A 104,669-nucleotide genomic window follows, 5' to 3' on the forward strand; every position below is an offset into this window, starting at 1 on the left:
GGCGCCCGGCGACCAGGAAGGGCAGGGCGTCCTTACTAAACTGTCTTTGTACGGCGTTTTCGGCCTGCAGGGCCGCCAGCTGCTGCCGGACCACCTCGTTTTCATGCCGCAACTCGTTCAAGTGCTTCTCGAGGCGGTCGGCCACCTGTTGCTGGCTCTTGGCAATCGTGTCGTTCCCCAGAACCGCGCTGCCGATCAGGATGCCGATGCCCAGCGCCAGGAACACGGCCACCAGGGATACGATATGGTAACGCAGGTTGATAATCATGCTTTCCCCTCACATGCCCAGTAGTACGCGAATCTGGATATAGAGCAGGTAAAGGAGTTCGCGGATCGGGGGCGAGAGGGCTACCACCACCGTTACGGGCAACAGCGCGGCGAGAACGATCTGGGCAATGTGCCGGGGGCGTACCGGGTTACGGTAGAGCTGGGACACACCCCTGGCATCCACCAGGGCATTGCCTATCTTCAAGCGCACAAGGAAGGTCGAAGCCATGCCCTTCCGCCCTTTCTCCAGAAAATCCAGCATGTTGGAATGCGTCCCTACGGCTACAATTAAACCGGCTCCCTTTTCGTAAGCCAGGAGCATGGCGATGTCTTCGCTGGTGCCGGTGGCAGGAAAGACCTTGGCCGGCAGGCCCAGGCGTTGCACACGCTGGAGCCCCGGGGCCCGCCCGTCGGGATAAGCGTGAACAACTATCTCGCGCGCCTGGTGAAGGGCCTGATCACTGACGCTGTCCATGTCCCCGATGACGATATCCGGCTTAAAGCCAAACTCCAGGAGCGCGTCCGCCCCGCCGTCCACCCCGATTAAAACCGGGTGGACTTCTTTGATATAGGACTGGATGGTCAAAAGATCCTCACGATAGTTGTGGCCGCGCACCACCACCAGGGCATGCCGGCCGCGAAAGCTGGTCTGCAACACCGGCATACGAAGGTTGCCGGCGATCAAGCCGACCTCTTGCCGGGCATAGGTCAGGGTGTTCTCCACAAACCGCGCCAGCACCTCATCCATGCAGGCACGCGCCTTGTCCATCCCCTGCTGCACGAGTTCCGGGGTCAAGAACGTGCCTTCGGCGATACGCACCCCGTTCCGGTAGACGCGATCGCCCACGATCTCCAGTTCGTCGCCTTCCCGGACGATATCGAGGATCGCCGGACCCACGTTGTCGATGAGCGTAATCCCCGCATCGAGTATCAGCCGGGGCCCGCTGTTCGGGTAATCCCGGCTGATCGACGGCAAGGCGTTGATGACCGCTTTTGCCCGGGCGGCGACCAGTCCTTCAGCCGCCAGGCGGTCGATTCCGTCATGGGCGATAACGGCGATTTCGTGCGGCTGCAGGCGCTTGACCAGGTTTTTGGTACGCCTGTCCACCCGTGCCCGCCCTTTAGTGACCGTCATCTCTCCGGCCCCTTCCGGATTCTCATCCCTAAGTATAGTATGTTTATTCCAGGCAAGCAACAACGCCGCTCAGTGCCGGACATAAAAAAACCCGGCCCAAAGCCGGGTTTGAGGTTGCCTGTGCTTAGCTCACCTTGGCCTCGATCCGGAGCTTGTCAGCGATCATGGCAATGAACTCGGAGTTCGTGGGTTTACCGCGCTCAAGGTTGATCGTGTACCCGAAGAATTTGTTCATCATCTCCACATTACCGCGATCCCAGGCCAGCTCTATAGCGTGCCTGATAGCCCTCTCCACCCTGCTGGGTGTCGTATGATACTTCTGGGCGATCATGGGGTACAGTTCCTTGGTTACCGCTCCGAGCAGGTTAATCTCATTGATCACCATTAAAATTGCGTCACGGAGGTAATGATACCCTTTAATGTGGGCCGGTACTCCCATCTCGTGAATGATGTTCGTGACCGCCACGTCAAGATTCCTTTCCTTTGCCGCCGAGACATACGGGGTCACGCTGATTCCGTGTGCGAGCTGTTTTACCCGGGTGGCCAACACGGTGAAGTCAAAGGGCTTTAAGATATAATAGTCGGCCCCCAGTTCTACCGCCCGCTGTGTCATGCTTTCCTGGCCAAAAGCCGTCAGCATCACCACTTTGGGACGATGGTTGGCCAGGCCTGAGGCAAGTTTTTCCAGGACCCCGATCCCGTCCAAACGCGGCATAATTATGTCCAGGATGATTACGTCCGGTTTTTCCCGTTCGATAAGGTCCATGGCTTCGAGGCCGTTGTAAGCCACCCCCGCCAGTTCAAAGTCATCCTGCTGCTGAAAGAATTCTTTAAGGGTTTCGCAGAACTCGCGATTGTCATCCGCAATTAACATGCGGATTAACTTGTTCGGCATGAAATCATCCGCCCCCCTAAGGTCTATTTCTTTGTTTGAATTAGCTTCGACGGGGAGGCAAAGATTTCCTGCAGGCTCCGGAAGGAATTTTTCAATGTTCCTAATTTTACCTGATCTGACAACTTTACGCCACTTCAGGGACGTTTTCAACGGCAAATCGATGCTTTACGCGGTCGTTCATCTCATTCCGAACTATATCGGAGCGCCGGAGACCGCACTCCTCCACCATCCACTCCACCGGCACGCCGTAACCTCGCGTCGGATTATTGATGAAGACGTGGGTTACGGCGCCAACGAGGCGGCCGTCCTGAATAATCGGGCTGCCGCTCATCCCCTGGATGATGCCGCCCGTCCGTTCCAGGAGCTTCGGGTCGGTGACCCGGATAACAAGCCCCTTACCGTCTTTCCGGGCCCCCGGCCGGACACGCTCGATTTCGATCTCGAACCTTTCGACCCGGTTCTCGTCCAGGACGGTCAGGATCTCCGCCTTTCCCGGCCTGATCTGTTCGGCCAGCGCCACCGGAATCGGGCGCCGATAAAAGCTCACCGACGGCAGGCTGCGCAGCATTCCGAAAATGCCGCATGTCGTGTTTTTCTGGATCGTGCCGGCAATGTCTCCTTCACCAGCAAAAACGCCGAGTTTCTCTCCGGGTTGGCCGCGCCGCCCCGGACGGACCCCCTCGATAACCGCGGCCACAATCTTCCCGTCCGCCAGTTCAATGGCCTGTGACGTCTGGGCATCGGCGATAACGTGGCCCAGCGCGCCGTAAGACCTCGTGTGCGGCTCATAGAAGGTTAGGGTGCCCACTCCCGCCGCGCTGTCCCGGACGAGCAAGCCTATCCGCCAGTGCGCGGTCTCCCCGCAATAGATCGGCGTAACCCGGGCTTGGAACGTCCGTTTTTGGCGACGCAACTCCAGCTTCAAGGAGCGGCCTCCTCGTCCCGCCTTGTTTACCAGTTCGCGTACATCAGATTCACTGATTACCTGACGACCGTTGATTTTCAGGAGTAGATCTCCCGGAGCGATCCCCGCTTCCCGCGCCGGGGAATGCTCCCGCCCTTTTGCATCACGTATCGGAGCCTGCCCCACCACAAGCACGCCCTGGGAGTGCAGAAGCACGCCAATGGCCTGGCCGCCGGGAACGACCTCCACCTCGGGCACGGCGGTCACCGTCAGGTAGCGGAGCGGGATGACCCCGAAAAGGCGAAGGCTGACCTGCAGTTCGCCGGGGTTGCGGACCAGCGGCCCGGTCCCGGACGGCGACGGTTCCAGCAGTTCCGGGTGATCGGTATGAAAGTCCAGGTTACGAAGAAGCGGCGGTGGCACATTAAGAAAGGATGATAATGATTCGCCGACAAGGACCTGACGGTGCGCCGGAGCGCCGAAAAAACTACGGCCTGCGGGCGTGCAACAGGCCGCGGCAACAAGAAAAGCAAAAAAAATAAAGCCGAGACGCTTCAAAAAAGACCGGGACACTCCGATTTCCCCCTTTCAGAACTCAGAGTGCCCCGACAATAAAGTCTTTATAGCAGGTAAATAACGCAGGCGCTTTCAAGACCAAGCGTGACGGCGAAAACGAATTTTTGACAACAATTATGGCGCTAAATGCGCCATAATCGCCAATACACAGTCTAAATCGTAAGCACGCCAGCGGCCGGCTGTCAGCCGCGCCCACCTCAAGAGAGGTGGGAAGCGAGAAGTTAGAGGTGAGAGGCTTATTCTCACATCTCACGTCCCGCATCCCATTTGGCCGTCAGGCGTGCGCGATCAGCCGTTCGAATTCCTCTTCGCGCAGGATCCTTACCCCGAGCTTGACCGCCTTTTCGTATTTTGACCCGGGGTTCTCCCCGGCGACCACATAATCCGTGTTCTTACTGACGCTGGAACTGACCCGCCCTCCGAGGGCCTCGATCAGTTCCGTGGCCTCCTGCCGCGAGTACTTCTGCAGCCCCCCCGTCAGAACGAAAGTCTGCCCCGCCAGCGGTCCATCCCGTACCTCCGCGGGACCGGTCTGCTCCATTCGCACCCCGGCCTCTGCCAGCCGGGCGATTACCCGCCGGTTCGCGGGGCGGCGGAAAAACTGCACCACGCTGGCGGCAATCTTCGGCCCGATCTCCGGGATCGCCGTCAGTGTGCCCTCATCGGCTTCCATCAGGCGCTGCATGCTCCCGAACTCCTCGGCCAGGATCCGCGCCGCCCTTTCCCCGACGTGCCGGATACCCAGGCCAAAAATCAGACGGGCCAGGGGCCGCTCCTTGCTTTCCCTGATCGCGCTCAAGACGTTGGCCGCCGATTTCGCCCCCATGCGTTCCAGCCCCGCCAGATCAGCCTCCTGGAGAGCGTAAAGACCGGCGGGATCGCGTACCAGTTCCCTCTTCAGGAACTGGTCGACCAGGGCCGGCCCGACGCCGTTAATGTCCATTGCCCCCCTCGAGGCAAAGTGCAACAGGTTTTCACGCAGCCTCGCCGGGCATGCCACGTTCGGGCAGCGCACGGCCACCTCACCCGGGGTACGCTCTACCTCGGTGCCGCAGACCGGGCACGCTTCGGGCATGACGAAGGGCGTCTCGTTTCCGGTGCGCTTTTCCGGCAGGCTGCGTACGACCTCCGGGATGACTTCCCCGGCTTTCTGCACGACGACCCGGTCCCCGATGCGGATGTCCCTTTCCCGGATGATCTCTTCATTGTGCAGGCTGGCCCGTGTAACCGTAGTTCCGGCAAGGCGTACGGGATCAAACACCGCCGTCGGCGTCAGGACCCCGGTACGCCCGACGCGTACGATGATTTTCTGCACCGTCGTTTCGGCCTGCTCCGCTGGAAACTTGTAGGCCACCGCCCAGCGGGGGCTCTTCAAGGTCGCTCCCAGGCGTTCCTGCTGTTCCAGGGCGTCCACCTTCAATACCAGCCCGTCAATGGCGTAGGGAAGCTCAAAACGCCTCCTCTCCCACGTGGCGCAATAGGCCAGGGCCTCGTCAAGGTCGGCGCACGGCCTGACATGCTCGTTGACACGGTGTCCGAGATCTTTGAGCCATGCCAGGATCAGGCTGTGCTTGTCAGGTATGGGCCCGTCGTGGTGACCGATGCCCCAGATGAAGATGTCCAGCTTGCGCTCGGCGGTGACGCGCGGGTCAAGCTGGCGCAGAGACCCGGCCGCGGCATTCCTCGGGTTGGCGAAAACCGGCTCGCCGGCCTCTTCCCTCCGCTCGTTCAGGCGCACGAACGCCTCCTTCGGCATAAAGACCTCGCCCCGCACCTCCAGCAGGCCCGGTACCGTCTCCCGCAGGCGCAGCGGTATGGAGCGGATGGTGCGCAGGTTGGCGGTGACATCCTCCCCGGTCTCCCCGTCGCCGCGGGTGGCTCCCTGGACAAAGACGCCGTTGCGGTAGAGAAGCGATACGGCCAGCCCGTCGATCTTCAACTCAACGACGTAATCGACATCCGCCTCCGCCAGGGCGGCGTGCACCCTTCTCCCGAAGTCGGCCACTTCGCCGGCCGAAAAGACATTGGCCAGGCTGAGCATCGGAACCCGGTGCCGTACGGTTACAAAACCTTCGCGCGGGCGGCCGCCGACACGCTGGGTCGGCGAATCAGGGGTCACCAGCTCGGGGAACCGTTCCTCCAGCCGGGCTAACTCCTGCACCAGGCGGTCAAAGGCTTCGTCCGAGATCTCGGGGGCATCCAGGACGTAATAAAGGTAATTGTGCCGCTCGATCTCTTCCCGCAACCGCGCGATGCGTTCCCGCGCCTCCTCCAGGTTCACCCTGAACACCTCACTTCCCTGCCACCAAAAGCCAGGGTACTTTAAGCGATCAGCTGGGCCACGAAGCGGATCCACTCCGCCGCCGGCAGGAGCAGTATCTGCGCCAGGAGCGTGCCCAAAAGGCGCGTCCCCGCCAGGCAGGCCACCATACTCTTCACATCGCTCTCCGGACGCACCCCGCGCAGAGCCTGATCGGTGATCCGCGCCGCCGTCGGGTCCACGATCGTCGCCACCAGGACGGTGGCGATGCCGTTGACGATCCCCGAAAGCAGCGTCGCCGTCGAGCGGAATTCCGGGAAAAGCGCCCCGGCGTAGAGCGCCGAAAGCACGCCGATGGTGTAGATGCCGATCACCAGGACGTTCATTATAAGGAACGTCTTCGGCAGCCCCCGCGTCTGGACCGCCGCCCGCAGGGCCGTGGCCCGGGGTATCCGCGCCTGGGCGAAAAAGCGGTACACGCGGCGCGGAGAGAACAGGACCATCCCGGCCAGGCGGGGGACCGATCCGACCTCGTCAAAGAGCAAGATGATCCGCGAAAAAAGCTGTACAAAGGGCGGGATGGCCAGCGCCCCCAGAAGCGTCCCGGCGGTGGCCGCCAGGATGACCACCCGCATGTCCTCCTCGAGGACCGCCAGGTGCTGCTGGTAGACAGGGCTTCCCACCCCGCCGGCCGACAGACCCGCGTTAATCGCCCGGTCCACGATTGACGCCAGGAGGGGGGCCTGGACCATGTTAGCGGTGCTGGCGACAAGGAAAACGACGTTAAAAAGCGATATCGCCGTGGCCAGGCGCTCGGTGCGCACCCCGGACAGCCGTACGCCGTAAATGAGCGTGTTGACGGCATGGATCAGGGCCGTCAACCCGGCAACGATCAACAGACGGCTCATACCTGAGTTTTCCCCTTAAAGCCGATTAGCATATGGATACCATATTATACCACTAATTCATCCCGGCCAGCGGGGCGTACTTGACCAGCAGTTCCTTGACCCCCAGGCCCGGGAAGGCCACCGTCACCCGGGCCTCTTCGCCCTCGCCGGTCACCCGGACCACGGTCCCTTCACCCCACTTCTGGTGCCGGACCTTGTCCCCGATGCGGAAGGTCCGGCACGTCTCCCGCACCCCGCCCGCGGAGGAAGCGGCGGTCGGGCGCGGCAGATCTAAGGGTTCTCCGCGGTCGCCGCCCTCGACCCGCAGAAGGTCGGGCGGGATTTCATCGAGAAAGCGGGAAGGGGTGTTATAGCGTTCAACGCCGTAAAGCCGCCGGCGTTCGCAGCAGCTCAGAAACAGACGTTCCCGCGCCCGGGTCACCCCCACATAGCAGAGGCGCCGCTCCTCCTCCAGTTCGGCCGGTTCATCCAGGGCGCGGGAGTGCGGGAACACGCCCTCCTCCATTCCGGTGAGGAAGACCACCGGAAACTCCAGCCCTTTGGCGCTGTGCAGGGTCATCAGGGTCACCCGGTCGGCGCCCTCGTCGAGCTGGTCCAGGTCGGTGACCAGGGCCAGGTCCCCGAGGAATTCTGCCAGCGTGCCTCCCCGCGAAGCGTCGAACTCCGCGGTGACCGAAAGGAACTCGGCCAGGTTTTCGAGGCGCGTCTCGGCCTCCACCGACCGCTCCGCGGTCAATTCCGCCCGGTAACCGGTGCTCTCCAGGACCTCCCGCGCCAGCGCCGTGATCGCCCCGCCCTCGTCCCGGCGGGCACGCCAGGCGGCCAGCTTTTCTCCGAGTTCGGCCATGGCCCGCCGCACTCTGGAGGAAAGACCCTCGATTTCCTCCGCCCGCTCCAGAGCCAGCCCGGCCGGTATCATCCGCTCACGCACGAAGGCGAAGAACTTGAGCAGAGAAGCCTGCCCGACCCCCCGGCGGGGGACGTTAATGACGCGCGCCAGGCTCACCTCGTCGGCCGGGTTGACAATAAGCCGCAGGTAGGCCAGCAGGTCCTTGATTTCCTTGCGCTCGTAAAACCGCAACCCCCCGACGATGGTGTAGGGGATACCGGAGCGCAGGAATACTTCTTCCAGGACGCGTGACTGGGCATGGGTGCGGTAAAGGACGGCGAAATCGTTGTAAGAGCGGTTCTCCGAGAAGTGCAGCCAGCGGATCCGTTCGGCCGTGGTGCGTGCTTCCTCGGCCTCGTCGGCGAGCCGAGCCAGACCGATCGGCTCCCCTTCGCCGGCGGCCGTCCAGAGGCGCTTGTCCTTACGTTCGCTGTTGTGGGCTATGATTTGGTTGGCGGCAGCCAGGATACGGCCGGTGGAACGGTAGTTTTGTTCCAGCAGGATCACGGTCGCGTCGGGATAATCCCGTTCAAAATCCAGGATGTTGCGGATATCGGCCCCGCGCCACTTGTAGATCGACTGGTCCGGGTCCCCGACCACGCTCAGGTTCCTGTGCTGCCGGGCAAGCATCCTCACCAGGGTGTACTGGGCATGGTTGGTGTCCTGGTACTCGTCGACCAGCAGGTGACGGAAGCGGTGCTGGTACCGCTCCAACACGGCGGGGGTCTCCTCGAAGAGGCGCACTGTGAGGCCCAGCAGGTCATCGAAGTCGAGGGCGTTGTTCGCCTCGAGGCGCTCCTGGTACCGGAAGTAGACCCGCGCGGTCAGCTCTTCGAAGTAATCGCCGGCCGCGGCGGAAAGCTGCGACGGACCGACGAGCCGGTTCTTGTGCCAGGAGATGGCGTGCCGGAAGGCGCCCGGCGGGTAACGCTTGGGGTCAAGGTCCATCTCCCGCAGGCAGTCCTTGATGACCGTCAGGCTGTCATCCTGGTCGTAGATGACGAATTCAGCACTGTAACCCAGATGGCCGATCTCCCGCCGCAGGATGCGGAGACAGGCGGCGTGGAAGGTGAACACCCAGATCTCGGCGGCACGCTCCGGCAGAAGGCGGTCAATCCGCTCGCGCATCTCCCGCGCGGCCTTATTGGTAAAAGTTATGGCCAGGATGCCGTAGGGGGGCACCCCTTGTTCACCGATCAGGTAGGCCACGCGGTGGGTCAGAACGCGGGTCTTGCCGCTGCCCGCCCCGGCCAGGACCAGCAGCGGCCCCCCGGGGTGCGTCACGGCCGCCGCCTGGGCCGGGTTCAGTCCTTCGAGCAGGCTCAAGAAAGGTCCTCCGTTTCCCCAAAAGGTTGATAATCCTACTTCCGGCGGCGCAGGAGTTCGGCCATTACGTCGCGCAGGTGGATGTTCTGCTCGGCCAGCAGGACCAGCACATGGTAGAACAGGTCGGCCACCTCGTAGATGACCTCCTGGCGGAGGTGGTTTTTGGCCCCGATGATCAGCTCCGCGGTCTCCTCGCCGACCTTCTTGAGGATCTTGTCAAGCCCCTTATCGAAGAGGTAACTGGTGTAAGCCCCCGGAGGCCTTTGCGCCTTACGGTCCGCGATGAGGTTATAAAGGTCCTCCATCACCCGGCAGCCGCTCGGGTCCTCGGGTGGGCATACGGGCGGTTCGCCCTCTTTAACCTTCGGGGGCGGGAGCAGCGGCTGTTTCGCGTCCTTGCCGTAGACCTTGTTGGGGTCGAAGGCCAGGTCCCCGACGACGGCCACCCCGCCGCTGGGGTCGAGGCGGTAGTGGAAACAGCTGAAATACCCCTCGTGGCAGGCGGCGCCGTGCTGCTCGACCTTGATCAGCAGGGTATCGGCGTCGCAGTCGAAGAAGATCTCCTCCACTTCCTGCGTGTGCCCGGACGTCTCGCCCTTGTGCCAGAGCTTCTGCCGGCTGCGGCTGTAAAACCAGGTCTGGCCGCTCTGCAGGGTCTTCTCCAGGGCTTCCTTGTTCATGTAGGCCATCATGAGCACCTGACCGCGGCGCGAGTCCTGGATGATGGCCGGTATCAGACCGTCGGCGTTGAACTTCAAATTCTCAAGCTTAAAAGCCATTCTTTCTTCCCTCGCTCAAACCTGATTCTAAAGCCGGACCGGTATGCCGCGCCGGGCGAGATACTCCTTAACCTCCCGGATGCGATAGGTGCCGAAGTGAAAGATCGAGGCCGCCAGGGCGGCGTCAGCCTTCCCTTCGGTCAGTCCCTCGGCGATGTGGTCCAGGGTGCCGACGCCGCCGGAGGCGATGACCGGCACCTCCACCGCTTCGGCAATAGCCCGCGTCAGCGCGATGTCGTAGCCGTCCTGGGTGCCGTCCCGGTCCATGCTCGTTAACAGTATCTCCCCCGCCCCCAGCGCCTCGGCGCGGCGCGCCCATTCCACGGCGTCGATGCCGGTTGGTGTCCGCCCCCCGTGGATGTAAACCTCCCAACGACCGGGGCCGACGTGCTTGGCGTCCAGGGCCAGGACGATACACTGGGCGCCGAACCGACCCGCCGCCTCGGCGATCAAGGACGGGTCCTTGACCGCCGCCGTATTCAGCGAAACCTTGTCGGCGCCGGCGGCCAGCATGGCGCGGATGTCGTCCACGCTGCGCAAACCCCCGCCGACGGTGAAAGGAATAAAGACCTCCTCCGCGGTGCGGCGCACAACATCCAGCATAATCCGCCGGTCTTCCGCCGAAGCCGTGATGTCGAGGAAGACCAGTTCGTCGGCGCCTTCCCGGTCGTAAAAGGCGGCCAACTCCACCGGGTCGCCGGCGTCCCGCAGGTTGACGAAGTTAACCCCCTTGACCACGCGCCCGCCCGTAACGTCAAGACAGGGAATTATCCGCTTGGCAAGCATGCGTTCAGGCGCCCTCCTTCATTCAGCTTCGCCCGCGGCCAGCCGCAGGGCGGCCTTCAGGTCGACCGCTCCCGTGTAGAGCGCCTTGCCGACGATGACCCCTTCGACGCCGGGCGGGTCGAGGTTGGCCAGGGCCCGGATATCATCCAGGGACGACACCCCGCCCGAGGCGATAACCCGCATCGGGGTCCGGGCGACGACCTCCGCGACCGCCGCGATGTTCGACCCCTGCAGCATACCGTCGCGCCGGATATCGGTATAAATCACACGCCGTGCCCCGGCCGCGGCCAGCCGGTCCAGGAAGTCCATCAGGCCCAGGTTGGCCGTGCGCCCCCAGCCCTCGACGCAGACCTGCCCGTCACGGCAGTCGACGCCCACCGCGATCCGCTCCCCGAAGGCGTCAAGCGCCTCCCCGAGGAACGCCGGATCGGCGACCGCCGCCGTTCCGAGGACGACACGGCTCACCCCCATCTCCAGGTAGCGCCTGATGCCGGCCATCGTCCGGAGTCCCCCGCCGACCTGGACCGGGATCTTCACGGTCTGCAGGATGGCGCGGATGGCCTCCTCGTTCCGCGGCAAGCCGGCGAATGCGCCGTCCAGGTCCACGACGTGCAGCCAGGAGGCGCCCTGCGCCTCCCAACGCCGGGCCACCGCCGCCGGGTCGTTTCCGTAGACCGTTTCCCGGTCCGGCCGGCCCTGCAGCAGCCGCACGCACCGTCCGCTGCGCAGATCAATCGCCGGGATGACGAGCATCTTCCACCATCCTTCCGAAGTTCTCCAGGACCTTCAATCCCCAGTCGCTGCTCTTCTCGGGATGGAACTGGATCCCGAACACCCTTCCCCGTCCGACCGCCGAGGCAAAGCGCACCCCGTAATCGGTCCGGCCGAGGACGATATCCTCTTCCACCGGGTCGACGTAGAAGGAGTGCACGAAGTAGAAGCGTGTGCGGTCGGGAACGCCGGCCAAGAGGGGCGAAGGGCGGGCGATCTCGACCTCGTTCCAACCCATGTGCGGGATCTTCCGCCCGGGAGGCAGACGGCGCACCGTCCCGCGGAATACCCCCAGTCCCCGGTGGACGCCCCATTCCTCGCTGCTCTCGAATAGGAGCTGCTGGCCCAGGCAGATGCCCAGGAACGGCCTTCCGGAAGCGATAACCTGCTGGATGGCCCTGTCCAGGCCGCGCTCCATCAGGTTGTCCATGGCGTCGGCGAAGGCGCCCACGCCCGGCAGGATCACGCCGTCGGCGGCCGTCACCGCCGCGGGCCCGTCAACGATTTCCGCGGCGAAACCGACCTTTTCCAGCCCCTTCTGAACACTGCGCAGGTTGCCCATTCCGTAATCGATAACGGCAATCAACAGCTTTCAACCCCCGGCCCCTAGTTCACAACGCCCTTGGTGGACGGAATCCCTTTCATGCCCTCAAGGCGGACGGCCTCGTAGAGCGCCCGGCCCAGCCCCTTAAAAACGGCCTCGATGATGTGGTGCGTGTTCCGCCCGGCCAGCACGCGGACGTGCAGGTTGAAACGGCCGTTGACGGCCAGGGCGTGCAGGAACTCGGGCACCAGCTCGGTGTCAAAGTCGCCCACCCGCGGGGCCGGCATCCGGGCCTCGAAGGCCAGGTAGCCGCGGCCCGAAAGGTCGACGGCCACCAGGGCGAGGGCCTCGTCCATGGGCACGACGGCGTGCCCGAAGCGGTTAATCCCGCTCTTATCGCCCAGGGCCTCCACGAGGGCCTCCCCCAGGCAAATGCCCACGTCCTCCACCGTGTGGTGGGCGTCGACGTGCAGGTCCCCCCGTCCCTTGACCTTCAGGTCAAGGTTCCCGAACTTGGCCATTAAGGCCAGCATGTGCTCAAGAAAGGGTACCCCGATGTCCGCATCACACTCTCCCGCGCCGTCAACCACCAGGGCCACCGTGATCTCGGTCTCCCCGGTACGGCGCGCAACCTCACTCCGGCGCAAAACCGCTCCCCTCCTGTCCGCCCCCAGGGCGCGTAATCAGGCGCTGCAAACCTCGCGCAGCGCTGTAATAAACAACCGGTTTTCCTCGGGCCGCCCGACCGTCACCCGCAAAAAGCGCGGGAGGTGGGGCCCGTCCATACTGCGGATCAGCACGCCGCGGGCCAGCAAGCCGTCGTAGACATCCCGCGCCGGCCGCGGGGTATTGAAGAGGATGAAGTTGGCCCTTGAGGGCAAGGCGCACACTCCCGGCACCTCCCGCAGGGCCTCATAAAGGCGCTCCCGCTCCGCTCCAATCTCGGCGATCCGCCCCGCGAACAGCTCCCGGTGCCGCAACACCTGGACCGCCGCGAGCTGGGAGAAGGTGTTCACGTTAAAGGGCTGCTTCACCCGCCAGACCGCCCCGATCATTTCCGGCGCGCCCAGCATATAGCCCACACGCAGGCCGGCCAGGCCGAAGGCCTTGGAGAAGGTCCGCAACAGCACCAGGCGCGGGTACCGGTCCAGGAGCGGGAGCGCCGTATCACCCGCAAATTCGTAGTAGGCCTCGTCCACCACCACCACGGCCCCGGTTCGCTCGAGAACGGCCACCAGGGTGTCCCACGGCAGGAGATCCCCGGTCGGGTTGTTCGGCGAGCAAAGGATGACCATCGCCGCTCCCTCCGCGGCCCGCACCAGGGTCTCGGCATCGACCGGCAGCCCCAGCTCCCGCCGCGGCAGCAGGACCGGCTCCGCCCCGGCGATTACGGCGTGCAGGCGGTACATACCGAAGGTCGGCACCGGGATCACCACGCGCCGGCCCGTGCCGAAGGCCAGGAGAAGATCAAGGATCAGCTCGTCCGAACCGTTCCCGACCATGATTTGTTCGGGCCCGACGGAGGCGTAACCTGCCAGGGCCTCCCGCAGTTCCTCGGCCGCCGCATCGGGATAGCGGGTAAACAGGGCCGTTTCGACCGCTCCGAGGATCGCCTCCCGCACCGCCGGCGGAAAATCGTACGGGTTCTCGTTGGCGTCCAGCTTAACAACGCCCTTATGGACCGGAACCCGGTAGGGAACCAGCTCCCTTAACGTTTCGCGCAGCAGCGCCGTTACTTCACTCACGGCCCTCTTTCCCCCCTCTCGCGCCCCGCACCAGCACCGCCGCGGCGTGGGCCGGCAGGCCCTCCACTTCCGCCAGCACGGCCACCGTGGGCGCCAGGTGGCCGAAACCGTCCCGGTCGCAGGACAGGACGTTGATCCGCTTGAGAAAGGCGTCCACCCCGAGGGCCGAGGTGAAGCGCGCCGTGCCTCCCGTGGGCAGAACGTGGTTCGGACCGGCGGCGTAGTCGCCCAGGGCCACCGGGGTGTACCCCCCGAGAAAGACCGCCCCCGCATGGCGCACGCGGCCCAGCCAGGCCAGGGGTTCGCCGACCATCAATTCCAGGTGCTCGGGCGCATAGCGGTTGGCCAGGCCCACGGCTTCCTCCAGGTCGCGGGTAACGATGATGAGCCCCCCGTCGGCCAGGGCCTTTTCCAGGATCCCGCGGCGCTCCCGGTGGTCGCCAAGCTGCCGCGCGACCTCCTCGCGCACCGCCCCGGCCAACTCCCAACTCGGGGTGATCAGCACCGCACGGGCCAGGACATCGTGCTCGGCCTGGGCCAGCAGGTCGGCGGCCGCGGCGGCCGGGTCGGCATCCCCGTCGGCGACGATCACGACCTCGCTCGGCCCGGCCAGCATATCGATGCCCACCAGCCCGAAAACCTGTTGCTTGGCAACGGTGACGTAGATGTTGCCGGGACCGGTGATCTTGTCCACCCGGCGGATGGACTCGGTCCCAAAGGCCAGGGCGGCGACGGCCTGCGCCCCGCCCGCCTTGTAAATTTCTGTAATCCCGGCCTCCGCGGCGGCCACCAGGGTATAAGGGTTGACACTGCCGTCCCGGGCGGGCGGCGTGACCATCGCGATTTCCCGCACTCCCGCCACCGCCGCCGGCAGGGCGTTCATTAATACCGAGGACGGGTAAGTGGCCCGGCCGCCCGGGACGTAAATGCCTACGCGGTCCAGGGGGCGGACCAGCTGCCCGCCGACGATGCCCTCGGCGGAGGTCTCGAACCAGGAGGCCGGCAGTTGCCGGCGATGGAAGGCGGCAATCCGCTCCTTCGCATGCCGCAAGGCGTCCAGGAACTCTTGCTCCACCCGGCGGTAGGCAGCCTTGACCTCCGCGGCGCTGACCCGGAATCCTTCCTCCGGGGCCAACTCCACGCCGTCGAACCGGGCGGTGAACTCGGCCAGGGCGCGGTCGCCCCGTTCCCGTACCGCCGTCAGGATATCCGCCACGGCCAGACACACTTCGTCGGGAACCACAAATTCCCGTTGCAGGGCGTCGGCCAGGGATGGATCGGAGGAGGGAATAATCCGCAGCACAGCCATCCTCCTTCGGAAACTAATAGTATGATTATAATACAGCCGGGCCAAAAAAAAGTGCCCTGTCGGGCAAAAAGGTATGAAAGGTAAGTATAGAGAGTTGGATGGAGAAGGCTGGTGTCGGAGCACGCCCGGTCAGGACCAGGCGTACTTGTTCCCGTCCGGCTTTCTCTTCGTCGCCGGCAGAAGATCACGCAGGACCCCGGTGTACCATCGGCGGACCAGGATGAGGGCGATGTACTGTTCCAGCATCAGCACATACAGCCCGTAACAGATCCCCATCAGGAAGAGCATGACGAAGCCCAGGGATACGGGATACCATACCGTCTGCGGATCTTCGGGGGTGTAGACGTTGCCCTGACCGTCCTGCCACTCCAGTACCTCGCCGTTGCCGGCCTCTTCGACAATGGTGTGCCGCTGCGGGTCAAAATAGTGGGTAAAGACCGTGTCCTGGAGGATATACGCCACGCCCCAGAAGGTAACAAGGGCCAGGACCAGGAGCACCGCGGTGATCCCCGCGCTGAAACGCCTTACCCTCTTCCTCTCGTCCGCCGACAGCCTTTCTTTCTTTTCCGTCAACGCTACCACCCCTTCTAACCGGTAAGCTTTTCCTTACGACCGGGAACGTGCCGGAATGGCCTCCGGAGCCTTCCCCCTGGCCAGCGCCTGAACGATCCAGGTCAGGATCAGGAGCGTGCCGGCGCCGGCGCTGCCGTACAGGAGAACGTTCGCTCCCGTCTGCAGGGCGTTACCCAGCGCCGGAGACAGGCCGAGGTAGCCCAGGTCGGCCAGGTACCCGGGGATGACGATGGCGCGGCTGGCGGCAACCAGAGCGACCACCGTGACGATGACCAGCTTGATCTGCCCCTCGCGCACGGCCTTCGTGGCGATGGCCCCGACCTGAATCCCCAGCAGGGAGCCCAGGTAGAGCAGGAGCACCAGCCGGATGTCTACAAACCCGCCTTTGGCGTACATCAGGGCGCCATAGGCGCCGGAGAAGATGGCCATCCCGAGTTCCGTCCCGGCGGCGATCACGGTCCGCACCCCGAGGAGGTAGATCATCGCCGGCACCCCGATGAAACCGCCGACGCCGATCGTCCCCGCCAGGTAACCGGTCGCCAGGCCGACCAGAAGCACCAGCCAGAGAGAGACCCGGGTGTTGGCCACGTGAAAACTGATCATCGGCGGCAGGTTCAGCTTCTGTATCCTCTCCATCAGGGAGGGGCCCGCCGTGGTGCGCGGCGCGCCCTCGTTCTTGAGATCGCGGTACATACCCCAGGCCACGATCGAGAGCAGAACGACGTAGACCGCGCTGATGTAGAGGTTCGACCCGGCCGTGCCGAGCATTTCAAAGACCCTGGTGTTGAGGGTCACCGCGATCTGCACCCCGCTCGTCAGGGCGACGAACATGAAAAGGACGAGCTTGATGTCCACGTTGCCCATCTCGCTGTGCTTGGCCGCACCGACCAGCGCCTTGCCGAACTTGTGGGTGATGTTCGCCCCCACGGCGGCGATGCCCGGGACCCCGAGCCCCATCATCCCCGGGGTCATGATGAAGGCGCCGCCCGTGCCGAAGAAGCCGCTCAGGAGACCCCCCACGAAACCAAGCCCGGCCAGGGCCAGAGCGCGAACCGGCGTGAGCTGGACAAAGGTCAGTGCTTCCGTTACTCCGGTGGGAGCAGCCAGACCGGCCATTCAGTGATGCCCCCTTTCCGTTCCGATGCCCAGGGCGTCTATCCTGGTCTCCAGCGGTTTAAGCAAACGGTAGACAACACCGCCGTACAGGAAGGCCACCAGGAGAACCGTAGGCATCGTGATGCATGCCGCGTAAAACCCCCTGGTCAACCAGGGCTTGATCCATTGAAAGTCCAGAAAGATCAACGCATAGACGACGACCGTACCGCCTCCCAGCAGCAGGAGGCTCAAAAGGTGCTTGCCGTTTCCGTTCGTGTTGGTCTCAACCGTTGGGTTCCGTCTCACCGTGCGTCAACCCCCTCGAAGGTCTGAAAGTAAAGGTGCTTGGGAAGATCAAGGTTTAAAGTGTCACCCCCCTTGCCCTCGTTCCGTTCTGCCATAGTTAAAAGCAAGAAGCGTGCCAAAAGGGGCGGTGCGGGAAAAACAAGGCGGGGCGCCTATCAGGCACCCCGCCGAAGCATGCGCCGCTGCTCCCGGTGGGCAATTCCTGCCCACCGCTGGGCGATTTTCGCCCCCCTACCGGTCCAGGCCGTATTCCTTGAGCTTGGCATAAAGGGAGCGGCGATTGATGCCGAGGGCCTCGGCCGCCCGGCTGCGGTTGCCGTTATGCTCCCGTAAGGCCCTCAGAATGACCGTCCGCTCCACATCGGCCACGATTTCCTTCAGGGTCTTGTTGTTCCACCGGCCGCCGGCCGTCGTTTCCCGTCCCTCCGGCCGCAGGTTGTAAGGCAGGTCTTCGGGCATGATGACCGGACCGGTGGCCATGACCATGACCCGCTCACAAACGTTTTTCAGCTCCCTCACGTTACCGGGCCAGTCGTACCCGGTCAGAAGGCTCATCGCCTCCGGGGAGAAGCCGGTGATTGTCTTGCCGGACGAGCGTTCGAGCGTCTTCAGGTAATGATCCACCAGCAGGGGAATGTCCTCCTTCCGCTCCCGCAGCGGGGGCACGCGGATGCTCACCACGTTCAGGCGGAAGTAAAGGTCCTCCCGGAAGAGCCCCTCGCGGACCAGTTCCTCCAGGTCCTTGTTCGTCGCCGCCAGAAGCCGCACATCGACGCGGATGCTTTTCGTTCCGCCCACCCGCTCAAACTCCCGCTCCTGCAAGACACGCAAAAGCTTGGCTTGCACCACCGGGGAGATCTCGCTCACCTCGTCCAGAAGGATCGTCCCGCCGTGGGCGATTTCAAACTTGCCGGACTTGCGGTTGACGGCCCCCGTGAAGGCCCCCCTCTCGTGGCCGAAGAGCTCGCTCTCCAGCAGGTTCTCGGGCAGCGCCGCGCAGTTGATCTTCACGAAAGGACCGTTACGGCGGGCGCTGTTCTGGTGGATGGCTCCGGCCACCAGTTCCTTCCCGGTCCCGCTCTCGCCGAGGATAAGGACCGTGGCGTTGGAGGCCGCCAGCCGGCCGATCTGCTTGTACAGTTCCTGCATTACCGGCGTGCGGCCGACCATAACCGGCGCCGGCGCACCGTCCCCCGCCAGTTCCCGGCGCAGGGCGGCCACCTCGCGGGCCATCCGTTCCATCTCCACGGCCTTGCGCAAGGTGATCAGGAGTTCCTCAAGGTTGAAGGGCTTCAAAACGTAGTCAAAGGCCCCCAGCTTCATCGCCTGGATGGCGGTCTCGGTCGTACCGTAGGCGGTCATCATGATGACCGGAAGCGTCAGGCCCGCCGCCTGCACGTGCTCGAGGAGCTGCATCCCGTCCACCTCGGGCATGCGGATGTCGACCAGGGCGACGTCGAAGGGCTCCCGTTTCAGCTTTTCGAGGGCTTCCCGGCCGTCGCCCGCCGTTTCCGCCCGGTAACCCTCGTCGGCAAGGATATCGGAGAGCATCTGGCAGACGCTTTCCTCGTCGTCGACCACCAGGATCCTGGTCATGACGTTCTCTCCTCCTCCTCATCCTCTTCGGCGCGGTAGCGCGGCAGGTATACGGTGAATGTCGTCCCCTCGGAAACACGGCTCCGGACCTCGATATGTCCGCCGTGGACACCGACGATCTCGTGCACCAGGGCCAACCCGAGGCCGCTGCCCCGGGCGCGGGTGGTAAAGAAGGGATCGAAGATCTTCGAGAGGTTTTCCTCCGGGATGCCGCACCCGGTATCGCCGACCTCCAGCGTCACCATATCGATTTCCCGGCGGTAGCCGGTGGCCACGGTGAGGGTGCCCCCGTCGGGCATCGCCTGGACGGCGTTGTAGAGCATATTGACCAGCACCTGCTGGATCTGTTCGGGATCCATCCGCACCGCGGGCAGGTCCGGGGACAGGTCCTTGACGATGCGCACCTTTTCGTCGTGCATGGTGATGAAGAACTGCAGCGCCCGCTCCACCAGCCGGTTCAGATCGTGCCTGCCGACCTTGCTCTCGCCCGGGCGCGCGAAGGTCAGGAGCTTGTCGACGATGGCGTTAAGGCGCATCACCTCCCGGCAGACCGTCGCGACGGCCCGGGCCGAGGGGGTGTTGTTCCTCTGCCAGTGCTGGATGTAGCCGCTGATCGAGGTCAGCGGGTTACGGATCTCATGCGCCACACCCGCGACGAACTTGCCCAGGGAGGCCAGCTTCTCCTGGCGCCGCATGCGTTCCTCCAGGCGGTTCTTCTCTGTGACGTCCTTGCAGGTGAGAACCACGCCGACTGCCTCCTGGCGGGCGTTGAACAAAAGGCCGGTCGTGCAGACCAGGTCCTTGACCTCCCCTCCGGGGGTCGTCCATTGTGCGCTATGCTCCTTTACCGTCTCCCCGCCGTCCAGGGCACGGGCGATGAGTTCGCGGGCCGGGGAGCCGGCCGGGAGAACGGCCCGGAAGTCCTGCTCCAGGTCTTCGTCGGTCAGACCGAAGATCCGGGTCGCCGACGGGTTGGCGGTCATCAGCCGGCCGTCCATGTCCACGGCGACGATACCGGCGTCGATGCTGTCCAGGATGATCTCGTTGTAGCTCTGAACCTCTCCCAGGCGTGCCGCCAGATGGTTCACCGCGTTGGCGATTTCCCCCAGCTCTCCGACCGCCGGAGGCAAGCGGTAGCCCAGGTCGTTCTCCAGGTGCCGCAGTCCGTCCTTGACCTCGATCGTCATCCGGAGGAAACGGTTCAGGATGAAAAAGAACCCTCCCACGCCGACCAGAACGCCGACCATGATCACCACGTAGGCCTCGGTTCGTACGCGGCTCAAGCGCTTGTAAATGGCATTCATGTTCTCCCGCGCCAGGACCAGGCCGATGACCTCTCCGTTCCGCTCCAGGGGCATGTAGGCCTCCAGCAGGCCCGTCTCGCCCAGGCCGACGACGTTGATCACCGGCTTCCTGTTCTCCAGCGAGCGCAGCATGTCGTCCTTGCGCCGGGAGGAAAAGTTAACGTCATAGGACTCGGGGTTGCCGTCCAGGATGACGTCCAGGTCCCTGGCGTAAAACCCCAGTTCCATCCCGGGGTAGGACGAGGACACGTCGGCGATGATCGGCCGCAGGGTGGTGTTCAGCACGCGCACCTTGGTATGCAGGCGCGCGTCGTCCGGCACACCCCGGCGGTCCAGGATGTCCTGGAAGGTTCCGTGGAGGCGCGCGTCCAGCATAAGCATGGCCTGCCCCATCTTCGCCCGGTCGTTGGCCACCAGGGCCTGCTCGGCGCGGCTGATGGTATGCAGCATATAGAAGGTCAGGAGACAGGGAAGGACCAGGAGCACGATGGTGAACAGCAAGAGCTGGCGGGCAAAACCGAAACGCACGTTGAACAACCTTTTCCCCTCTTCCCCGCTACCCGGAAATCAACGACTCAATGACCGGGAAGATATCAATGGTGCGAACGATGCCCACCGTCCGCCCCTTATCCGCCACCGTCACCCAGTTTACGCGGTGGGCGAGAAACCGCAGGGCGGTCTCGAGCACCCCGTCCCGGGCGCCGACCGTGACCAGGTCCATGGGGCGCATCAGGTCCCGCACGCGGACGCCGGTTCCCTCGCGCAGTTTACGGATATAGTACCAGCCCCAGGTCTCGGCCTTCTGCCAGGCGTCCTCCTCCAGGTCCTTGATGGCCACGGCCCCGAGCATGTTGCCGAGGCTCAGCATGCCCACCACCCGGCCGCCGCGGTCGATCACGGCCAGGGCATGCGGCCCCCGCCAGGCCGCGCCGTTCTTGTGGAAGGAACTGCGCAAGGCGGCAATGGCCTCCCGGACCGTCGCGTCCTCGGCCACGGTCGGGTATTCGCCGATGGGGACCATAATGTCCCGCGCCAGAATCGCCCCTGGGCCGGCCATGCCCGTCCCGCTACCTCCTTCACTCCTCGAGGAGTTCACTGATCCACCAGAAGACGTCGATCGAGCGGACGATGCCCACCGGCCGTCGCCGCTCGACCACCGGGAGGGAATTGATCCGGTTCCTGGCCATCTTCAGGGCGGCATCCCAAACGCTGTCATCCGGGCTGACGGCGATCAAAGTCGCCGGCCGCATGACCTCGCGCACCCTCGGCCCGCCCTGGCGCCTGACATCCCGCAGCATAAAGCCCCCCCAGGACGATCCCTCCACCGCCGGATCACCCTTGCCGGCGGCGTAAAGAACGGCGCGCAGGACGGTGCGCAGGGTGAGCACGCCTATCACCCCGCCGCCGTCATCGACCACCATGACCGAACGGAACCCGTGCCAGACTCCCTCGTCACGCTTGAGGTAAACGTTGATCATCGCCGCCGCCTCGTACAGCGAGGCCTCGGCGCGTACCGTGGGGTAGTCCCGGATGGGGACCATGATATCCCTGACACGCCGTTCTCTGCCCATTCTCCTACCCCTCCCGGGTGACAAAGGGAGTGCCCGACACATGATATTCGTCACTACACTACCTTTTCCTTTAGAGGGTACCTTCCACGGAGTCAAAGCCCGGCCCCGGCCGGAACAACAAAAAAGGGGGCCCGATCAGGGCCCCCAGGAAACTGCCGGAGCTATAACGTTAACACTACAGCCGCAACCCCTTCCGCCCAATATCGCGGCGGAAGTGTATCCCCTCGAAATGGATTTTTCCGACCGCCCGGTAGGCCCGGTCGATGGCCTCCGCCAGGTCGGCGCCGCGCGCCGTGACTCCGAGCACTCGCCCGCCGGCGGTTACCAGGCGGCCGTCCCGGCGACGGGTGCCGGCGTGGAAGACCAGTGCCTCCCGCGCCGCCTCGTCCAGGCCCTCGATGGCGTCCCCTTTCGGGTAGGCGCCCGGGTAACCCGAAGCGGCCAGGACGACGCAGACGGCCGCTCCCGGCTCCCAGGACAGCTCGATCTCGTCCAGCCGCCCCTCTATGACCGCTTCCATCACGTCAATCAGGTCGCTCTTTACCAGGGCCAGCAAAGGCTGCGCCTCCGGGTCCCCGAAACGGGCGTTGAACTCCAGGACTTTCGGCCCCGCAGAGGTGATCATCAGCCCGGCGTAGAGGACCCCGCGGTACGTAATGCCCTCCTCCCGCAGCGCCTGCACGGTCGGCACCAGGATCTCGTCCTGTACCCGGCGCAATATCTCGGGCGTGCAGACCGGCGCCGGCGCGTAGGCGCCCATGCCGCCGGTGTTCGGTCCCCGGTCGTCATCGAAGACCGGCTTGTGATCTTGTGCCGGGAGCAGCAGCCTGACGGTTTCCCCGTCGGTGAAGGCCAGGACGCTGGCCTCTTCGCCCACCAGCCGCTCCTCGACCAGCACCCGCCGGCCGGCCTCACCGAAGGCGCCCTTGGTCATCATGTCCTCCAGGGCCTGCCGGGCCTCCACCGGCCGTTCGGCGATGATCACGCCCTTGCCTGCCGCCAGGCCGTCGGCCTTGACCACGCACGGGCTGTCCAGCCGCCGGACATAGGCGTCGGCGGCGACGTAGTCCGTGAACTCACGGTACTCCGCCGTCGGCACCCCCGCCCGGGCCATGATCCGCTTGGCGAAGGCCTTGGACCCCTCCATCCGCGCCCCCCTGGCGTCCGGGCCGAAGACCCTCAGGCCCTCCGCCTTGAAGGCGTCGGCCAGACCGGCCACCAGGGGCGCCTCCGGCCCGACCACCGTCAGGCCTATGCCTTCCTGGCGGGCCAGGGACACCAGACCCCGGATGTCCTCGGCACCGATGGGTATACAGGTCGCCAATCCCTCCATCCCCGGGTTCCCTGGAGCGGCGAAGATCTTCTTCACCCGCGGGCTCTGGGCGATCTTCCAGACCAGGGCATGCTCCCTGCCGCCCCCGCCGACGACCAGGATTTTCATAGGTGCTGAACCTCCTGCCACTTTAATGCCGGAAGTGCCGCATCCCCGTGAACAGCATGGCGATACCGTGGGCGTCGGCCGCCTTGATCGACTCCTCGTCGCGGACCGAGCCGCCGGGCTGCACGATGGCCGCGATCCCGGCCCGCGCCGCCTCCTCGACGGTGTCCGGGAACGGAAAGAAGGCATCGGATGCCAGTACCGCCCCCCGGGCCTTTTCGCCGGCCTGTTCCAGCGCGATCCGCGCCGCCCCGACGCGGTTCATCTGCCCGGCGCCCACCCCCAGGAGCATGCGGTCCCCGGTCACCACGATGGCGTTCGACTTGACGTGCTTCACAATGGCAAAGGCGAAGGCCAGCTCCGCGATCTGCTCCTCGGTGGGCCTTTTCGCCGTGACCACCTTCAGGTCGCCCTCGCGGAAGAGGGCGCGGTCGGCTTCCTGTACCAGGAGCCCCCCGTTGACCTTCCGCAGCTGCAGCCAGTCCCCCGTGCCCCGCTCCACCGGGCCGGTGGCCAGCAAACGCAGGTTGGCCTTTTTCGTGAGGATTTCCAGCGCTTCCGGGGTGAAGTCGGGGGCGATCACCGCTTCCAGGAAGATCCCGGCCATCTCCTCCGCCGCCGCTCCGTCCACCGGCCGGTTGCAGGCCACGATCCCCCCGAAGGCCGACACCGGGTCGCCGGTGTACGCCAGGCGGTAGGCCTCGGCGAGGTCCGGCCGGCTGCTCACGCCGCACGGGTTGTTGTGCTTGACGATGACCGCCGTCGGTTCAGCGAATTCACACACCAGTTCTAAGGCGGCGTTGGCGTCGAGGATGTTGTTGTAGGAAAGCTCCTTGCCATGAATCTGCCGCGCCGTGGCCACCGAGGCCCCGCGGGCGTTGAGGTCACGGTAAAACGCCGCCCGCTGGTGCGGGTTCTCGCCGTAGCGGAGGATCTGCACCCGTTCAAAGGGGAAGGTCGCCTCCGCCGGGAAGGTGTCCACCCCTACCGGGAAGCCGGCCAGGTAGGTGGCGATGGCGGCATCGTAGTGGGCCGTGTGGGCAAAAGCCTCTTGCGCCAGGGCCAGGCGCCGCTCGGCGTCCACGTCCCCGTCCCGCCGGAGCGCCTCGACAATCTCCGCGTACCGCCCCGGGTTGACGACCACGACGACGTGGGCGTGGTTCTTGGCCGCCGCCCGGATCATGGCCGGGCCGCCGATGTCGATGTTTTCAACAGCCTCGGCCAGGGGGACGCCATCCCGGGCGACCGTCTGCTTGAACGGATAAAGGTTCACAGCCACGAGGTCGATGGGCCGGATGCCGAACTCGCCGATCTGGTTCAGGTGCTCGGGTTTCCTTTCGGCCAGGATCCCGGCGTGAATGGCCGGGTGCAGGGTCTTCACTCTTCCCCCCAGGATCTCCGGGAAACCGGTCACTTCCGCCACCAGGGTCACCCGGACCCCGGCTTCCCGCAGGATCCGCGCCGTGCCCCCGGTGGAAAGGACCTCGACCCCGATTTCCTCGAGGGCCCGCGCGAACTCGACCACCCCGGTCTTGTCCGAAACGCTGACCAGTGCCCGTTTAACCGGCATTACCCCACCCTCTTTCACGTTTTCGCATCAAATGCCTTGGAGGCCATACTCTTTGGTCTAATCGGCAATTATTACCTTGCGCCCGCGGGTCGAGAGGCGCCCCTCGATAAACAACCTGATGGCCTCGGGATAGATGCGGTGCTCCTCGGCCAGGACCCTCGCCGCCAGGGTTTCTTCGGTATCGTCCTGGTATACGGGCACCACAGCCTGCAGGATAATCGGCCCCGTATCCACGCCGTGGTCCACAAAATGTACCGTGCAGCCCGAATAGCGTACCCCGTAGTCCAGCACCTGCCGGTGGGCATGCAGTCCGGGAAAGGCCGGGAGCAGGGTGGGGTGGATGTTGAGGATACGGTTCGGAAAAGCATCCAGCACCAGCGGGCCGACGATACGCATGTAACCGGCCAGGCAGACCAGTTCCACCCCGTGAGCCTTTAACAGGGAAACGATCTCCCGCTCGTAGGATTCTATGTCGGGGTGGCCCCCAAGGTCCACGAAATGGGCCGGGATGCCGCGGGCACGCGCCCGCTCCAGGGCCAGGGCCCGGGAATTGTCACTGATCACCACCGCCACGCGGGCGTTCAGGCGCCCCTGGTCAATGGCGTCCAGGATGGCCTGCAGGTTGGAACCCCGCCCCGAAGCTAAGACCCCAATGGTTAAGGCGCCCACGGCATCCTCCCCCTTTACTCCTCGGCATAGGTTACGCCCGCGCCGCGGATGGTCTCCCCGACCAGGTAGGCCGTTTCTCCCATCCGCGCCAGGTCGGCGATGACCGCGTCCGCCTGCTCCCCCGGTACCACCAGGACGAGGCCCAGACCCATATTGAAGGTGCGGTACATCTCCGGCTCGGCCACGTTCCCCATTTCCTGGATCAGGCGGAATACGGGCGGGACCGGCCATGAGCCCTTCTTCAGGCGCGCCCCCACCCCGCGGGGCAGAATGCGCGGGACGTTCTCCGTCAGGCCGCCCCCGGTGATGTGGGCCATGCCGTACACCTTAAAGCGGTCAAGGAGCGGCAATATCGCGCGGACGTAGATCCGCGTAGGGATGAGCAGTTCCTCTCCGACCGTCCGTCCCAGGGCATGATGGTAGCTGTCAAGGTCGAGCCGCCCCATATCCAGCAGGGCCAAACGGGCCAGGGAAAAACCGTTGGAATGCAGCCCGGAGGAGACCAGGCCGATAAGGGCGTCCCCCGCCCGCACCGACGTGCCGTCGATGATTTTCTCCCGTTCGACCACACCCACGGCGAAGCCCGCCAGGTCGTATTCCTCCCGGCCGTAGAATCCCGGCATCTCGGCCGTTTCCCCGCCGATAAGGGCGCACCCGGCCTGCCGGCAGCCCTCGGCGATGCCGCCGACGATGGCCGCCACGCACTCCGGATCGAGCTTGCCCACGGCCAGGTAGTCCAGGAAAAAGAGGGGCTCCGCGCCCTGGACCAGGATATCGTTCACGCACATGGCCACCAGGTCGACACCGACCGTGTCGTGTACATCCAGAGCGAAGGCCACTTTCAGCTTCGTGCCCACGCCGTCGGTGCCGGCCACCAGAACGGGGTTCCGGTATTTCGCCGCGTTAAGGGCGAAAAGGCCCCCGAACCCCCCCAGGTCCCCGAGGACCTCGGGCCGGGCCGTGCGCCGGACGGCCTCGCGTATCAACTCTACGGCGCGGTTGGCGGCCTGGATGTCCACCCCCGCGCCGGCATAGGTCAGGCTTACCCGCTTGTCCTTCTCCACCTTCGTCAGACCCCCACCTTTTCGAGGGTGAACTTCCCGGCGTTATCGGGCCGCGCGATTTCCACCGGGTAGCACCCGCTGAAACAGGCCGTGCAGAAGTTCTCCCGGTAATCGCCGAACACGCTCAAGAGCCCGTCCAGGCTAAGGTAATACAGGCTGTCGGCACCGGTGAACCGCCGGATCTCCTCCAGCGGCTTTTCGGCGGCGATCAACTCCTTTTCGTTCGAGGTGTCGATCCCGAAGAAGCAGGAACGGATAATCGGCGGCGAACTGAGGCAGAGGTGCACCTCGGCCGCCCCCGCGTCCCGCAGCATGTGCACGATTTTCCCGCTGGTCGTACCCCGGACAAGGGAATCATCCACCAGCACGACCCGCCGCCCTTCCAGGACCTCCCGGATGGGATTCAGCTTCAGGCGTACCCCGAGGTCACGCATGTTTTGCGCGGGCTGGATGAATGTCCGCCCGATGTAGCGGTTCTTCATCATGCCTTCGGCGAAGGGCAGGCCGGACTCCTCGGCATAGCCGTGGGCGGCCGGGATGCCCGAGTCGGGCACGGGCAGGACCAGGTCGGCCTCGACGCGAAACTCCCGCGCCAGCTGCCGGCCCAGTTCCCGCCGGATGTGATTGACGTTGAACCCGTCCAGCCGGCTGTCGGCCCGGGCGAAATAGATGTATTCAAAAATGCAGTGGGCCCGCGGGGCGCGGCTCAATGTGTGGAAGGACTTTGTGCCGTGCTCGTCCAGGACGACGATCTCCCCCGGCTCGACGTCGCGGATGAACTCCGCGCCTACGGTGTCCAGCGCGCAGGACTCCGAGGCCACCACGTAGGCCGGCCCGAGCTTGCCCAGGCAAAGGGGGCGGAAGCCCAGTGGGTCGCGGACGGCCAGAATCCGGTTTTCGGTGATCAGGACAAGGGAATACGCACCCCGCACGTCAATCATAGCTTTCATCAGGGCTTCTTCCAGGGTGGACTGGCTGTATCGGGCGATGAGGTTCACCAGGATTTCGCTGTCCGTGGTGGTTTGAAAGACGGCGCCCATAGCCGAAAGCTGCCGTCTGAGTTCCGCGGCGTTGGTCAGGTTGCCGTTATGGGCGAGGCCGATCTGCCCTTTGGCGTAGCGGAACACCAGGGGCTGGGCGTTGATCGGGTGGCTGGCCCCGGTGGTGGAGTAGCGGACGTGGCCGATGGCCAGGTCGCCCTTTAATTCATCCAGGGTGCGGCCGGCAAAGACCTCCGGCACCAGGCCCATGCCCTTGTGCAGGGTTATTTCGCTGCCGTCGGCGACGGCGATCCCGGCGCTCTCCTGGCCCCGGTGCTGCAGGGCGAAAAGGCCGTAGAACGTCAGGCGGGCCACATCCTGCCCCGGCCCGTAGATGCCGAAAACCCCGCATTCCTCGTGCAGCTTGTCGGCTACGTCGTACACAGCGCCAGCCTTCCTTCCATGAGCCATACTGTCTGCAAGGAGCGGGGGTTCTCCCCCCTACGCTCGGTGCTACGCTTCGACCCCGCACTCAACTTTGGGGGTGCAAATCTCTGTAGCCAAGCACCAAGGTTGAATGCTGGGTTCCCGAAGCTCCGCAAGTCGCTTGGGGCGAGAGCCCCCGCCCCCGGTGTACAACGTCACACTTACTCCAGCACGCGCCGCAGGACCTCGGCGTAGGCCTGTTCCACCCCGCCCAGGTCGCGGCGGAAACGGTCCTTGTCCAGCCGGTCCTTGGTCGCGCTGTCCCAGAGCCGGCAGGTATCGGGCGAGATCTCGTCGGCCAGGAGGATCTCCCCGCTCTCGGGAACGGTTCCGAATTCAAGCTTAAAGTCCACCAACTCCAGGCCGCGCTCGGCGAGGTAGGCGCGCAGGACCGTGTTGACCTTCAAAGCGGTCTCCCGCAGGTATTCCTGCTGTTCCGGCGCGGCCAGGCCGAGGGCGCGGATGTGCCCGCAGTTGACCAGCGGGTCCCCCAGGGCGTCGTTCTTGTAGTAGAACTCCACCACCGGCGCCGGCAGGGCGGTTCCCTCTTCCAGCCCCAGGCGCTTGGCCAGGCTGCCGGCCACGATGTTCCGCACGACGACCTCCAGGGGGATGATCCGCACGGCGCGGACCAGCATCTGCCGCTTGCTCAGCTGCTCGATGAAGTGTGTTCGGATGCCCTCGCGTTCCAGGAGCTGAAAGAGCTGCGCCGACATGCGGTTGTTGACCGCGCCCTTGCCGGCAATGGTCCCCTTCTTGGCCCCGTTGAAGGCCGTGGCGTCATCCTTGAACTCCACGACGTAACGGTCCGGCTGGTCGGTGGTATAGACCTGCTTGGCCTTGCCCTCATACAAAAGTTCGCGTTTTTCCACGACCGGCCCCTCCTTATAGTTTGATTATAATCCAAACCGGGCGAAGATCTGGTCCACCCGGCGGGTGAAGTGGGCATAGTCGAAGAGCGCATCCAGTTCGGCCTCGTCCAGCAGCCCTGCCAGGGCTGGATCCTTACCCAACAGGTTCCGCAAGGGCTCACCGCTCTGCCAGCTCTGCATGGCGTTGCGCTGTACAACGGCGTAGGCCTCGTCACGGGAGAGGCCCTTGTCCACCAGGGCCAGCAGCACCCGCTGCGAAAAGACCAGGCCGTGAGTGCGCTCCAGGTTGCGCCGCATGTTCTCTGGATAGACGTGCATGTTTTCGATGACGATGGTGAAGCGGTAGAGCATATAGTCCAGGGTGACCGTGGCGTCGGGGATGATCACCCGCTCGACCGAGGAGTGCGAGATGTCGCGCTCATGCCAGAGGGCGACGTCTTCCAGGGCGGCCAGGGCGTTCCCGCGCAGGAGGCGGGCCATCCCGCTGATCCGCTCGCAGACGATGGGGTTGCGCTTGTGCGGCATGGCCGAGGACCCCTTCTGGCCGGCCACGAACGGCTCTTCCACCTCGCGGATGTCGGTGCGCTGCAGGGCGCGTATCTCCGTCGCGAACTTCTCCAGCGAGGCGCCGATAACGGCCAGGGTGGTCATGAAGGCGGCGTGCCGGTCGCGCTGGATGATCTGCGTCGAGACCACGGCCGGGGTGAGGCCGAGCCGCGCGCAGACGTATTCTTCAACAAAGGGATCGATGCTGGAATAGGTGCCCACCGCACCGGAGATCTTACCCACGCTGACGTCTTCCACGGCCGCCCGCAGGCGGGCCAGGTTACGGTCCGTTTCGGCCACCCAGAGCAGGAGTTTCAGTCCGAAGGTCGTCGGCTCGGCGTGGATGCCGTGGGTGCGGCCGATCATCAGAGTGTGGCGGTACTGCTGCGCCTGCTGCAGGAGCGCCTCCCGCAGTTTCTCCAGCCGCTTGATGAGTAGTTGACCGGCTTCCCGCATCCGTACCGCCAGGGCTGTGTCCACCACGTCGGAGGAAGTCAGTCCAAGGTGCAGGTAGCGCGCTTCCTCGCCGACGTATTCGCCGACATTCGTCAGGAAGGCGATCACGTCGTGGCGGGTGACCCGTTCGATTTCGGCAATCCGGGCGATGTCGAACCGCGCCCGGTCCCGGATCGCCGCCACCGCCTCCTGCGGGATCTGCCCCAGCACCGCCAGAGCCTCGCAGGCCAGGATCTCGATGTCCAGCCATTTCCGGAAACGGTTCTCGTCTGACCATACCGCACCCATTTCCGGCAAAGTATAGCGTTCAATCAAGGCCTGTCGCCTCCGTCCTTGCTGCCTACTTCTTCTTCTCCATGCGGCGCAGGTATTCCTCTAACCCCAGCGCCGTCAACTGCTCATCCTTGGCCTGTACCTGCAAGGCCTGCCGGCGTTTGAACTCCGCCACCCGTTCGCGCACACCCGGGTCGCCGGCCCCGATAACCTGCGCCGCCAGGAGGGCGGCGTTCCTCGCCCCGTCAACCCCGACGGTGGCCACCGGCACCCCGGGAGGCATCTGCACCGTGGCCAGCAGGGCGTCCAATCCCCCGAGGCCCCCCGTCCCAATCGGCAGGCCGATCACCGGCAGGGGGGTCTCGGCGGCGAGCACCCCGGCCAGGTGGGCCGCTCCTCCCGCGGCGGCGATAAGCACCGCCAGGCCGCGCCCCGCGGCCTCCCGCGCGTAGTCCCGCGCCCGTTCCGGCGTGCGGTGGGCGGAAATGATCCGCATTTCATACGGAATCCCAAGCTCGTCCAGCGTCCGCGCTGCGGACGCCACAACCGGCAGGTCGGAGTCACTGCCCATCACCATCCCCACCAGGGGTTTTTGCTCAGCCATTCTTCCCGTCGCGCTCCTTCTACTCCCACTCAATGGTCGCCGGGGGCTTGGATGTTATGTCGTAAACCACGCGGTTGACTTCCTTTATCTCGTTCACCAGGCGGTTCGATATCCTTTCCAGCACTTCGTAGGGCAGGCGCACCCAGTCCGCCGTCATCCCGTCCTTGCTGTCGACGGCGCGGACGGCGATGGTATAGGCGTAGGTCCGTTCATCGCCCATTACCCCCACACTGCGCACGGCGGGCAGGATGGCAAAGGACTGCCAGATGCTCCGGTAAAGGCCCGCCCGGCGGATCTCCTCCACGACAATGGCGTCCGCCTCCCGCAGGATGGCCAGCCTCTCCTGCGTGACGGGGCCCAGGATACGCACGGCGAGCCCCGGCCCGGGGAAGGGCTGGCGCCAGACGATGTCCTCCGGCAGGCCCAACTGCTCACCCAGCACCCGCACCTCGTCCTTGAACAGCCAGCGCAGCGGCTCGATCAGCTTCAGGCGCATCTTCTCCGGCAGGCCGCCGACGTTATGGTGCGACTTGATGACCGTCGCCGTCGCCGTCCCGCTCTCGACCACGTCGGGGTACAGCGTTCCCTGGACCAGGAAGTCCACCGGCCCGAGCTTGGCGGCCTCTTCCTCGAAGACCCGGATAAACTCCTCGCCGATGGTCTTGCGCTTGGCCTCGGGATCATCCACCCCTTCGAGGCGGGCCAGGAACCTGTCCGCGGCGTCCACGTGCACCAGCCGCATCTGGAACTGCTCGCGGAAGATCCGCACGACCTCCGCCGCCTCCCCTTTGCGCAGCAGGCCGTGGTCTACGAAGACACAGGTCAGCCGGTCACCGACGGCACGGTGCACCAGCGTGGCGGCCACCGCCGAGTCGACGCCGCCGCTCAAGGCGCAGAGCACCTGGCCGTCACCGACCTCCTCCCGCACCTGGGCCACCGCGCTTTCGAGAAACGAAGACATCGTCCAGTCACCGCGGCAGCCGCAGATATCATAAAGGAAGTGTTCCAGGATTTCTTTTCCCCGCGGGGTGTGCACCACCTCGGGATGGAACTGGACGGCGTACAGGCGCCGGCCGGGGTCGGCCATCGCCGCCACCGGGGACTTGCCGGTCCGCGCCGTCACCGTAAACCCCGGGGGCGGCGTTTCCACGCGGTCCCCGTGGCTCATCCAGCACTGCTGCCGGGGCCCCATCCCGGCAAAAAGGCGGTCGCCCGCCACGAGTTCAAGGGTCGTCTTGCCGTACTCGCGGTGGTCCGCCGCCACGACCCTCCCCCCAAGCTGGAGGGCCATCAACTGCATACCGTAGCAAATGCCGAGGATCGGGATACCCGCCTCGTAAACGGCGGGGTCGACGGCAGGCGCCCCCTCCTGGTAGACGCTGGAAGGACCGCCCGAAAAAACAATTCCCCGTGGCCGACGAGCCACGAGGTCCTCAACTGGCGTATGATAAGGGAGAATCTCGCAGTAAACCCGGCACTCCCGGATTCGCCGGGCGATCAACTGGGTGTATTGCCCGCCGAAGTCCAGGACAATGACCGTTTCGGTTGTCGGGGCCCGCAAATCTCCCGCCTCCTCCCCTTAACTCTTGTAGATTTCGGGCTTTAAAACACACACATCGCGGAGATTACGGTAGTGCTCACCGTAGTCCAGCCCGTACCCGACAACGAACTCGTCGGGGATCGTAAATCCCAGATAGTCCAGCGGAACGGAAGCCTTACGCCGCGACGGCTTGTCCAGCAGCGCGCAAATCCGGAGCGAAGCCGGCTTCCGGGCCAGGAGATTTTCGCGCAGGTAATTCAAGGTCAGTCCGGTATCCACAATGTCCTCGACGATGAGAACGTGCCGACCCTCGATACTCTCCTCCAGATCCTTTAAAATACGGACCACCCCCGAAGAGGTGGTGGAATGGCCGTAACTGGAGATGGCGACGAAGTCGAGGGCCACCGTGAGGTCGACCGCGCGCACCAGGTCGGCCAGAAAAATCGTCGAGCCCTTCAAAATGCCTACCACAAGAAGTTCGCGGCCCTGGTAATCGGCCATGATTTGCGCGCCGAGTTCATCCACCCGCCGGGCGATCGCGGATGCCGGAACAAGGACACGCTCGACATGCGGGTGCGTCATCGCTCCCTCTCGCTCTCCCTCTGTGGGGCCTTCCGAAATCTGGCCCATTATATCAGGAAGCGGCGATTCCTGTCAATTCGCTCTCGTTATCACACGGCGCCCTTCCTCACCTTTCTCCGCCCTCTTTCATAACTTGATTCCAAAAAGCGGGAACAGAGGAAGGTGACGGCTTTGTTAGTTTACTTTCAGGCCCTGGCCGATCATCGCCGGCGCATTATGCACCTGCCCGGCGTCCTCGGGGTCGGCATCGGCTACAAGGTAACCGGGGGGAACCGGACGGACCGCCTCGCCCTGGCCGTCTTCGTCGCCCAAAAGCGCCCTCTCAGCGAGTTGCGGCCCGCCGAGCGTATCCCGCCGGCCGTCGGAGGCGTGCCCACCGACGTCGTGGCCGTGGGAGAGTTCACCGCCTTCTCCCGGCGCACGGCGCGCTGGCGCCCGGCGATGCCCGGGGTGAGTATCGGCCACTACCGTTCCACCGCGGGGACCTTCGGCGCCGTCGTTTACGACGCCGCCACCCGTGAGCCTCTCATCCTTTCCAACAACCACATCCTGGCCAACGCCACCGACGGAAAGGACGGACGGGCACAGGCCGGCGACTCCGTCCTGCAGCCCGGGCCGTATGACGGGGGGCGCGATGGCCCGGACACCATCGGCCGGCTCGCGCGGTTCGTCCCCATATCCTTCCGTACCGCCGCGCCCACCTGCCCCATTGCCCGCCGCTTCGAGCGCGGCCTGAACAACCTGCTCGCCGCCTTTCGCCCCCAGTACAGCGTCCGCCTCGTCCGGCGCAGCGGCGGTCTGAACCTGGTCGACGCCGCCGTCGCCGCCCCGGTGAAACCGTCCGCGGTCCGGCCCGAGATCCTCGAACTCGGCCCGGTACGCGGGACAAAAGAAAAGGTCGAGCTGGGGGACACGGTGAAAATCAGCGGGCGCACCAGCGGGGTCTCGACGGGCACCGTAACCTACATCAACGCCACCGTCACCGTCGCCTACACCGGAAACCGGACCGCCGTCTTCGAGGACCAGGTCCTGGCCGGCGACTTGAGTGATCAAGGCGACAGCGGATCGCTTGTCGTCGACACGTCCAACCGTGCCGTCGGCCTGCTCTTCGCCGGCTCGGCAACGGCCACCGTCTTCAACCCCATCGCCCACGTCACCCGTTTGCTCGGGGTGGACTTTTAGGGGGTGAAGCGGTAGCCCACCCCGCGCACGGTTTTAATAAACACCGGGCGGGCCGGGTCGGGCTCGATCTTCCGGCGCAGGTGGTGGATATGCGCCGCAACCGTCTGGTCTCCGTAAGAATAGCCCCAAACGGCCTGCAGCAGTTCCCGCCGGGAAAAGACCCTGCCCGGATGGGAAGCGAGAAACCAGAGGAGGCGCGACTCCATAGGCGAGAGCTTGACCGGCCTGCCGTACACCTTTACCAGCCCGCTTGCACGGTCCAATATCAGCCCGGCGCGGTTGAGGGTGTCGCCGGGCCCGTGAGCGCCTGGAAGACCGTCCGTCCCTTTGTCCGTCGCCGGGGGGACGCCGGCCGGGCGGAAGCAGAAAACGGACAAAGGCAGGCCGGCGATGGCCTGGATGACTTTCTCCCTTACCGGCCAGCTCAGGCCGTACGGCCCCCGTTCCCCCGGCGGGTATTCCACCTCAACCAGGGCGGCGCCCGTTCGCCCCTCGGCCAGGGCCCCGCGGGCGATCGCCTCCGCGTTGCGCCTTACCAGATACGGCTCACCGGCATACCAGACACGGTATTCCTCGAGCACAAGGAAAAACAGCCGGCGGTTGACGATCTCCCCGAACTCTCCCGCCAGCGCGCGGCTTAACGGCTCCGGTATGCAACAGATAACCTTCCGGTCGGCCAGGCACACATGCTTGATCAGCCCGGCCAGTTGACGGTGAAGATGGACCGGATCCCCGTAGACAAGGACCATGTAGGTGTTCGGGAGTTTAAAGAAGACCATGGCGGTCCCCCTCCGTTGAACCGCGCCAGCGAGGCCGAGAAAAAACAGCCTCCGGACATTTCACGCCCGCCCGGCATTTTCCACGGAGGGGCCTATTCGCCCGGGACCCTACGGCAGGGCAAACCGGTAGCCGACCCCGCGCACCGTTTTGACCAGGGCGGGATGGGCAGGGTCGGGCTCGATCTTCTTCCGCAGGTTATAGATGTGTGCAGCTAGAGTCCTCCGCCCGGCGCCACCCCGGGTCCCAATCTGCAATTCCCCGTAGCGTACCACACGCCCGGGAATCCGGGCCAACAGCAGGAGCAGGTCAAATTCCGCCGGGGAAAGGTCGACCGGACGCCCCAGCACCTCGACCTCCCAGGAGTCCCGGTCCATATATAGGACCGGCCGCAAATCGAGGCGCTTCTGGACCGCTAAAGAGAGTGACAGTTTCGAAGCGCCCAGGACCCCCAAGAAAGAAAAGAAGCTGAGCCGTCCACCGAGCGCCAGGCCACCGGTCTCGATAGTCGCAAGCCGGTCCTGCATCCCGGTGTAGTCGGCGTCTATGATTACCGTCAGTCCCTGCCACCCTTCCCGCAAGGCATCCGAGACCGCCTGCTCCAGCGCCCGCCGCGTTGCCCCGGATTCACAACCCCACCAGCGGCGAAAATCCTCGGGGGCCATTAGAACGGGTCGCCCGCCGCACAGGCGAAGGCACTGGTCAAACACCAGGCCCGCCACCGAGTGGGGAACGCTGCAGATTATCCTGTGGTTGCCGACTACCGAATGGGCCACAACCGCGCGGACCTGGCGCCGAAGGTCACCGTAATCGTTAAAGTAGCTGTAGGCCCAAACACCTGCGGCCCCGGTCAGATCCATCGCTCTCCCGAATCTTTCCCCTGCGCACCCTTACTCATCTACTAAAGTCTACCTGCACCGATAGTTCCATGCCACGGGTTATTCCCGTTTTATTGACGTTCTTCCCAAAATTTATAGAATAGTTCATTAATTTCGACATAATTCCCGTTGTTATAACCTGAGCACTATGGTTAGATTGGCACAGATTTTCCATTTGTCCCCTATCCTTTTCGCAGTTCCGATCAAGGGCAAAGCCACTTAAAGGTGGCGGCGCAAAGCTAAAGGGGCTAAGGCGGAATACCGCTATGCCAGCCAGTTGCCGGGTTGCGTGCCGTCCATGTGCATCTTTTGAGCACCGGACCCGTCCTGACCGGCACGGGTCTTTTTATCTTAAATTCTGCGCCGTTAAGAGGAGGTCCCCATGCTCTCGTCCGCCATGCAGCCCAACCTTGCACTGGCCCGCCTGTTTTTCCCCGACCGTACCCTGGAAGAACGCCTGCGGTCCATCCCGGAATACACGGACGAATACCAGCCCCATACCGGTGAAATCGTCATTACCGGCGTCATCGCCGACGGCTGTTACCAGCACGTCGTCAACTGCCTGCACCTTCTGGCCGATCTCGATCAGCAGGGCATCCCGGCGCTGGTCGGGGTTAAGCGGAAATCCCTTGTCGAAACATTGGTCTTTCACGATATGGGGAAGATCCAACCGCGGCTGGCGGTCGAAGACCGTGTGCGCCCCGCCGACGTCTTCGAGGACGGCCGGCGGCATGCCGCCCGCAGCGCAGCCTTCGCCGCTCGTGACTACCGCATCAGCGATACCGTCGCCACTCTGATCCGTTACCACCACCATGAGGAAGAGGAGCTTCCCGCCACCTTCCCGGCTCAACTCAAACCCGCTTACCGCCTCGTCCGGCTGGTGGACGGGCTTTCAGCCGCCATTACCCGGCGCGGCGCCTGTGTTCGCCTGGAGGTGCGGGGGTATGAAATCATCGTCTGCGAGAAGAACGGGCACCCGGGTTACGACGGCTGCCGCGTGGTCGATCTTCTGTCGGGCATCGTCCGGGCCGCCGAGGGTAAACGCGGAAAGGAAGGGAGGTGATTCAACTGTCCGAGGCGCAACTGGTTATCTTTGAAGTGGGCGATAACTGCTACGCGCTGGACATCGCCGATGTCCATGAGATCCTGAGGGTTACCGAAATAACGCCTCTCCCCCAAATGCCCCCGTACATGGAGGGGGTCATCAACCTTCGGGGCAAGGTGCTGCCCGTCCTGAATCTGCGCCGCCGCCTTGGTTTGGACAGGATCCCCGTGGACCAGCATACCCGGATCATCCTGGTCAAGTCCATGGACAAGCTCTTCGGCCTGATCGTCGACCGTGTCCTGGAAGTCAACACCTACACCGAACAGGAAATGGAGGGGCCGGAGGCGGCGGGGCTGAACGGCAACATACTGCGGGGCATCGTCAAGAAGCCCGGGGCGATATGGCTCGTCATCGACCTCGAGCATGTGGCGTAAGGGTTTGGTTTCAAATGAAGATGAGGAGGAGACGGGATGAAGCTATCCGTAGGCATGAAAATCGGTGGGGGATTCTTTGTTGTACTGCTGCTCCTGTGCGTCGTGGCCGTCCAGTCCGCCCTGGTCATGAACCAAACGATTTCAGATTCCGGAGAGGTGGAGCAGAGGGTGGTGCGGCTGAGCCTCGACTACCAGATTGCCGATGCTTTCAAGGAAGCATCAAGAGATTTACGTGCTTACCTGCTATGGGGTGACCAGAAATACGCTGAAGAGTTTGAAGAGGACATCAAGAACACCCAGACGTTACTGGAAAAGCGCCTTAACAACTGTTCCACCCAGGCCAGGCCCAAGCTGGAGGAAGTGCTCAGCAAGGTTACCGAATACGACCGTCATATTGACAGTGAGGTGTTGCCCCTTGCCGTGGAAGGGAAATATGCGGAAGCCAGTGCCGCCGCTCAAAGCGTAAACGCGTACGGCACCGAAGTGAATCAGCTCTTGACCGAACTGGTGGCGGAGAATGAGACGAAGACCGGGAAGGTGGTAGACAATATGCGGAACGCCGCCGCGATGAGCCGCTCCACCATCATCCTGGTCAGTAGCGTCGCCCTGCTGATCGGCCTGTTCCTGGCGCTTTTCATCACCCGGATGATCACCCGGCCGATCCTGGCCACCGTCCGCGAGGCGGGCCGTATCGCCGACGGCGACCTCACGGGCGAGGAACTGGTGGTGCGCACCCGGGACGAGATCGCCCGCCTGGCCGAGGCCTTTAACCATATGCGTGCCAACCTGCGGGAGATCGTCGGTAACATGACCCGGACCTCCCGGCAGGTGGCCGAGTCGGCCTCCCAGCTCGCCTCCCAGGCCGAGCAGACCGCCGCCGGAGCGAACGAAACAGCCTCCACCATGAGCGAGATGGCCTCCACTGTGGAGCAGGTGACCCAAAACGCCCAGACGGTGTCGGAGGCGTCCGAACAGGCTGCGGGCAAGGCCGCGGAAGGCGCAAAGGGCGTCGAACAGGTCATCGGGCAGATGAAGACCATTGAAAAGGCCACGAACGAAACGGCCGAGGTCATCAACACCCTGCACCAAACGTCCGGCCAGATCACCCAGATCGTGGACCTGATCACCCACATCGCCGACCAGACCAACCTCCTGGCCTTAAACGCCGCGATCGAGGCCGCCCGCGCCGGGGAGCAGGGCCGGGGCTTCGCCGTCGTCGCCGAGGAGGTGCGTAAGCTGGCCGAGCAGTCGGCCAACGCCGCCAAGGAGATCTACGGGCTGATCACCACCGTCCAGAGCGAATCCAAGAAGGCCGTGGAGGTTATGGCCGCCGGAGCGGCGGAGGTCACCGCCGGGAGCAAGGTGATCAACGAGGTCGGGGCCAATATCAAGGCCATCACCGCCGCCATCGAAGACCTTGCCCGCCAGGTCCAGGAGGTGGCCGCCGCCGCCGAGGAGATGTCGGCCGGCGTCCAGAACGTCGCCGGGACGACCGAGGAGCAGACGGCGGCGATGGAGGAGGTCTCGGCCGCCACCGAAGAGCTGACCGCCCTGGCGGGCGAGCTGGATAAGCTCGCGGCCCGGTTCCGGGTTTAGCGTCTGCACATACGTGGGGGTGGCTTCCGCCACCCCCTCATTTATCTCGGCGCTTCGATCCTGATGTCCTTATCGAAGTCCCAGAACGCGATGTCGATGACCAGCTTCTGCTTTTCGTTCTCGCGGCTGGTCGCCTCCATGTGGACCTTCGTGATGAGCTTCTTTTTCGGGTCGACCGCGATGCGGTAACGGTGGTCGGTGAACAGCGTTTCGAGATAGGGATTCTGCACCACCGGACGGATCTCCAGGATGACGTTCTTCTTCTCTTTCCCCTTGTAATTCATCTCGGGGACATCCTTGAAATTCAGGACGGCCAGCGGGGTGATCTCGTTCACGAAGAGCTCGGTCTGGGCGAGGCGGTTGCCTTTAAAGTTGATCCATCCTCCGGTGACCTGGTCCTTCAGGTAGCTCTCATCCCCGACCTGCACCAGTTCGAAGGCGCTGTTCAATAAGGTCCCCTTGACGTGCACGCGGTCGCCCGCCTGCTCACCGGTGACCCGGCTCATATAGTTGGCGCCGTCCTCGCCGGCGAGCCGGGAATCGATACGGTAGCGGTAGCTCTTGCTGGCCTTCGTCTTCTCGATGGCCTGGCCGAGCAGGTTCTCCCGCTCCAGGCTGACGTTCTGCGCATGGCTTTTCAGCCCGAGATACGCGAGAAACAGCAGGGCCAGGACGGCCACGGCAATGGTCATGGGCTTCCGGGGCAAGATATACGAACGCATCCCATTGCCTCCTCCGGGCAGACTTGCTCAATCTTACGCACCGGTCCCGGCCGATATGCTAAAATGGAGGAGGTTTGGATACGAAAGGAGCGGCTTTCAAAGGTGGAAATCAGTGAGATGCAGGCGGTGGTGGACCGCTACATCGACCAGTATGAAGAGGGCTATTTCCACCCCCTGACGATGCTCGCCCGCCTGGCTGAAGAGGTCGGGGAACTCGCCCGCGAAGTCAACCACCGCTTCGGGCAAAAACCGAAGAAGCCGGGCGAGCCTCCCGGAGACCTGGCCCTGGAGCTGGCCGACATCCTGTTCATCATCGCCTGTTTCGCCAACGCCCAGGGGATCAACCTGGAAGAAGCCTTCAAGCGCACCATGGACAAGTACCGCACGCGTGACCACGACCGCTGGACGCCCAGGTTTTAAGTTAGGGGTCAGACCCCTAACTTAAAAAACTTAAAAGTGGGGTCTGACCCCCAACTTAAAACCAGGCATTGGAGGAGGAGCAACACCTTGGCCACCATCGTCCCGCTATGCGGGCTACGCTACAACCCCGAACTGATCCCCGGTCTTGCCGCCGTCGTCACCCCGCCCTACGACGTAATCGGGCCCGAGGCCCAGGAACGTTACTATGACCGGAGCCCCCACAACATCATCCGCCTCGAATACGGCAAAACCTTCCCCGGTGATAATGAGGACAACAACCGCTACACCCGCGCCCGCGACACGCTGGCCGCCTGGCAACAGGAAGGCGTCCTGCTCCGTGAGCACCGCCCGGCGATCTACCTTTACGAACAGGAGTTCACGGTCGCCGGCCGCGTTTACCGGCGCCGGGGCTTCTTCTGCGGCGTCGCGCTCACCCCTTTCAGCGAGGGGCAGGTCCTGCCCCACGAAGAGACACTGCCGAAGGCCAAGGAAGACCGCTTAAATCTCCTGCGCGCCTGCCGCGCCAACTTCAGCCCGGTCTTCGGCCTCTACACCGACGAATCCATGGCCACGGACCGGATTCTCCGGGAGGCGGCCGCCGCGGAACCCGACACCGTCTTCACCGATGAAGAGGGCCATGTCCACCGGCTGTGGGTGATCTCCGCGCCGGAGCCGATCAACCGCCTGGTATCGGCCCTGCGCCCCCGGCGGATCTACATCGCCGACGGTCACCACCGCTATGAAACGGCCCTGGCCTACGCGCAGGAACACCCGGAACCGGGGCTCCACCATAACGTCCTGATGGTCCTCGTCAACCTCTATGACCCGGGGCTGGTCATTCTGCCCACGCACCGCCTCGCGCGCGCCGTGCGGACATGCCCGTCGCCGGACCTCCTGGCCGCCCTGGCGCCCCTCTTCACGGTCGAAAGCTTCGCCGGCAAACCGGCGGAGTTCTTCCGCCGGCTGCGCGAGCTGGGCCGCCACTCCTTCGGCCTCTACGCGGGAGCAGGCAACCTGTACTACCTGACCCTGCGCCCCGGGGCGGACCTGCGCGCCCTGATGCCGGCCGGCCGTTCTCCGGCCTGGCAGCAGCTGGATGTCGCCATCCTGCATCACCTGATCCTTGAGCCGCACCTGGGCATCGGCGCCGGGGAACGGGCCCGCCAGGGCGGTCCCATCACCTACACCCGCGAGGAAGAGCAGGCCCTGGCCCGCGTCGACCGTGGCGAGTATACCCACGCTTTCTTCCTCAACCCGACCAGCGTCCAGGAGATGGTCGACGTCGCCGAGGCCGGGGACAGGATGCCCCAGAAGTCCACCTACTTCTACCCCAAGCTGATCACCGGCCTCGTCATCAACGCCTTTTAAGTAAGGGGTCAGGCCCCTAACTTAAAAAACAGAGAGCCCCGGGGGAAACCCGGGCTATCTATTCTTCTTTATCCATGGTAATAAACAGGTACGGGATCATGCCCCGTTTTGCATCACCTCCTCTCATTGCTGCCCGCAGACGGACGGTTATCTCGTTGATCTTTTCCACCAGCAAAAACGGGCGCACATAATAAGGCACCTCTGAGAAACCAGAGGTGCCTGTCAAGAAACCGTTACCGGGCCTTTACTGTGTTCTTGCCGGCAAATACTTTAGCAGATGCGCGGCAGGGGGGCGCCGGCCAGCAGGTCCAGGTGCTTGGTCCCCCCGAGAGCGGTGCGCAGGTAGACCTGCCCCGTCCCTTCATCCACCTCGCCGATGACGGCCGCCTGGCGCCCGAACTCGTGGCCGCGCATCAGCTCCAGGGCCTGATTCACCCGTTCCGCGGCCACGACGGCCATAAGCTTGCCCTCGTTCGCCAGGTAGAAGGGATCCAGCCCGAGCATCTCCGCCGCGCCCCGGACGTGCCTGCCGACGGGAACGGCCTCTTCCTCCAGCCGGATATCCCGCCCGGCACTGACCGCGATTTCCTTCACCGCGGTCGCCAGGCCGCCCCGCGTCAGGTCCCGCATCAGTCGCAGGCCGTCCCCAAGGCCCTCGACCAGCAGCCGGGCCAGTCCGTCAAGCGGGGCGCAGTCGCTGACCAGTTCGTGCTCGAAGCCGAAATCCTCGCGCGCGGCCAGGATGGCCATGCCGTGGTCGCCCATCGTCCCGTTGACCAGCACCCGGTCACCGGGCTGCAGGCGGTGGTAGCCCAGGTCCACCCCCTCCGGGATGATGCCCACCCCGGTGGTGTTGATGAAGATCCGGTCCAGCTGTCCGCGGGCCACGACCTTCGTGTCCCCGGCCACGACCCGCACCCCGGCCCGGGCGCAGGCGACGGCCATCGAGGCCACGATCTTCTCCAGGTCGGCGACCGGCAGGCCCTCTTCGATCAAAAAGGACGCCGTAAGGTAGCGCGGGCGCGCCCCGCTGACCGCCAGGTCGTTGACCGTCCCGCAGACCGCGAGCTTGCCGATGTCGCCGCCCGGGAAAAAGGGCGGGTTGATGACGAAGGAGTCCGTTGTCAGGGCGATCATTCCCTCCTCAACGGGCAGGGCGGCGGCGTCGGTCAGCTGTACCAGGGTCTCGTTGCCCAGGTGGCGGAAGAAAAGCTCGGTCACCAGTTCGTGCGTCAGCCGGCCCCCGTCGCCGTGGGCCAGGAGGATCACGTTGCTCTCCGCATGGTTTCTATCCGGCATAAGAACGCCCTCCGAAAACTTACATTTCAAACTGTTGCACACTGGGGGCCGGGGGTCTCCCCCTTCACTTCCCGGTGCTTCGCGTCGACGACTCTAGTCTCGTCGCGGACCGTTTCCAGTCCTCCTGCGGATTGTTCACGGGCGCTTTTGTTAGGGACGCGGCCATGCCGCGTCCGTTGCTTTCGGAAACGCCCGTTCACGTCCTCGTCGGACGGAAACGGGTACCGCTCCTTCGCCAAGAGTCGTTACCGACGCTCCGCAAGCCGTTCCGGTGGAGACCCCCGGCCCCCGGTAAATATTTGCCGATGAAAAGCTACCGCTGCTCGTACTGGTAATAGGCCGCGCAGGCCCCTTCCGACGAAACCATGCAGGGCCCCACCGGGTGGGTGGGGGTGCAGGCCGTCCCGAACAGCCGGCAGTCCCGCGGCGTGAGCAGGCCCTTCATCAGGGCGCCGCAGAGGCAGCCCTTCGGGATGCGTGGCGGCGGTACCTCCAGGGTGAAGCGGCGCGCGGCGTCGAAGTCGGCCAGCTCATCCTTGAGATACATTCCGCTCCCGGGGATCACGCCGATCCCCCGCCAGGAGGCGTCCCCGATGGCGAAGACCTCGGCCATGACGGCCTGGGCGCGCCGGTTGCCCTCCTCGCGCACCACGCGGGTGTAGCTGTTCTCCACCCGCGCCTCGCCCTGCAGCACCTGCGTCAGCAGCCGGTGCAGGGTGTCGACGATGTCCACCGCCTCGAAGCCGCAGACCACGGCCGGCAGGCCGTATTCGGCGGCGATGAAGTCGAAGGCCCGCCGCCCGATGATGGCGCTGACGTGCCCCGGAAGGATAAAGCCGTCCAGGGCCAGTTCCGGGTCGGCGACCAGGGCGCGCATGGCCGGCGGCACGACCTTGTGCGCCGAGAAGACGCTGTAGTTCTTAACTCCTTTCGCGCGGGCCATGGCCACGCTCAGGGCGACCGTCGGCGCCGTGGTCTCGAAGCCCACGCCGAGGAAGACCACCTGCTTCTCCGGATGGGCCGCCGCCCAGTCAACGGCGTCGGCCGGGGAGTAGAAGACGCGCACGTCGGCGCCCCGCGCCTTCTCCCGCTCCAGGGAGGCAAGGCTCCCGGGGACGCGGACCATGTCGCCGAAGGTGCCGACGGTGATCCCCGGCTCCCGGGCGAAGGCCACCATGCGGTCGATGTCTTCATAATCCGTGACGCAGACCGGGCAGCCGGGACCGCTGCGCAGGTCCACGTAGTCGCTCAGAAGGCTGCGCAGGCCGGCCCTGGAGATAGCCACGGTGTGGGTGCCGCAGACCTCCATGAACACAGCCCGCCGGCCCAGCTTCTCCGCCGCCTGCTCGGCCAGGGCGGTGACTTTCGCCAGAAGCCCCCGGCTGATGGCGGGATCACGCAGTTCCTCAAGCACCCGGCTGGGCATCGGCCAGGATCTCCTTCCAGAGCTTCAGGCGCTCCTGCGCCTCTTCCACGTCCACCTTCTCGATGGCGAAGCCGGTGTGCACCATCAGGTACTCTCCGAGCTTCACCTCGCCCACCAGAAGGGTGTTCACCTTGCGCCGAACCCCGAAAACATCGGTTACTGCGGTGTTCGTTTCCGGATCAACTTCAACAACCAACCCCGGAATTCCCAGACACATCCCTCTCCCACCTCCGATAGGCAATCACGGCCTGTCCCAGGCAGAGCCCGCCGTCGTTGGCCGGCACCCGCCGGTGGCACAGGACCTCAAAGCCGTCTTTGGGTAACAGCGCCCGTGCGGCGCTCAACAAGTATCTATTCTGCCACGTTCCGCCGCTCAGCGCAACCTGCGAAAGCCCGGTCGCCGCCGCAGCACGGCGGACGCCTTCCCGGACCATCTCCAGGACGGTGTTGTGGAAGCGCACGGCGATGGTCTCCCGCGTGACGCCGCGATCCAAGTCATCCAACAGGCCCGCCACCACCCCGGCCGGGTCGATGACCTCCCCCTGGATCGCAAAGGGATAGGAGCCTTGCCGCAGGCCGTCCTTCGGGTCGTCCCAGACCAGTTCCGCCAGCTCAACGGCCGCCTGGCCCTCGTAGGTCGCCCGCCCGTGGAAGCCCAGGAGCGCCGCCGCGGCGTCGAAGAACCGCCCGCAGCCGGAACTCGGCGGGGCGTTGAAACCCCGCTCCACCAGCTTCAGGACGATGTCCAGGTCCCGCCCGCGGTCGGCGAAGAGCCGCCGCGCGGCGCGCTCTCCATCGGCGGGGCCCAGGTGCGTCACCAGGTAGGCTACCGCCGTCCGCCACGGGTGGCGCACCGCCTGCTCGCCCCCCGGCAGAGGAACCGGAGCCAGGTGCAGGGCCCGCTTGAACCCGGCGTCGTCCCCGGTCAGGATCTCGAACCCCCACAGCGTCCCGTCGGTGCCGTAACCCGTACCGTCCAGGATCGCCCCGATGGCCGGCCCGGTACGGCCGTGCTCGGCCAGGCAGGAGAGCATATGGGCGTGGTGGTGCTGGACCGCGTAACGCGCCCGCGCCGCGATCCGCCCCGCCAGGCGCGAGGAGCGGTAGTCGGGGTGCATGTCATAGCCGACGACCTCCGGCTCGACGCCGATCAGGCGCTGAAAGTTCAGGAGCGAGGAGAAGAGGTTCTCCTCCCCCTCGACGCTGTCCAGTTCGCCGATGTGCTGGCTGACGAAGGCCTGGTCCTTCTTCAACAGGCAGAAGGTGTTCTTCATTTCCCCGCCGATCCCCAGGACCACGGGGCCGCCGGCCACCGGGACCCTCACCGGCTGGGGCACGTAGCCGCGGGAACGGCGCAGGAGCTGCACCCCGCCGTCCACGACCATCGCCAGGGAGTCGTCGCAGCGGTTGACGATCCCGCGGTTGTGCCAGACGAACAGGTCGGCGATGTCGCCCAGCTCCTCCAGGGCGGCCTCGTTGTCCTTGGCCAGCGGCAGCTCGCTGTAGTTGCCGCTGGTCATGACCAGCAGGGTGAAGGGACCCTGGAAAAGCAGGAAATGTAAAGGGGTATAAGGCAGCATTACCCCCAGGGTCTTAAGTCCCGGGGCCAGTTCATCGGGCAGTATCGCCTCCGGCCGCCGCTGCAGGACGACGATCGGCGCCTGCGGGGACGCCAGGAGTTCGGCCTCCCCTTCGCTCACGAAACAGTATTCCCGCACCGTCTCCAGGTCGCGGGCCATCACGGCGAAGGGCTTGGCGTCGCGGCCCTTGCGCCGTCTGAGTTCCCGCAGGGCCTCCGGGTTGCGGGCGTCGCAGACCAGGTGGAAGCCGCCCAGGCTTTTGAAGGCCACGATACGGCCCGCGGCCAGGGCCTCCCACGTCAGGGTGTCCCAGGGCCCGTCCACCGGGCGGCCGTCGCGGTCCACGACCTCGATGTGCGGCCCGCAAGCCGGGCAGGCCACCGGCTGGGCGTGGAAGCGCCGGTCACCGGGGTCGTGGTACTCCCGGGCGCAGTCCGGGCACATCGGGAACTCGGCCATCGAAGTCTTCGGCCGGTCGTAGGGCAGGTCCCGGACGATAGTGAACCGCGGCCCGCAGTTGGTGCAGTTCGTAAACGGGTAGCGGTAATGGCGGTCGTTCGGGTCGAAGGTCTCCCGTGCGCAGTCCGGGCAAAGGGCGACGTCCGGAGGCACGAGGGCCTCCTTTTCGGCCGTGTCCTCGCTGGTAATGATGGAGAAATCGGTGTAGCCGGCCGGCGGCAGGGTTTCCCATTGCAGGCCGGTGATCCGCGCCAGGCGTGGCGGGCGCTCCCGCACGGCGGAAAGGAAGGCCTCGGCGGCCGCAGGCTCCCCTTCGGCCTCGATGACCACGCCCTGGCTGGCGTTCAGCACGGTGCCCCTCAGGCCGTACGCCCGCGCCAGGTTATAGACGAAGGGGCGGAAACCGACGCCCTGGACCGTGCCCTTGATTGTTACCCGGTACCGGACCGGGCCCCGTTCTTCCGCCTTACCTGTTCCTGCAGCCAATTAAGCCACGCCTCCATCCCCTCACCCATCCGCACCGAGGCAACGAAGATCTCGAGGTCGGGATTGATGGTCTTCAGTTCGTCCTGTACCGCCGGGAGGTCAAAATCGCTCAGGGCCAGGAGGTCGACCTTGTTGATCACCGCCGCGCGCGCCTGCTGAAAGACGAGCGGGTATTTCGCAGGCTTGTCCCCGCCCTCGGCCACGCTCAGGACGGCCACCTTGCAGTCCTCGCCCAGGTCGAACTCGGCCGGGCAGACCAGGTTGCCCACGTTTTCGATGAACAGAAGGTCCACCGCCTCCAGGTCGACCTGGTCCAGCGCCCGCGACACCATGTTCGCATCCAGGTGGCAGAGGCCCCGGGTGTTGATCTGCACCACGTCCACCCCCTGGCCGGCGATCCGCTCGGCGTCGCGGGTGGTGTAAATGTCTCCCTCCAGGACGGCCATGCGCAGCCTGTCTTTCAGGCCTGCCAGGGTCTTTTCCAGGAGCGTCGTCTTCCCGGCCCCCGGGGAACTGATCAGGTTGACCGTCAAGACATTGCGCAGGCGCTCGCGGTTCTCACGCGCCACCTGGTCGTTGGCCCGCAGTATGCGCTGCGCCATCACGACTTTCATCGTTCTCACCTTCTCCCGTTCCGTCGTCACCCTCGAAGTAGTCGATATAAAGCTCGGTCCCTTTTACCACTCGCGCCCGCGCCCCGCACTCGGGGCAGAAATAGGCGATCTCAGACACCACCGACTCGGCGCCGCAGCGCGGGCAGGACAGTGTAACGTCCACCGGCTCGATTTCCAGGGCCGCCCCCTCAAAGATGGTCCCGGGGCTCAGGACCGAAAAGGCGAACTCCAGGGCGTCGGGGATGGCGCCGTTCATCTTCCCGACCACCAGCCTCACCTTGTTGACGCGGGTGATACCGTTGGCCTCGGCGGCTTTTGTTATTTCATCGATAACGGCCTGGATGAGGCCGATCTCATGCACGGCTTTCCCTCCCCGGAGCGAAAACTCATTTTGGTGTCTGACCCTCAATTAACTTCTTGACTGCGACGGCGGCGGCGGGAACGGCCCCGGCCACCGCGGGCGTCAGCCCCATGTGCCAGCGCTCGGTGCCGGCCACGGTGATCCCGACCACCGCCACGCGCGAAGGCATCTGCTCGGGAAGCGTGCGCCTGCCGAAAGCCAGGGTATCCCGGATGCCGATGTCGTGCACCGACAGCGCCGCCGTTTTTTTCGCCGGCAGGTCGCCCTCCTCCCACTGGAGCACCCGGCCCGGCTCGCCCTTCGGATCCATGACGGCGTCGACGATGATCGCCGTGTCGTAGCCGTACATCAACTCCAGAAGTCCGAACCCGGGCGCGCCGGCCTCGACCAACTCCACCCTGTCCGGCAGCTCCCCGGTTTCTCTCAAGGCTTGCAGGACTTCCAGGCCGACGCCGTCGTCCCCCGCGAAGGGGTTGCCGCACCCGAGGACGACGACACGGCGCTCAAGCTTGCCCTTCATTGTATTATCATCCCTCATTGTAACGCCCTTTGTGATAATACTTAAGCGACCCATCGCCTTTCAGGTTATTCGGCGGCCGTCGACGTTATCCTCCAGGGCGTTTGTGGCTCCAAAACTAAGCCCTCCCGGCGAACCGGGAGGGCCTGGCTTACAGAGCGCAAACCACTAACGGCTCAGGGTCTTGTAAAGCTCGCCCTTGCCGTCGTAGATGTTGATTGTCAGCGGCATCTCGCCCAGGATGGCGTGGGTGGCGCAACTGAAACACGGGTCGTAGGACCTGAAGGCCATCTCGACCATGTTCAGGAGGCCGTTGGTGATCTCCATGCCGGGCTTGATGACGGCCATCGCGGCCTTCTTGATGGCCATGCTGATCGGGGCGTTGTTGTTCGTCGTGCCGACGATCAGGTTGGCCTTGGTCACGATGCCCTTCTCGTCCGTGCAGTAGTGGTGGGTCAGGGTGCCGCGCGGCGCCTCCAGGATGCCCACGCCTTCCTTCGGCACGCCGGTCGGGATGTTGCGGATGTCCGGGTTGGTGATTTCCGGATCCTGCGCGTACATCAGCAACTCCTCCGCGGCCTGCAGGAGCTCGACCAGCCGCGCCCAGTGGGTCGCCAGGACGGCGTGCACCGGCCGGCCGCCCAGGGTCGAGAAGAACTTCTCGTAGGCTTCCTGGGCCAGCGGGGTCTTCATGCCGGCGCAGGCGTTGATGCGGCCCAGCGGCGCCGCCTGGTAAATCGCCGTGCCCGGGCCCTCGACGAAGCCCTTCCACCCGAACTTCTTCAGGTACGGGTACTTCAGGTAGGAGAAGGGCTCGACGTGCTCGGCCACGTAGTCCACGTACTCCCGCGGCGAGTACTTGAAGAGTTCGTTGCCCTCGGTGTCCACGATCCGGACCTTGCCGTCATAGAAGTCCATCTTGTTGTTCTCGTCGACGAGGCCCATGTAGTTGGTGACCAGCTTGTAGCCGTCGCTCAGGATCAGGTCTACGTAGGCGCCGTTCTTCAGGACGACGTCTTCGAAGAGCTTCAGGGAGAACTTGGCGAACTCGACCTCGAACTTCGCCATCTCCTCGATCTCCTTGCGTTCGTCCTCAGTCAGGCCCTTGCTCACGCCGCCCGGGAGCGTCCAGGCCGGGTGCGTGGCCTTGCCGCCCAGCATGGCCTGGATCTTTTGCCCGAAGGCGCGGGCCTTGATGACCTGCCCGCCGATCTCCACGCCCACCTTGCCGACGATGCCGAGGATGTTCCGCACCGCCGGGTCGGCGTCCGGACCCATCACAAAGTCCGGGGCCGCGAGGGCGTAGAAATGAGCGATGTGGCTGTGGATGAAGTGCGCGCTGTAGAACAACCTGCGGAGCTTGACCGCCGTGGGGGTCGGCTCCACGCCGAAGACCGCGTCCATGGCCTTACCCGAGGCCAAATGATGGGCGCTGGGTCAGACGCCGCAGATGCGGCTGACGATCTGCGGCACCTGCTCGGCCGGACGGCCTTCGCAGAACTTCTCAAAGCCGCGCAGTTCGGGGATCTGGAAGTAGACGTTGTCCACCCCGCCGGCGTCGTTGAGGAAGATTTCGATCTTACCATGGCCCTCCAGCCTGGTGATGGGATCGATGCTGATCCGTTTCATTCCCTACTTCGCCCTCCTTAACAGCGAGCCGGGCAGACCGTAACGGTAGAAGGTACCGGCCGGATCGGCGATCTCGCTGATGATCTTGTCGATTTCCTCGGGCGTGTCGGCATCTACGATGGAGGCGAGGGCGCTGATGAACTTCGCCCCCTGGTCCACCACGCCGTCGGGCGGCCCGTAGCAGCCGGTGCAGGGCTGGTTGGCGTTGGTGCACCGGTTGCCGCAACCCGCCCGGGTCACCGGACCCATGCAGACAATGCCCTGCTCCAGGAGACAGCGGTTCGGGTCGGGAATAATCTCAAACGTACGGTAGAACTTCTTGACCTTCTTGTCGGTGCGTATCCGGGGGCACTCATCGCATTTCGTCTTATTCGAGGCCCCCACCACCGAGCCCTTCGGCGGCAGGTTACCGGAAACGATCGCCCCGATCACGGCCCAGATCTGGTCCGGCACCGGCGGACAGCCGGGCATGAAGTAGTCGACGTCCACCACGTCGGCCAGGGTCTTGACGTCCTTGTAAAATGCGGGCAGCTCCAGCACGCCTTCCGCGACGCTGGTCTCGGTCTGCGGGAAGACCTTCTCCGGGTTCTGGGTGGACTGGCTTTCAAGATAAACACGGTTCAGGATGTCGTCCCGTTTCTTGAAGTTCGCGAGGCCGGGGATACCGCCGGCTACCGCGCAGGAGCCGAAAGCGACCATAACCTTGGCCTTTTGGCGCAGGAGCCTGGCGACGTGCTCGTTCTCGGAGTTCCGGATGGCGCCGTGGAAGAGGCAGACATCGATATAGCCGTCAGGGTAGTTCTCGACGTCCTTGTACTTGAAGTCCGTGGCGATCGGCCAGAAGACGATGTCGGCCAGAGCGGCGACATCGAGGATCTTTTCATGGATGTCAAGGATGGCGACGTCGCAGCCGCCGCAGGCCGCAGCCCAGTAGGAGGCCAGTTTCAGCTTCTCACCCATGCTTTAACCCTCCCCCCCGGCGGCGACCGGCGCCTTTTCCTTGAAGGGACCGAGCTGCCGAATCTGTTCCGTGAATTCCGCGATCAATTGGGCAAACTGGGCCCCTTCGGAAGCGGAAACCCATTCCAGCCGTACTCTTTCTTTCTCGACACCCAGCTGCTCCAGGACCTTGGACATCAACTGGAAACGGCGCATCGTGCGGTAATTGCCACTAACATAGTGGCAGTCGCCGGGGTGTCAACCAGAGATTAGGACGCCGTCCGCGCCCTCGCTCAGGGCCTTGAACACGAACTGCGGGTCGATACGCCCGGAACACATCACCCGGATAATCCGTACATTGGGTGGATACTGGAGCCGGGAGACACCCGCCAGGTCGGCCCCGGCGTAGCTGCACCAGTTACACAGAAAGCCGATAATTTTCGGTTCAAATGCTTTCTCCATTCCCGCCCCTTCTTTCTTAAAGACTTTGCGAGGTTGGAAACCGAACCGCTACCCTTTTCTACCACCTCCGCAGAAACAAACTTCATAGCGTTATTCAAAAGGGCGAAAACGCCGTTACAGGCCTGCCGCCAGTCAATTAACCAGACAAGGAAAAAGCCCCCGTAAACCGCCTTCGGCCACTCACCGCCAACCGCTTGTCCGAATATTTTTTCTTATTCTAACAAAGCAACCAGTCCATTTCAAGCACCACATCCCCGAACAGGCCCCGGGCCGTCCGCTTCGGCCGCCGGTCTTCCAGGCCCGGCAAGGGCCCCGGGGAAAGGGTGATGTGCCGGTACTTCGTCAAGCGAGAGCGGAAATCCTGCCATAACACAAGCGAAAGTCATAAAAGAAACATTTCCCAAAGTCATCGCCGGCAGGTCCTTCTACCGGACAACCAGGCGCCGCATCAGGTACAGCGGCAGCGGCGCCAAGACGACCGCCACAAGTAAGAGCCACGCAAAGTCCCCCGCCAGGTACGGTCCGACTTGACCCAGCACCAGCCCGCGGGTCAGGTTTACGACGTGGTACAGCGGGCTTGCCCAGGCCAGGGCCTGCACGGCCGGCGGCAGGTCGGTAAGCGGGAAGAAGACCCCGGAAAACAGGAACAGCGGTGTGATAACCAAGGACCAGAAGTAGTTGAAGTTATCAATATTCGGAACCAGCCCCACCCAGACCATGGCCAGGATCCCGAAGAGCAGGCCCGCCGCCGCCAGGACCGGCGGGACCAGGAGCGCCCAGGGCGACTGCACCAGGCCCAGGAGGAAGATCACCAGGAGAATCACCGTCCCGTAGAGGACGCTCTTGAAGGTTCCATAAAGGATCTCCCCCACCGTCACGTCGTCCATGCCCACCGGGGTCGCCACCATAGCCTGAAAGGTCTTTTGGTACTCCATCCGGATGAAGGTCCCGTAGGTGTTCTCGTAGGTGGTGGCAAACATGGCGGAGGAGGCGATCAGCCCCGGGGCGAGGAACTGCAGGTAGCTCATCCCCTCGATCCGCTGCACGTAAGCGCCAAGGCCCACCCCCAGCGCCGTCAGGTAAAGCAGAGGCTCGATGAAATTAAAGGTCAGGTTGACCTTCCAGTTGCGCCGGAAGACGACCAGGTGGCGGCGAAAAACCGCCCAGGTCGCCGCCGGCGCCAGGTCCACCCGTAGAAACTCACTCCTCAAACCATCCACCCCCCACCGTTTAAGCAAAGACTCAGTTTTAAGTTTTAAGTAAAGGGTCAGGCACTTTTCTTAAAGGTACTTTTATAATCAAACGACTTTTAAGTAAGGGGCCTGACCCCTTACTTAAAAGTCGTCGGACAGGCCCCTGCCGGTCAGTTTCAGGAAGACGTCCTCCAGGGTGGCCGGGCGAAGGAGCTGGTGGCCGAAACGCCACGGCAGGGCCTGAACGGCGTTTAACAACACCTTCCCCTCGTGCGGATAGAGCACCAGGTTCTCCCCGACCACCTGGTACCCCCGCACCAGGCTCTCCAGGGCCGCCGCCACCGGCGCCGGGTCACGGCCCCCAAGGCCCAGCTCGAGCACCTCGGCCCCGATATGCCGGGAGACCATTTCCGCAGGCGCCCCCTCCTCGAGAATGCGTCCCCGGTCCATGATCACCAGGCGGTCGCAGAGCTGGGCGGCCTCGTCAAGGTAGTGGGTCGTCAGGACAAGGGTCACACCCCGCTCCTTGAGCCGCCGCAGCTTCTGCCAGACGAGGTGGCGCGCCTGGGGGTCCAGGCCGGTCGTCGGCTCGTCGAGGATCACGATCGCCGGATCGTTGATCAGCGCCCGGGCGATGATCAGCCGCCTTTTCATGCCGCCGGAGAGCTTATCCACCTTTACCCCGGCCTTCCCCTCCAGGCCGAAGAAGGCCAGTAGTTCGCGTGCCTTCGCGGCGGCCAGGGCGCGGGGCAGGCCGAAGAAACCGGCGTACACCAGGAGATTGTCCAGGACTTTGAGGTCCGGGTCCAGGTTGTTCTCCTGCGGCACCACGCCGAGGCGCCTCTTGATCTCCCGCGGACGGGTGCGAACGTCCATCCCCAGGACCGTGAGCTTCCCCGCCGTCACCGGAGAAAAGGCGTAAATCATCCGTACCGTGGAGGTCTTCCCGGCCCCGTTGGGCCCCAGCAAGCCGAAACACTCCCGGGCCCGTACGGCGAAATCGATCCCGGCCACGGCCCGCAGACCGTTATACTCCTTTACAAGGTTCTCAGCTATGATGACATTTTCCATTCAACATCACCGCCCGGCCCTGTCCGCCGGTCAAACCACCCTTAAAACCACAATCAGCAATTTCCAATTTCTAATTTCCAAATTACTCCCTCGCCTGCAGGAAAACCCCCGCCAGGATGAGAACCCCTCCGGCCGTCTGAAACGCGGTAAGAGTCTCCCCCAGCAGCCAGAACCCCAGCAACGCCGTCACCGCCGGCTCCAGGGTGGCAATGATCGAGGCGCGGGAGGCGCCAATGAGGGCTATCCCTTTGAACATCGCCCCCAAGGCAAGGGCCGTAGCCACCAGGCCGAGATAGACAAGCCAGCCCCAGGTGGCCGGGGACACCGAACCCCAGAGTTCCCCGGTCAGCAGGCCCAGGCCCAGGAAGAACACCGCCGCAAAAGAGACCACGTAGGTGTTCAAGACCACCACCGGCACGTCCCGCACCAGGCGCGCCCCGGCGACATAGAAGCCGGCGTTGAACAGGGCGGCGGCAACGGCGAACATCACCCCACGTGTGTCCAGGCCGTCAAAGGGCAGACCAAGGATCACCGCCGCACCGCCGAAGGTCAGGGCCAGGGCGGCGCCCTTGCGCCAGGTCAGGGGTTCATGCAGAAAGGCGGCGGCCAGCAGGGTCACAATCGCGGGATAGAGATAGAGCAGGAGAACGGCCATCCCGGCCGTGATGTAGCGGAAAGCGTAAAAAAGAGCCAGTACGGTCGTCACGTGCCCGGCCAGCGCGAGGGCCAGGATCAGCGCCGCCTGGCGGCGGGGCAGCCGCCAGGCCGTGCGCCGGATGCCGACGGCCGCCCAAAAGGCCAGGGCGGCCACCAGGTAGCGCACGGCGAGCGCCATAATGACCGTCGCCCCACCGCCGTAGGCCAGTTTGGCGGCAATGGCCTCCGTGGAAAAAGCGACCGTGGCCGCTATCGTCAACAGAATCCCGATGCGGACGTCGGAAGAGTTGTCTGTGCCCTGATCCATCACGGGGTAACGGCTCGCCTCCACTTCTCGGCACGCAAAGGCAGCCTGCGCGCGGCAGGCTGCCTTCAGTATAAACCATATGTCAATTATAAACTACTCATCGTCCAAGGTGCTGTACACGTTCCTGGGGGCTGATGATACTGGTGATGCGCACCCCGAAGTTCTCGTTGACGACCACAACCTCACCATGAGCGACCGGGATGCCGTTCACCAGGATCTCTACCGGCTCGTCCACCATGGCCGAAAGCTCCACGACGGCCCCCGGCGTCAGGCCCAGGACCTCCTTGATCGGACGCCGGGTGCGTCCGAGCACAACGGTAACCTTCAACGGGATGTCCAGGAGCATCTGCAGCTTTTCCTGCTCGGCCGGCGACAGCCCGGCGGCCGCCGCCGACAGCCCCACTGATGCAGCGCCGGTTACCGCGGAGACGCCCTTGCCTTCCCCCGCCGGCGGGCCGGCGGCCGCCGCGGGCGCAGGGGTCTCCCCCGCCGGGGCGGGCGGGGTTTCGACCGCCGCCGATTCCCCGGCGAAGAGGTTCTCCATGCCGCCCAGGAGGAAGGCCGCCTCTTCGCGCGCCGTGGCGATGCTCAGGACCTCCATGATCTCGGTGTCCAGGATCTCGCCGACCGTCATGCGGAAGCGGATGACGACGACCGGTTCCCCGACCTCGGAGGAAAGGTCATCGTCGCTCTTGAGCACCCGCACTTTCGGCGGCGAGATGGATACCGTACACCCGAAGATGGTGGACATCGCCGTTGCCGCCGAGCCCATCATCTGGTTCATGGCCTCCGCGGTGGCGCTGATTTCCAGCTCGGAGAGTTCTTCAGCCGGGGACGAACCGTCATTGCCCATCATAAGGTCGGCGATAATCGCCGCGTCCCGGGTCTTGATCACCAGCAGGTTGGATCCCTGCAGCCCCTCCGTGAAACGAACCTCGATCAGCAGGTAGGGGACGTTGAACTCCTTCATCAACTCCCGCTGGCTGGTAACGTCGACCCGCGGACTGGTGATGTTTACCCTGTGGTTCAAGAGGGTGGAAAGGGTGGTCGCCGCCGAGCCCATGGCGATGTTGGCGATCTCGCCGAGGGCGTCCTTCTCCATGGGAGTAACCGCGTTCTCCGGAGATTCCGGCGTGCTCGACGGTGCAACGGGCTGCCCGCGGGAGGCGCCGAGCAGGGCATCGATCTCTTCCTGATTTAATATCGTAGGATCATGCTGGTCGGCCACGACTAGTCACCTGCTTCTGCCAGGCTCGTGATCTGGACCGCCATGAAGCGGCCGAGGATCCCGGCCTGGACCTTGTATTTCAGTTCATCCTCAATGAAGAGGTCCAAGTCCTGTTTGAAACGGCGGCCCAGCGGCAGCACGTCTCCCTCCTGCAGTTGCACGAAATCTCGCACGGTGATCACCGTCTCGCCCACGACCACACTCAGGTTCACGGTCGCGCCCTGGAGCCAATCGGCCACCTGTTCCCGCTCCATCTCCCCGCTTTCAAGCGCGACACCGTACTGCCGGTAGCTGGTAAGGTTGGCCAGAACGGGCTCAAGGAGGCTGTGCGGCAGGCAAAGGTTGATCGGCCCGGCGGCGGCGTTATTCAGGCTGGACTGGAAGGTGATGACCGCCACCACATCCCCCGGGGAGATAATCCGCTGCAAGCGGGGGTTGGTCTCTATCGATTCGACCGCCGGCTCAACCCGGTAGATATCGTGCCATGCCAGGCGCAGGCTTTCCAGGAGCTTCCCGGAGAACTTGCGCGCCAGGGCCAGTTCGATTTCCGTCAATTCCCGAACCTTTTCGGGCAACGCGCCCGGCCCGCCGAGCAACAGATCAATGATGGGAAAAAGAAACTCGGCGTTGGTCTCAAGTACCGCCACGCCCTTCAGGGGTTTCAAGGAGAAGACGGTGAGCACCGTCGGCGTGGGCACCGAGCGCATGAACTCGTCAAAGGTATACTGTTCGACCGAACTCGCGTGAACCGCGACGGTCGCCCGCAGGTAGCCCGAAAGATAGCTGGAGAGTATGCGGGCAAAATTGTCGTGCAGGGTCTGCAGGTGTTTCAACTGGTCTTTCGAGAACTTGTTCGGCCGGCGAAAGTCGTAGACCTTGTGCTTTCCGGCCTGCCGCGTCTCACGCATTTCCTCCACGGTGACCTCGCCGGAGGAGAAAGCGCTCAGCAGCCGATCGATTTCTTCCTGCGAGAGGATCTCTTTAGACAATCCGGGTTTCTCCCTCTCCTTTAGCTTTGTCCCAGGACGCGCTCGATGGCCTGGAGCATGCGCTCCTGCTGGAAGGGCTTGACGATGAAGTCTTTCGCCCCGGCCTGGATGGCCTCCATGACCATGCTCTGCTGCCCCATGGCGCTGACCATAATAATGTTGGCGTTGGGGTCGATCTGGCGAATGGCCTTGACCCCTTCGATGCCGTCGACGTCGGGCATCGTGATGTCCATGGTCACCAGGTCGGGCTGGGTTTCCTTGTACAGTTGGGCGGCGGCAGCGCCGTTCTCCGCCTCGCCGACGACCTCGTAGCCCGATTTCACGAGTATGTTCTTAATCATCATCCGCATAAAGGCCGCGTCGTCGGCGATGAGGATCCTCTTCCCCACGTTCGTCTCCCTCCTGTAACCTCTCCGGTATCTTTCAGTACTTCAAATGGCTATTCCCAGGGCCTTCAAGAGCACGGCCAGGGAATTTATCTCCGTCAGCAGTAAAAAGTGGCTTTGGATAGCCTCGGCGTCGCCTTCCGAGAAAACGGTGTCGACCAGCAGGATATTGTCTTCGGCGTAACCGCTGGCGGCCAGGCCCGCGCTCAGCACGGCGCCCAGCATGTCGCAGGCCAGCATCGGCACCCCGGGCTTCAGTTCCAGCCCGGTCAAGGTGCCGATGGCGCTGGCAAAGTTGCCCGTGAGAATGTTCCCGGCCTCCATCAGGACGGAACGGCCCATTTCGTCCAGTTCGGTGGTTTCGCCCGGAACGCGGCCGAGAAGCAGGTCCACCAGGCGCAGAGCGCTGGCCTCACTGAACAGGTAGACGATAGCGCCCTGGATGTCCCCGGTCACCCGCAACTGGACGCAGGCCACAGACTCCTCCATTCCCCCGACGTAGTCGAGCACCTCGTCCAGGGGCAGAAAGGCGGCCTTCGGCACGCTGATGTTCACCCGCGCGCCCAGCAGGCTCGCGAGGGCGGTGGCCGCGTTGCCGGCGCCGATGTTGCCTATTTCCTGGAGCACGTCCAACTGCATGGCGGAAAACGCCTTGGAACTCTCCATAACTCAACCCCTACCTCTTTATATAAAACGACATCGCCACCCGCTCGAATCCCAGCTCACGGTACTCGAAGATGCTCTCGCTCGCCCCCAGGAAGAGCACGCCTCCCGGGTTGAGGGCCCGGGCGAAACCGCTGTTGATCCGGTACTGCGCCTCGCGCGTGAAGTAGATCTGGACGTTACGGCAAACGATCAAGTCATAACCCGTCCCATAGGCGTCTGTCAGGAGGTCATGGCGGCGGAAATTGACCCGCCGCTTGATATCTTCGACAACGGCAAAGGTGCCGTTTTCGGCCCGGAAGTATTTCGTCCGCCGGGCGGGACTGACGTTACGCAGAAGGTCGGCGGCATAGCGGCCTGCCGTGGCCACCTGCAGGATGCGGGTGTCGATATCGGTGGCCTCGATCCGGTGCCGGCGCCCCGGGCTCAACTCGTCGAGCAGGATGGTCACCGAGTAGGGTTCGGCCCCGTTGGAACAGGCGGCACTCCAGACCTTGAGAACGGGCTTTCCGGCCAGCAGCCGCGGCAGCACGTCCTTCTCCAGGGTGGCGAAGGCGCGCGGGTCACGAAAAAACTCCGTCACATTGATGGTTATGTAGTCGAAAAATTCGCTGCGCGCCTGGGCATCCCCTTCCAGCAGCCGGAAATAAACGGCAAAATCAGTGATATTCCGCCGGCCCATCAGGCTCATGATGCGGCGCTGGAGCTGCTTTTCCTTGTAGCTCTCCAGGTCGAGGTTAAACCTGGCCTTGACGCGCTGTTTGAAGGCGGTGAAGTCCATTACAGCGTACGCGTCCCCTGTCCCAGACTGCGGATGGTCACCAGGCCGGTCGCGGTATCCAGGTACATCGTCCGGCCGACGTTCCCGCCCACCTCTTCACCCTTCACGCGAAGCTTGAGGCGGGCCAGCATCAGCCGGACCATCTCCACGTTGCGCTGCCCGATGTTCAGGATGAACTGGCGGTCGGCCCCGCTGAACATCTGCGCGCCGCCGGCCAGTTTGGCCTCCAGTCGCTCCCGGCGGGCACCGAGCTTCTTTAGTTCGTCCAGCAGCATCGGCACGCCCAGGTCGGCGTAGCGCGCCGGCTTGTTAATCCGGCTGTAGGCGGTGCTGTCCGGCAGCATGACGTGCAGCAGCCCGCCACACTTCATCACCGGGTCATACAGGGTCACCCCGACGCAGGACCCCAGGCCGAGGGTCACCAGGACATGCGGCGCGAAGGCGATCTTGTACTCGCCGATCCCGACGTGGATCTGCTCGGGCTCCTGCGCCTTGACGGCGGAAAGTTCTTTCGACACTCTAACCTTCCCTTACTTCTTAATCGCGGAGGCGGTTGGCCTGACCCCACATATCGTCACTGGTCTGGACCATCCGGGCGTTCACCTGGAAGGCGCGGTAGGCCTCGATAAGGGTGACCATCTCCGCCGCCAGGTCGACGTTGGATGATTCCAGGCGGCCGGAACGCAGGGTACCCATACCATCCTCGCCGGGCAGGCCTTCGGTCGCCTCCCCGCCGGCCGCGGTGGCGGCGAACAGGTTCCCGCCGCGGGCCTCCAGGCCGCCGGGGTTCGGGAAGGTGTACAGGTTAAGCCGGCCCAGCTCCTCGGGTTCGCCCTCGGCGCCCAGGGCCGTCACCGTCCCGTCGGGACGCACGCTCACCTCCAGGGCGCCTTCCGGGACCTGGATCCCCGGCGCCACCGGGTCCCCGCCGGCCGTCACAAGGTTCCCCTCGGCGTCAATGTAGAAGGTGCCGTCCCGGGTGTAGAGGCGCTCCTCGCCGTCCGCGCGGTCCACGGCGAAAAAGCCCTCGCCCTCGATGGCCAGGTCCAGCGGACGGCCGGTCTCCAGGGGCATGCCGGGAGCGAAATCCCGCAGCGTGGCCGTAAGGCCCGCGCCGGCGCCGACCTGCGCCTGGGCCGCGCCGCCGTCCAGCGGAACGATCTCTTTCTCCAGACGGCCGGAGAGGAGATCACCGAAGCTGGCGCGGCCGGCCTTGAAGCCGGTGGTCTGGACATTGGCGACGTTGTTCGCCGCTATATCCACCCGTATTTGCTGGGCCAGCAGGCCCGCGGTGCTGCTCGACAGGGCACGTAACATGCTATCCCCCCTTGCTCTTAGCGGACGCCGCCGACCTGGCTGATGGCCCGTTCCGCCAGCTGGTCGTGCGCCCGGACGAGGCGTTGGGCCGCCTCGTAGGCGCGGGTCGCCTTTATCATCCCGGCCATTTCGACGGCCAGGTCAACATTGGCCGCCTCCAGGGTTCCCGGCAGGACGCGGAAGTTCTGGGCGTCTTCCCCGCCCGCCGCGGCGGGTGCCAGGAAGCGGCCGGCCCCGTCCCTTGTCAGGGCACCCGGATCGGTGAAGGTCGTCACCCGCAGGCGGTCCACCACCTCGCCCGCGGCGTCGATGACCTCGCCCGCTTCGTTGAGGGTAAAGGCACCGGTGACCTGGACCGGGCCGCCCTCACCGAGGACGCGGTCCCCCGCCGCCGTCACCAGGTAGCCCTCGGGATCTACCGTCAACTGGCCGTCGCGGGTATAGGCCTCCTCCCCGCCGGCGGTCTCAACGGCGAAAAAGCCTTCCCCCTCCAGAGCGATATCGGTAGGCCGCCCGGTAAACTTTAGCGGCCCCGCCCCAAGATCGGGGGTGAAAAGGTCCACGGCCACGCCGTAATCGGTTTGGCCGATAGGCGTGGAGGCCCCGTCCTGCCGCGTGACGGCGTGGGTCAGGTAAGGGGCGAAGGCCACCACATCCCGCTTGTAACCGGGGGTCGAGAGGTTCGCCAGATTATGGGCCAGAGCCTCGGCCCTTGCCTGGTTCGCGTCCATCCCCGCGCCGGCGATGTACAGCCCGCGCAGCATAACCATCCCTCCCTAAAAATCAGTCGGACTCTCTCCCGTCGGTGCCCGTGGCGCGGCGCAGGTTAATGATCAGCTCGATCTCCCCTTTTCCGCGGCCGGATTCCCGCGCCAGGTCCGTAATCGTCTTACCCTGCTTGAAGCCGTGATAGACCCGCTCTCTCAGGTTCAGGGGCGGAGGCGAAGGACCGTCATCGGCAGCGGCTGAAACGGGCGGGCCCGGAGAAGCCTCCCGGTGAACCAAGACCAGGTTCCGGTAACGCCGGAGGGGTTCCGCCTGGTCCGCGGCCGGCCCGTCCGCCGCCGGCCGGGCGTGGGCGGCGGTTTCCGCCTCCCTCTCCGCGTCCGACCGCGCCCACAGCGCGTCGACCTTCGCCTCGAGGCGGGCCAGCCGCTCTTCCCAGTCCCGCCCTTCCGTCCCTTCCTCACCGCCCAGGGCGCCGGCCAGCAGGTCCTCGAAGTTCGCCCGGCGGTAGCGGCCGGCGAGGTACCAGATCACGGCCGCCAGGACGGCCAGCGTCCCGGCGATCAGGCCCAGGTAGAGGATCGTGAACGTCCAGATGTCACCCATTAACTCCTTCCGCCCTCCTTCCCTTCCCCGCCCTCTTCCAGGGCGCGAATGCGCTCCCGCAACCTGGCGACGGCCTTTCCGTGGAGCTGACAGACCCGCGACTCGGAAACACCCAGGACCCGGCCGATTTCCTTCAAAGTCATCTCCTCCTGGTAATAGAGCGCCAGTACCAACCGGTCCTTCTCGTTAAGGCTTTCGATCGCACGGGCGAGAATGTTTTCATCCTCCGCGGCGACAATCGTTTCCAGGGGGTCCGGGGACGAGGGGTCCTGCACTATCCCGCTGACGCCCACGACTTCGCCCTCCTGCAGGGTCATGACCTCGTCCAGGGAGGCCAGCGACAGGGACTGGAAGTGGCTTGTCAGCCGGCTGTACTCCTCGAGGGAGCAACCCAGGGCTTCGGCCATCACGGCGTCGCTCACCGGCCCCTGGCACTCCCCCTCGAGACGCTCGCGCAAAGCGTTGACCTGCTGCAGTCTCTGCCACAGCTGGCGGGGCACCCAGGACAGCCGGCGTAATTCGTCAAGCATCGCCCCCCGCACGCGGCGGTAGGCGTAGGTCTGAAAATCAACCCCCAGCGACGGGTCGTATTTTTCGATGGCCTCGATCAGGCCGAAGACGCCGTACCCCTCCAGGTCCTCCTGGCTGAGAAAGGCCGGCAGGCGTACGGCGATGCGCCCGGCCAGGTGCCGCACCAGTGGCAGGTAGGCCATGACGAGCCGGTTACGAACTTCCCGGTCGCGGGTGTCCCGGTATTCCACCCACAACTCCTTGGCCGCGGCCACCATACCACCTCCTAGGTAACCCGTCTGTTTTCGGCCATCTTCCAGAAGATGAAAGACATAATCTCGTCCTGGCGGCGCACCGGCAGGTCCAGAAATTCCAGGCCGTAACGGCGGATGGGCTTGCTTTTCGTGCCCGGCGGCGGGTCCTCGGTTTCCTTCCGCACCACCCGCGCCTGCGTCTCGATCTCCAGGGTCCGCTGGCGCAGGGGCAGCGCGAACCTGAGCATCAGCAGCGTCCCGGTGTCATATACGCGGTCGGTTTGCAGCTTCAGCCCGCCGGCGCTGATGTCCACCGCCCGCCCCTTGTGCCAGGCCGGCGTCTTGGAACCGGACGGCGCTTCGGCGAACTCGACGTCAAGCAGGCAGCCCAGGCGGACGTGGCGGCGAAGCTGCTTGCGTTCAACTTCCTGCGGCCAGGCCAGCCCGTAGAGCGGGATTTCATCCTCCCGCACCCGGGTCACAGAGGTGCGAAAGAAATAGGATGCATCTTCTTTGGTAAACCTGACCTGCAGGTTCTCGCCGCGGGACAGGACAAGGGACAGGCTGCGTGACATGGGCATGCCGATAAAGATTGCGTTCTTGTCTATGTCCTGGACGGAGGACACATAAAAGTCGTCTTCCCCCTCGCGGGCGACGAAGACTTTCAGGTGGACCTTCAGTAATTCGCGGATGTCGTCGTCAGGCAAAACGGCTGATCCCTCTCCCTCTACCCAAGGCGAAAAATGCGCGCCAGCCGCTGGATAAAACCGTTCCCAGGGCCGGGGTCCCTACCGCCGGGCACGGCGCCTGTTTCCCCTGCCAGCCGCCCGGCAACCAGTTCCAGGCAGCGGGCGGCAGGCGCCTCAGGGAAGGCCACGACCAGCGGCTCCTGCACGCGCACCGCACGCCCGACGGCCGGGTCGTCGTAAACATAACCCAGGTAGTTCACCCTAAAGTTTAGAAACCGCCCCACCGCCGTCTCCATCCTCCGGGCCGTCTCCAGCCCCTCTTCCCCGGAGGCTACGCGGTTGACCACCAGGGAGACTCCGGGGACGACCCCGTGGCGGGCCAGGACCTTGATCAGGGCGTAGGCGTCGGTCATGGAGGTCGGCTCCGGGGTCACCACCACGATCACGTCCCCCGCCGCCGCCAGAAACCCGATTACGTTCCGGCTGATTCCCGCCCCGGTATCAATAAAGATGAAGTCCGCTATGTCGCCCAGGCCCTGGAGCATTCCCAGGACCCGCGCCCGCTGGGAGGCGTCCAGGTTGGCCATTTCCGTGAAGCCCGAGCCCCCTGAGATGATCCGCAGCCCGTAAGGGGTCCGCACCACCACGTCGGCCAGCGTCCTGTCCCCGAAGAGGACGTCCCGCAGGGTGTGGCGGGGAGCGATATTCAGCAGCACCTCGACGTTGGCCAGCCCGACGTCGGCGTCCAGGAGAAGCACCCGCCAGCCCAGGCGCGTCAACAGGATGCCCAGGTTCACGGCGATGTTTGTTTTGCCCACCCCGCCCTTGCCGCTGCTGACGGCGACCACGCGCAGGTCGCGCGCCGCCGGACGGACCGGCGGCACCTGCTGGGCCAGGAACCTCAAGCGGAAGGCCTGGTCAGGCATTGTTCCCCACCCTCTCGACGACCATCCGGACCAATCTCTGAGGATCGACGGCGCGGATATCGTAGGGCACGTTCTGCCCGTTGGTGATATAGACCACCGGCCGGCCGACCTCGTGCACGACATTGATCAGGCATCCCAGGGTCTCGGTTTCGTCGACCTTGGTGAAGACCAGCTTGGCGTAATCAAGTACCTGAAAGTCGCTGGTAATGCGGCCCAGGTCGCGCATCTTGGTGTTGGAACTGAGCACCAGCAGGACGTCGAAGGGACGGTCGATGAGCTGTAAGAAGCCCTGCAGTTCCCTGACCTGTTCCCGGTTCTTCGACGGCCGCCCGGCGGTGTCGACCAGGATATAGTCGGCGTCGGCGTGCCGCGCCAGGGCCTGCGCCAGGTCCCCGGGCGTCAGGGCGACCTCCAGGGGCAGGTCCATGATCTCGGCGTAGGTCCTTAACTGTTCCACCGCGCCCAGGCGGTAGGTGTCGATCGTCACCATGGCCACCCGCCGGTGCTCGATGAGGGCCAACTGCGCGGCCAGTTTGGCCAGGGTGGTCGTCTTGCCCACCCCGGTGGGGCCGACGAAGACCAGAACCGATTTCAGGTCCTCGCCGGTGTAGGCCGGCGCTAGAATCTCCTCCAGGCCCTCGATGATGAGGTCCCTGGCCCGGCCGTCTGTGTCGGCGGGGGACCGGACGTTCTGACGCAGCCGGTCAAGCAGCCGTTCCACGATCGTGATGTCGATATCCATCTCGGCCAGCAGGCGCCGCCATTGCTGCAGGAAGGGCTCGTCGGCGCCCGGCGGCCCCTGGCGCTCCAGCAGCCGGCCCAGCATCCGCTTCAGGTCGGCCAGTTCCCGCCGGAGCGGTTCCGCCACCCGGGGGGACTCATCCGGGGGCGCGGGGGCAGCGGCGCCGGCTGTCTTCGCCTTCCCGTCGCCCGGAGCCGGTGCGGCCTGCGGGGCCGCGGTCTTCGCGGGCGGCGGGATGACCGAGGGCATGCCCCCCGCGTTCACCGGGGTCATGACCTGCACCTCCCCCGCGGGGGACGGGGACTCCCCGGGCGTTTCGCACGCCCCCGGCGCCTCATCCAGCGCGGCCGTAACTTCGATCAGGGGCGGGGCCAGGAAACCCAGGACCCCCTTGCCGCGCACCTTCCGGCTGAAAATGATGACCGCTTCCTGGCCCAGGTCTTCGCGGACCATGCTCATGGCCTCCGGCATGTTCCGCGCCAGGTAACGCTTAATCTTCATCCCATGTCACCGACCCCACCGCCTCCACTTCCACGTGCGGTTCAATCTCCTGCAGGGCAAGCACCGCGAGCTGCGGGAAGGTCCGCTCGGTCAGCCGTCTGAACGGCATCCGGACGCGGCCGGCGCAAAGGACCACCGGTGCCAGGCCCTTAAGCTGCACTTTCTCCACGATGGCTTTCAGCCGGTCCAGGAGCCGGCGGGCCCGGCCCGGTTCGAGCACCGGGTAGCTGCCCAGGGCGGTCTGTTGCACCGCGTCGGCGAGCACCTGTTCCAGACGCGGGTGCAGGGTGATGACCTGCAGGCGCCCCCCGGAGGCGTACAGCCGGGTGATGGTCCGCGCCAGGGCCTGGCGGGCGTGCTCCGTCAGGAAATCGCTGTCGCGCGACAGGCGCGCGGCGTCGGCCAGGGCCTCCAGGATGGTCACCAGGTCGCGGACCGGCACCCGCTCGCGCAGGAGGTTTTGCAGCACCTTCTGCACCTCGCCCAGACTGAGGAGGTTGGGCACCAGTTCCTCGACCACCGCCTCGTTGCGCTCCTTGACGGTGTCCAGCAACTCCTTGACCTCCTGGCGGCCCAGGAGTTCGTGCGCATGCTGCTTGATGAACTCGTTCAGGTGGGTGACCAGGACGGTTCCCGGGTCGACCACCGTGTAGCCGGCGGCCTCGGCACGCTCCCGCTCCCCGGGGGCGATCCAGAGCGCCGGCAGGCCGAAGGTCGGCTCCTTGGTCGGCACGCCCTTGACGCCATTCTCGACCCCGGCGGGGTTGAGGGCCAGGAAGTGGCCCGTCATCAACTCGCCCCCGCCGGCCTCGACGCCCCGCAGTTTGAAGACGTAGGCGTTGGGGCCGAGCTGCAGGTTATCCCGGATGCGGATCGGCCGCACGTAGATGCCCAGTTCCTGGGCGGCCTGGCGGCGCAGGGCGGCCACGCGGTGCAGGAGCCCGCCGCCCTGCTCCTCGCCCGCCAGGGCGACCAGGTTATAGCCGATCTCGACCTCCAGCGGGTCGACCTGGAAGTAGGTCAGGACGTTCTCCGGCTCCCGCCGCTCGACCTGCGCCCGGCGGGCGGCCTTCTCCTGTTCCGCGCGCTCCCGGCGGCGCTCCTCCTGGGTCAGGCCGTAGGCGAAGAAGCCCAGGCTGCCGGCCAGGAGCAGGAAAAGGATGTTGGGCATGGCCGGGATCAGGCCCAGCACGAAGAGGACGGCCGCGGCCACGAACAGGATCCGCGGGAAGTTCAGGAACTGCCGCATGATGTCCTTCCCGAAGCTCGCGTCCGGGCTGGCCCGGGTGACCAGGACGCCCGTGGCGGTGGCCACCAGCAGCGCCGGAATCTGGGTCACCAGGCCGTCGCCGATGGTCAGGACGGTGTAGCGCTGCAGGGCCTGCATTAGGTCCATGTGAAGAACCAGCATCCCGATGATCAGGCCGCCGACGATGTTGACGAACAGGATGACGAGACCGGCGATGGCGTCGCCGCGGATGAACTTCGTCGCGCCGTCCATGGCTCCGAAGAAGTCCGTCTCGCGCTGCAGGCGGCGCCGGCGCTCCCGCGCCTCGGCCTCCGTGATCAGCCCGGAATTGAAGTCGCCGTCGATGCTCATCTGTTTCCCCGGCATGGCGTCCAGGGTGAAGCGGGCGGCGACCTCGGCCACCCGGCTGGCGCCGTTGGTGATGACCACGAACTGGACGACGGTGATAATGACAAAGACGATGAAACCGACGATGTAGCTCCCGCCGACCACGAAGTGGCCGAAGGCGTCGATGACGTTGCCCGCCTGGGCCTGGCTCAGGATGAGGCGCGTCGACGAGATGTTCAGGGCCAGGCGGTAGAGCGTGACGACCAGCAACAGCGTCGGGAAGGCCGCGAACTGCAGCGGGTCGGTAATGAATAAAGGAATGAGCAGGATCATCAGGCCCAGCGTCAGGCTGACCGTCAGCAGAACGTCCAGGGCCAGCGGCGGAAGCGGGATGATGATCAGGAGGACGATGCCGACGATGAGTCCGGCGATAACCAGGTCGGTCTGGCGCTTCAGGTTCTGCATTGCTGTGGGCGGCACCGGCATCACCTCCTTCAATCAATTCGGCGGCTTCAATAAAGCCAGGCGAAGTTTTTTAAAGAACCTTACGGCGCAGGCGGTAGATCGTCGCCAGTATCTCCGCCACGGCCTGGTAGAGGGCGACCGGGATCTCCCGGCCCACGTCGACTTTCTGGAACAGGGCCCGTGCGACCGGCGGATTTTCCACCAGGGGGATATCGTGTTCCCGCGCCAGTTCGCGGATGATCCGCGCCACCTCGCCCGCCCCCTTGGCCACCACCACCGGGGCCTCGCTCTCCCCCTCGACGTAGCGCAGGGCCACCGCCAGGCGCACCGGGTTGGTGACGACCACCGTCGCCCGGGGCACCTCCTGCCGGATGCGGTTCAGGGCCGCCTGGCGCTGGCGGCGGCGGATCCAGGCCCGCACCTGGGGGTCGCCCTCGGTCTGCCGGAATTCCTCCTTCAGTTCGGTGCGGCTCATCATCAACTGCTTCCTGTAGGTGTACCGCTGGTAGGCGAAATCCAGCAGGGCGAGCAACAGGTACGCCGCGCCGGCGGCCGTCATCAGCTTCAGGACCAGGTCGGCGACGAACCGGTAGCCCGACCCCGGCGTGGCCTCGACCAGGACCATCATCTGCGGGATGCGGGCATGGATCAGGAGGAAAAGCAGGCCGCCGACAACCCCGATCTTGAAGAGCGCCTTCGCCAGTTCCACCAGCCCACGCATGCTGAAGATGCGCTTCAACCCCGAGACGATACTGACCCGCTCCAGCTTCGGCACCAGCACCGCCGGGGCGAAGAGGAACCCCACCTGGGCCAGATTCACCGCCAGGGCGACCACGATGGCGGTCAGAAAGACCGGACCCAGGATACCCGCCAGGAAATGCAGCGCGTTAACGGCCAGCAACGGGGTAGCGGCGTCGGTGACCGTGAACTCCCCCGCGCCTCGCAGGTAGGAGACGAAAAACTCCTCCGCCGCCAGGACGAACCGGTCGCGCGACAGGTAAAACAGCAACAGCAGGGCCAGGAACAGGACGGCGTTGGTGAGCTCGGCGCTCTTGGCCACCTGGCCCTTCTGCCGCGCCTCCCGAATGCGTTTAGGGGTTGCGGGTTCGGTCTTCTGTTGCTGGTCGCCCCAGGCCATCTCAGCCGCTCAACCCCTTAATGAGGATCATCAGGTCGCGGGCCATCGCGTCAAACAGCCGGGTGAGCACGCCCCCCAGGAAGGGGACGGTCACCGCCAGGGTGAAAACACCGGCCATGATCTTCAGCGGGAACCCGAGCATAAAGACGTTGATCTGCGGCACCAGTCGCACCAGCAGGCCCAGCGCCAGGTCGGTGACCAGGACCACCGCGATGACCGGCCCGGCGAGGCGCAGGCCGGCGACGAACATTCCCTGAAAGCCCCGCGCGACGACCTCGGCCGCCGTCCCGGAAAAGACCGCCTCCCCCGGCGGGATAAAGTGAAAGCTGCGATCCAGGGCCAGGATCAGGCTGTGGTGGCCGTCGATGCAGAAGAAGAAGACCACCCCGAGCATGTAGAGGAACTCGGCGATAATCGATGTCTGCGTCCCGAACGTGGGGTCGACCACCTCGGCCATCGCGAACCCGATCTGGAACCCGACGATCTGCCCGGCAACGCGCAGGGCCTGGAAGACAAAGTTGGTGAAAACGCCGAGCCCCAGGCCGACCGCCGTCTCCTCCAGCAACTCCAGGGTGAAACCCAGCGGCCCCGCCGGTAGCTCGCCCGCGACGGCCGCGGCCGCCGGGTAGAGCGCCCCGGCCAGGCCGACCGCCAGGCCGGCCCTGGCCAGTGAAGGGAAAAAGCGCTGGGCGAACAGGGGGCAGGTGAGAATAAAGCCGGTCACCCGCGCCAGGACCAGGAAAAAGATCCCCAGTTGCGTAAAGTCAAACAATCCCCGTTCTCCCCTCAGCCGCCCAACCCGGCGATCCTGCCGAAGTACTCCCCCGCGAAGCGGTTCAGCATGTTGACGTACCAGGGCATCAGCACAAGGAGCGTCAGCAGGATAGCAATGATCTTCGGGACGAAGGTCAGCATCTGGTCCTGGATCTGGGTCGTCGCCTGCAGGATGCTGATGACCAGCCCGACCAGCGTCCCCACGATGAGCGGGGGCGCGGAAAGCAGAAGCACCATCATTAACGCCTGCTGCACCGCTTCAATGGCCAGGGTCGAAGTCATCGTTCGCTCTCCTTATCAGTGGAAACTCTCCACCAGCGACTGCACCACCAGGTACCAGCCGTCCACCAGGACAAACAGCAGGAGCTTGAACGGCAACGAGATCATCACCGGCGGGAGCATAAACATGCCCATCGACATCAGGATACTGGCCACCAGCATGTCGATGACCAGGAAAGGCAGGTAGAGCATGAACCCCATCTGGAAGGCCGTCTTCAGCTCCGAGGTGATGAAGGCCGGGGTGACGACGCTCAGCGGGAGGGTCTCCCGCTCGGGGTCCTCGATCTTCGCCATCCGGATGAAGAGGGCCAGGTCTTTCTCCCGCGTCTGGCGCAGCATGAACTCCCGCAGGGGGCGGGCGGCCGTTTCCTGGGCCTGAACCTGGCTGATCCGGTTGTCAAGGAACGGTTGCACGGCCTGGTCATTGATCTGTTGATAGACCGGCATCATGATGAAGACCGTGAGGAACAGGGCTAAGCCGATGATCACCTGGTTCGGCGGCGCCTGGTTCGTGCCCAGGGCGCTGCGCAGCAACGACAGGACGACGACGATCCGCGTAAAGGAGGTCATCATCACCAGGATGGCCGGCAAGAGCGACAGGACGGTGAGGAACAGCAGGATCTTCAGGCTGTTCACCGTCTCCTGCGGCGTTTCGGCCGTCCCCACCCGCAGGTCGATCCCCGGGATGGGCGCCGGCTGCGCCTGCGCGGCGGGCGCCCAAAGGGCCATCCCGGCCAGCAGTACAACCAGGCATACCAAGGGCCGCCAACAGGCGATCCGCATCCGGTTGTCAAAGACCGTCATCCGGCCCCACCCCCGGGGGGCCGGCGCCTCGACCGCGCCGCCTTAAAGCGGGCGGCCGCCCTCGTCACCAGGCGCTCCAGGCCGCCTTCCAGGCCGCCCGCCCCCTGCAGGGCGTCGGCCGGCAGCGGGTCGGGCAGGTCGTCAAAGGTCTCGACCAGAACCACCGCCCCGTCCTGGTGGGCGAGAAGGTAGTACCGCCCGCCCACGCGGACCAGGGACAGCCAGGCTTTCGGACCCAGGGGGAGCTGCTCCACCAGCCGCATCCGGCGCTGCCTGCCGACGGCGGCGAAGCGCCGCGGCAGGCCGTAACGCAGGACCACGTAGACCAGCAAAAGAGTCAGCGGCAGGGCGATAACCAGGCGGACGAGCGCCCCCCAGAAGCCGGCATCCATTTATGGCTCCCTCCGCCGGTGGCGGTGGGGCGGGTGGACCTGGTTAACGCGGATCACGAACCGGTCGTTGATGACCAGGACCTCACCCCGCGCGAACTTTTGCTCGTTGACCAGCAGGTCGATGGCGTCGCCGGCCACCCGGTTCAGTTCGATGACCGAGCCCTTCTGCAGCCCGAGGATTTCCCGGATCTTGAGGGTCGCCTGGCCCAGCTCGGCCGTGACGTACACCTGGATATCATCAAGGTAGTCAAGGGCGGTCTTGATCCGCCGGCCGTCATCGGGGGGCGTGAACTCAGTGAAGCGTACCTTCTGCACTGTCGTCGGCGCCGATCCCTCGTGCAGCGGCTTCAACAACTCCTGGATCTCATCGTTGGTCATCATCGGTCCGCCGTACCCCCCTATTGCACCAGGAACTCGGTGAAGTAGATCTGCTCCACCTGTCCCTCATGGAGGTACTTGTTGACCTCCTGCAAGAGTTCCCGCTTCAGCAGGTCGGCCTTCGCCGCGTCGCCGATATCTCCGGCCTTCTTCCGGCGCAGGACATCGATGAGGCGGTCCTTTAGCAACTGCTGGTTGGCCGCGATCTCCTCGCCCAGCTTCGGGTTTTCCGGGTAGACCAGGCTCAGGCCGACCCGCAGGTAGCGGCCGCTGTCGGCGTTCTCCAGGTTGACGACGATGGACCCCATGTCCACCACCTGTTGCGGCGGCGGCTTCGGCGTTTTCGGTTCGCCCGACCGGGCGAAGAAGAAGTAGCTGCCCGCGGCCGCTCCGGCGCCCACCAGCGCGATCAGCGCGATGATGAGGATCAGCTTGCCGCCCTTCTTCTTCGGCGGGGCAGGGGTGCTTTCAGGCATGGTCTCTTCCTCTCTGGACACCGTCCGTTGATAGCAGCTTTACATTTCCCTTAAGTGCCGGCTTGCCGTTTTCGGGTAGGGGCGCAGCTCCGGCTGTGCCCGCCATTTATGCGCTGTCCCGGGCGACGCGGGGAGGTCCGCCCCTACCCTTTCACGGATTACGTCACGTTAGTCAGCCGGCTAACGCTTCAGGTTGACCAACTCTTGCAGGAGTTCGTCCGAGGTCGTGATCGACCGGGCGTTGGCCTGGTAGCCGCGCTGGGTGGTGATCATGTTCGTGAACTCCTGCGCCAGGTCGACATTCGACATCTCCAGGTAGCCGGAGCGGATCTTACCGCGGCCCGGAGAACCGGGGGCGCCGTCAAAGGTGGCTAGTGTATTAGGCATTGTTAGGTTCGGTGTAATCTGGTAGAGGTTATTGCCAACTCTGGTTAGGCTCTCTGGATTGGCAAAGGCGCCCAAACCAATCTGGGTACCAACCGCTGGCGCTGTACCTCCATTTATGGTTACATTTCCTAATTCATCTATCTCGACAGAACTAATGTTCTGCGGAGTCGTACTGAGTCTAATAGCGTGAGGGCTCCCGCCGTTAGCGTCAATTACGTATAAACCTTGGGCATTCACCAAGTACCCGTCGGCGTCAACGTAGAAGGTACCATCCCGCGTAAACGAATAGCTGCCGTTTGGAACACCAGTAGCTACGCCGTCTATGGAACTGTTGAGGATAAAGAAACCATTACCTTCAATTGCCAGATCAAGGGTACGGTAGGTAGTCTGTAACCCCCCTTGCGTAAGTAAGAAGTCAATACCTGCCAGATTCACACCTAAGCCGACCATTGCCGGGTTAACCCCCGTTCGGCCAACAGCCTGACTCAAAGTGTCCTGGAAGTTGGCCCTGCCGGCCTTGAAGCCGGTCGTGTTGACGTTGGCGATGTTGTTCGCTACCACGTCCATCCGAGTCTGATGTCCTCTTAACCCCGAGATCCCGGTATAAAGTGACCTGATCATGGAGTCGACCCTCCTTTAGTCTCACTTCTCACTTCCAACTTCCCACTTCTCACATCTCATACCGCCGCTTCGGTCGTTCCGCGGCTTACTGCGGCCTCCCGGAGGGTCCGGCCGCTGTTTGACCGTTGAAAACCATCGCCTGGCTTTGTCAGCCTGTCCAGCACTCAACGGGAGTTTTCGTGCTTGGATAGCCATAAACGGAAGGGGACAACTGTCACATCTCGGGGCGTTGAGTGCTGGATGCTCACGTACCGTTCAGTACGCTCCGCTCCGGCCGGCGCCGTCTTTGGCGCCATGCTCGCTTTTGAACGGTCTCACAGACTTTACCTGATGATCACCGCGCTGTCGATGTTGGTAAACACCCGCTCCGCCCCTTCGCTCCCGTCAACCGCGGTGACCACGGTGCGGTTCTTTACACTGGCCACCAGGGCCAGGTCGCGGTAGATGAGGAGCGAGTCCCGCGCCCCTTTCGCCGCGGCCAGGTCGACGGCCTCCCGGATCTTCGCCAGTTCCGCGGGCGAAAGGCTGATCCGCCGCTCGTCCAGCCGCCGCTGGGCGTGGGCCGAGAACTTGAGGTCCCCGGCGCGGGTCACCCCGGCCAACACGTCCCGGAAGCTCGCGCCCTTGCCATGCAAAGCGGGTTTTTCGACGGGCCTCGACAGCGGGGCGGGGGTGTCGATACGGTCAATCGGCATGGCTACCTGACCTCCACAACCTGGTCGAAGGGGTAGCTTTGGCCGTTAATGACCACTGAGGCGCCCTCTTCGTTCATCGTCACCCGCTCCACGACGCCCTTGACCGTCTCCTCACCGGCCTGCACCGTCACTTCCCGGCCGATGATCGCCGCCGCCTGGGCCAGGGCCTGGCTGCGGTTAAGTTCCTGCACTCTCGCCTCAAGTTCGATCAGGCGCTCCAGGACGCCGTACTGCACGATCTGGTCCATAAAGGCGCCGGCGTCCTGCGGTGCGAACGGGTCGGGGTTGGACATCTGGGCCAGCAGGAGCTTCATGAAGGTGTCCTTCCCCCAGGGGTCCTTCGCCGCCGTACCGCCGGCGGCACCGGTTGAGGTCCCCGATCCCACGGGGAGAAACAGGGAACTGTCCATACTTATCACTTCCTTGGCTCATACCAGGTAGTTCAACCGTTCAGGTGACGCCGGCTCTCGTCCGGGAGTCCCCGGGTCCGGCGCGCTCCAGGTCTCGGGGGGAACGGCCCAGGCCGCCTCGGGCGCCTGCCACCACTGGCCCTGGCCGCGGCCGGGCGAAGCGTCCCCGTGGCCGAGGAAGACCCCGGCCTGTCCGAGCTGCAACTGGTGCTGCGCCAGCTGCTCCCGGAGCTGCGGCAGGACGGCCTGGATGGCGTCCCGCACCGCGCCGTCGGGGGTGAAGAACTGGGCGCTCAGCTCGCCGCGCACCAGGGTCAGCTTCACCGTGACCGGCCCGAGATGCGGCGGATCAACAGCGATTTCCACCCGCACCGGCTGCCCCGGATGGTCGCGCATCTGATCCAAATGGCGCATAACCTGTTGTACCACCTGCGCCGGGCTCAGGCCGGGAGGCGAGTTAAACGTCCCCGCCGGGGGAGGCGCTTGCGCCGTAACGGCGGCCGGGGCCCCGTCCAACGAGCCGGACGGGGGGTGCGCGGAAGCTCCGCTTTCGGATGCGGCCACCGGCTTCGCGGTTACCGCTCCGCCGGAGCCCGGGTCAACGATGACTGTCCCGGCCGGGCGGACGCGGACATCCGCCCCTGCAGGCAGACCGGGGTCCGCCGCTACGCCCGGAGTGAGAGACTCCCGCACAGATTGAGTCTTGCCGGCGCCCGTTGTCCCGTGGCCGCCTGAAGTCGGCGACAGAGAATCACCTGCGGCCGCGGTGGAAAGGGGTATGCTCAAAAGTTCCGCTTTTCCACTTGAACCCGGCGCCGGATTTGACCGCGCTGCAGATGTAGACATGGGCCCGCTCAAAAGCTCGGCTTTATCGCCTGAAGCGGGTGCCGGACTTGAAGGCGTGGTCTTCCCTTCCGAAACCGGTCCACCGGCGCCCCTGGGGTCAACCCCCACGGTTTCAGACCTCAGCCCCGGGTCCCGGGCAACCGGGCCGGATAATGCTGCGGGCTCCGCGTTCCCGGGCGAACCGGGGCCGGGAGCGGTACCGGGGACGCTCGCTCCGGGCGCGTTGGCCGTGGCACCGGTTGCCGTTACCTCAGGGGTACCGGATCCAACCCTTGGGACTATGCCGTCCCTCGGGGCGATCACGGACGTAACGGCGCCGGCAGCCGTACCGGTTGTCGCGCTGGGGGCACTCGCCGCGGTGCCGGCAGCCGCCGGCTGCCCTCCGCCTGCCGCCGGGGCCGGTGAATCGGCTGACGGTGAGTGCCCGCCGGTGACAGGGATGGCCGGTGGGGTTGCCGCGGCGCCTGACGAGCTATCCGGTACAGTACCGCCCGGAGCCATGCCCAACATTAAGGTTTTCCCGGACACCGCCCCCTGTCCGGTGGTGGGTTCCCCAAGGGCGTTTGCCTCCGCCCCCTGCTGGAGCAAGGCTGCGCCGGCAGCCGTACCCGGCGTTCCACCGCCGTAGACCGTACCTGAAGACACACCGGCACCGCCGCCCATGGCCGCGGGCAGGCTCACCGGCGCAACGGGGGCACCAAGCCCGAGCATCTGCGCCAGCAGGGCTTCGAAATCCGCCCCGGCGCCGGGCGTCCCCCGTGCTTCGCCGGTTCCCAAAGCGTCAGGAGCCTGTCCTCCGGACACGAGCCCAATAAACGGCATCATCTCGCTATTTCACCTCCTTCCCGCTGATTTGTATGTCAGCCCGTGAGGAGCGCATGCCGATCTCGTCGAGCGCTTTCTGCTCCCGGGACCGCTGCACGGCCTCAAAGGCTTGACGGCGCTGTTCTTTCAGGTTTTCCAGGGCTTTCTTTTCCCGCCGCGCGGCGACCAGGCTCTGCAGCCGTTGGGCCACGACCTGTTCCTTTACCGCCAGATCCCTGGCCAGCTCCCGCTCCCGGCCCCGCAAGTGCTCACGGTAGATCTGCAGGTGCAGGGCGACGGACAGGTCCAGCGCCTCCGCTTCCAGCAAGGCGGCCTCCAGGCGCAGGCGGGCGGTCTCCAGGGCACGGGCGCGTTCCTCACGCTCCCGCTGCGCGGCCGCCAGGGCCTGCTCGGCTATCTCCTGCCGCTGCGCCCGGTGGCGCAGGACCGGCTCGAGACGGAAGACGAACCGCGCCATCGCCTAGGCTCCCCCTCCGGCAAGAGACGTTAACCGGTCAAGGGTCTGGTCAAACTCCGACACCTCGTCCGGCATCTGGCGCAAGAAGGCCGCCAGGGCGGGATAGACCTCAATCGCCCGGTCCACCGCCGGGTTCGTGCCGGAAACGTAGGCCCCGATGTTGATCAGGTCCTCGCTCTGGGTGTAGGCGGCCAAAAGGCGCCGTAACTCTCCGGCGACGCGCACGTGGTCACCGCCGGCCACGGTGGTCATCAGGCGGCTCGTGCTGTTCAGGATGTCGATCGCCGGGTAGTGGTAACGGGCCGCCAGTTCCCGGCTGAGAACGATATGGCCGTCCAGTATGCTCCTTGTCGCGTCGGCCACCGGCTCCTGCATGTCGTCCCCTTCCACCAGCACGGTGTAAAACCCGGTAATGGAGCCCCGCGGGCTCGTCCCCGCCCGCTCCAGGAGCTTGGGCAGCAGGGCGAAGACCGACGGGGTGTAGCCCCTCGTCGCCGGGGGCTCGCCGACGGCCAGCCCGACCTCGCGCTGGGCGAGGGCGAACCGGGTGACGCTGTCCATAAGGAGCAGGACGTCCTTTCCCCGGTCGCGGAAGTACTCGGCGATGGCCGTCGCCGTGAAGGCCGCCCGCAGGCGGACCAGAGGCGGCTGGTCCGAGGTGGCGGCGACGACCACCGATTTCGCCAAACCGGCGGGGCCGAGGTCGGAGGCGATGAACTCCCGCACCTCACGGCCACGCTCCCCGACCAGGGCGACCACATTTATGTCGGCACTGGCGTGGCGGCAGATCATGCCCATGAGCACGCTCTTACCCACGCCACTACCGGCGAAAATGCCGATGCGCTGGCCGCGGCCGCAGGTCAGGAAGGCGTCGATGGCCCGGATGCCGGTGGGGAGAGCATCGGTGATCAACGGCCGCTCCAGCGGCCCGGGCGGCGGCGCCTGCACCGGTACCTCGGACCCGCCGCGCAGGGGCCGGCCGTCCAGGGGTCGCCCGAGTCCGTCCAGGACACGGCCCAGGAGGCACTCCCCGGCCCGCACGGCCATGCTCCGCCCCCGGGGCACCACCCGGGATCCGGGGCGGATACCCCGCAGGTCGCCCAAGGGCATCAGCAGCGAGGTGCGATCCCTGAAGCCGGCGACCTCGGCCATCACCGGCTCGTCCTGGCCGGGGACGTGGATTTCGCAGACTTCGCCGATGAAGGCGTCGATCCCCAGGACCTCAATCGTCAGGCCGACGACCTTCGCCACCTGCCCCAGCTTCTTCAGGACCGGCGCCCGGCGGACGGCATCGCGCAGGGCACCCGGGTCCGGCAGGTATTCCCGCGCCGGCTCGCTCACGACTCCAGCACCTCCCGCAGGGCCTGCCAGCGGGACTCCACCCGGGCGTCGACCAGCCCTTCGCCGGTATCGACCAGGCAGCCGCCGCGAGTAAGGCTGGCGTCGTCAACGATCCGAAAAACGGCGTCCGGCGCCACCAAAGCCCGCAGCTCGTCCGCCCGCTCCCGCAGCAGGGCGGCGTCTTCCGGGTGGGCGAACAGGATGACCTGCTCCCGGTCGCGCACCTGCCGGACCGCCTCCCGGGCGATGGCCTCGACGATGCCGGGATCCAGGCTCAGCTGCCGGGCGACGGCCTGCTCGGCAATATCCAGCGCCAGGGCGCGGATCTCCCCGTCCAGGGTGGCCAGCGTTTCCCGCCGCAGGTCCTCGGCCGCTTGCACGACGGCCCGCGCATGTTCGCGCGCCGCGGCCAGTTCCTGCTCCATGGCCGCCCGCGCCTCTTCGAGGCCTCGCGCGTAGCCTTCTTCCTGCGCGCGCCGGGCGATCTCCTCGGCCTCGGCGTGCGCCCGTGCCAGGATGGCCTCGGCTTCCGCCCGTGCCCGCGCCAGTTCGGCTTCCGGGTCGGCCGGCGGAGCGGGCCCGTCCGGGCAAGCGCCGGGATCAGAGCCCGGCGCGGCGGCCCTTGAGCAGGGCCGGGTCACCAGGACCAACGGCGTCCGGCCCACAGGCACCCCCCGCATCACATAACGGCTAGGCGACATACCTCGGCCCTCCCTTACACAAGGACGGCGTCCTCCCCACCCCTCGCGATAATGATCTCCCCTGCTTCCTCCAGTGCCCGGATGACTTTTACGATCCGCTGCTGCGCCTCCTCCACGTCGCGCAGGCGCACCGGGCCCATGTAGTCGATCTCGTCCTTGAGCATCTGGGCGGCGCGCTGCGACTGGTTCTTGAAAATGCGCTGGCGCACCTCCTCGTTCGCCCCGCGCAGGGCGACGGCCAGGTCCTTCGGGTTGACCTCGTTGAGAATCCGCTGGATGAAGACATTGTCCAGCTTGATGATGTCCTCGAAGACGAACATCCGCCGGCGCACTTCCTCGGCCAGGGCCGGGTCGTCGGCCTCGAGCTGGTCGAGGATGGCCTTCTCGGTGGCGCGGTCGGCGGCGTTTAAGATGTTCACCAGAAGTTCCACCCCGCCCTCGGCGGTTCGGTCCTCCTGGCTGAAGCTCGACAGCTTCCGGTCCAGGATGCGCTCGACCTCGTCCACCATTTCCAGCGAAGCGCGCTCCATCGTGGCGACACGCTTTGCCACGTCCTTCTGTATGTCCTCCGGCAGCTCCGCCAGGATGCCCGCCGCCTGGTCGGGGTGCAGGTAGGCCATCGTCAAGGCGATGGTCTGCGGGTGCTCGTCCCGCACGAAGTTGAGCAGCTGCCGCGGGTCGGCCTTGCGCAGGGATGAGAAAGGCATGATCTTGCCGGTGGTCATGAGCTTCTTGATGATCTCGTCCGCCTTGTGGGGGCCGACCGCCTTTTCCAGGACGTCGCGGGCATAGCCGATGCCGCCGGTAACAATGAAAGTGCGCGCCTGGTGGAGGTCCTCGAACTCCTTCAGTACCGATTCGCGCTCCTCCGGCTTCACCCGGCCGAGGTTAGAGATGGTGTAGGTGATCTGCTCGATCTCCTGCTCTTGAAAGCCCTGTTTAAGGATGCGGGCGGAAAGGTCTGCACCCAGGGAGACGAGCAGCACCGCCGCCTTTTGCAGGCCCTTGCTCCTCACGGTCGATACGGGCATGGCTTCCCCCTACTCCTCTTTCAACCAGACCTTAATGATGTCGGCCACTTCCTGCGGGCGTTCGCGGGCCAGCTCGCGCATCTTTTCCTCCTGGGCATCGGTGCGCCGCGGCGGGGGCTTCATCGGCCCCTCGTCCTCGCCCGGCTCACCCGGCGCCAGTCCCTCCACCGCCGGCATCGCGGCCCTGCGCCGCCGTCTGAGCATGAACAGCAGGCCGAATACGATAAGCAGCAACAGCCCCGCCGCCCCGGCGATGGCGTAAGTCAGCACACGCCGTTCCTGGGCCTTCTTGGCCGCGGCGGCGGCCTTCGCCTCGTCCTCGGCGAGTTGCTTCTGGTAGGTGTTGTCAAAGCCCATCGCCGAAATCGTGACCTGGTCGCCGCGCCCGGGGTTGAACCCCACCGCCGTGGCCACCAGCTGCTCGATCTCCTGCCTCTTCGCAGGCGTCAGATCCCCGTCGACCACCACGGCGGTCGAGAGGCGCCGCAGGACTCCGGGGGCCTGGACGATGGTCTCCTGCCGCGTGCCGACCTGGTAGTTGCGGGTCGTATCCTCGCGGGTGTATCCCTGGTTCCCGCCGGGCGTTGGCGTCTCATAGCCGAAGTTACCCCCCGTGCCGGCGGTACCTCCCGCGGCGCCGGCCGCCCCCTGCTCCCGGCTGGTCTGCTCGCTGACAACAACACCCTCGCCCTCCGGGACGTTGATCACCGTCTCCGTCCGGGAGAAGTCGAGGTCGGCGCTGACCATGCAGACCGCCTTTCCGGGACCGAGGACGCGCTCCAGCATCTGCTGGACTCTCTTCTCAAGCTCCTTCTCGTAAGAGCGCTTGACCTGCTGCTGTGTCATGCCGGCCGAGGCCACCTGGTCGGAACCTGCCTCATCGCTGAGGATACGGCCCTCCATGTCAATGACGTGCACGTTTTCGGGCTTCAGGCCCTCGACGCTGCCCGTGACGAGGGCCACGATCCCCTGCACCTGCTCCGGTTTCAGCTGCGTAAGGGGCTTCAGTTTAAGGGCCACCGACGCCGAGGGTTCGGGCTGCTCCTCGTCGAAGACCGTCTTTTTAGGGATGACCAGGTGTACCCGCGCCTGCTCGACCTCCTCCAGTTGCACGATCGTCCTCTGCAGTTCCCCCTGCAGCGCGCGCTGGTAGTTGACCTGCTGCTCAAACTCGGTGATCCCCAGCTTCGTCTTGTCAAAGAGTTCAAAGCCCAGCCCGCCCGCGTTCAGAGCGCCGCTGGAGGCCAGCTGAATCCGGGTCTCATAGACCTGGTCGCGGGGGACCTGAACCGTCGTCCCCTGGTCGGTCAGACGGTAGGGGACCTGAAGTTCCTTAAGCTTGGCGACGATGGCTCCCGCCTCGCCCGGCGCCAGGCCCGAGAAAAGCGGCGCGTAGCGGTATTGCCCGATAAGGCCGGCAACGTAGATAACCGCCGCAATGACACCCGCCACGGCCATTCCAAGGGCAATCCGCTGGACCGGGCTGAGTGCCTGCCATCTTTCTCTTGCCCCGGCCGCCACTGCAGGAGTGGCCAACTTCCTTCAGCCCCCTCGACAACCGTCTGTTCCCTTATCTTCCGTCCCCAAGGCTCCCGGCCATCGTGCGCTTATCCGCCGGGGTCACGCCGCGCATTATGACCCCTACGGATTGCTTCCCAATCCTTTTATCCGACTTCCCTTTACACCGGCATGCGGAAGATTTCCTGATAGGCCTCGACCAGCTTGTTACGTGTCTGCACCGTGAGCTGCATCCAGATCTCGGCCTCCTTCATCGCCACCACGACCTGGTGCAGGTCGTCCACCTCGCCGGCCAGGAAACCCTTAATCGTCTCGTCGGCCTTGACCTGCGCCGCGTTTACCTTGTCCAGCGCCTGGCTCAGGAATTCGCCGAAGGACACTCCACCCCCGCCGGCGGCTTGAGCAGCCTTCTGCGCGGCCTGCCCTGCGCCGGGCGGCACGGCCGGGGTCACGTCGTTAATCATATCGTCACTCTCCTCCTGCCCGGTTTTCCCGCAGCCAAAAACAAGAGCTACCCCGACAAGAGAGTAGCCCATCCCCTGCCGGCAACCCGGCCGCCTTAAATCCGTAAAAGAAGACAAAGGCCCGTGGTTTTGCGTCCCCGCCTTTCGACGGGTTTGCCATTGTCGCACAGGGACGTCCGGTGTGGCAGCTCGCGGCCGTCAGTCATATAGCGCTGTAGTGTCCTCCCGTCAGACTAGCGTCCCATCTCCAATGCATAGGATGCCAACTGCTTCGTGGCCTGTAGGGCGGCGGCGTTGGCTTCGTAGGCACGCGTTGCGCTGAGCATGTCGATCATCTCGTTGACGACGTTGACGTTCGGGTACTCTACGTAGCCGTCCGCCCGGGCGTCCGGGTGGTCCGGCTCGTAGGCCGTCCGCGGTGGACCGTCGTCCTGGACGATCGCTGTCACCTGCACCCCGGCGTTCCGCCAGCCGTGCAGCGCCCGCTGCAGCCGCTGGGCGAAGACCACCGTCTGCCGGCGGTAGGGCCCGCCCTGCGGGGTGCGGGTCGTCTCGGCGTTGGCCAGGTTATTGGCCACGATGTCGAGGCGTAACCGTTCGGCGGTCAGGCCCGAGGCGCTGATGCCGAAGCTGTCGAAGTAGCCCACGGAGTTCTACCTCCCTCCGTTGATGACCAAGCTCAGTTTCGCCAGCCGGTCGCCGAGCATCTGGGCCGACGCCCGGTAGGCGATGGTGTTGGTTGCCAGGGAGACCATTTCCCGGTCCAGGTCCACGTTGTTCCCGTCCGCCCGCATGCTGGTCATGCGTACCGGCTCCGCCTCGGGCGTCAGGGTCTCCAGGTCGCCCGCTCCTCCGAAGTGGCGGGGATCGGTGCGGCGCAGCGGCAGCGCCTGCTCGCGTACACCGACCGCCTTCCGGAGCAGCTCTTCGAAGCGGACCTCGGACCTCTTAAAGCCCGGGGTGTTCAGGTTGGCGATGTTGTCGGCGATGACCCTCTGCCGCAACGAGGTGGCTTCCAGAGCCTTCGCCAGGGCCAGGTGCGTCGTTTCATTGAAAAGCTGCACGGTGCTCCCCCCTCAACCGCAATGCATTGCGTGGTCCTGATAGGACCCTGGTCCTATATGAGCTGGGATTGAGGTCCTAACATAATTAGTCTGCGTTGCCAATGAGTGGATATGTATTGTATTTACGACAGTTCTCGGGAATTTCCTGCCGCTTTTGCCAGCAAATTATGCCGCGTTTTGCAACGACCCACCCAAATCCTTAACATGCAATCGAAGTCACATGGATAGGATTCAATAGCTATTCCAACTTTTTCTGATAATACGACTTTTCTCCCTAATTTCCTGCATATCTTTTCTAAAGTTTTGGTTAAGCCTTTCCGATTATCGAAGTTTTGGAGAGAAGATCTCTTAGCGGCGGTAATACAGGATGACCTTCCGGACGGCCCGGATAACGTCTTCCACGTCACGGTCGGTCATCGCCGGGAAGAGGGGCAGGGTGAGGACACGGCGGTAGAACTCCTCGGCACGCGGCGCGGGTGACGGCTCCTCCAGTGTGCAGACGTTGACGTTGCTGTTCAGGAGCCAGCGGTAGTAGGGGTGGGTGTGGACGGGGATGTAGTGGACGTGGACGCCGATGTTCTCGGCGCGCAGGGCGAGAAAGACAGTGCGCCGGTCGGCGCGCAGGTGCTCCGGCCGCAGGGCGAGGACGTAGAGATGCCAGGCCGGCTCGGCCTGGGCGGGGTCGGGCCAGAGCGGCGTCTCAACCTCCGGCAGGTCGGCAAAAGCTTCATTATATAAGGAAACGATCTCCCGGCGGCGGTCCAGGAAGCGGTCCAGCTTAGCCAGCTGGGAGAGGCCCAGGGCGGCCTGCAGGTCGGTCAGGCGGTAGTTGTACCCCAGTTCCTGCATCTCATAGTACCAGGGGCCGTGGTCGTCCAGCATCCTCTCCGGGCGGCGCTCGATCCCGTGGTTGCGGAAGAGCAGGAGCCACTCATAGAGTTCCTCCGAGTTTGTCGTCACCACCCCGCCCTCACCGGTAGTGACGTGCTTCACCGGGTGCAGGCTGAAGACCGTCATGTCGCTCAAGCTCCCAACCGGCTGCCCCCGGTACGTCGCCCCCAGGGCGTGACAGGCGTCCTCGATCACGATGAGGTTATGTTCGGCGGCAACGGCGTGGATCGCGTCCAGGTCGCAGGGCCGCCCGGTGTAGTGCACCGGAATGATCGCTTTGGTGTTCGGTGTGACCTTCGCCCGGACCTCGTCCGGGTCGATATTCCCCGTGCGGGGATCGATGTCCGCGAAGACCGGCATCGCTCCCACGTAGCGGACACAGTTCACCGAGGCGGCGAAAGTCATCGGCGTCACGATGACCTCGTCCCCCCGCCCGAGCCCGGCGGCCAGGCAGGCCAGGTGCAGCCCCGCCGTCCCGCTGGAGACGGCGACCGCGTAGCACGCCCCTACCCGGGCGGCGAAGGCCTCCTCGAACTCCCGGATCTTCGGCCCCGTCGTCAGCCAGTCGCTCCGCAGCACCGCCGTCACGGCGGCGACGTCGTCCTCGTCGACCCACTGCCGGGCATAGGGCAGGTAAGTCTCCCGCACTGGTTGTCCACCCGCGAGGGCGGGGAGATCGTCAGGCATCAGATCACTCTCAACTCCTTCAGGGCGGTTACGCCCGGCGGCTGGGGGTCCTATCGTTGCGCGATAGACGCCCTCACCACCTGCGAGGCCATTCTAGCACGCCCCACGCCCGGTAGCAACATATATGCCGAATATGGATCGCTACCAGACTGCAAGCTCTTCCACCGGGCCGCCTTTCCGAAGGCCTCTCTACCACGGTCTAATCCGCGAAGTTCTTCCGCACAGTCTCTTGCATTTTGATATTAATATTAATATAATAGCTGCAGGATGCAGCGGTAATCATATGGGGAGGAGTGCCCTTGACGAAACGTCAGAGCCGAGGATTCAAAGTAATCCGGAGTTGCCTGGAAGAAGAGGCCCATAAATGGAAACACATAGCAGTAACCGAAGAGGTAATGACCTACATACTCTCGTTGGATGTTAGAGTTGCGGTAAAGGTGATCAGATCTATTACCCTACTCGACGATCTGGGAACACAGTTACCAGACGATTATGTCCACTTTATCGGCAACATACGTGGTATTCGCCTCTGGGAATTGCGAACGCGTTTCCACAACTTCTATGAGCGGATCTTATTCGTGAGACACAGAGGCCGTTTCTATCTCCTGCTGAGTGCTTTCAGGAAAACAACCGACAAGGTCCCACGCGAAGAAATCGAACGTGCGATCCGTATCTTACGAGAATACGATAGTGATAACGAAGTATAGGTATTAGCGATATAGATGATTTCATAATATCGCCCCGCTGCATCCTGTTGTTTAATCTTTTGTGAAGGACGATGAGACGATGAGGACACCACTTACTGGTTGTGACTTTGCCGAGCGGTTGAAGAAACAAAGACCAGATATCCTAACTGAGGCCCAAAAAGACCAGCGAGAGTGGAGCATTGTTAGAGCAATTATCAAAGAACGTGTTAGGCGTGGTTTGACACAGGCTCAGTTAGCCGAAATGGCCGGTGTACGCCAGTATCAGGTTTCTAAAATCGAGCGTGAGCAAATCGGCAATTGGTCGACGTTACGCAAAATCATGCAGGCATTAGATATCAGTCTTGTTGCTCTCGCCCCCGGCGAGAGATATGCCATTTTGAAAAGCCCCGTAGTCTCTACTAGACCGAAGAGGCTGCGGCGCTTGAGCCGCCCACAAACCCCGGATTCCCCTGCCACGTCGCCAGCTGGCCGCTCGTGACGGGGCGTCACCGACAGCCCCTTGACAAGACGCGGCTAAGAAAAACTACGACCGGGCCAACGATAAGATAGCCTCAATCACGGTGTGGTACTGGTTAGATCTTTGAAGATAGTTAGGATGGTATGTTCTGAAGGTCTTTGGGGGCAAACATTGGTGTATAAGTCTAGATAGTTTCCTTACTTCAAAGCCGTCTACATCCGCAAATTGGACCTCACTAAACGTGGCTTGAATTCTGCTGTCGTAGTAAGGTCCCGTAAAGAAGACTATAATATCGGGCTTTAGTATTTTAATCTCGCTTTCGAGGATAGGATAACACCCGCAGATCAAATCTTCCAAAATGGGGTCCGGTCTTTTCCCTCCTTGGTCAACTTTCACAAGGTTGTTCCATACAAAAGCACAGTCGCCGGTAGCGTTAATTCCTTTGGCCAGTTTATGGGCCACCCTCCAGAAAGGGCTACGCACATAATCCTTCCCGAGGTTAAAATCCCTGTATCTCGAAAGCAACGTGGCCACTGGGTCATTCCCCAGGCCTTGACCAAAGCAGCCCCACCAGCCAAAGGTTTGTTGTCCCACGATCATCAACTTGACAGGAGATGAGAGGTACGAATCCGGAACATCGATCAATAAAGGGTTTGATAATTGTAGCCTGGAAGGATCGATTCCCTTTAGGGAATTACCCAATGCGGACAAATACTCATCATAGACTTTACGAAGCATCCCGGTTCAAACCTCCATCCACCCAAACTCCCAGCCCAATGCAGTCACTAACAAGGGTACCGGGCCTATACCCAGAGTCCTTATCTCATCTTGTCTGCAAATCTTTGCCGGTTAGCCTACCAATTAATCGCGACTTACTCACGCTGCGTCGCCCCTTAGCTACTCCACTTTCCAAGCATCAGCACCTGCGCTAAAGCCAGGTCAACCTCATCATCGATGTCCACCGATCGCATACGCGGCATAACGTAAGCATAAGTTCGAGGGCCATACCAACTGTCGCGCTCACGGATGAAACCCCACCGGGCCAGATAGATGGCGCCGTTCAGCCGGTAGCAGACAGGTAACTGCTGGCGGTTTGTAGGCAGGTCGGGGCGTAGAAAACCGTCGAGGCAACCATCTGCAGGTAATGTGTTGCACCACCAGGGGTGATGGTCTACCTCGCAGACCGAGACGACCGCCTCGGCCCGTCGCTCAATGAACAGGTCGAGCGCCCCCCGGATGTCATCGGCGGTCCGCAGGGGGCTCGTCGGTTGCAGGAGCATCACGGCGTCGTAAGCCCGCCCATCTTTGTCCAGCCAGGCCATGGCGTGGTGCAGGACATCGATCCCACGGGCGGCATCCGTCGCCAGCTCGGCGGGCCGCAAAAAGGGAACATTGGCGCCGGCATCCTCCGCTACGCGGGCGATCTCCTCGCCGTCGGTGGAGACCAGTATCTCATCGAACACACCGCTCTCCCTGGCCGCTTCGATGGTATGGACAATTAATGGTTTTCCGGCCAGCAGCCTGAGGTTCTTCCCCGGCAGGCCTTTCGATCCGGCACGCGCCGGGATCAGGCCCAGCAGCGATAAACCACGGTACATTGCTACACCCCGTCTATTGACTCAAATACCCGCAATGTCTGCTGGTACTCGTCCCACTGGCCGATGTCGAACCAGCGGCCATGGTGGGGATAGACACCAGTTTTCAAACCCCGGGCCTGCACCGCCGCGATCAGGTCGGGCATGTCCAGCCGCGTGTCCGGGGGCACCAGTTCCAGGACCGATGGTTCCAAGACGTAAAGGCCGGTGTTCACGAGGAAATGAAAGTTCGGCTTCTCCTCAATGCGGAAGGACCCGTTCTCAGGTCTCAGCACACCGTAGGGCACAACGAATTCTTTAAGCGCCCCCACGACGGTCAAGGCGTGGGCGTGTTCCCGATGGTAGTCCAGTAGGTGCGTCGCATCTAACTCCACGATGATGTCACAATTAGTCATAATGAAGCTGTTACTGACCGAATCACGCAGCATACTCAGGGCGCCGGCAGTACCGAGGGGCTCCTTCTCTTCAACGAAGTCCACCCCGTAGGGACGTCCGGCGCCATTGGCAAAGTACATCCGTACGATTTCCGCCTTATAGCCGAGAGAGAGAATAAACCGGCCGAACCCCTGGGCATGGAAGCGGTCGATGATTACCTCCACCATAGGCTTGTCGCGGAGGGGGATCATCGGCTTGGGGAGTATCCTGGTGAAGGGATCCAGGCGCGTGCCCTGCCCGCCTGCCATAATGACAACGGCCTCCGGGCGTGCCTCGACCCGCGGCCGGAAGAGGTCCTGCCAGACCACCAGATCCATTACTCGGCCAGTCTGATCCACGATCGGCACGTGCCGGATACTATGGCGGACCATCAACCGCCTGGCGGCGTCAAGGGGTGTTCCCACAGGCAGCGTTATCGGACGGGGGTTCATCACGCTGGCAACGGGGGACCTTAAGTCCACGCCTTGGAGCAGAGCCCGGCGGACGTCCCCGTCGGTCAGGGTACCAACCAACCGCCCGGTGCTATCGATAGCAAGCAGGATCTGGAACGCCGCCTCGTCCATCTGCTGCAGCGCTTGAGCTAGGGCCATGTGCGGAGAAACCTGCGTTTTTTCCCAAGTAGCCGGCATCAGACCATCTCCCAGGTCAAAACGGTATCCGCAGGGATATCCACTCGTGCCCGCCGGCCGATCACTATGTCCCACATCGCCGGAGGGATACCCGTTCCGGGGCGCTTCAAGGTGAGGTTATCAGCCGTGATGAGTTCTCCAGCCACTATATGGCGCGCTGCAACCAAGCTGCGCCGGGCAGCACGTATCGTATCGCGCTCAGCCGGTGTAGCTCGTTTGAAACCGTCCCCCAATGCCGCTTCAACGTGACGGATCGCCCGGACCATCGCCGTCAACTCGCCCGGCTCCAGGGACGCCTTGTGGTCCGGTCCTTCAAGGTTGCGGTCCAGTGTAAAATGCTTCTCCACGACCCGCGCCCCCAGGGCCGCAGCGGCCACCGCCACCTCAAACCCGGGCGTATGGTCGGAATAGCCCACCGGCACTCCGAAGGCCCGTTCCAGCGTCACCATCGCCCGCAGGTTAACATCCTCGTACGGCGTAGGATAACTTGACGTACAGTGAAGTAGGGTTACATCTTGGGCCCCGGCCTCACGGACCACTACTAGAGCCTGTTCCACTTCGCCCAGAGTCGCCATGCCGGTCGAAACAATAACCGGCTTCCCTTTTCCGGCGATATACTCAAGCAGTGGATAATTAGTCAGTTCTCCCGAACCAACCTTAAAAAGAGGAACCCCCAAGTCATACAACAGGTCTACACTTTGATAATCGAACGGAGTCGATAAAAACATAATCCCCGCTCGGTCACAGTACTCTTTCAACTCCCGGAAGGCTTCCCCAGACAGCGCCAGGCGCCGGATCATCTCAAGCTGGGACTCGTCCCGATCCGGCATGTTGGCCTGCTGGTAAGCCGCCCGGGCCGCCCCCGCCGCAACCAACTGCTCGGGAGCGAAGGTCTGAAACTTTACCGCATCCGCCCCGGCCTCCCGAGCCGTGTCAACCAGTCGCCGCGCAAGTTCGGGGTCGCCGTTATGGTTCACGCCACCCTCAGCGATGATGAATACCCGATCTTTACCGACCAAAGCTCTCCACCTCTTCCGGAGACGGGAAGTCAAGCTTCTTCTCCAGCAACCGGCGGTCTAAAGGTATCTCCTCCAGCACTTTGATGACCCGTCCACTCACGTTGCCGTCACCGTAAGGATCGTAAGGGTTCACTACATTATCCAGCCGCCGCCGGAACTCCTCGTCGTAGAGGGCCCGGCGGATGCCAGCTATAATCTCCTCAACTGTACACGAAACGTCGATCACGCTGTCGGCCCTAATGCGACCCTTCTGGCGGTCGCCGATATTGACCGTCGGCACTTTGAGTGAGGGCGCCTCAATGATTCCGCTGGAGGAGTTCCCCACCACCGCAACTGCTCTACGCATTAAGCCCAGGTAGCCGCGAGAACCAAGACTCTTCCGCAGGATTACATTCGTCCGTCCGGCGGCGTATTCTTCCCATGCCTCCACAATCGCCCGGAAGCCGACCTCCGTCCCGGGATAGGTGATCACCTGCTGGAGATCCGGGAACTGCCGGAGGGCGTGAATGAGGGAAGACACCTGTCCCCTTGTATCAGTATCACTAGTGAGTGTTTCCGGATGATAGGTGACGAGCAGCGTGGGACGATCCGGGTCGATTCCAAATTCGCGTCGGAGTTCGTCGGCACCGGCAAAATGTCCTCGCAGGATGTTCTCAACCCCAGGAGCCCCTACGACATGTATCCGCCAGGCCTCCTCCCCCATCCGCCGTATGCGCCGGCCGTATTCAATGGTGCTGGGGAAATGGATATGGGCCATTTTTGTGATGGCGTGGCGAACCTGCTCGTCGATTGCCCCCTCGGTTGCCTCCCCGCCACAGAGGTGGGCAAGGGGCACCCGATGGAGCAGCGCCGCCAAGGCGGGGATGAACAATTCGTACCGGTCTCCAAGGAGGAGGACAATATCCGGGCGTTCACTGTCAAAATGGGAGGCGATTTCAATCAATCCGACACCGACGAATCTCGCCAGAGTTCCAGGACAATCAGACGCCGGAAGGTTTTCGATGCGCACCGCGACAGGAAAACCGTCCCGTTCTATCTCCCGTACGGAGAAGCCGGACCAGGGCGCCAGGTGGGCCCCCGCCACAACCAGCCGCAATTCCAGGGTCCGTGACTCTGCGATGCGCTCAATGACCGGGCGGAGCAGACCATATTCGGCCCGGGTCGCCGTGAAGACCATCACCCTGCGCACTTAGGCCTCATCCCTCAGTACACGTAAAACCCGCGCCGGATTCCCGGCCACCACGGTCCACGGGGCGACGTCACGTACCACCACGGCGCCGGCGCCGACCACCGCCCCTTCACCAATGGTCAACCCCTGGATGATCGTGGCACCGGCGCCTACGTGGGCCGTGTCGCCAACCCTCACGCCGCCGCAGAGAACCGCTCCCGGGGCTACATGCACGTGGTCACCGAGCCGGCAGTCGTGGTCGACCACCGCCCCTGTATTAATTAAAACGTTTGTACCACAGATTACGCCGGGGTTAACGGTCGCACCAGCAGCCACCACCAACCCCTCCCCCTGCTCAAGGTCACCGCCAACAACAGCTCGCGGGTGAATGAGCGGAGGGAAACGATAACCTATAGCCTTAACCCTGGTAAACAAATCCTTCCGCTTGTGGTTGTCGCCAACCGTGCCGACCCCGAGGGCCGCCAGCGCAGCCTCCCCGCTCTCCAACAGGGCCGGCAAAACATCGTCCTTTCCAAGATAAGCAATGTTATACCGTCCAATGTACGACGGGCCATCAAGGGCCACGACACCGACAACCTCATATGCACCTATGGAAAAGAGAATATCGAGGACAACCCGGGCATGTCCTCCGGCGCCGATTACGACAATGCGTGGGCGAGTCATCTTCGTCGCCAGTCCTTCAGGGCGTCGCAAACTTCACGGACGTCCCGGGCGGTCAGAAAGCTGGCGCTTGGCAGGTTAATCCCCCGTCTATGCAGTTCCTCGGCCACCGGGCACCTATCAAAGGTGTATCCCCTGTAACACGGCTGGCGGTGCAGGGGCAAGAACAGCGGGCGCACTTGGATGCCCCGGGATAATAGCCTTTCCATGAGTGAGCGCCTGCCCTCACCGTACTCCTTCTCATCTAGCAGGATTGAAAAGAGCCACCAGTTGCTTTTGGCCTCACGCTGTTCTTCCTGCCAAGCCAACCCCGGCACATCCCGCAACAGTTCCCGGTAGAGAGCGGCATTGTGCCGCTTCGTGTCCAGGAATGCCGGCAGCCGTTCCAATTGTGCCAGGCCTAAGGCGGCCTGCAGATTAGTTAATCGGTAGTTGTAGCCGATTTCTTGATGCTCGTACTCTAGGGATCCGGCGGCCCTTCCCTGGTTAACCAGCAGCCTGGCCCGTTCAGCCAGGGCCGCGTCATTGGTGACAAGCATCCCCCCCCCGCCGGTGGTGATCACCTTGTTGCCGTTGAAGCTGAAGATACCCATTTCCCCGAAGGTGCCTACATGCCGATCGCCGATTGTCGATCCCAGGGCCTCTGTGGCGTCCTCGATAAGGTGGATGCCATGGCCCTGCGCTATCTCCCGCAGGGCGACCATGTCCGCCGGGTTGCCGTAGAGGTGGACCGGAATAATGGCACGAGTGCGTGGGGTAATCGCCCGCTCCACGGCCCGGGGATCGATGTTCCAGGTCCGCGGGTCGACATCGACCACCACCGGTGTCGCCCCAGCATAGATCACCGGGTTCACGGTGGCGATGAAGGTCAGGGCGGGGACAATAACCTCATCTCCCGGTCCGATGCCAAGCAACCGCAGAGCCAAGTGCAGACCGGCCGTACCGTTGACTGTAGCGACAGCGTGCTTCGCCCCCACGTAGCGGCTGAAGCGCCGTTCGAACTCGGCCACCAGCGGCCCGGCCGACGAAACGAAGCCGCTGTCCAGGGCTTCGAGGACGTAGCGCTTCTCCAGTTCGCCGATATTCGGCCAGTCCAGCGGGATGCGGATTTGAGAGTCCATAGGCGTACTCCTATACGTTATAGAGGTCGGCCTTGTAGAGGTGGCGGTTGTCCCTGAACCAGTCCGCCGTGCTCCGTAGCCCCTCCTCCAGGCTGTACCGCGGCGTCCAGCCGGTCAACTCCCAGGCCTTGCGGTTGTCGCCGCACAACCGCCCCACTTCACTCCGTTCGGGACGCACGCGTGCGGCGTCCCCTTGGACCGGGATTTCAATGCCCATTACCCGCCCGATGGTTTGCACCAGGTCCGCGATGGAAATCTCCCGGCCGGTGGCCAGGTTCACCACCTCGCCCACCGTATTCTCGGAAAGGCCGACGGTGATGAAGCCCTCCACCGTGTCCCGGACGAAATTGAGGTCGCGCGTGGGGGCCAGGTTGCCCAGCCTGACGGGAAACCGACCCGCCAGGGCCTGGGTGATGATCGTAGGGATGACGGCCCGTGCCGACTGCCGCGGGCCGTAAGTGTTGAAGGGCCGAACCACGACCACCGGCAGCCCGAAAGACCGGTGGAAGGAAAGCGCCAACTGGTCGGCGGCGATCTTGGTGGCCGCGTACGGGGACTGCGCCTGTAAAGGATGCTCCTCGTCAATTGGTATGTAGCGTGCCGTTCCGTAGACCTCGGATGTTGAGGTGTGAATGACGCGGACCCCTTCCTCACGAGCCGCTTGAAGAATGTTATAGGTTCCTTCGACGTTCGTTCTAATGTATGCCTGGGGCGATCGGTAGGAGTAGGGGATACCAATTAGAGCCGCCAAGTGAAATACTGTCTCTACGCCCCGCATCGCGTCACGGACGCTGTCGTAGTCCCGAATGTCGCCTGTATACACTTCCACTTCTCGGCGACACGGAACATTCTCCAGCCAGCCCCAGTCATTCCGGGCATTGTAACGGACAAAGGCCCTAACCTTGTAGCCTTTATCTACCAGTGCCTCGACAAGGTGTGACCCGATGAAGCCCCCCGCGCCGGTCACCAGGACCTGCGTTGCCACCGTACAACCCCTTTCGTTGGCTCGCTCGACTGTTCTTCTCAGTTCGACATATTCTTCCCCTAAACCTTCTCCTGCCCCGCGAAATTAGGTGACAAGGAGTGCTAAAGAAAGTCCTGTGGAACCCGATATAAAAAACGAGGGCGTCACCAGGCTTTTGGTACCATCGGCGGCCGACGATTACCAAATAAAAAAGGCGACACTCTCGCAAGCGCTTAGCTACATTCTACCTAGAAAAAGGAGGAGAGCAAAGGGTGATTATCAACCATAATATCAGCGCCCTGAACGCTTGGCGTGGGCTAACCAGTACAAATACGGCCCTTACCAAGTCATTGGAAAAACTGTCATCTGGGCTGCGGATCAACCGCGCTGCCGACGACGCCGCCGGGCTGGCCATTTCTGAAAAGATGCGCGGCCAGATCCGCGGGTTGAACCAGGCCATTCGCAACGCTCAGGACGGGATCTCCCTCATCCAAACTGCTGAAGGTGCCTTGAACGAGTCCCATAGCATTCTGCAGCGCATGCGGGAACTGGCTGTACAGTCTGCTAATGACAGCAACACGGATGCCGACCGGAAACAAATCCAGGATGAAGTATCCCAGTTGATAACGGAACTAAACCGTATCGCTGACACAACGGAGTTCAACACACAGGTGCTAATGAGCGGGGGCTTCAGCGGTACCGGGAATGGTCTTACATTCCATATCGGCGCTAACTCAGGTCAGACGCTAATTCTAAAGATTGGCAACATGAAAGCAGGTGCTTTAGGCGTTAGCGGTCTTAGTGTTTCAACCCTGGCAAACGCCAGTGCGGCTATCTCCAAAATTCAGAGCGCTATCGATAAGGTCTCCACTCAGCGGTCGGCCCTTGGTGCCGTTCAGAACCGCTTGGAGCATACTATCGCCAACCTGGGAGTTGCTTCGGAGAACCTATCCGCCGCTGAGTCCCGTGTTCGCGATGTGGACATGGCCCAGGAAATGATGAACTTCACCAAGACCCAGATCCTGGTGCAGGCCGGCACGGCGATGCTTGCCCAGGCAAACATGTCCCCGCAGGCAGTTCTCAAGCTTCTCGGTTAGCCCAAAGTTTTGAAATGCAGGGGGCTAGGGCCAGCCCCCTGCATTATCTTATTTCTTAGGTCAAAGGAGTAATTGAGCCCTATGACCTTACCACATGAAACTTCAGATGTCGTGAGACATGTAATCGAATTTCTACCTACTCTTCGCATGGCCACAGAAGAGATTTCCGGTCTGTTGATGGAGGGCAATACAACACGTGCAATGCGTGGTTTGGCGGAACTGGTGACTGGACTGCAGGAACTGCACAAGGGGTTAGAGCTACTCTCCTTTGCTTATGGTTCTGGTTCGCCGGGTCTCAACAATTGTCGCATTCGTTTGGAAGCCCTTTACCCGCTGATGCTTACGGCTGTCGAAGACGAAGACCCAGTAGCACTCAGTGACCTCCTTAGTTATGAACTGGTACCGACCTTAGAGGCTTGTGCCGTTAGTTTACGGAGTAGTGACGATAATGACTACAACAGTCCCGACAATTGAGGTTCTTTCTGCCAAGAACGGACAAGTGACCGCCCGTGCACATATTAAAGACGTACGTACGATATGGTTGCATAGTGCCTACGATCCCGGCCGGGAGGCTGTCTCACTTGTCAGTAAGCATTCTCTGATTCGTGCCGGAGTAATCATTGTACTCGGCCTCGGCCTTGGCCATCATGTAGTTGAAGTTCTCCGGCGGATCGGGGAAAGGACACCTGTGCTGGTGGTCGAACGCAACAATGAGATGAAGCAACTTGCTCAGAGGCACAATCGTTCTTTAGTTTGGGAACGATTTACCGTAGCCAGCAATGAACAGGAAATCAAGGCCTTCTTATACCGCCATAAGGACTGCCTTAAGGGTCAAGAGCTAGTGGTCATTGAACATACGGCATCCCTCCAGTTGGACTTACACTATTACGGAGAAATGCGAAAGCGGATCCGTGATTATGTATCCACTTTGGTCGTTGAATTAGCCACAGGGAAGAATTTAAACCGTTTCATTCATGAGAACGTATTTGCTAACCTACCAGGGATAATCCATGACCCCGGGATTACCGCAATTACTGATATTTTCAAGGGGAAGCCCGCAGTTATTGTTGCGGCCGGGCCTTCACTAAATAAAAATATTTGCTTATTAGCTGAAGCCAAAAACAAAAGCGCTGTTATTTGTGTAGGAACGGCTCTTAGGGCGATGTTAGCGGAAGGGTTGCATCCGGACTTCGTAGTCACACTTGATCCAATGGAGGCGAACTACCGACTCTTTACCGGTCTAGACCCTACGGAAGCTTTCCTATGCTATGAACCCCAAACCCATCCGAGAATCCCCCCCTTGTTCGCCAAACGACGGTTTGTATTTAATTCTTTTGGTAATCCTTTACAACTCTGGCTCAGTAGCCTTTATGGCAGCAAGGGTTATGTCGAGCCTGGAGGGTCAGTTGCTATTGCCGCTTTCGGTATTGGCCTCATCCTGGGATGCAACCCCATCGTTTTTGTAGGCCAAGACCTGGCTTACACCGGTGGGTTCAGTCATGCCGCAGGTACAGTCTACGAAGGCCGGCGGGTACAAGCACTTGAAGGACGGCTAGATCACCTTGAGGTTCCGGCTATTAACGGGGGAAAAGTCTGGACATCCCGTGCCATGCATGGCTTTTTAGTTCGTTTTGAGGAGCTTTTCGCCCTACATAACGATAGGTTGATTATTGACGCAACGGAAGGAGGAGCATTGAAGCGCGGCACAAAAGTGATGACCTTCCGGGAGGCGCTGGACACCTACTTCACCGAGGAGGTGCCGGCTCTGGAGATCATCGCCGCGAAGCACCGCGAGGCCTCGCAGCCGCGGCCGGAGGTCTCGGCGCGGGTACGCGAGGAACTGGAGACGACTCTCGAAGAATACCGCGCCTGGCTGCCTCTCCTGGAAGAGGTGGTGTCCACGGCGCAGGGCATCGTAGACCTCGCGCGGGTCCTGCACGTCACGCCGGAGGATGCGTCCGGCGACCGTTTCGCAGCCGGCTCTGCGCGTCATCTCCAGGAGGAGGCCGCACGGCTGAACGCCCTTTTGAAACAGGCGAATGCCGGGGCAAAGTTGATTGACCTCCTCAGCCTGCTGACCTTTGACGTCCACCTGGCGAAGGGGCCGGGAGACGAGGCTCGGCTGCTGGAACAGGTGCAGCACATCCTCAAGCTATATGGCAGCTACCAGAGCGCCACAAAGACGATGATCGGCCAGTTGCAGAAGACTCTGGCCACCCTCGAAATGCCAGAAGCGAATCCGGTCTTGGAAGGAGCGGTGAACCAATGAGCGCGGCGATTGGAGAGGTGCGCCGTATCGAAGCTGCCCGGACCGTTGAGACACTTCCCCATCCCCCGGAGGGCCGCAGTCCGGGTCAACGTCCGGTTGGCGGGAATAATCAGCAACTCCCCGGGCACCCCGGCAGCGCTTCCGCTAATGAAGAGCTTTCCCCCGCCCTGGAGAAGCTGGCCAAAACCGCCCCTGTCTTTGACTGCCGCTTCCACTTCCGCATTCACGAGGCCACGAAGCGGGTAATGGTTCAGGTAATCGACCAGGAGACCGGCGAGGTCTTAAACGAGATCCCGCCGGAGAAGATCCTGGACCTGGTGGCACAGATCCAAGAGCTGGTGGGGCTCCTGGTAGATAAGAAGGTTTAAAGGAGGGGTCAGCGGTGACCACTTATTTCAGCCCCGTGAACCGTATGACCGGCCTGGCCTCGGGCCTCGATATCGACCAAATCGTGCAGGACCTGATGCGCGCGGAGCGGGCACCCCTTGACCGCCTGCTCCAGCAGAAGCAGATCATGGAATGGCAGCGGGCCGATTACCGGAGCATTAACCAGGTGCTGTACGACTTCCGGACGAACCACGCCTTCAACCTGTCGCTGACCAAGACCTTCCAGGCCTATAAGGCCACGTCCAGCAATGAGGCTGTGGTTACGGCCACGCCGGGAAGCGGCGCTCAAACAGGTACTTATAATATCACCGTGCACCGCCTGGCCCAGGTCGCATCCGACATTAGTAGCGATACCCTTTCCGCCGACCCCGTTAACAACAAAATCGATCCCACGCAGACCCTCGACAGCCAGGCGGCAAAGTTTCGCGTCGCGATGAGCGGTACGAGTCACCAGTTTTCCATCACCACCTATAAGCCTGACGGGACCCCCATCACCGAAAGCTTTACCGTCGATAGTACGACGGACAGCCTGAATGACGTCCTCGCCCGCATCAACGCCAAGTCTTCTATTCTGGGCGTGACCGCCTTCTACGAGTCCAGCACCGACAAGGTCGTGATCTCCACCACCCGGACCGGCGACTATGCCACAAACGAAATCGAAATCTCCGATGTTACGGGCAACTTCGCCCTGGGTACCCTGCAACTGGCGGCCACGGCGCAGGGCACCGACGCCCTTGTAGATATCAACGGGCTGACCGGTATCAAGCAACATGAAAACACCTTCACCCTAAACAATGTGACCTTCAACCTGGAAGGCACCTCTACCGACGCCGTCCTCGTCACGGTTGCACGAGATAACGAAGCAATCTTTAACACTATCAAGATATTCGTCGAGCAGTACAACGCCACCCTGGACAAGCTCTACGCCGAGCTGAAGGAGGAACGCTACCCGGACTATCTCCCGCTCACGGACGACCAGAAGAAGGAGATGTCCGACCGGGAGATCGAGCAGTGGGAGGAGAAAGCAAAGAGCGGCCTTTTGAAGGGCGACGCGCTGTTGAATGACATAACCTACAAGCTCCGCAACGCCCTGAGCACGCCGGTAGCCGGGGCCGACCCGACGCTGGACCGCCTCTTTGACCTGGGTATTACCACCGGCGGGTACTGGGAGGGCGGCAAGCTGTATATCGACGAGACCAAGCTGCGCGAAAAGATTGCGGCCGACCCCGACGCGGTGGCGAACCTGTTCACCAAGAGCAGCGATGTCTATGAGGAACAGGGCCTGGGAGTGCGCCTTGCGTACGAACTGCAGAACGCCATCGACCGCTTGAGCGATAAGGCCGGCAGTGTTTACACTTCGACTCTTTATGACCAGAGCTACCTCTCCCGCTCGATCCGCGAGCTGAACGACCGAATCGCGGCCACCGAGGACCGGCTGGCCCAGATTGAGGACCGTTACTGGCGGCAGTTCACGGCCATGGAGCAGTACATCGCGCAGATGAACGCCCAGGCGAGCTGGCTGACTCAGCAGTTCAGCATGTACGGAGGTTAAGCCGTGATGAATATGCCAAACCCCTACCAGCAGTACCGCGCGAACAACATCCTGACCGCCGATCCGGGCCGCCTGGCACTGATGGTCTTCACCGAGGCGGCGAAGGTCACCCGCCAGGCGGCCGAGGCCCTCGGGCGCGCCGATACGGTGACCGCCCACCGAGGGCTATTACGGGCGCAGGAGCTGGTCTCCTACCTGGTGGAGACGGTGGATACATCCCTGGAAGTCGGGCAGGGCCTGGCGGCGCTGTACGACTACTTCCATCGCCGGCTGGTCGAAGCCAATGTCAACAAGGAGCCGGCGATCGCCGAAGAGGTCGCCGAAATGTTGAATGAGTTGCGTGACACCTGGGAGCAGGCCCTCAAAACCACGGGAGAAACAAGCGAAGTTACTTCCCAGCCACAGGAGGAGCAGGTTTGATGCCGCAGGAGTCGGTGTGCGATCTGCTGAACGAAATCCGGGCAGTGACCAAGAAAATGGTTGACGCGACGGAGGCCGGGGATGATGGTTTGGACACCCTGGCTTCTTTGTTGGAGCGAAGACAGGAACTGATGAACCGTGTGGATAACCTGCACCGTGAACAGTTGGGGGCTCCGAAAGACGATGAAATCCAACGGATCCGTGAATTACTGCGTGAGATCCGGGAAATGGATATCGTCGTGAGACAGGCCGTCGCATTTCGGCGCGAACTGGCCCGGAAGGCATTGGAGAGGGCACGGAACGAACGGAAAGGGTTGGCTTATCTTAAGTCGGGGATGAGTCTCGGCGGAGGGCTCGTGAACGATAAGGGGTAACCGTCGCCGACACCTTAAACCTCGGCGTTCAGCCCCAAACCGGCGGGGTGGGGCGGCTCTTCACCTTCCCCCGAAAGGCTACGGCGGGCGCGGTCAAGTTCGTCATCGGTCAGGAAACGCTGATGGCGGCCGTGCTCGTCGACTAGTTCCACCCGCAGGCGGCGCTGGCGGCGGTCCCTTTCGCTTCTCTCATCCCCACCCTTTTCCTTCCCTTCCTTTTCATCATGAACCCGAAAGCGAAAAGGGTAGTTTGAAAGCTCCGCCAGGCGGTTCAGGTGCTCCACCAGGCGGATGAGTTCCTCCAGGCCGACAAGCTGTTTGGCGACCAGATTCTGCTCGTCGGTCACTCCCGGCCGGGCCTGGGCCGGGTCGACCTTGCGGGCGGCGATGGCATCGTAGGTGAGCATTGATTGGAGGCCGCCGGCGCCGATTTTCATCCGCGGCCACCTCCCATGGAGCGAGATTATCTTAAGAAGTCAATAAGGGTGGTCTGCATCAGGCGGGCGCCAGCCGAAAGCGACGCACGGTAAGCGATCTCCCGCTGACTGAACTCGATGGTCACCTTGGCGATGTCGCTGTCCTCCAGCCCGGAGAGGACCCCGGTGAAGCGCACCTCCTGGTCCGTGTACTGCCCCTTAAGAGACTCCAGGTGGTTAGTGCGGGAGCCGATCTTGACACGGGCTTCCATAACTGTATCCATACGCTGGTCGATTTGACCGATCAGATTGCCGACCTGGGTTGTATTACCGGTGTCTAGAGCGTTACGTAGGGCGAAAAGCGTTTCGAAGATACCACCGGTAACATTGCCGCCGGCGTCTACCTGGCCGAAAACACCCTCATAAGGTGCTGTAGCTCCCTCAAGCCCGGCGTCCACACGCACGCGGTGGTCAACGGCCACCTCCCGCTCGATGGGGTTCGCGTTGCCGGAGTAGGTTACAGTCTCTGCCACGGCATCAACAGTGTATGGCTTCGTGCTCATCGCCGTACCGGCGAAGATGTACTTCCCGCCGAGCTGGCTGTTCGCAACCTTATCCATGGCGTCAATCAGCCCCTCAATCTGCCGGGCCAGAACAGCCTGATCCTCAGGAGTCAGGGTGTCGCTCGCTCCCTGAACGGCAATCTCCCGCGCCTTCTGTAAGAGGCCGGTGGCGTCGCCGAGCGCGGCGTCGGTCTCATAAAGCCAGGACAGCCCGTCGGTTATGTTCCGCGTGAACTGGTAGTTGTGGTCAAGGGCGACACGCATCTCCATCACCCGGTTGGCAGCCGTGGGGTCGTCGCTGGGCCGGTTGATCTTTTTCCCGGTCGACATGCGCTCCTGCGCCCGTACCAACTCCTCCAGGTTGCCCTGGACGCTGTTGATCATCCGCCTCCCGACCATATTATGGGTAATCCGCATTCCTTAAACCCCCATCCGGTTGATAATGGTATCGAGCATTGCGTCCAGGACGGTCACCACCCGGGCCGAAGCCTGGTAGGCATACTGGTACTGGGTCAGGTTCGCCAGTTCCTCGTCGATGGAAACGCCGATCACGGACTGGCGCAGGTTCTGCAGTTGCTCACGTACGGCCTGGGCGCTCTTGACCCGGTCGGCGGCTCCCGAGACATCGGTGCCGATGCGCGTCACCAGTTGGGTGTAAAAGCCTTCAAAGGTGGTATCGCCCAATGCGGCAATGGCATCATCACGCAGGCCGGCCACGTCAAGAGCCAATGTGCCGTCGATCTTTGTGACATCGAGTATGATGTCAGGGTGAACAGAAAAGCTGGATGCATCGGTGCCGGCAAAGAAATCAGCACGAGTGGTTCCATTATCCGGGTGTTTGGCGTTTACCTGTGTAATCAACGCCTGCGCCAGTTCGTTCAGGTTATTTATGTAGCCGATCACCTTCTGCCGGGCGCTCTCCAGCCCGACCAGGGAGCCGGGGGCATTGGCGTCGGCCAGGGTCGTGACGTTAACCGCCGGGGATGTTCCAATCGTCACGGTGAAAGGGCTGCCCCCATTGAGCGGGAAGTCGCCTGTTACATTGGCCGGTGGATTCGTACCGTTGATAAGGACCTCTCCGAACAACCGAACCTCAACCTGACCGTCCGCCAGAGAGGTGACCTGAATCTCCCCGATCGCCGCCAGCTTGTCAAGGAGAACATCCCGACGGTCCATCAGGTCGTTGGCCTTGTAGTCGGCATTTCCCAGGCTGGCGATGGCCTGATTGATAGCCGCAATCTGATCCGCCAAGTTGTTAATCTCGTCGACCTTGTTCTCGAGATCGTTTTCCAAACCGTCCCGGTTGTCCACGAGTTGGCCATAGGTCACTTTAACCATGGAGGTCAACTCTTCCCCGGCCTCGCGCACGGCGGCCTTCAGGCCGGGGTCCTGGGGGTTATTGTTTAAGTCCTGCCAGTAGTTAAAGAACTTGCCGATGACACTCTGAAGGCCGTAATCGGTCGGCTCGGGGAAAAGGGCCTCGACCCGCGCCAAGGCATCCGAGCGCTCCTCCCAATAGCCGGCGTCGCCCAGCGCCCAGCGGACGTGGCTGTCGATAATGCTATCCCGGACCCGGCGGATCTCACTGACCGTCACCCCGGTGCCGAGCTGCCCGGGCGTCACCTTCTGCGTCATCATCGGGATCGTGTACGGGTTTTCGGCCGTATGCACCGCCTGCTGGCGGGTGTAGCCTTCGGTGTTGGCGTTGGCGATGTTATGGGACGTGGTGTCCATGGCGGCGCGCTGGGCCATAAGCCCGCGCCGGGCGATTTCTAAGCCGAAAAAGGTGGAGAGCATGCGGGATACTCCTCTCCAAAATGATATGGTGGTTACACTGACCGGTCGAGGCTGCCGGCGGCACCGCCGCCGTCAATCTTGCCTCCCGCGCCGTAAGTCTCCCCGCCCCTATTGGTGAGCAGCCGCAACATAGTTGTATGGAGCTGGAGAGCGCAGGCGCTCATGGCCTGCGCGATCGAGTTCGCCTCTTGCAGGGCCCGTAACGCATCCTTCAACCGGTCACGCAGGGCGGTCATGGGTCCCTGCAGGTCCGGCGGCGCATAGGGCAGAAGATCCTTCAGGCCGGCCCCTTCCGGCAAACCAAGCACCTTCTCCAGTTCTATCTGCACCCCAAGGCGGGTGTCCTCCAGCCTGGCAAGCTCCACCCCGTGGGCACCTATCTCCTCCAGAGCATTATTCAGGTCGTTGAGGCTATCCTGCCTCAAAGCTGCGATCTGCCGCTCCACGGCCGCAGTCAGGTTATGGACGGTTGAAACCTGCTTTTCCATTAGCAGATAGAGATCCATGAACAGATCCGGCACAGGCAACGCCCCTTCGTGGCAGAGTCGGAACCCAAGGGCTCTCATAAAGACATGGGCCGACACAGAGGTCGGCCCCTGATCACCCAACCCGGCGGTCTACACCCGCCGGTCCAGGAGCGCTTCCCTGATCATCCCCCGGGCGATCCGCGTGGCGTCCGGGCGGTAGGTACCCTCATCCACTTCCCGGCGCACCTTTTCCACCAGTTCCTCACGGATATCGGGCATTTCTTTCAGGCGCGCCTGATAGACCTGGAGTTCCTGCGTCCGCTCGGAAATCTCCAGCGTGGAGGCCTGCTCCGCCGCGCTTCGGCGGCCTTCGGCGCGCTCCTTTTGTTCAATTTGCTCCCTGTAGACCTTGATCGGGTCGATATTGAAACCGTCGATGCGCACGGCCGATCAGTCCTTTAAAGGTTTCTCATATCTGGTTATCGGCTCCTGAAGAACGATCTTTAATGGAAACAATCGGTTAACCGCGGGCGTACGTAGACCGATGCCTCCTGCGGTGTAAAGCTGATTTTAAGTAAGGGGCCTGACCCCCTACTTAAAATCAGCTTAATACGCGCATGATTTCGGGGGCGATCTGCGGCAGCGGCAGGACCAGGTCGGCTGCGCCGGCCTCGGCGGCCGCCCGCGGCATGCCGTAGACGACGCAGGTACTCTCGTCCTCGGCGATGGTCTGTCCCTGCGCGGCCTTGATACGGCCCATGCCGTCCGCCCCGTCACGGCCCATCCCCGTCAAAAGGACACCGAGGGTGCGCGGGCCGTAGGTCTCGGCGGCGGCGGCCATGACACGGTCCACCGACGGCCTGAAGCCCCCGGGCGGCAGAGGCCGGTCGTCCGGCTGCACGCCGGCCACCACCCCCGCCCCCTTCCGGCGGAAGGAGAACTCGAACCCCGCGGGCGCCACCAGGGCCCGCCCCGGCAGGACGGCGTCCCCCTCGGCGGCGTGCTTCACCTCCAGAGCGCTCCGCTGGTCCAGGTTCTCGGCCAGGCTGGCGGTGAAGCCCCGGGGCATATGCTGTACGATGACGACGGCCGCCGGCAGGTCCCCCGGCAAGGCGGGAACCAGGACGCGCAGCGCCGCCGGCCCGCCGGTGGAGCAGCCGATGACCACGATCTCCGGCCGTTCCGCCGGCCCCCGCTCCGCAGCGGGCTTCGGCGTCCCAACCCATGCCGGCGGGACGCGCGCTCCCTGCCGGAGGGAAGCTGCCCGGGCCGTTGTCCCCCGGCCCGCATGGACGAGGCGCGCCCCAACGGCCACCTTAATCTTCGCCGCCAGATCGGCCACCATCGGCTCCAGGCCCCCGGGCATGCCCTTCGGTACGAAGTCCACCGCCCCGAGGGCGAGGGCCTCGACCGTCGCCGCGCTCCCGGCGCGGGTGTGGGCGCTGAGCATCACCACCGGAACGGGGTGGACGCGCATCAGTCGCCGCAACGCCGCCAGGCCGTCGAGGATGGGCATCTCGACGTCCAGGATGACCACGTCCGGGCGGACCCTCGGAATCTGCTCCAGGGCTTCCTGGCCGTTGGCGGCCGTGCCCGCTATGATAAACCCATACTTCTCTTCCAGAACCTTGCCGACGACCCGCCGGATAACGAGCGAGTCATCGGTGAGAAAGACCTTAACCGGCCTCATAGGCCAGCTCCCTGACAGACTCCTTCCGCGTGATCTCCCGTACGAGGGCGCGGACGTCCACGATCAGGGCCACCCGGCCGTCGCCCAGGATGGTGGCGCCGGAAAGGCCGGGGATACGTCCCAAAAGATCCCCGAGAGACTTGATGACGATCTCCTGCTCCCCGAGCAACCCGTCCACCACGACCCCGACCCGGCTCTCGCCGGTGCCGATGATGACCATGCAGGTCTTCTCCTCGTCCTTCTCGGAGTGGCCGAAGAGGCGCCCAAGACGCACCAGCGGCAGGACCGAACCACGGACGACGACGACCTCGTTGTCCCCCACCATGCGGATTTCACTGTGGGGGAACTGGATGATCTCCTGCACGTTCACCAGCGGGAAGGCGTAGACCTGCCCGGCCAGGTCGACAATCAGCGCGCGGATGATGGCCAGAGTGAGAGGTAATTTGATGGTGAAGCGGGAACCCGTGCCGGGGGTGCTCTCGACATCCACGTTTCCCCCGAAGCTCTCGATCTGGTTCTTCACCACGTCCCCGCCCACGCCGCGTCCGGAGAGGTCGGTGACGTTTTCAGCCGTGGAAAAGCCGGGAACGAAGATAAGCTGCAGGGCGTCAGCGTCACGCATGCGCCGGGCTGTCTCCTCGTCGATGAGCCCCTTCTCCACGGCCTTGCGCCGCAGGGCCTCGGGGTCCATCCCCCGCCCGTCGTCCTCGACGCGGATGACGATGTTGTTCTCCTGGTGGCAGGCGCGCAGGCGAAGCACGCCCGTCCGCGGCTTGCCCAGGCGGACACGTTCGTCGGGCGGCTCGATCCCGTGGTCGATGGCGTTGCGCACCAGGTGCAGCAGGGGGTCGCCGATGACCTCGATGACGTTCCGGTCCAGTTCGGTCTCGCGCCCCTCGATGACCAGGTCGATTTCCTTCCCCAGCTTATGGGCCAGGTCCCGCACCATGCGCGGGAAACGGTTGAAGACCTGGGCGATGGGCAGCATCCGCGCCTTCATGATCTGCACCTGCAGGTCGTTGGTGACCTGCCCCAGGTGGTTGGCGATCCCCTCCAGAGTCTCGATCATCTCGTCGTTCCCCAGGCGGTTTTCCACCACTCGGGCGAAGCGATCCAGCCGGGTACGCTCAATGACCAGCTCGCCGACCAGGTTCATCAGGGTATCCAGTTTCTCAACGTCAATGCGCACCGTACGCACCGTCTGCCGGTGCTCGGCGTGGCCGTTCCCCGGCCCGGCGCCCGCGGCCGCCTTCTCCGCCGGCCCTTCGGCCGTATCCGTCGTAACCGCCGCCGGGCCCTCCGGCAACACGACCGGTTCCACCAGCACCATGAAAACCTCGGCGATGGTCATCAATTGGTTGTGAATGCGGTCGGGGTCCTCCCGCGAGAGAAGGATAACCTCGAAGACATCGTCGAAGCGGCCGTCCTGCAGTACCTCGGCCGGCGGGACGGACCGGATGGCCTCCCCCATTTCCTCCAGGTTGCGGAAGACAAGGAAGGCCCGGGCGGCCTTCATCTGGCACCCCGGGTCCAGGCGCACCGTAATACGGTACGGGGTGAGGCCGACGAGCAGGGCCTCCCGTATGACCTCGACCTCGCTCTCGGTCAGGTCCGCCGCCCCCGGGGCTTCGGGCGGACCGGAATCCGCCTCCGCCGCCCCGGGCACCGCCGTCACCGCCGCGGCACCCCCGTCCTCGAAGGCCCGTAGCCGGCCGATCACCGGCGCGATGTCGACCTTCGCGCCACCCTCGATGATTTCTTCGCGCAACGCCTTGAGGGTGTCCAACGCCTCGAAGAGGACGTCCACCATCTGCGAGGTGACCTGCAGCCGGCCCTGGCGTATGCGATCGAAGAGGTTCTCCATCTCGTGGGTCAGCCCGGACATCCGGTCATAGCCCATGATCGCCGAGGAGCCCTTGACGGTGTGCGCCGCCCGGAAGATCTCCTGGATCGTGGCCTCGTGCTGCCCTTCCCGCTCGAGGGTCAGGAAGCCGTCGTTCAGGACCTGGATCTTTTCATCCAGTTCGTCAAGGAATACGCCTATTTCCGCATCCGAGAACATTATTCGCCCTCCCAGCGGCTAAGCCGTGGCCTGCACGGACATGTCCGCCCCGCGCAACTCCTCCTGTTCCGCTTCTATCAGGACCTTCTCGGTGTCCAGCATGATGATCAACCGCTCGCCCCAGAGGGCGATGCCCCGCAGGTAGGCGGAGTCGATCCCGTTGATCACCGGCGGCGGGGGCTCGATGCTGTCCGCCGGCAGGCGCAGGACCTCGAGGACG

The 104,669-nt window shown here is 63.7% G+C and carries 111 protein-coding genes and 2 riboswitches; of the genes, 13 read left to right on the forward strand and 98 right to left on the reverse strand.

Annotation, left to right across the window (positions count from 1 at the left end):
• The 31 genes from QMC81_01045 to hpt all read right to left on the reverse strand — a co-directional run.
• Window positions 1-268 (reverse strand): copper transporter (locus QMC81_01045; protein ID MDI6906058.1); only part of this gene is annotated, 268 nt, incomplete at its 3' end.
• Between the two features lie 9 nt (window positions 269-277).
• Entirely contained in the window at window positions 278-1,402 is a 1,125-nt protein-coding gene (gene steA, locus QMC81_01050) for a putative cytokinetic ring protein SteA (protein MDI6906059.1), read from the reverse strand.
• Window positions 1,403-1,526: 124 nt separating this feature from the next.
• Complete coding sequence (gene spo0A, locus QMC81_01055; GenBank protein MDI6906060.1) at window positions 1,527-2,297, reverse strand: sporulation transcription factor Spo0A; 771 nt, start codon at window positions 2,295-2,297, stop codon at window positions 1,527-1,529.
• Between the two features lie 124 nt (window positions 2,298-2,421).
• Window positions 2,422-3,774 (reverse strand): SpoIVB peptidase, encoded by a 1,353-nt coding sequence (spoIVB, locus tag QMC81_01060; protein ID MDI6906061.1) that lies wholly within the window; start codon window positions 3,772-3,774, stop codon window positions 2,422-2,424.
• Between the two features lie 277 nt (window positions 3,775-4,051).
• The gene (gene ligA / locus QMC81_01065; GenBank protein ID MDI6906062.1) at window positions 4,052-6,058 is read right to left on the reverse strand and encodes an NAD-dependent DNA ligase LigA; all 2,007 of its coding nucleotides are present in this window, start codon (window positions 6,056-6,058) and stop codon (window positions 4,052-4,054) included.
• A gap of 41 nt (window positions 6,059-6,099) precedes the next feature.
• On the reverse strand, window positions 6,100-6,945 hold the full coding sequence (locus QMC81_01070; protein ID MDI6906063.1) for a lipid II flippase Amj family protein: 846 nt from the start codon (window positions 6,943-6,945) through the stop codon (window positions 6,100-6,102).
• Between the two features lie 52 nt (window positions 6,946-6,997).
• Complete coding sequence (gene pcrA / locus QMC81_01075) at window positions 6,998-9,160, reverse strand: DNA helicase PcrA (protein ID MDI6906064.1); 2,163 nt, start codon at window positions 9,158-9,160, stop codon at window positions 6,998-7,000.
• A gap of 35 nt (window positions 9,161-9,195) precedes the next feature.
• Window positions 9,196-9,939, reverse strand: coding sequence for a bifunctional phosphoribosyl-AMP cyclohydrolase/phosphoribosyl-ATP diphosphatase HisIE (hisIE, locus tag QMC81_01080; GenBank protein MDI6906065.1), 744 nt, complete (start codon window positions 9,937-9,939; stop codon window positions 9,196-9,198).
• A 27-nt stretch (window positions 9,940-9,966) separates the two neighbouring features.
• Complete coding sequence (gene hisF / locus QMC81_01085) at window positions 9,967-10,725, reverse strand: imidazole glycerol phosphate synthase subunit HisF (protein MDI6906066.1); 759 nt, start codon at window positions 10,723-10,725, stop codon at window positions 9,967-9,969.
• A gap of 18 nt (window positions 10,726-10,743) precedes the next feature.
• Complete coding sequence (gene hisA / locus QMC81_01090; protein ID MDI6906067.1) at window positions 10,744-11,478, reverse strand: 1-(5-phosphoribosyl)-5-[(5-phosphoribosylamino)methylideneamino]imidazole-4-carboxamide isomerase; 735 nt, start codon at window positions 11,476-11,478, stop codon at window positions 10,744-10,746.
• Window positions 11,456-12,082 carry an imidazole glycerol phosphate synthase subunit HisH gene (gene hisH / locus QMC81_01095; GenBank protein ID MDI6906068.1) on the reverse strand — a complete coding sequence of 209 codons (627 nt, stop codon included), beginning with the start codon at window positions 12,080-12,082 and terminating at the stop codon, window positions 11,456-11,458. Before hisH ends, hisA begins: the two co-directional genes overlap by 23 nt.
• 20 nt (window positions 12,083-12,102) lie before the next feature.
• Window positions 12,103-12,687 carry an imidazoleglycerol-phosphate dehydratase HisB gene (hisB, locus tag QMC81_01100; GenBank protein ID MDI6906069.1) on the reverse strand — a complete coding sequence of 195 codons (585 nt, stop codon included), beginning with the start codon at window positions 12,685-12,687 and terminating at the stop codon, window positions 12,103-12,105.
• Window positions 12,688-12,723: 36 nt separating this feature from the next.
• On the reverse strand, window positions 12,724-13,785 hold the full coding sequence (gene hisC / locus QMC81_01105) for a histidinol-phosphate transaminase (GenBank protein ID MDI6906070.1): 1,062 nt from the start codon (window positions 13,783-13,785) through the stop codon (window positions 12,724-12,726).
• A complete protein-coding gene (hisD, locus tag QMC81_01110) occupies window positions 13,778-15,088 on the reverse strand; it encodes a histidinol dehydrogenase (GenBank protein ID MDI6906071.1) in 1,311 nt (436 codons plus the stop codon). The genes hisC and hisD overlap by 8 nt, the downstream gene beginning before the upstream one ends.
• Window positions 15,089-15,223: 135 nt before the next feature.
• Entirely contained in the window at window positions 15,224-15,667 is a 444-nt protein-coding gene (locus QMC81_01115) for a hypothetical protein (GenBank protein ID MDI6906072.1), read from the reverse strand.
• A 33-nt stretch (window positions 15,668-15,700) separates the two neighbouring features.
• Complete coding sequence (locus QMC81_01120) at window positions 15,701-16,783, reverse strand: sulfite exporter TauE/SafE family protein (protein ID MDI6906073.1); 1,083 nt, start codon at window positions 16,781-16,783, stop codon at window positions 15,701-15,703.
• Window positions 16,784-17,068 carry a hypothetical protein gene (locus QMC81_01125; GenBank protein ID MDI6906074.1) on the reverse strand — a complete coding sequence of 95 codons (285 nt, stop codon included), beginning with the start codon at window positions 17,066-17,068 and terminating at the stop codon, window positions 16,784-16,786. It lies immediately after the preceding gene.
• Window positions 17,069-17,299: 231 nt separating this feature from the next.
• Window positions 17,300-18,664: a sigma-54 dependent transcriptional regulator gene (locus QMC81_01130; protein ID MDI6906075.1), complete on the reverse strand. Its 1,365-nt coding sequence runs from the start codon at window positions 18,662-18,664 to the stop codon at window positions 17,300-17,302.
• The gene (atoS, locus tag QMC81_01135) at window positions 18,661-20,496 is read right to left on the reverse strand and encodes a two-component system sensor histidine kinase AtoS (GenBank protein ID MDI6906076.1); all 1,836 of its coding nucleotides are present in this window, start codon (window positions 20,494-20,496) and stop codon (window positions 18,661-18,663) included. The genes QMC81_01130 and atoS overlap by 4 nt, the downstream gene beginning before the upstream one ends.
• Window positions 20,497-20,524: 28 nt before the next feature.
• On the reverse strand, window positions 20,525-21,025 hold the full coding sequence (locus tag QMC81_01140) for a CBS domain-containing protein (GenBank protein MDI6906077.1): 501 nt from the start codon (window positions 21,023-21,025) through the stop codon (window positions 20,525-20,527).
• 19 nt (window positions 21,026-21,044) lie between these two features.
• Window positions 21,045-21,539 (reverse strand): CBS domain-containing protein, encoded by a 495-nt coding sequence (locus QMC81_01145; protein ID MDI6906078.1) that lies wholly within the window; start codon window positions 21,537-21,539, stop codon window positions 21,045-21,047.
• Between the two features lie 175 nt (window positions 21,540-21,714).
• On the reverse strand, window positions 21,715-22,980 hold the full coding sequence (gene purD, locus QMC81_01150) for a phosphoribosylamine--glycine ligase (protein ID MDI6906079.1): 1,266 nt from the start codon (window positions 22,978-22,980) through the stop codon (window positions 21,715-21,717).
• A 22-nt stretch (window positions 22,981-23,002) separates the two neighbouring features.
• A complete protein-coding gene (purH, locus tag QMC81_01155) occupies window positions 23,003-24,547 on the reverse strand; it encodes a bifunctional phosphoribosylaminoimidazolecarboxamide formyltransferase/IMP cyclohydrolase (GenBank protein ID MDI6906080.1) in 1,545 nt (514 codons plus the stop codon).
• Window positions 24,548-24,604: 57 nt separating this feature from the next.
• Window positions 24,605-25,216 (reverse strand): phosphoribosylglycinamide formyltransferase, encoded by a 612-nt coding sequence (gene purN / locus QMC81_01160; protein ID MDI6906081.1) that lies wholly within the window; start codon window positions 25,214-25,216, stop codon window positions 24,605-24,607.
• Window positions 25,217-25,230: 14 nt separating this feature from the next.
• Window positions 25,231-26,256 carry a phosphoribosylformylglycinamidine cyclo-ligase gene (purM, locus tag QMC81_01165; GenBank protein ID MDI6906082.1) on the reverse strand — a complete coding sequence of 342 codons (1,026 nt, stop codon included), beginning with the start codon at window positions 26,254-26,256 and terminating at the stop codon, window positions 25,231-25,233.
• A gap of 29 nt (window positions 26,257-26,285) precedes the next feature.
• On the reverse strand, window positions 26,286-27,704 hold the full coding sequence (gene purF / locus QMC81_01170) for an amidophosphoribosyltransferase (GenBank protein MDI6906083.1): 1,419 nt from the start codon (window positions 27,702-27,704) through the stop codon (window positions 26,286-26,288).
• Between the two features lie 203 nt (window positions 27,705-27,907).
• The gene (locus tag QMC81_01175) at window positions 27,908-28,618 is read right to left on the reverse strand and encodes a phosphoribosylaminoimidazolesuccinocarboxamide synthase (protein MDI6906084.1); all 711 of its coding nucleotides are present in this window, start codon (window positions 28,616-28,618) and stop codon (window positions 27,908-27,910) included.
• Between the two features lie 24 nt (window positions 28,619-28,642).
• Window positions 28,643-29,935: an adenylosuccinate lyase gene (purB, locus tag QMC81_01180; GenBank protein ID MDI6906085.1), complete on the reverse strand. Its 1,293-nt coding sequence runs from the start codon at window positions 29,933-29,935 to the stop codon at window positions 28,643-28,645.
• 25 nt (window positions 29,936-29,960) lie between these two features.
• Window positions 29,961-30,497 (reverse strand): 5-(carboxyamino)imidazole ribonucleotide mutase, encoded by a 537-nt coding sequence (gene purE / locus QMC81_01185; protein ID MDI6906086.1) that lies wholly within the window; start codon window positions 30,495-30,497, stop codon window positions 29,961-29,963.
• Window positions 30,498-30,516: 19 nt separating this feature from the next.
• Window positions 30,517-32,058, reverse strand: coding sequence for a glutamine-hydrolyzing GMP synthase (guaA, locus tag QMC81_01190; protein MDI6906087.1), 1,542 nt, complete (start codon window positions 32,056-32,058; stop codon window positions 30,517-30,519).
• An 18-nt stretch (window positions 32,059-32,076) separates the two neighbouring features.
• Window positions 32,077-32,619 (reverse strand): hypoxanthine phosphoribosyltransferase, encoded by a 543-nt coding sequence (hpt, locus tag QMC81_01195; GenBank protein ID MDI6906088.1) that lies wholly within the window; start codon window positions 32,617-32,619, stop codon window positions 32,077-32,079.
• 171 nt (window positions 32,620-32,790) lie between these two features.
• Here hpt and QMC81_01200 point away from each other — a divergent pair, with 171 nt between their 5' ends.
• Window positions 32,791-33,801 carry a hypothetical protein gene (locus tag QMC81_01200; GenBank protein MDI6906089.1) on the forward strand — a complete coding sequence of 337 codons (1,011 nt, stop codon included), beginning with the start codon at window positions 32,791-32,793 and terminating at the stop codon, window positions 33,799-33,801.
• On the opposite strand, the gene QMC81_01205 is transcribed toward QMC81_01200, so the two are convergent.
• Window positions 33,798-34,580, reverse strand: coding sequence for a winged helix-turn-helix domain-containing protein (locus QMC81_01205; GenBank protein MDI6906090.1), 783 nt, complete (start codon window positions 34,578-34,580; stop codon window positions 33,798-33,800). The two genes, QMC81_01200 and QMC81_01205, sit on opposite strands and share 4 nt — an antisense overlap.
• A 108-nt stretch (window positions 34,581-34,688) precedes the next feature.
• Window positions 34,689-35,438 carry a winged helix-turn-helix domain-containing protein gene (locus QMC81_01210; protein ID MDI6906091.1) on the reverse strand — a complete coding sequence of 250 codons (750 nt, stop codon included), beginning with the start codon at window positions 35,436-35,438 and terminating at the stop codon, window positions 34,689-34,691.
• 216 nt (window positions 35,439-35,654) lie between these two features.
• A riboswitch (cyclic di-GMP riboswitch) is annotated at window positions 35,655-35,741 on the forward strand.
• Between the two features lie 97 nt (window positions 35,742-35,838).
• On the opposite strand from QMC81_01210, the gene QMC81_01215 reads away from it, so the two are divergent.
• The 3 genes from QMC81_01215 to QMC81_01225 are packed head-to-tail and all read left to right on the forward strand — an operon-like array spanning window position 35,839 to window position 38,531.
• The gene (locus tag QMC81_01215) at window positions 35,839-36,519 is read left to right on the forward strand and encodes a metal-dependent phosphohydrolase (protein MDI6906092.1); all 681 of its coding nucleotides are present in this window, start codon (window positions 35,839-35,841) and stop codon (window positions 36,517-36,519) included.
• Window positions 36,516-36,935 carry a chemotaxis protein CheW gene (locus QMC81_01220; protein MDI6906093.1) on the forward strand — a complete coding sequence of 140 codons (420 nt, stop codon included), beginning with the start codon at window positions 36,516-36,518 and terminating at the stop codon, window positions 36,933-36,935. Before QMC81_01215 ends, QMC81_01220 begins: the two co-directional genes overlap by 4 nt.
• Window positions 36,936-36,971: 36 nt before the next feature.
• Window positions 36,972-38,531 (forward strand): methyl-accepting chemotaxis protein, encoded by a 1,560-nt coding sequence (locus tag QMC81_01225; GenBank protein MDI6906094.1) that lies wholly within the window; start codon window positions 36,972-36,974, stop codon window positions 38,529-38,531.
• 41 nt (window positions 38,532-38,572) lie between these two features.
• Here the strand turns inward: QMC81_01225 and QMC81_01230 are convergent, their stop codons facing one another.
• Window positions 38,573-39,253: a hypothetical protein gene (locus tag QMC81_01230; GenBank protein MDI6906095.1), complete on the reverse strand. Its 681-nt coding sequence runs from the start codon at window positions 39,251-39,253 to the stop codon at window positions 38,573-38,575.
• A 102-nt stretch (window positions 39,254-39,355) separates the two neighbouring features.
• On the opposite strand from QMC81_01230, the gene QMC81_01235 reads away from it, so the two are divergent.
• Together QMC81_01235 and QMC81_01240 are read left to right on the forward strand one after the other, a co-directional pair.
• Window positions 39,356-39,673: a nucleotide pyrophosphohydrolase gene (locus QMC81_01235; GenBank protein MDI6906096.1), complete on the forward strand. Its 318-nt coding sequence runs from the start codon at window positions 39,356-39,358 to the stop codon at window positions 39,671-39,673.
• A gap of 87 nt (window positions 39,674-39,760) precedes the next feature.
• Complete coding sequence (locus tag QMC81_01240; GenBank protein MDI6906097.1) at window positions 39,761-41,041, forward strand: DUF1015 domain-containing protein; 1,281 nt, start codon at window positions 39,761-39,763, stop codon at window positions 41,039-41,041.
• Window positions 41,042-41,311: 270 nt separating this feature from the next.
• Here the strand turns inward: QMC81_01240 and hypE are convergent, their stop codons facing one another.
• The 56 genes from hypE to QMC81_01520 form a co-directional block, all read right to left on the reverse strand.
• Complete coding sequence (gene hypE, locus QMC81_01245; GenBank protein MDI6906098.1) at window positions 41,312-42,340, reverse strand: hydrogenase expression/formation protein HypE; 1,029 nt, start codon at window positions 42,338-42,340, stop codon at window positions 41,312-41,314.
• 313 nt (window positions 42,341-42,653) lie between these two features.
• Window positions 42,654-43,766, reverse strand: coding sequence for a hydrogenase formation protein HypD (gene hypD / locus QMC81_01250; GenBank protein ID MDI6906099.1), 1,113 nt, complete (start codon window positions 43,764-43,766; stop codon window positions 42,654-42,656).
• The gene (locus tag QMC81_01255) at window positions 43,747-43,983 is read right to left on the reverse strand and encodes a HypC/HybG/HupF family hydrogenase formation chaperone (GenBank protein ID MDI6906100.1); all 237 of its coding nucleotides are present in this window, start codon (window positions 43,981-43,983) and stop codon (window positions 43,747-43,749) included. The genes hypD and QMC81_01255 overlap by 20 nt, the downstream gene beginning before the upstream one ends.
• Entirely contained in the window at window positions 43,952-46,291 is a 2,340-nt protein-coding gene (hypF, locus tag QMC81_01260; protein MDI6906101.1) for a carbamoyltransferase HypF, read from the reverse strand. The genes QMC81_01255 and hypF overlap by 32 nt, the downstream gene beginning before the upstream one ends.
• Window positions 46,237-46,905, reverse strand: coding sequence for a hydrogenase nickel incorporation protein HypB (gene hypB / locus QMC81_01265; protein MDI6906102.1), 669 nt, complete (start codon window positions 46,903-46,905; stop codon window positions 46,237-46,239). The genes hypF and hypB overlap by 55 nt, the downstream gene beginning before the upstream one ends.
• On the reverse strand, window positions 46,850-47,266 hold the full coding sequence (locus QMC81_01270; protein ID MDI6906103.1) for a hydrogenase maturation nickel metallochaperone HypA: 417 nt from the start codon (window positions 47,264-47,266) through the stop codon (window positions 46,850-46,852). Before QMC81_01270 ends, hypB begins: the two co-directional genes overlap by 56 nt.
• 25 nt (window positions 47,267-47,291) lie before the next feature.
• Complete coding sequence (locus tag QMC81_01275; protein ID MDI6906104.1) at window positions 47,292-47,786, reverse strand: hydrogenase maturation protease; 495 nt, start codon at window positions 47,784-47,786, stop codon at window positions 47,292-47,294.
• Between the two features lie 165 nt (window positions 47,787-47,951).
• The gene (locus QMC81_01280) at window positions 47,952-49,412 is read right to left on the reverse strand and encodes a Ni/Fe hydrogenase subunit alpha (GenBank protein MDI6906105.1); all 1,461 of its coding nucleotides are present in this window, start codon (window positions 49,410-49,412) and stop codon (window positions 47,952-47,954) included.
• Between the two features lie 3 nt (window positions 49,413-49,415).
• Entirely contained in the window at window positions 49,416-50,372 is a 957-nt protein-coding gene (locus tag QMC81_01285; protein ID MDI6906106.1) for an oxidoreductase, read from the reverse strand.
• 3 nt (window positions 50,373-50,375) lie between these two features.
• Window positions 50,376-50,813, reverse strand: coding sequence for a hydrogenase iron-sulfur subunit (locus tag QMC81_01290; GenBank protein MDI6906107.1), 438 nt, complete (start codon window positions 50,811-50,813; stop codon window positions 50,376-50,378).
• 217 nt (window positions 50,814-51,030) lie between these two features.
• Window positions 51,031-51,159, reverse strand: coding sequence for a hypothetical protein (locus QMC81_01295; protein ID MDI6906108.1), 129 nt, complete (start codon window positions 51,157-51,159; stop codon window positions 51,031-51,033).
• 79 nt (window positions 51,160-51,238) lie between these two features.
• On the reverse strand, window positions 51,239-52,024 hold the full coding sequence (locus QMC81_01300; protein ID MDI6906109.1) for an ABC transporter permease: 786 nt from the start codon (window positions 52,022-52,024) through the stop codon (window positions 51,239-51,241).
• A gap of 123 nt (window positions 52,025-52,147) precedes the next feature.
• Window positions 52,148-53,077, reverse strand: a complete 930-nt coding sequence (locus QMC81_01305) for an ATP-binding cassette domain-containing protein (GenBank protein MDI6906110.1) — start codon at window positions 53,075-53,077, stop codon at window positions 52,148-52,150.
• An 82-nt stretch (window positions 53,078-53,159) separates the two neighbouring features.
• On the reverse strand, window positions 53,160-54,041 hold the full coding sequence (locus tag QMC81_01310) for a DMT family transporter (GenBank protein MDI6906111.1): 882 nt from the start codon (window positions 54,039-54,041) through the stop codon (window positions 53,160-53,162).
• A 97-nt stretch (window positions 54,042-54,138) separates the two neighbouring features.
• Window positions 54,139-55,269 (reverse strand): flagellar motor switch phosphatase FliY, encoded by a 1,131-nt coding sequence (gene fliY, locus QMC81_01315; protein ID MDI6906112.1) that lies wholly within the window; start codon window positions 55,267-55,269, stop codon window positions 54,139-54,141.
• Between the two features lie 2 nt (window positions 55,270-55,271).
• On the reverse strand, window positions 55,272-56,258 hold the full coding sequence (gene fliM, locus QMC81_01320; GenBank protein MDI6906113.1) for a flagellar motor switch protein FliM: 987 nt from the start codon (window positions 56,256-56,258) through the stop codon (window positions 55,272-55,274).
• A gap of 20 nt (window positions 56,259-56,278) precedes the next feature.
• The gene (locus QMC81_01325; GenBank protein MDI6906114.1) at window positions 56,279-56,647 is read right to left on the reverse strand and encodes a response regulator; all 369 of its coding nucleotides are present in this window, start codon (window positions 56,645-56,647) and stop codon (window positions 56,279-56,281) included.
• Between the two features lie 42 nt (window positions 56,648-56,689).
• Window positions 56,690-57,310 carry a chemotaxis protein CheC gene (locus QMC81_01330; GenBank protein ID MDI6906115.1) on the reverse strand — a complete coding sequence of 207 codons (621 nt, stop codon included), beginning with the start codon at window positions 57,308-57,310 and terminating at the stop codon, window positions 56,690-56,692.
• Window positions 57,311-57,320: 10 nt separating this feature from the next.
• Complete coding sequence (locus QMC81_01335; GenBank protein ID MDI6906116.1) at window positions 57,321-58,088, reverse strand: protein-glutamate O-methyltransferase CheR; 768 nt, start codon at window positions 58,086-58,088, stop codon at window positions 57,321-57,323.
• Window positions 58,088-58,606: a chemotaxis protein CheD gene (locus QMC81_01340; protein ID MDI6906117.1), complete on the reverse strand. Its 519-nt coding sequence runs from the start codon at window positions 58,604-58,606 to the stop codon at window positions 58,088-58,090. Before QMC81_01340 ends, QMC81_01335 begins: the two co-directional genes overlap by 1 nt.
• A 19-nt stretch (window positions 58,607-58,625) precedes the next feature.
• A complete protein-coding gene (gene flgG, locus QMC81_01345) occupies window positions 58,626-59,405 on the reverse strand; it encodes a flagellar basal-body rod protein FlgG (protein MDI6906118.1) in 780 nt (259 codons plus the stop codon).
• Between the two features lie 17 nt (window positions 59,406-59,422).
• Window positions 59,423-60,169: a flagellar hook-basal body protein gene (locus QMC81_01350; GenBank protein MDI6906119.1), complete on the reverse strand. Its 747-nt coding sequence runs from the start codon at window positions 60,167-60,169 to the stop codon at window positions 59,423-59,425.
• 19 nt (window positions 60,170-60,188) lie between these two features.
• Entirely contained in the window at window positions 60,189-60,737 is a 549-nt protein-coding gene (locus QMC81_01355; protein ID MDI6906120.1) for a hypothetical protein, read from the reverse strand.
• Window positions 60,737-61,522, reverse strand: a complete 786-nt coding sequence (locus QMC81_01360) for a FliA/WhiG family RNA polymerase sigma factor (protein MDI6906121.1) — start codon at window positions 61,520-61,522, stop codon at window positions 60,737-60,739. Before QMC81_01360 ends, QMC81_01355 begins: the two co-directional genes overlap by 1 nt.
• Before the next feature lie 11 nt (window positions 61,523-61,533).
• Window positions 61,534-62,208, reverse strand: a complete 675-nt coding sequence (locus QMC81_01365) for a PilZ domain-containing protein (GenBank protein ID MDI6906122.1) — start codon at window positions 62,206-62,208, stop codon at window positions 61,534-61,536.
• Window positions 62,209-62,228: 20 nt separating this feature from the next.
• Entirely contained in the window at window positions 62,229-63,116 is an 888-nt protein-coding gene (locus QMC81_01370) for a MinD/ParA family protein (GenBank protein ID MDI6906123.1), read from the reverse strand.
• Window positions 63,109-64,359, reverse strand: coding sequence for a flagellar biosynthesis protein FlhF (flhF, locus tag QMC81_01375; protein MDI6906124.1), 1,251 nt, complete (start codon window positions 64,357-64,359; stop codon window positions 63,109-63,111). The genes QMC81_01370 and flhF overlap by 8 nt, the downstream gene beginning before the upstream one ends.
• Entirely contained in the window at window positions 64,349-66,400 is a 2,052-nt protein-coding gene (gene flhA, locus QMC81_01380; GenBank protein ID MDI6906125.1) for a flagellar biosynthesis protein FlhA, read from the reverse strand. Before flhA ends, flhF begins: the two co-directional genes overlap by 11 nt.
• 70 nt (window positions 66,401-66,470) lie before the next feature.
• Complete coding sequence (gene flhB, locus QMC81_01385; GenBank protein ID MDI6906126.1) at window positions 66,471-67,538, reverse strand: flagellar biosynthesis protein FlhB; 1,068 nt, start codon at window positions 67,536-67,538, stop codon at window positions 66,471-66,473.
• A gap of 1 nt (window position 67,539) precedes the next feature.
• Window positions 67,540-68,310 carry a flagellar biosynthetic protein FliR gene (gene fliR, locus QMC81_01390; GenBank protein MDI6906127.1) on the reverse strand — a complete coding sequence of 257 codons (771 nt, stop codon included), beginning with the start codon at window positions 68,308-68,310 and terminating at the stop codon, window positions 67,540-67,542.
• 14 nt (window positions 68,311-68,324) lie between these two features.
• On the reverse strand, window positions 68,325-68,594 hold the full coding sequence (gene fliQ / locus QMC81_01395; GenBank protein MDI6906128.1) for a flagellar biosynthesis protein FliQ: 270 nt from the start codon (window positions 68,592-68,594) through the stop codon (window positions 68,325-68,327).
• Between the two features lie 15 nt (window positions 68,595-68,609).
• Window positions 68,610-69,395 carry a flagellar type III secretion system pore protein FliP gene (gene fliP, locus QMC81_01400; GenBank protein ID MDI6906129.1) on the reverse strand — a complete coding sequence of 262 codons (786 nt, stop codon included), beginning with the start codon at window positions 69,393-69,395 and terminating at the stop codon, window positions 68,610-68,612.
• Window positions 69,392-69,787: a flagellar biosynthetic protein FliO gene (locus tag QMC81_01405; GenBank protein MDI6906130.1), complete on the reverse strand. Its 396-nt coding sequence runs from the start codon at window positions 69,785-69,787 to the stop codon at window positions 69,392-69,394. The genes fliP and QMC81_01405 overlap by 4 nt, the downstream gene beginning before the upstream one ends.
• Window positions 69,788-70,168: a FliM/FliN family flagellar motor switch protein gene (locus QMC81_01410; GenBank protein MDI6906131.1), complete on the reverse strand. Its 381-nt coding sequence runs from the start codon at window positions 70,166-70,168 to the stop codon at window positions 69,788-69,790. It lies immediately after the preceding gene.
• Window positions 70,169-70,185: 17 nt separating this feature from the next.
• Window positions 70,186-70,641, reverse strand: a complete 456-nt coding sequence (locus tag QMC81_01415) for a flagellar basal body-associated FliL family protein (GenBank protein ID MDI6906132.1) — start codon at window positions 70,639-70,641, stop codon at window positions 70,186-70,188.
• Window positions 70,642-70,821: 180 nt separating this feature from the next.
• Complete coding sequence (locus QMC81_01420; protein MDI6906133.1) at window positions 70,822-71,649, reverse strand: flagellar hook-basal body complex protein; 828 nt, start codon at window positions 71,647-71,649, stop codon at window positions 70,822-70,824.
• Between the two features lie 323 nt (window positions 71,650-71,972).
• Window positions 71,973-72,344: a TIGR02530 family flagellar biosynthesis protein gene (locus tag QMC81_01425; GenBank protein ID MDI6906134.1), complete on the reverse strand. Its 372-nt coding sequence runs from the start codon at window positions 72,342-72,344 to the stop codon at window positions 71,973-71,975.
• Between the two features lie 2 nt (window positions 72,345-72,346).
• Window positions 72,347-72,754, reverse strand: a complete 408-nt coding sequence (locus QMC81_01430; GenBank protein ID MDI6906135.1) for a flagellar hook capping FlgD N-terminal domain-containing protein — start codon at window positions 72,752-72,754, stop codon at window positions 72,347-72,349.
• Between the two features lie 18 nt (window positions 72,755-72,772).
• Window positions 72,773-73,168: a flagellar hook-length control protein FliK gene (locus QMC81_01435; protein MDI6906136.1), complete on the reverse strand. Its 396-nt coding sequence runs from the start codon at window positions 73,166-73,168 to the stop codon at window positions 72,773-72,775.
• 1,261 nt (window positions 73,169-74,429) lie between these two features.
• Window positions 74,430-74,882, reverse strand: a complete 453-nt coding sequence (gene fliJ, locus QMC81_01440; GenBank protein ID MDI6906137.1) for a flagellar export protein FliJ — start codon at window positions 74,880-74,882, stop codon at window positions 74,430-74,432.
• Window positions 74,883-74,885: 3 nt separating this feature from the next.
• Window positions 74,886-76,223, reverse strand: a complete 1,338-nt coding sequence (locus tag QMC81_01445; protein MDI6906138.1) for a FliI/YscN family ATPase — start codon at window positions 76,221-76,223, stop codon at window positions 74,886-74,888.
• Window positions 76,220-76,924 carry a FliH/SctL family protein gene (locus tag QMC81_01450; GenBank protein MDI6906139.1) on the reverse strand — a complete coding sequence of 235 codons (705 nt, stop codon included), beginning with the start codon at window positions 76,922-76,924 and terminating at the stop codon, window positions 76,220-76,222. Before QMC81_01450 ends, QMC81_01445 begins: the two co-directional genes overlap by 4 nt.
• Window positions 76,925-76,938: 14 nt before the next feature.
• Window positions 76,939-77,955 (reverse strand): flagellar motor switch protein FliG, encoded by a 1,017-nt coding sequence (gene fliG / locus QMC81_01455; protein ID MDI6906140.1) that lies wholly within the window; start codon window positions 77,953-77,955, stop codon window positions 76,939-76,941.
• 9 nt (window positions 77,956-77,964) lie between these two features.
• Window positions 77,965-79,491 carry a flagellar basal-body MS-ring/collar protein FliF gene (fliF, locus tag QMC81_01460; protein MDI6906141.1) on the reverse strand — a complete coding sequence of 509 codons (1,527 nt, stop codon included), beginning with the start codon at window positions 79,489-79,491 and terminating at the stop codon, window positions 77,965-77,967.
• Between the two features lie 143 nt (window positions 79,492-79,634).
• Window positions 79,635-79,937: a flagellar hook-basal body complex protein FliE gene (gene fliE / locus QMC81_01465; protein ID MDI6906142.1), complete on the reverse strand. Its 303-nt coding sequence runs from the start codon at window positions 79,935-79,937 to the stop codon at window positions 79,635-79,637.
• 77 nt (window positions 79,938-80,014) lie between these two features.
• Window positions 80,015-80,105: riboswitch (cyclic di-GMP riboswitch) on the reverse strand.
• A gap of 65 nt (window positions 80,106-80,170) precedes the next feature.
• On the reverse strand, window positions 80,171-80,584 hold the full coding sequence (gene flgC, locus QMC81_01470; GenBank protein ID MDI6906143.1) for a flagellar basal body rod protein FlgC: 414 nt from the start codon (window positions 80,582-80,584) through the stop codon (window positions 80,171-80,173).
• Window positions 80,585-80,590: 6 nt separating this feature from the next.
• On the reverse strand, window positions 80,591-81,001 hold the full coding sequence (gene flgB, locus QMC81_01475; GenBank protein ID MDI6906144.1) for a flagellar basal body rod protein FlgB: 411 nt from the start codon (window positions 80,999-81,001) through the stop codon (window positions 80,591-80,593).
• A 348-nt stretch (window positions 81,002-81,349) separates the two neighbouring features.
• Window positions 81,350-82,579, reverse strand: a complete 1,230-nt coding sequence (gene pseC, locus QMC81_01480) for a UDP-4-amino-4,6-dideoxy-N-acetyl-beta-L-altrosamine transaminase (protein MDI6906145.1) — start codon at window positions 82,577-82,579, stop codon at window positions 81,350-81,352.
• Between the two features lie 1,230 nt (window positions 82,580-83,809).
• On the reverse strand, window positions 83,810-84,481 hold the full coding sequence (locus tag QMC81_01485) for a hypothetical protein (GenBank protein MDI6906146.1): 672 nt from the start codon (window positions 84,479-84,481) through the stop codon (window positions 83,810-83,812).
• A gap of 155 nt (window positions 84,482-84,636) precedes the next feature.
• Entirely contained in the window at window positions 84,637-85,341 is a 705-nt protein-coding gene (locus QMC81_01490; GenBank protein MDI6906147.1) for an acylneuraminate cytidylyltransferase family protein, read from the reverse strand.
• 2 nt (window positions 85,342-85,343) lie between these two features.
• Entirely contained in the window at window positions 85,344-86,402 is a 1,059-nt protein-coding gene (locus QMC81_01495; protein ID MDI6906148.1) for a nucleotidyltransferase family protein, read from the reverse strand.
• Window positions 86,402-87,421, reverse strand: a complete 1,020-nt coding sequence (gene neuB, locus QMC81_01500) for an N-acetylneuraminate synthase (GenBank protein ID MDI6906149.1) — start codon at window positions 87,419-87,421, stop codon at window positions 86,402-86,404. The genes QMC81_01495 and neuB overlap by 1 nt, the downstream gene beginning before the upstream one ends.
• The gene (neuC, locus tag QMC81_01505; protein MDI6906150.1) at window positions 87,411-88,610 is read right to left on the reverse strand and encodes a UDP-N-acetylglucosamine 2-epimerase; all 1,200 of its coding nucleotides are present in this window, start codon (window positions 88,608-88,610) and stop codon (window positions 87,411-87,413) included. Before neuC ends, neuB begins: the two co-directional genes overlap by 11 nt.
• Window positions 88,611-89,303 (reverse strand): acetyltransferase, encoded by a 693-nt coding sequence (locus QMC81_01510; GenBank protein ID MDI6906151.1) that lies wholly within the window; start codon window positions 89,301-89,303, stop codon window positions 88,611-88,613. It abuts the gene before it with no gap.
• On the reverse strand, window positions 89,270-90,391 hold the full coding sequence (locus QMC81_01515) for a LegC family aminotransferase (protein MDI6906152.1): 1,122 nt from the start codon (window positions 90,389-90,391) through the stop codon (window positions 89,270-89,272). The genes QMC81_01510 and QMC81_01515 overlap by 34 nt, the downstream gene beginning before the upstream one ends.
• A 10-nt stretch (window positions 90,392-90,401) precedes the next feature.
• Window positions 90,402-91,376, reverse strand: a complete 975-nt coding sequence (locus QMC81_01520) for an NAD-dependent 4,6-dehydratase LegB (GenBank protein MDI6906153.1) — start codon at window positions 91,374-91,376, stop codon at window positions 90,402-90,404.
• Window positions 91,377-91,627: 251 nt separating this feature from the next.
• Between QMC81_01520 and QMC81_01525 the strand changes: the two genes are divergently transcribed.
• From QMC81_01525 to QMC81_01555, 7 genes are all read left to right on the forward strand, one after another.
• Entirely contained in the window at window positions 91,628-92,452 is an 825-nt protein-coding gene (locus QMC81_01525) for a flagellin (GenBank protein MDI6906154.1), read from the forward strand.
• An 81-nt stretch (window positions 92,453-92,533) separates the two neighbouring features.
• The gene (locus QMC81_01530) at window positions 92,534-92,926 is read left to right on the forward strand and encodes a hypothetical protein (protein ID MDI6906155.1); all 393 of its coding nucleotides are present in this window, start codon (window positions 92,534-92,536) and stop codon (window positions 92,924-92,926) included.
• Complete coding sequence (locus QMC81_01535; protein MDI6906156.1) at window positions 92,901-94,721, forward strand: DUF115 domain-containing protein; 1,821 nt, start codon at window positions 92,901-92,903, stop codon at window positions 94,719-94,721. The genes QMC81_01530 and QMC81_01535 overlap by 26 nt, the downstream gene beginning before the upstream one ends.
• Complete coding sequence (locus QMC81_01540) at window positions 94,718-95,089, forward strand: flagellar protein FlaG (protein ID MDI6906157.1); 372 nt, start codon at window positions 94,718-94,720, stop codon at window positions 95,087-95,089. The genes QMC81_01535 and QMC81_01540 overlap by 4 nt, the downstream gene beginning before the upstream one ends.
• 14 nt (window positions 95,090-95,103) lie before the next feature.
• On the forward strand, window positions 95,104-96,660 hold the full coding sequence (locus QMC81_01545; GenBank protein ID MDI6906158.1) for a flagellar hook-associated protein 2: 1,557 nt from the start codon (window positions 95,104-95,106) through the stop codon (window positions 96,658-96,660).
• Between the two features lie 6 nt (window positions 96,661-96,666).
• The gene (gene fliS, locus QMC81_01550; protein ID MDI6906159.1) at window positions 96,667-97,080 is read left to right on the forward strand and encodes a flagellar export chaperone FliS; all 414 of its coding nucleotides are present in this window, start codon (window positions 96,667-96,669) and stop codon (window positions 97,078-97,080) included.
• Window positions 97,080-97,454, forward strand: a complete 375-nt coding sequence (locus QMC81_01555; GenBank protein MDI6906160.1) for a flagellar protein FliT — start codon at window positions 97,080-97,082, stop codon at window positions 97,452-97,454. Before fliS ends, QMC81_01555 begins: the two co-directional genes overlap by 1 nt.
• Window positions 97,455-97,468: 14 nt before the next feature.
• On the opposite strand, the gene QMC81_01560 is transcribed toward QMC81_01555, so the two are convergent.
• From QMC81_01560 to QMC81_01595, 8 genes are all read right to left on the reverse strand, one after another.
• Complete coding sequence (locus QMC81_01560; protein MDI6906161.1) at window positions 97,469-97,891, reverse strand: hypothetical protein; 423 nt, start codon at window positions 97,889-97,891, stop codon at window positions 97,469-97,471.
• 26 nt (window positions 97,892-97,917) lie between these two features.
• On the reverse strand, window positions 97,918-98,850 hold the full coding sequence (gene flgL, locus QMC81_01565) for a flagellar hook-associated protein FlgL (GenBank protein ID MDI6906162.1): 933 nt from the start codon (window positions 98,848-98,850) through the stop codon (window positions 97,918-97,920).
• A 3-nt stretch (window positions 98,851-98,853) separates the two neighbouring features.
• On the reverse strand, window positions 98,854-100,230 hold the full coding sequence (flgK, locus tag QMC81_01570) for a flagellar hook-associated protein FlgK (GenBank protein ID MDI6906163.1): 1,377 nt from the start codon (window positions 100,228-100,230) through the stop codon (window positions 98,854-98,856).
• A 32-nt stretch (window positions 100,231-100,262) separates the two neighbouring features.
• Entirely contained in the window at window positions 100,263-100,751 is a 489-nt protein-coding gene (gene flgN / locus QMC81_01575; protein ID MDI6906164.1) for a flagellar export chaperone FlgN, read from the reverse strand.
• A 96-nt stretch (window positions 100,752-100,847) separates the two neighbouring features.
• Window positions 100,848-101,141 (reverse strand): flagellar biosynthesis anti-sigma factor FlgM, encoded by a 294-nt coding sequence (gene flgM / locus QMC81_01580; GenBank protein MDI6906165.1) that lies wholly within the window; start codon window positions 101,139-101,141, stop codon window positions 100,848-100,850.
• A gap of 157 nt (window positions 101,142-101,298) precedes the next feature.
• Window positions 101,299-102,387 (reverse strand): chemotaxis-specific protein-glutamate methyltransferase CheB, encoded by a 1,089-nt coding sequence (cheB, locus tag QMC81_01585; GenBank protein MDI6906166.1) that lies wholly within the window; start codon window positions 102,385-102,387, stop codon window positions 101,299-101,301.
• Window positions 102,374-104,449: a chemotaxis protein CheA gene (locus QMC81_01590; GenBank protein ID MDI6906167.1), complete on the reverse strand. Its 2,076-nt coding sequence runs from the start codon at window positions 104,447-104,449 to the stop codon at window positions 102,374-102,376. Before QMC81_01590 ends, cheB begins: the two co-directional genes overlap by 14 nt.
• Before the next feature lie 18 nt (window positions 104,450-104,467).
• Window positions 104,468-104,669, reverse strand: a 202-nt coding sequence (locus QMC81_01595) for a chemotaxis protein CheW (protein MDI6906168.1), incomplete at its 5' end; no start/stop codon positions are given.

It is taken from the genome of Thermoanaerobacterales bacterium, assembly GCA_030019475.1.
In the GTDB taxonomy this organism is placed as follows: Bacteria; Bacillota; Desulfotomaculia; order Desulfotomaculales; family JASEER01; genus JASEER01.

Excerpts from the sequence above, each read along its gene's own strand:
- fliE (MDI6906142.1), bottom strand. The coding sequence starts at position 79,937 with ATGATTAACGACGTGACCCCGGCCGTGCCGCCCGGCGCAGGGCAGGCC.
- QMC81_01335 (MDI6906116.1), bottom strand. The coding sequence starts at position 58,088 with ATGGACTTCACCGCCTTCAAACAGCGCGTCAAGGCCAGGTTTAACCTC.
- QMC81_01490 (MDI6906147.1), bottom strand. The coding sequence starts at position 85,341 with ATGTACCGTGGTTTATCGCTGCTGGGCCTGATCCCGGCGCGTGCCGGA.
- flhB (MDI6906126.1), bottom strand. The coding sequence starts at position 67,538 with ATGGCCTGGGGCGACCAGCAACAGAAGACCGAACCCGCAACCCCTAAA.
- hisA (MDI6906067.1), bottom strand. The coding sequence starts at position 11,478 with ATGCTCGTCATCCCGGCGATTGATCTGCGCAGCGGACGGTGCGTGCGG.
- QMC81_01355 (MDI6906120.1), bottom strand. The coding sequence starts at position 60,737 with ATGGGTGACATCTGGACGTTCACGATCCTCTACCTGGGCCTGATCGCC.
- fliG (MDI6906140.1), bottom strand. The coding sequence starts at position 77,955 with ATGCCCGTATCGACCGTGAGGAGCAAGGGCCTGCAAAAGGCGGCGGTG.
- purE (MDI6906086.1), bottom strand. The coding sequence starts at position 30,497 with ATGGCTGAGCAAAAACCCCTGGTGGGGATGGTGATGGGCAGTGACTCC.
- QMC81_01535 (MDI6906156.1), top strand. The coding sequence starts at position 92,901 with ATGACTACAACAGTCCCGACAATTGAGGTTCTTTCTGCCAAGAACGGA.
- flgL (MDI6906162.1), bottom strand. The coding sequence starts at position 98,850 with ATGCGGATTACCCATAATATGGTCGGGAGGCGGATGATCAACAGCGTC.
- QMC81_01070 (MDI6906063.1), bottom strand. The coding sequence starts at position 6,945 with ATGAGCCGTCTGTTGATCGTTGCCGGGTTGACGGCCCTGATCCATGCC.
- QMC81_01210 (MDI6906091.1), bottom strand. The coding sequence starts at position 35,438 with ATGGATCTGACCGGGGCCGCAGGTGTTTGGGCCTACAGCTACTTTAAC.
- QMC81_01540 (MDI6906157.1), top strand. The coding sequence starts at position 94,718 with ATGAGCGCGGCGATTGGAGAGGTGCGCCGTATCGAAGCTGCCCGGACC.
- QMC81_01435 (MDI6906136.1), bottom strand. The coding sequence starts at position 73,168 with ATGCGCCATTTGGATCAGATGCGCGACCATCCGGGGCAGCCGGTGCGG.
- QMC81_01495 (MDI6906148.1), bottom strand. The coding sequence starts at position 86,402 with ATGCCGGCTACTTGGGAAAAAACGCAGGTTTCTCCGCACATGGCCCTA.
- fliP (MDI6906129.1), bottom strand. The coding sequence starts at position 69,395 with ATGACGGTCTTTGACAACCGGATGCGGATCGCCTGTTGGCGGCCCTTG.
- QMC81_01415 (MDI6906132.1), bottom strand. The coding sequence starts at position 70,641 with ATGCCTGAAAGCACCCCTGCCCCGCCGAAGAAGAAGGGCGGCAAGCTG.
- pseC (MDI6906145.1), bottom strand. The coding sequence starts at position 82,579 with ATGCCTGACGATCTCCCCGCCCTCGCGGGTGGACAACCAGTGCGGGAG.
- QMC81_01590 (MDI6906167.1), bottom strand. The coding sequence starts at position 104,449 with ATGTTCTCGGATGCGGAAATAGGCGTATTCCTTGACGAACTGGATGAA.
- purD (MDI6906079.1), bottom strand. The coding sequence starts at position 22,980 with ATGAAAATCCTGGTCGTCGGCGGGGGCGGCAGGGAGCATGCCCTGGTC.
- hpt (MDI6906088.1), bottom strand. The coding sequence starts at position 32,619 with ATGACGCACCCGCATGTCGAGCGTGTCCTTGTTCCGGCATCCGCGATC.
- QMC81_01230 (MDI6906095.1), bottom strand. The coding sequence starts at position 39,253 with ATGCGTTCGTATATCTTGCCCCGGAAGCCCATGACCATTGCCGTGGCC.
- hypE (MDI6906098.1), bottom strand. The coding sequence starts at position 42,340 with ATGCCGGATAGAAACCATGCGGAGAGCAACGTGATCCTCCTGGCCCAC.
- hisF (MDI6906066.1), bottom strand. The coding sequence starts at position 10,725 with ATGCTTGCCAAGCGGATAATTCCCTGTCTTGACGTTACGGGCGGGCGC.
- QMC81_01330 (MDI6906115.1), bottom strand. The coding sequence starts at position 57,310 with ATGGAGAGTTCCAAGGCGTTTTCCGCCATGCAGTTGGACGTGCTCCAG.
- QMC81_01310 (MDI6906111.1), bottom strand. The coding sequence starts at position 54,041 with ATGGATCAGGGCACAGACAACTCTTCCGACGTCCGCATCGGGATTCTG.
- QMC81_01145 (MDI6906078.1), bottom strand. The coding sequence starts at position 21,539 with ATGGGCAGAGAACGGCGTGTCAGGGATATCATGGTCCCCATCCGGGAC.
- QMC81_01425 (MDI6906134.1), bottom strand. The coding sequence starts at position 72,344 with ATGCCGATTGACCGTATCGACACCCCCGCCCCGCTGTCGAGGCCCGTC.
- hypD (MDI6906099.1), bottom strand. The coding sequence starts at position 43,766 with ATGCCCAGCCGGGTGCTTGAGGAACTGCGTGATCCCGCCATCAGCCGG.
- hypB (MDI6906102.1), bottom strand. The coding sequence starts at position 46,905 with ATGAAAGTCGTGATGGCGCAGCGCATACTGCGGGCCAACGACCAGGTG.
- QMC81_01450 (MDI6906139.1), bottom strand. The coding sequence starts at position 76,924 with ATGTCGCCTAGCCGTTATGTGATGCGGGGGGTGCCTGTGGGCCGGACG.
- QMC81_01485 (MDI6906146.1), bottom strand. The coding sequence starts at position 84,481 with ATGCTTCGTAAAGTCTATGATGAGTATTTGTCCGCATTGGGTAATTCC.
- QMC81_01275 (MDI6906104.1), bottom strand. The coding sequence starts at position 47,786 with ATGAAGGGCAAGCTTGAGCGCCGTGTCGTCGTCCTCGGGTGCGGCAAC.
- QMC81_01305 (MDI6906110.1), bottom strand. The coding sequence starts at position 53,077 with ATGGAAAATGTCATCATAGCTGAGAACCTTGTAAAGGAGTATAACGGT.
- flgG (MDI6906118.1), bottom strand. The coding sequence starts at position 59,405 with ATGTTACGTGCCCTGTCGAGCAGCACCGCGGGCCTGCTGGCCCAGCAA.
- QMC81_01140 (MDI6906077.1), bottom strand. The coding sequence starts at position 21,025 with ATGGCCGGCCCAGGGGCGATTCTGGCGCGGGACATTATGGTCCCCATC.
- flhA (MDI6906125.1), bottom strand. The coding sequence starts at position 66,400 with ATGCAGAACCTGAAGCGCCAGACCGACCTGGTTATCGCCGGACTCATC.
- QMC81_01515 (MDI6906152.1), bottom strand. The coding sequence starts at position 90,391 with ATGGACTCTCAAATCCGCATCCCGCTGGACTGGCCGAATATCGGCGAA.
- QMC81_01410 (MDI6906131.1), bottom strand. The coding sequence starts at position 70,168 with ATGATGACCAACGATGAGATCCAGGAGTTGTTGAAGCCGCTGCACGAG.
- QMC81_01560 (MDI6906161.1), bottom strand. The coding sequence starts at position 97,891 with ATGAAAATCGGCGCCGGCGGCCTCCAATCAATGCTCACCTACGATGCC.
- flgK (MDI6906163.1), bottom strand. The coding sequence starts at position 100,230 with ATGCTCTCCACCTTTTTCGGCTTAGAAATCGCCCGGCGCGGGCTTATG.
- QMC81_01285 (MDI6906106.1), bottom strand. The coding sequence starts at position 50,372 with ATGGGTGAGAAGCTGAAACTGGCCTCCTACTGGGCTGCGGCCTGCGGC.
- QMC81_01130 (MDI6906075.1), bottom strand. The coding sequence starts at position 18,664 with ATGACCAGGATCCTGGTGGTCGACGACGAGGAAAGCGTCTGCCAGATG.
- QMC81_01405 (MDI6906130.1), bottom strand. The coding sequence starts at position 69,787 with ATGGATGCCGGCTTCTGGGGGGCGCTCGTCCGCCTGGTTATCGCCCTG.
- fliS (MDI6906159.1), top strand. The coding sequence starts at position 96,667 with ATGAATATGCCAAACCCCTACCAGCAGTACCGCGCGAACAACATCCTG.
- cheB (MDI6906166.1), bottom strand. The coding sequence starts at position 102,387 with ATGAGGCCGGTTAAGGTCTTTCTCACCGATGACTCGCTCGTTATCCGG.
- hisIE (MDI6906065.1), bottom strand. The coding sequence starts at position 9,939 with ATGGCTTTTAAGCTTGAGAATTTGAAGTTCAACGCCGACGGTCTGATA.
- QMC81_01205 (MDI6906090.1), bottom strand. The coding sequence starts at position 34,580 with ATGGTCTTCTTTAAACTCCCGAACACCTACATGGTCCTTGTCTACGGG.
- spo0A (MDI6906060.1), bottom strand. The coding sequence starts at position 2,297 with ATGCCGAACAAGTTAATCCGCATGTTAATTGCGGATGACAATCGCGAG.
- QMC81_01215 (MDI6906092.1), top strand. The coding sequence starts at position 35,839 with ATGCTCTCGTCCGCCATGCAGCCCAACCTTGCACTGGCCCGCCTGTTT.
- purH (MDI6906080.1), bottom strand. The coding sequence starts at position 24,547 with ATGCCGGTTAAACGGGCACTGGTCAGCGTTTCGGACAAGACCGGGGTG.
- QMC81_01530 (MDI6906155.1), top strand. The coding sequence starts at position 92,534 with ATGACCTTACCACATGAAACTTCAGATGTCGTGAGACATGTAATCGAA.
- QMC81_01350 (MDI6906119.1), bottom strand. The coding sequence starts at position 60,169 with ATGCTGCGCGGGCTGTACATCGCCGGCGCGGGGATGGACGCGAACCAG.
- QMC81_01420 (MDI6906133.1), bottom strand. The coding sequence starts at position 71,649 with ATGATCAGGTCACTTTATACCGGGATCTCGGGGTTAAGAGGACATCAG.
- QMC81_01120 (MDI6906073.1), bottom strand. The coding sequence starts at position 16,783 with ATGGCCGGTCTGGCTGCTCCCACCGGAGTAACGGAAGCACTGACCTTT.
- fliJ (MDI6906137.1), bottom strand. The coding sequence starts at position 74,882 with ATGGCGCGGTTCGTCTTCCGTCTCGAGCCGGTCCTGCGCCACCGGGCG.
- QMC81_01255 (MDI6906100.1), bottom strand. The coding sequence starts at position 43,983 with ATGTGTCTGGGAATTCCGGGGTTGGTTGTTGAAGTTGATCCGGAAACG.
- QMC81_01555 (MDI6906160.1), top strand. The coding sequence starts at position 97,080 with ATGCCGCAGGAGTCGGTGTGCGATCTGCTGAACGAAATCCGGGCAGTG.
- steA (MDI6906059.1), bottom strand. The coding sequence starts at position 1,402 with ATGACGGTCACTAAAGGGCGGGCACGGGTGGACAGGCGTACCAAAAAC.
- QMC81_01225 (MDI6906094.1), top strand. The coding sequence starts at position 36,972 with ATGAAGCTATCCGTAGGCATGAAAATCGGTGGGGGATTCTTTGTTGTA.
- QMC81_01370 (MDI6906123.1), bottom strand. The coding sequence starts at position 63,116 with ATGCCTGACCAGGCCTTCCGCTTGAGGTTCCTGGCCCAGCAGGTGCCG.
- QMC81_01430 (MDI6906135.1), bottom strand. The coding sequence starts at position 72,754 with ATGGACAGTTCCCTGTTTCTCCCCGTGGGATCGGGGACCTCAACCGGT.
- flhF (MDI6906124.1), bottom strand. The coding sequence starts at position 64,359 with ATGAAGATTAAGCGTTACCTGGCGCGGAACATGCCGGAGGCCATGAGC.
- fliQ (MDI6906128.1), bottom strand. The coding sequence starts at position 68,594 with ATGACTTCGACCCTGGCCATTGAAGCGGTGCAGCAGGCGTTAATGATG.